Source organism: Haladaptatus litoreus, from assembly GCF_900156425.1.
In the GTDB taxonomy this organism is placed as follows: Archaea; Halobacteriota; Halobacteria; order Halobacteriales; family Haladaptataceae; genus Haladaptatus; species Haladaptatus litoreus.
In genome coordinates this window covers 556,962-672,304 of record NZ_FTNO01000001.1, presented here as the reverse complement: position 1 = coordinate 672,304, position 115,343 = coordinate 556,962, and the positions used below count along the sequence as shown (strand labels likewise).

At 59.9% G+C, this 115,343-nt stretch carries 105 protein-coding genes and 1 tRNA gene (2 of these 106 cut by a window edge); 56 read left to right on the top strand and 50 right to left on the bottom strand.

The annotated features are described in order from the left end of the window. Both BW974_RS03410 and BW974_RS03405 read right to left on the bottom strand, forming a co-directional pair. Window positions 1–81, bottom strand: partial view of a CopG family ribbon-helix-helix protein gene (locus BW974_RS03410; RefSeq protein ID WP_076427976.1) — the start only. It extends 348 nt beyond the left edge of the window; only the first 81 of its 429 coding nucleotides appear in the window; the start codon lies at window positions 79–81; its stop codon lies beyond the left edge, outside the window. Window positions 82–120: 39 nt separating this feature from the next. Further along, window positions 121–1,176: a S66 family peptidase gene (locus BW974_RS03405; protein WP_076427975.1), complete on the bottom strand. Its 1,056-nt coding sequence runs from the start codon at window positions 1,174–1,176 to the stop codon at window positions 121–123. A gap of 158 nt (window positions 1,177–1,334) precedes the next feature. On the opposite strand from BW974_RS03405, the gene BW974_RS03400 reads away from it, so the two are divergent. Further along, a complete protein-coding gene (locus BW974_RS03400) occupies window positions 1,335–1,733 on the top strand; it encodes a hypothetical protein (RefSeq protein WP_076427972.1) in 399 nt (132 codons plus the stop codon). Between the two features lie 360 nt (window positions 1,734–2,093). On the opposite strand, the gene BW974_RS03395 is transcribed toward BW974_RS03400, so the two are convergent. Continuing rightward, window positions 2,094–2,178, bottom strand: a tRNA-Ser gene (locus tag BW974_RS03395). Between the two features lie 102 nt (window positions 2,179–2,280). On the opposite strand from BW974_RS03395, the gene BW974_RS03390 reads away from it, so the two are divergent. Next, on the top strand, window positions 2,281–3,231 hold the full coding sequence (locus tag BW974_RS03390; RefSeq protein WP_076427970.1) for an AAA family ATPase: 951 nt from the start codon (window positions 2,281–2,283) through the stop codon (window positions 3,229–3,231). Between the two features lie 35 nt (window positions 3,232–3,266). Here BW974_RS03390 and BW974_RS03385 read toward each other — a convergent pair whose 3' ends face one another. The 6 genes from BW974_RS03385 to BW974_RS03360 all read right to left on the bottom strand — a co-directional run bounded on the left by BW974_RS03385 (window position 3,267) and on the right by BW974_RS03360 (window position 8,171). Continuing rightward, window positions 3,267–3,821, bottom strand: a complete 555-nt coding sequence (locus BW974_RS03385) for a GNAT family N-acetyltransferase (RefSeq protein ID WP_076427968.1) — start codon at window positions 3,819–3,821, stop codon at window positions 3,267–3,269. Window positions 3,822–3,892: 71 nt separating this feature from the next. Further along, window positions 3,893–4,522, bottom strand: coding sequence for a DUF7519 family protein (locus BW974_RS03380; protein ID WP_245799887.1), 630 nt, complete (start codon window positions 4,520–4,522; stop codon window positions 3,893–3,895). Then, window positions 4,519–5,790, bottom strand: coding sequence for a DUF58 domain-containing protein (locus BW974_RS03375; RefSeq protein ID WP_076427967.1), 1,272 nt, complete (start codon window positions 5,788–5,790; stop codon window positions 4,519–4,521). The genes BW974_RS03380 and BW974_RS03375 overlap by 4 nt, the downstream gene beginning before the upstream one ends. Next, window positions 5,787–6,356: a DUF7269 family protein gene (locus tag BW974_RS03370; RefSeq protein ID WP_076427965.1), complete on the bottom strand. Its 570-nt coding sequence runs from the start codon at window positions 6,354–6,356 to the stop codon at window positions 5,787–5,789. The genes BW974_RS03375 and BW974_RS03370 overlap by 4 nt, the downstream gene beginning before the upstream one ends. Then, on the bottom strand, window positions 6,353–7,288 hold the full coding sequence (locus BW974_RS03365) for a DUF4129 domain-containing protein (protein WP_076427963.1): 936 nt from the start codon (window positions 7,286–7,288) through the stop codon (window positions 6,353–6,355). Before BW974_RS03365 ends, BW974_RS03370 begins: the two co-directional genes overlap by 4 nt. A 58-nt stretch (window positions 7,289–7,346) precedes the next feature. Continuing rightward, window positions 7,347–8,171, bottom strand: a complete 825-nt coding sequence (locus BW974_RS03360) for a GNAT family N-acetyltransferase (RefSeq protein WP_076427961.1) — start codon at window positions 8,169–8,171, stop codon at window positions 7,347–7,349. A gap of 148 nt (window positions 8,172–8,319) precedes the next feature. Here BW974_RS03360 and BW974_RS03355 point away from each other — a divergent pair, with 148 nt between their 5' ends. Continuing rightward, complete coding sequence (locus BW974_RS03355) at window positions 8,320–9,849, top strand: Hvo_1808 family surface protein (RefSeq protein WP_076427959.1); 1,530 nt, start codon at window positions 8,320–8,322, stop codon at window positions 9,847–9,849. Between the two features lie 16 nt (window positions 9,850–9,865). On the opposite strand, the gene BW974_RS03350 is transcribed toward BW974_RS03355, so the two are convergent. After that, a complete protein-coding gene (locus tag BW974_RS03350) occupies window positions 9,866–10,888 on the bottom strand; it encodes a transcription initiation factor IIB (protein WP_076427957.1) in 1,023 nt (340 codons plus the stop codon). Between the two features lie 222 nt (window positions 10,889–11,110). Between BW974_RS03350 and BW974_RS03345 the strand changes: the two genes are divergently transcribed. The 5 genes from BW974_RS03345 (at window position 11,111) to BW974_RS03325 (ending at window position 14,870) form a co-directional block, all read left to right on the top strand. Further along, a complete protein-coding gene (locus tag BW974_RS03345) occupies window positions 11,111–12,337 on the top strand; it encodes a polysaccharide deacetylase family protein (protein ID WP_076427955.1) in 1,227 nt (408 codons plus the stop codon). A 170-nt stretch (window positions 12,338–12,507) separates the two neighbouring features. Further along, entirely contained in the window at window positions 12,508–13,041 is a 534-nt protein-coding gene (msrA, locus tag BW974_RS03340; protein ID WP_076427954.1) for a peptide-methionine (S)-S-oxide reductase MsrA, read from the top strand. A 49-nt stretch (window positions 13,042–13,090) separates the two neighbouring features. Then, window positions 13,091–13,288: a 30S ribosomal protein S17e gene (locus tag BW974_RS03335; protein ID WP_076427952.1), complete on the top strand. Its 198-nt coding sequence runs from the start codon at window positions 13,091–13,093 to the stop codon at window positions 13,286–13,288. Between the two features lie 121 nt (window positions 13,289–13,409). Further along, entirely contained in the window at window positions 13,410–13,823 is a 414-nt protein-coding gene (locus BW974_RS03330) for a hypothetical protein (protein WP_076427951.1), read from the top strand. A gap of 72 nt (window positions 13,824–13,895) precedes the next feature. After that, entirely contained in the window at window positions 13,896–14,870 is a 975-nt protein-coding gene (locus tag BW974_RS03325) for a WD40/YVTN/BNR-like repeat-containing protein (RefSeq protein ID WP_076427949.1), read from the top strand. Window positions 14,871–15,021: 151 nt separating this feature from the next. Here the strand turns inward: BW974_RS03325 and katG are convergent, their stop codons facing one another. Next, on the bottom strand, window positions 15,022–17,166 hold the full coding sequence (gene katG, locus BW974_RS03320; protein ID WP_076427948.1) for a catalase/peroxidase HPI: 2,145 nt from the start codon (window positions 17,164–17,166) through the stop codon (window positions 15,022–15,024). 168 nt (window positions 17,167–17,334) lie between these two features. Beyond that, window positions 17,335–17,688 (bottom strand): hypothetical protein, encoded by a 354-nt coding sequence (locus BW974_RS03315; RefSeq protein WP_076427946.1) that lies wholly within the window; start codon window positions 17,686–17,688, stop codon window positions 17,335–17,337. Window positions 17,689–17,786: 98 nt separating this feature from the next. Between BW974_RS03315 and BW974_RS03310 the strand changes: the two genes are divergently transcribed. The 3 genes from BW974_RS03310 (at window position 17,787) to BW974_RS03300 (ending at window position 20,429) form a co-directional block, all read left to right on the top strand. Then, entirely contained in the window at window positions 17,787–18,674 is an 888-nt protein-coding gene (locus BW974_RS03310; RefSeq protein WP_076430220.1) for a sulfurtransferase, read from the top strand. Between the two features lie 91 nt (window positions 18,675–18,765). Continuing rightward, window positions 18,766–19,008: a DUF8152 family protein gene (locus BW974_RS03305; protein WP_245799886.1), complete on the top strand. Its 243-nt coding sequence runs from the start codon at window positions 18,766–18,768 to the stop codon at window positions 19,006–19,008. A 71-nt stretch (window positions 19,009–19,079) separates the two neighbouring features. Beyond that, on the top strand, window positions 19,080–20,429 hold the full coding sequence (locus BW974_RS03300; RefSeq protein WP_076430219.1) for an FAD-dependent oxidoreductase: 1,350 nt from the start codon (window positions 19,080–19,082) through the stop codon (window positions 20,427–20,429). A gap of 31 nt (window positions 20,430–20,460) precedes the next feature. Here BW974_RS03300 and BW974_RS03295 read toward each other — a convergent pair whose 3' ends face one another. Beyond that, window positions 20,461–21,093 carry a hypothetical protein gene (locus BW974_RS03295; protein ID WP_076427942.1) on the bottom strand — a complete coding sequence of 211 codons (633 nt, stop codon included), beginning with the start codon at window positions 21,091–21,093 and terminating at the stop codon, window positions 20,461–20,463. A 149-nt stretch (window positions 21,094–21,242) separates the two neighbouring features. On the opposite strand from BW974_RS03295, the gene ilvD reads away from it, so the two are divergent. The 6 genes from ilvD (at window position 21,243) to BW974_RS03265 (ending at window position 28,405) form a co-directional block, all read left to right on the top strand. Next, window positions 21,243–22,958: a dihydroxy-acid dehydratase gene (gene ilvD / locus BW974_RS03290; protein ID WP_076427940.1), complete on the top strand. Its 1,716-nt coding sequence runs from the start codon at window positions 21,243–21,245 to the stop codon at window positions 22,956–22,958. A gap of 464 nt (window positions 22,959–23,422) precedes the next feature. Next, window positions 23,423–24,757, top strand: a complete 1,335-nt coding sequence (locus BW974_RS03285) for a dicarboxylate/amino acid:cation symporter (RefSeq protein ID WP_076427938.1) — start codon at window positions 23,423–23,425, stop codon at window positions 24,755–24,757. Between the two features lie 28 nt (window positions 24,758–24,785). Beyond that, entirely contained in the window at window positions 24,786–26,102 is a 1,317-nt protein-coding gene (locus tag BW974_RS03280; protein ID WP_076427937.1) for an aspartate aminotransferase family protein, read from the top strand. A gap of 46 nt (window positions 26,103–26,148) precedes the next feature. Beyond that, window positions 26,149–27,138, top strand: a complete 990-nt coding sequence (locus tag BW974_RS03275; RefSeq protein ID WP_076427935.1) for an ABC transporter ATP-binding protein — start codon at window positions 26,149–26,151, stop codon at window positions 27,136–27,138. After that, complete coding sequence (locus BW974_RS03270; protein ID WP_076427934.1) at window positions 27,135–27,920, top strand: ABC transporter permease; 786 nt, start codon at window positions 27,135–27,137, stop codon at window positions 27,918–27,920. Before BW974_RS03275 ends, BW974_RS03270 begins: the two co-directional genes overlap by 4 nt. 74 nt (window positions 27,921–27,994) lie before the next feature. After that, window positions 27,995–28,405 (top strand): hypothetical protein, encoded by a 411-nt coding sequence (locus BW974_RS03265; RefSeq protein WP_076427932.1) that lies wholly within the window; start codon window positions 27,995–27,997, stop codon window positions 28,403–28,405. 15 nt (window positions 28,406–28,420) lie between these two features. Here the strand turns inward: BW974_RS03265 and BW974_RS03260 are convergent, their stop codons facing one another. Continuing rightward, window positions 28,421–28,867: a VOC family protein gene (locus BW974_RS03260; protein WP_076430218.1), complete on the bottom strand. Its 447-nt coding sequence runs from the start codon at window positions 28,865–28,867 to the stop codon at window positions 28,421–28,423. A 114-nt stretch (window positions 28,868–28,981) separates the two neighbouring features. Between BW974_RS03260 and BW974_RS03255 the strand changes: the two genes are divergently transcribed. After that, window positions 28,982–29,212, top strand: coding sequence for a DUF6199 family natural product biosynthesis protein (locus tag BW974_RS03255; RefSeq protein ID WP_139328810.1), 231 nt, complete (start codon window positions 28,982–28,984; stop codon window positions 29,210–29,212). A 31-nt stretch (window positions 29,213–29,243) separates the two neighbouring features. Here BW974_RS03255 and BW974_RS03250 read toward each other — a convergent pair whose 3' ends face one another. The 8 genes from BW974_RS03250 to BW974_RS03215 all read right to left on the bottom strand — a co-directional run bounded on the left by BW974_RS03250 (window position 29,244) and on the right by BW974_RS03215 (window position 37,742). After that, window positions 29,244–30,227 carry an isocitrate/isopropylmalate dehydrogenase family protein gene (locus BW974_RS03250; RefSeq protein WP_076427928.1) on the bottom strand — a complete coding sequence of 328 codons (984 nt, stop codon included), beginning with the start codon at window positions 30,225–30,227 and terminating at the stop codon, window positions 29,244–29,246. Next, complete coding sequence (leuD, locus tag BW974_RS03245) at window positions 30,224–30,823, bottom strand: 3-isopropylmalate dehydratase small subunit (protein WP_076427926.1); 600 nt, start codon at window positions 30,821–30,823, stop codon at window positions 30,224–30,226. The genes BW974_RS03250 and leuD overlap by 4 nt, the downstream gene beginning before the upstream one ends. Next, the gene (gene leuC / locus BW974_RS03240) at window positions 30,820–32,241 is read right to left on the bottom strand and encodes a 3-isopropylmalate dehydratase large subunit (RefSeq protein ID WP_076427924.1); all 1,422 of its coding nucleotides are present in this window, start codon (window positions 32,239–32,241) and stop codon (window positions 30,820–30,822) included. Before leuC ends, leuD begins: the two co-directional genes overlap by 4 nt. Then, entirely contained in the window at window positions 32,238–32,546 is a 309-nt protein-coding gene (locus BW974_RS03235) for a DUF7989 family protein (RefSeq protein ID WP_076427922.1), read from the bottom strand. The genes leuC and BW974_RS03235 overlap by 4 nt, the downstream gene beginning before the upstream one ends. Then, window positions 32,539–33,588 carry a ketol-acid reductoisomerase gene (gene ilvC, locus BW974_RS03230; RefSeq protein ID WP_076427920.1) on the bottom strand — a complete coding sequence of 350 codons (1,050 nt, stop codon included), beginning with the start codon at window positions 33,586–33,588 and terminating at the stop codon, window positions 32,539–32,541. Before ilvC ends, BW974_RS03235 begins: the two co-directional genes overlap by 8 nt. Window positions 33,589–33,599: 11 nt before the next feature. Continuing rightward, window positions 33,600–34,316, bottom strand: a complete 717-nt coding sequence (gene ilvN, locus BW974_RS03225; RefSeq protein WP_076427918.1) for an acetolactate synthase small subunit — start codon at window positions 34,314–34,316, stop codon at window positions 33,600–33,602. Then, window positions 34,313–36,148 carry a biosynthetic-type acetolactate synthase large subunit gene (ilvB, locus tag BW974_RS03220; RefSeq protein WP_076427916.1) on the bottom strand — a complete coding sequence of 612 codons (1,836 nt, stop codon included), beginning with the start codon at window positions 36,146–36,148 and terminating at the stop codon, window positions 34,313–34,315. Before ilvB ends, ilvN begins: the two co-directional genes overlap by 4 nt. Window positions 36,149–36,530: 382 nt before the next feature. Then, entirely contained in the window at window positions 36,531–37,742 is a 1,212-nt protein-coding gene (locus BW974_RS03215) for a LeuA family protein (RefSeq protein ID WP_175609671.1), read from the bottom strand. Window positions 37,743–38,103: 361 nt separating this feature from the next. Between BW974_RS03215 and BW974_RS03210 the strand changes: the two genes are divergently transcribed. Together BW974_RS03210 and BW974_RS25345 are read left to right on the top strand one after the other, a co-directional pair. Next, complete coding sequence (locus BW974_RS03210) at window positions 38,104–43,206, top strand: S8 family serine peptidase (protein WP_076427912.1); 5,103 nt, start codon at window positions 38,104–38,106, stop codon at window positions 43,204–43,206. A gap of 67 nt (window positions 43,207–43,273) precedes the next feature. Then, window positions 43,274–43,423 carry a hypothetical protein gene (locus BW974_RS25345; RefSeq protein WP_175609617.1) on the top strand — a complete coding sequence of 50 codons (150 nt, stop codon included), beginning with the start codon at window positions 43,274–43,276 and terminating at the stop codon, window positions 43,421–43,423. A 21-nt stretch (window positions 43,424–43,444) separates the two neighbouring features. On the opposite strand, the gene BW974_RS03205 is transcribed toward BW974_RS25345, so the two are convergent. Beyond that, window positions 43,445–44,806, bottom strand: a complete 1,362-nt coding sequence (locus tag BW974_RS03205; RefSeq protein ID WP_076427910.1) for a hemolysin family protein — start codon at window positions 44,804–44,806, stop codon at window positions 43,445–43,447. 181 nt (window positions 44,807–44,987) lie between these two features. Between BW974_RS03205 and BW974_RS03200 the strand changes: the two genes are divergently transcribed. After that, on the top strand, window positions 44,988–45,452 hold the full coding sequence (locus tag BW974_RS03200; RefSeq protein ID WP_076427908.1) for a nucleoside deaminase: 465 nt from the start codon (window positions 44,988–44,990) through the stop codon (window positions 45,450–45,452). Between the two features lie 116 nt (window positions 45,453–45,568). Beyond that, window positions 45,569–46,030: a thiol-disulfide oxidoreductase DCC family protein gene (locus tag BW974_RS03195; protein ID WP_076427906.1), complete on the top strand. Its 462-nt coding sequence runs from the start codon at window positions 45,569–45,571 to the stop codon at window positions 46,028–46,030. Between the two features lie 66 nt (window positions 46,031–46,096). Here the strand turns inward: BW974_RS03195 and BW974_RS03190 are convergent, their stop codons facing one another. Both BW974_RS03190 and BW974_RS03185 read right to left on the bottom strand, forming a co-directional pair. Further along, window positions 46,097–47,299: an NAD(P)/FAD-dependent oxidoreductase gene (locus BW974_RS03190; RefSeq protein WP_076427904.1), complete on the bottom strand. Its 1,203-nt coding sequence runs from the start codon at window positions 47,297–47,299 to the stop codon at window positions 46,097–46,099. 46 nt (window positions 47,300–47,345) lie between these two features. Further along, the gene (locus tag BW974_RS03185; RefSeq protein WP_076427902.1) at window positions 47,346–47,975 is read right to left on the bottom strand and encodes an SOUL family heme-binding protein; all 630 of its coding nucleotides are present in this window, start codon (window positions 47,973–47,975) and stop codon (window positions 47,346–47,348) included. Window positions 47,976–48,087: 112 nt separating this feature from the next. Here BW974_RS03185 and BW974_RS03180 point away from each other — a divergent pair, with 112 nt between their 5' ends. The 5 genes from BW974_RS03180 (at window position 48,088) to BW974_RS03160 (ending at window position 52,570) form a co-directional block, all read left to right on the top strand. Beyond that, window positions 48,088–49,122: a M48 family metalloprotease gene (locus BW974_RS03180; protein WP_076427900.1), complete on the top strand. Its 1,035-nt coding sequence runs from the start codon at window positions 48,088–48,090 to the stop codon at window positions 49,120–49,122. Between the two features lie 168 nt (window positions 49,123–49,290). Next, the gene (locus BW974_RS03175) at window positions 49,291–50,319 is read left to right on the top strand and encodes an ABC transporter substrate-binding protein (RefSeq protein WP_076427898.1); all 1,029 of its coding nucleotides are present in this window, start codon (window positions 49,291–49,293) and stop codon (window positions 50,317–50,319) included. Between the two features lie 37 nt (window positions 50,320–50,356). Continuing rightward, window positions 50,357–51,061: an ABC transporter permease gene (locus tag BW974_RS03170; RefSeq protein WP_076427896.1), complete on the top strand. Its 705-nt coding sequence runs from the start codon at window positions 50,357–50,359 to the stop codon at window positions 51,059–51,061. Beyond that, entirely contained in the window at window positions 51,058–51,837 is a 780-nt protein-coding gene (locus BW974_RS03165) for an amino acid ABC transporter ATP-binding protein (protein WP_076427894.1), read from the top strand. The genes BW974_RS03170 and BW974_RS03165 overlap by 4 nt, the downstream gene beginning before the upstream one ends. Before the next feature lie 25 nt (window positions 51,838–51,862). Further along, window positions 51,863–52,570 carry a TOBE domain-containing protein gene (locus tag BW974_RS03160; RefSeq protein ID WP_076427892.1) on the top strand — a complete coding sequence of 236 codons (708 nt, stop codon included), beginning with the start codon at window positions 51,863–51,865 and terminating at the stop codon, window positions 52,568–52,570. A 3-nt stretch (window positions 52,571–52,573) separates the two neighbouring features. Here the strand turns inward: BW974_RS03160 and BW974_RS03155 are convergent, their stop codons facing one another. Then, window positions 52,574–53,812 (bottom strand): glycosyltransferase family 4 protein, encoded by a 1,239-nt coding sequence (locus BW974_RS03155; RefSeq protein ID WP_076427890.1) that lies wholly within the window; start codon window positions 53,810–53,812, stop codon window positions 52,574–52,576. 153 nt (window positions 53,813–53,965) lie between these two features. Then, window positions 53,966–55,207 carry a hypothetical protein gene (locus tag BW974_RS03150; RefSeq protein WP_245799885.1) on the bottom strand — a complete coding sequence of 414 codons (1,242 nt, stop codon included), beginning with the start codon at window positions 55,205–55,207 and terminating at the stop codon, window positions 53,966–53,968. A gap of 362 nt (window positions 55,208–55,569) precedes the next feature. Between BW974_RS03150 and BW974_RS03145 the strand changes: the two genes are divergently transcribed. Together BW974_RS03145 and BW974_RS03140 are read left to right on the top strand one after the other, a co-directional pair. Next, the gene (locus BW974_RS03145) at window positions 55,570–57,102 is read left to right on the top strand and encodes a flippase (protein ID WP_076427888.1); all 1,533 of its coding nucleotides are present in this window, start codon (window positions 55,570–55,572) and stop codon (window positions 57,100–57,102) included. 119 nt (window positions 57,103–57,221) lie between these two features. Continuing rightward, window positions 57,222–58,352 (top strand): NAD(P)/FAD-dependent oxidoreductase, encoded by a 1,131-nt coding sequence (locus BW974_RS03140; RefSeq protein WP_076427886.1) that lies wholly within the window; start codon window positions 57,222–57,224, stop codon window positions 58,350–58,352. Here the strand turns inward: BW974_RS03140 and solA are convergent. Beyond that, the gene (gene solA / locus BW974_RS03135; RefSeq protein ID WP_076427884.1) at window positions 58,346–59,473 is read right to left on the bottom strand and encodes an N-methyl-L-tryptophan oxidase; all 1,128 of its coding nucleotides are present in this window, start codon (window positions 59,471–59,473) and stop codon (window positions 58,346–58,348) included. The two genes, BW974_RS03140 and solA, sit on opposite strands and share 7 nt — an antisense overlap. A 233-nt stretch (window positions 59,474–59,706) precedes the next feature. Here solA and BW974_RS03130 point away from each other — a divergent pair, with 233 nt between their 5' ends. From BW974_RS03130 to BW974_RS03120, 3 genes are all read left to right on the top strand, one after another. After that, window positions 59,707–60,321: a hypothetical protein gene (locus BW974_RS03130; RefSeq protein WP_076430216.1), complete on the top strand. Its 615-nt coding sequence runs from the start codon at window positions 59,707–59,709 to the stop codon at window positions 60,319–60,321. Between the two features lie 118 nt (window positions 60,322–60,439). After that, window positions 60,440–60,835: a DUF7344 domain-containing protein gene (locus tag BW974_RS03125; RefSeq protein ID WP_076427882.1), complete on the top strand. Its 396-nt coding sequence runs from the start codon at window positions 60,440–60,442 to the stop codon at window positions 60,833–60,835. Window positions 60,836–60,838: 3 nt separating this feature from the next. Further along, window positions 60,839–61,552 (top strand): DICT sensory domain-containing protein, encoded by a 714-nt coding sequence (locus BW974_RS03120; protein ID WP_076427880.1) that lies wholly within the window; start codon window positions 60,839–60,841, stop codon window positions 61,550–61,552. An 83-nt stretch (window positions 61,553–61,635) separates the two neighbouring features. Here BW974_RS03120 and BW974_RS03115 read toward each other — a convergent pair whose 3' ends face one another. After that, complete coding sequence (locus tag BW974_RS03115; protein WP_076427878.1) at window positions 61,636–62,118, bottom strand: histidine kinase; 483 nt, start codon at window positions 62,116–62,118, stop codon at window positions 61,636–61,638. A gap of 199 nt (window positions 62,119–62,317) precedes the next feature. On the opposite strand from BW974_RS03115, the gene BW974_RS03110 reads away from it, so the two are divergent. Further along, window positions 62,318–62,692 (top strand): helix-turn-helix domain-containing protein, encoded by a 375-nt coding sequence (locus tag BW974_RS03110; RefSeq protein ID WP_076427876.1) that lies wholly within the window; start codon window positions 62,318–62,320, stop codon window positions 62,690–62,692. Window positions 62,693–62,777: 85 nt separating this feature from the next. Then, a complete protein-coding gene (locus tag BW974_RS03105; RefSeq protein ID WP_245799884.1) occupies window positions 62,778–63,569 on the top strand; it encodes a hypothetical protein in 792 nt (263 codons plus the stop codon). Window positions 63,570–63,607: 38 nt separating this feature from the next. Here BW974_RS03105 and BW974_RS03100 read toward each other — a convergent pair whose 3' ends face one another. The 6 genes from BW974_RS03100 to BW974_RS03075 form a co-directional block, all read right to left on the bottom strand. After that, the gene (locus BW974_RS03100; RefSeq protein WP_076427874.1) at window positions 63,608–64,585 is read right to left on the bottom strand and encodes an AbrB/MazE/SpoVT family DNA-binding domain-containing protein; all 978 of its coding nucleotides are present in this window, start codon (window positions 64,583–64,585) and stop codon (window positions 63,608–63,610) included. Window positions 64,586–64,598: 13 nt separating this feature from the next. Next, window positions 64,599–65,504 carry a phosphate ABC transporter ATP-binding protein PstB gene (pstB, locus tag BW974_RS03095; protein ID WP_076427872.1) on the bottom strand — a complete coding sequence of 302 codons (906 nt, stop codon included), beginning with the start codon at window positions 65,502–65,504 and terminating at the stop codon, window positions 64,599–64,601. Continuing rightward, window positions 65,501–67,105, bottom strand: a complete 1,605-nt coding sequence (pstA, locus tag BW974_RS03090) for a phosphate ABC transporter permease PstA (RefSeq protein WP_076427870.1) — start codon at window positions 67,103–67,105, stop codon at window positions 65,501–65,503. The genes pstB and pstA overlap by 4 nt, the downstream gene beginning before the upstream one ends. Then, window positions 67,102–68,205 (bottom strand): phosphate ABC transporter permease subunit PstC, encoded by a 1,104-nt coding sequence (gene pstC, locus BW974_RS03085; RefSeq protein WP_076427868.1) that lies wholly within the window; start codon window positions 68,203–68,205, stop codon window positions 67,102–67,104. The genes pstA and pstC overlap by 4 nt, the downstream gene beginning before the upstream one ends. Window positions 68,206–68,306: 101 nt before the next feature. After that, complete coding sequence (locus BW974_RS03080; protein ID WP_076427866.1) at window positions 68,307–69,461, bottom strand: PstS family phosphate ABC transporter substrate-binding protein; 1,155 nt, start codon at window positions 69,459–69,461, stop codon at window positions 68,307–68,309. Window positions 69,462–69,825: 364 nt separating this feature from the next. Continuing rightward, window positions 69,826–71,676 (bottom strand): cation:proton antiporter domain-containing protein, encoded by a 1,851-nt coding sequence (locus BW974_RS03075; protein WP_076427864.1) that lies wholly within the window; start codon window positions 71,674–71,676, stop codon window positions 69,826–69,828. A gap of 498 nt (window positions 71,677–72,174) precedes the next feature. Here BW974_RS03075 and BW974_RS03070 point away from each other — a divergent pair, with 498 nt between their 5' ends. From BW974_RS03070 to BW974_RS26915, 5 genes are read left to right on the top strand one after another with little or no spacing between them, the layout of a single operon-like run. After that, window positions 72,175–73,788 carry an ABC transporter substrate-binding protein gene (locus BW974_RS03070; protein WP_076427862.1) on the top strand — a complete coding sequence of 538 codons (1,614 nt, stop codon included), beginning with the start codon at window positions 72,175–72,177 and terminating at the stop codon, window positions 73,786–73,788. 39 nt (window positions 73,789–73,827) lie between these two features. Continuing rightward, window positions 73,828–74,826 (top strand): ABC transporter permease, encoded by a 999-nt coding sequence (locus BW974_RS03065; protein ID WP_076427860.1) that lies wholly within the window; start codon window positions 73,828–73,830, stop codon window positions 74,824–74,826. A gap of 2 nt (window positions 74,827–74,828) precedes the next feature. Beyond that, window positions 74,829–75,818: an ABC transporter permease gene (locus tag BW974_RS03060; RefSeq protein ID WP_076427858.1), complete on the top strand. Its 990-nt coding sequence runs from the start codon at window positions 74,829–74,831 to the stop codon at window positions 75,816–75,818. A 6-nt stretch (window positions 75,819–75,824) separates the two neighbouring features. Further along, window positions 75,825–76,958, top strand: a complete 1,134-nt coding sequence (locus tag BW974_RS03055; protein WP_076427857.1) for an ABC transporter ATP-binding protein — start codon at window positions 75,825–75,827, stop codon at window positions 76,956–76,958. Between the two features lies 1 nt (window position 76,959). Next, a complete protein-coding gene (locus BW974_RS26915) occupies window positions 76,960–78,264 on the top strand; it encodes an ABC transporter ATP-binding protein (protein WP_281247655.1) in 1,305 nt (434 codons plus the stop codon). Between the two features lie 24 nt (window positions 78,265–78,288). Here the strand turns inward: BW974_RS26915 and BW974_RS03045 are convergent, their stop codons facing one another. Beyond that, the gene (locus tag BW974_RS03045) at window positions 78,289–78,762 is read right to left on the bottom strand and encodes a DUF7974 family protein (RefSeq protein WP_076427855.1); all 474 of its coding nucleotides are present in this window, start codon (window positions 78,760–78,762) and stop codon (window positions 78,289–78,291) included. A gap of 167 nt (window positions 78,763–78,929) precedes the next feature. Between BW974_RS03045 and BW974_RS25340 the strand changes: the two genes are divergently transcribed. Continuing rightward, on the top strand, window positions 78,930–79,070 hold the full coding sequence (locus BW974_RS25340; RefSeq protein ID WP_175609616.1) for a hypothetical protein: 141 nt from the start codon (window positions 78,930–78,932) through the stop codon (window positions 79,068–79,070). Window positions 79,071–79,121: 51 nt separating this feature from the next. After that, window positions 79,122–79,754, top strand: coding sequence for a LysE family translocator (locus tag BW974_RS03040; RefSeq protein ID WP_076427854.1), 633 nt, complete (start codon window positions 79,122–79,124; stop codon window positions 79,752–79,754). 49 nt (window positions 79,755–79,803) lie between these two features. Here the strand turns inward: BW974_RS03040 and BW974_RS25335 are convergent, their stop codons facing one another. Next, window positions 79,804–80,403, bottom strand: coding sequence for a hypothetical protein (locus BW974_RS25335; protein ID WP_076427852.1), 600 nt, complete (start codon window positions 80,401–80,403; stop codon window positions 79,804–79,806). A gap of 582 nt (window positions 80,404–80,985) precedes the next feature. Between BW974_RS25335 and BW974_RS03030 the strand changes: the two genes are divergently transcribed. The 11 genes from BW974_RS03030 to BW974_RS02980 all read left to right on the top strand — a co-directional run bounded on the left by BW974_RS03030 (window position 80,986) and on the right by BW974_RS02980 (window position 93,681). Further along, the gene (locus BW974_RS03030) at window positions 80,986–82,215 is read left to right on the top strand and encodes an MFS transporter (RefSeq protein ID WP_076427850.1); all 1,230 of its coding nucleotides are present in this window, start codon (window positions 80,986–80,988) and stop codon (window positions 82,213–82,215) included. A gap of 64 nt (window positions 82,216–82,279) precedes the next feature. Then, window positions 82,280–82,834, top strand: a complete 555-nt coding sequence (locus tag BW974_RS03025; RefSeq protein ID WP_076427848.1) for a type 1 glutamine amidotransferase domain-containing protein — start codon at window positions 82,280–82,282, stop codon at window positions 82,832–82,834. 127 nt (window positions 82,835–82,961) lie between these two features. Continuing rightward, window positions 82,962–84,230 carry an amidohydrolase gene (locus tag BW974_RS03020; protein WP_076427846.1) on the top strand — a complete coding sequence of 423 codons (1,269 nt, stop codon included), beginning with the start codon at window positions 82,962–82,964 and terminating at the stop codon, window positions 84,228–84,230. A 639-nt stretch (window positions 84,231–84,869) separates the two neighbouring features. Next, the gene (locus tag BW974_RS03015) at window positions 84,870–87,080 is read left to right on the top strand and encodes a type II/IV secretion system ATPase subunit (RefSeq protein ID WP_076427844.1); all 2,211 of its coding nucleotides are present in this window, start codon (window positions 84,870–84,872) and stop codon (window positions 87,078–87,080) included. Between the two features lie 103 nt (window positions 87,081–87,183). Beyond that, window positions 87,184–89,130, top strand: coding sequence for a type II secretion system F family protein (locus BW974_RS03010; RefSeq protein ID WP_084186187.1), 1,947 nt, complete (start codon window positions 87,184–87,186; stop codon window positions 89,128–89,130). Further along, window positions 89,127–89,837: a DUF7289 family protein gene (locus BW974_RS03005; RefSeq protein WP_076427843.1), complete on the top strand. Its 711-nt coding sequence runs from the start codon at window positions 89,127–89,129 to the stop codon at window positions 89,835–89,837. Before BW974_RS03010 ends, BW974_RS03005 begins: the two co-directional genes overlap by 4 nt. Further along, window positions 89,837–90,307 carry a DUF7266 family protein gene (locus BW974_RS03000; RefSeq protein WP_076427841.1) on the top strand — a complete coding sequence of 157 codons (471 nt, stop codon included), beginning with the start codon at window positions 89,837–89,839 and terminating at the stop codon, window positions 90,305–90,307. Before BW974_RS03005 ends, BW974_RS03000 begins: the two co-directional genes overlap by 1 nt. Continuing rightward, complete coding sequence (locus BW974_RS02995; RefSeq protein ID WP_076427840.1) at window positions 90,304–90,987, top strand: DUF7263 family protein; 684 nt, start codon at window positions 90,304–90,306, stop codon at window positions 90,985–90,987. Before BW974_RS03000 ends, BW974_RS02995 begins: the two co-directional genes overlap by 4 nt. Further along, window positions 90,980–91,384 carry a DUF7262 family protein gene (locus tag BW974_RS02990; RefSeq protein ID WP_076427838.1) on the top strand — a complete coding sequence of 135 codons (405 nt, stop codon included), beginning with the start codon at window positions 90,980–90,982 and terminating at the stop codon, window positions 91,382–91,384. Before BW974_RS02995 ends, BW974_RS02990 begins: the two co-directional genes overlap by 8 nt. Then, window positions 91,381–91,899, top strand: a complete 519-nt coding sequence (locus tag BW974_RS02985; RefSeq protein WP_076427836.1) for a DUF7261 family protein — start codon at window positions 91,381–91,383, stop codon at window positions 91,897–91,899. Before BW974_RS02990 ends, BW974_RS02985 begins: the two co-directional genes overlap by 4 nt. A 249-nt stretch (window positions 91,900–92,148) precedes the next feature. Further along, complete coding sequence (locus tag BW974_RS02980) at window positions 92,149–93,681, top strand: formate/nitrite transporter family protein (protein WP_076427834.1); 1,533 nt, start codon at window positions 92,149–92,151, stop codon at window positions 93,679–93,681. Between the two features lie 93 nt (window positions 93,682–93,774). Here BW974_RS02980 and BW974_RS02975 read toward each other — a convergent pair whose 3' ends face one another. Both BW974_RS02975 and BW974_RS02965 read right to left on the bottom strand, forming a co-directional pair. After that, window positions 93,775–94,938, bottom strand: a complete 1,164-nt coding sequence (locus BW974_RS02975; RefSeq protein WP_076427832.1) for an MBL fold metallo-hydrolase — start codon at window positions 94,936–94,938, stop codon at window positions 93,775–93,777. A gap of 389 nt (window positions 94,939–95,327) precedes the next feature. Further along, window positions 95,328–96,662: a sodium/calcium exchanger protein gene (locus BW974_RS02965; protein WP_076427829.1), complete on the bottom strand. Its 1,335-nt coding sequence runs from the start codon at window positions 96,660–96,662 to the stop codon at window positions 95,328–95,330. A gap of 126 nt (window positions 96,663–96,788) precedes the next feature. Between BW974_RS02965 and BW974_RS02960 the strand changes: the two genes are divergently transcribed. Continuing rightward, entirely contained in the window at window positions 96,789–97,679 is an 891-nt protein-coding gene (locus BW974_RS02960; protein ID WP_076427827.1) for a universal stress protein, read from the top strand. A gap of 230 nt (window positions 97,680–97,909) precedes the next feature. Next, a complete protein-coding gene (locus tag BW974_RS02955) occupies window positions 97,910–98,896 on the top strand; it encodes a formyltransferase family protein (protein ID WP_076427825.1) in 987 nt (328 codons plus the stop codon). 47 nt (window positions 98,897–98,943) lie between these two features. Here the strand turns inward: BW974_RS02955 and BW974_RS02950 are convergent, their stop codons facing one another. The 11 genes from BW974_RS02950 to BW974_RS02900 form a co-directional block, all read right to left on the bottom strand. Then, window positions 98,944–99,567 (bottom strand): archaellin/type IV pilin N-terminal domain-containing protein, encoded by a 624-nt coding sequence (locus BW974_RS02950; protein WP_076430212.1) that lies wholly within the window; start codon window positions 99,565–99,567, stop codon window positions 98,944–98,946. Between the two features lie 197 nt (window positions 99,568–99,764). Continuing rightward, complete coding sequence (locus BW974_RS02945; RefSeq protein WP_076427823.1) at window positions 99,765–101,594, bottom strand: IucA/IucC family protein; 1,830 nt, start codon at window positions 101,592–101,594, stop codon at window positions 99,765–99,767. A 2-nt stretch (window positions 101,595–101,596) separates the two neighbouring features. Continuing rightward, entirely contained in the window at window positions 101,597–103,015 is a 1,419-nt protein-coding gene (locus BW974_RS02940; protein WP_245799883.1) for a lysine N(6)-hydroxylase/L-ornithine N(5)-oxygenase family protein, read from the bottom strand. Further along, a complete protein-coding gene (locus tag BW974_RS02935) occupies window positions 103,015–103,605 on the bottom strand; it encodes a GNAT family N-acetyltransferase (RefSeq protein ID WP_076427821.1) in 591 nt (196 codons plus the stop codon). Before BW974_RS02935 ends, BW974_RS02940 begins: the two co-directional genes overlap by 1 nt. Beyond that, window positions 103,602–105,422, bottom strand: a complete 1,821-nt coding sequence (locus BW974_RS02930) for an IucA/IucC family protein (RefSeq protein WP_076427819.1) — start codon at window positions 105,420–105,422, stop codon at window positions 103,602–103,604. Before BW974_RS02930 ends, BW974_RS02935 begins: the two co-directional genes overlap by 4 nt. Beyond that, window positions 105,419–106,903, bottom strand: coding sequence for a pyridoxal phosphate-dependent decarboxylase family protein (locus tag BW974_RS02925; protein WP_076430210.1), 1,485 nt, complete (start codon window positions 106,901–106,903; stop codon window positions 105,419–105,421). The genes BW974_RS02930 and BW974_RS02925 overlap by 4 nt, the downstream gene beginning before the upstream one ends. A gap of 89 nt (window positions 106,904–106,992) precedes the next feature. Continuing rightward, a complete protein-coding gene (locus tag BW974_RS02920; protein WP_076430209.1) occupies window positions 106,993–108,354 on the bottom strand; it encodes a diaminobutyrate--2-oxoglutarate transaminase in 1,362 nt (453 codons plus the stop codon). 327 nt (window positions 108,355–108,681) lie between these two features. After that, the gene (locus tag BW974_RS02915) at window positions 108,682–109,050 is read right to left on the bottom strand and encodes a DUF7344 domain-containing protein (protein ID WP_076427817.1); all 369 of its coding nucleotides are present in this window, start codon (window positions 109,048–109,050) and stop codon (window positions 108,682–108,684) included. An 81-nt stretch (window positions 109,051–109,131) separates the two neighbouring features. Then, the gene (locus BW974_RS02910; RefSeq protein ID WP_076427815.1) at window positions 109,132–111,639 is read right to left on the bottom strand and encodes a PAS domain S-box protein; all 2,508 of its coding nucleotides are present in this window, start codon (window positions 111,637–111,639) and stop codon (window positions 109,132–109,134) included. Between the two features lie 97 nt (window positions 111,640–111,736). Next, window positions 111,737–112,972 (bottom strand): ornithine cyclodeaminase, nickel-pincer nucleotide-dependent, encoded by a 1,236-nt coding sequence (locus BW974_RS02905; protein WP_076427814.1) that lies wholly within the window; start codon window positions 112,970–112,972, stop codon window positions 111,737–111,739. 87 nt (window positions 112,973–113,059) lie between these two features. Beyond that, entirely contained in the window at window positions 113,060–114,220 is a 1,161-nt protein-coding gene (locus BW974_RS02900) for a glutathione-independent formaldehyde dehydrogenase (RefSeq protein ID WP_076427812.1), read from the bottom strand. Window positions 114,221–114,376: 156 nt separating this feature from the next. Here BW974_RS02900 and BW974_RS02895 point away from each other — a divergent pair, with 156 nt between their 5' ends. Both BW974_RS02895 and BW974_RS02890 read left to right on the top strand, forming a co-directional pair. Further along, the gene (locus BW974_RS02895; protein ID WP_139328809.1) at window positions 114,377–115,084 is read left to right on the top strand and encodes a hypothetical protein; all 708 of its coding nucleotides are present in this window, start codon (window positions 114,377–114,379) and stop codon (window positions 115,082–115,084) included. Window positions 115,085–115,183: 99 nt separating this feature from the next. Beyond that, window positions 115,184–115,343, top strand: the 5' end (the start) of a protein-coding gene (locus tag BW974_RS02890; RefSeq protein ID WP_076427808.1) for an ester cyclase. Its footprint extends 290 nt past the window's final position; the window shows 160 of its 450 coding nt (coding positions 1–160); its start codon is at window positions 115,184–115,186; its stop codon lies beyond the right edge, outside the window.

The following is a 115,343-nucleotide window of genomic DNA, read 5'->3' as shown; positions in this document are numbered from 1 at the left end:
CCCGGTGTAGCCGTGTTCGTTCGCGAACTGGTCGATTCGTTTGAGCAGTTCGTCCGGCATGGAGACGCTGACGACGGTCATGTATTAACTGAGTCCCCATTCGCTATTAGAATCTTGTTATCAGTATTCGAACTGGATTCGCTCGCGCTCGGGGTCAACCGTAACTTCTCCACCGACGGGAATCGGCGCGACGGGTGCTGTGTGACCGAAATCGAGGTCGAAGACCACCGGCGAATCCGGGTTGTACTCGGCCACAAGGTCGGCGATTGCATCGCGCTGGCGTTCGCGGTACGCCTCGCGTTCGTCGGGAGTTCGCGCAACCTCCATCGACCGCGCTTTCGCCCGCCCGACGAGTACCGCCGAAACCCGAGACAGGAGGCCACGCTCACCCATTCCCATCAGCACCCAGCGCACGTCGAACTCGCTCGGCAGTTCCTCGGAGGTTTCGAGCAGGAGTACGGCTCCATCCAGCTTTTCGGGGTCGGGCAGGTAGCGGTTGACTGATAATTGCATGTCAACGACTTCCAAACTGCCGCCCCACGTTCTCCCCGTTACCGACTCCTCTCCCCCGCGCCACTGCCATCCCGGATTGGATTCCATTTCGCGTCGTTTATCGAGGTTCTCCGGGTCGGCCCAGTCCAAATCCTCGTCGGTAAATCGTTCCGCGGGGCGGAGTTCCCCGAACGATTCCTCGAACATCGCCCGGCGCAGATACTCCACGGTGTAGTCGTGCATCGACCCCTGCATGGCGAAGTCCGTGAACAGGTTACCGCCGTAGAAGGAAACGATGCCCTCGTTCCAGAGCACGGTCTGAAGATTAGTATTGTCGCTCGTGCCGTAGAATCGCGTCGGATTTTCGCGGAGGACGTCTGCGTCGAGATGCGGCAGGATTCGCACTTGGTCGGCCCCACCGATGACGGCAATGACGCCCGCGATGTCAGGGTCCGCAAAGGCGTCCATCACGTCCTGCGCCCGCGCTTCAGGGTGGTCGTACAGCCATTCGGGCGACTTCGTCGCGGTCGGAAATTCGACCGGATTCAGCCCGAACACCGATTCCAGACGTTCCAAACCGAGTTCGTAAACGTGCGGAAACAGGCTCGCGTGGCTGGTTCCGGGGGCGACGATAGCGACGTCGTCACCCGATTCGAGCGCTGGCGGGAGGATACAATCGCTCATTTGAGATACATTCGTAAGAACAAACAAGTAGTTTCCCTCCCGGCGCTGGGCATTTCTCCCTCCTAACTATCTGTTAATCAGGGATTCAGTCCGCAGTGTCGGCCTATTCCGTGCTTAACTGTGCCATAACAAAGTCGGATTCTATCGTTAGTAAATCCATGTCAAACCGCTCCGTGGGAGGATATGGGACTGCCGATGGGTGGGCAACCCACGCCCCGAAGCGAGCGTGGTTGCTGGCGGCACTCATCGCCGGGAAGACGCTCGACGCCGTGAGCACCGTCACAGTCCTCCATCTCCGCGACGACGTGTTCGAATCCGTCTGGCTCACACGGACGCTGATGGAGACGTTCGGACGAGTCGAGGGGTCGCTCATCACGCTCATCCTCGCCGTCGTCGGCGTGGCGATTCTCGCCGAAAGCGGTTTGATCATCAAACGACTGCTCCCCGACGACTGGACGCCCGACGGCTATCCCGCCGCATTCCGAACCACGACCTATCTCGCCGCAGGCGCGTGGTACGGCCTTCTCGGAGTCCATAACTTCCTGCTGCTGTTCTGAATTTGAGGGAATTACGTTCGGCGCGCGGGAGTGAAACGACTCGCGCGAGGAGGCTGGAGAGGACGAGGTGCGGTTGCGGTGTTTGGAGTCGTGACTTCTTCAGTAGCCTGCCACCACTAATTCCTCAACTATTTTCCAAACACAGCGACGTATCTCGACATTTGCTCACCTCCGTTCGCAAAGTCTCGACTGGTCAAGTTGTGTGTGGAAAAGCGCCGAGAGGGAGATTTGAACTACCTGAAGACGCTTCCTTGCCTCCGGCAAGACTGCCTCTTCCGTCGTTCAAATTCCCTGTGCGTTCTCTCAGTCGTGGTGGCGAGAGGCATGAATGCCTCTCGCCGTTTTGCGCTCGGAGAATGACGCCGAGAGGGAGATTTGAACTCCCGTGTCCGTGAGGACAGCAGATTTCGAATCTGCCGCCTTGGCCGGGCTAGGCTATCTCGGCTCATCTCACACTACCGCGCTATCGCCTTTATGGGTTTCGATTTATCGAATCCAAACGCTACTGACCACCACATTAAAATCACTGGCCGTCGCGGGATATTTCATGGACGTTACAGACGCGAACGCGCAAAGCGATTCCGTCCTCGACGCGATTGGAACCGCCGTCATCGCCGACCGTGAGTTCCTCGAAACGGTTCTCCTCGGCGTGATGGCACAGGGTCACGTTCTGCTCGAAGACGTACCCGGAACCGGAAAGACCCTCACCGCCCGGAGTTTCGCTTCCGCCCTCGGCCTCTCCTTTAGCCGCGTGCAGTTCACCCCCGACCTCCTCCCGGCGGACGTGACGGGCACTCACGTCTTCAACGAGCAAGACCGCGAGTTCGAGTTCAACGAAGGCCCCATCTTCGCCAACGTCGTTCTCGCGGACGAAATCAACCGCGCGCCGCCAAAGACGCAGGCCGCACTCCTCGAAGCGATGGAGGAACGACAGGTGACCGTGGACGGCGACACCCGCGAACTCCCGAAACCGTTCTTCGTCATCGCCACGCAGAACCCCGTCGAGCAGGAAGGTACGTTCCCGCTCCCCGAGGCGCAGGTTGACCGATTCGCGGTCAAAACCAGCCTCGGCTACCCGGACAAGGACGGCGAAATCGAACTCCTCCGTCGGCGTGCGAGTCGCCACAGTCAGAGTCCGAGCGTCGAAACTGTGCTCAACAACCAACTCGTCACCGACTTCCAGTCGGTGCCCGAAACGGTTCGGGTCGAAGAAGACCTCATCGAGTACATGGCCAGCATCGCCCGCGAAACCCGCGACGACCGCCGGGTCGAAGTCGGCGTTTCGCCGCGTGGTACCCAGCGCCTCTTCGAAGCGACCCGCGCTCGCGCCGCCATGCAGGGTCGGGAGTTCGTCACCCCCGACGACGTGAAGCGAGTCGCCTATCCAGTCCTCGCCCACCGTGTCGTCCTCACGCCCGACGCGAAGGTGAACAACGTGCGAAAGGACGAAATCGTGGAGTCGGTGCTGGACAGCGTTCCGGTGCCGACGGTGGAGTGAGGAAGTTCGACGGTCGAATGAAATAGAACGGTCGCTTATTTTTCTTCGCACCAATCATCCCGGAGAAGTCCGTACTGAACCATATCGCGGTGTTCTCCGTCGATGAACATGAATTTTCTGCGGCAACCTTCCTCGGAGAATCCGAGCGACTCCAGCAGACCGCGAGAGGCGTCGTTGAAATCGTAGGCCTCCGCGCCGATGGCAGGCGTATCGTACTGCCGAAACGTGTAGTCGATGACCATCGAAACGGCCTCTTTGCCGTAGCCGTGACCGTGAACCTCCGGAACGAGCCAGTAGCCGAGTTCGGGACGTTTCCACTCGGCATCCATTACCGTCACTTCACCAATCCGCGTTACGTCGGCCTCATTGGGTTGCTCTGGACTCGCTTCCCCTTCCTCCAGACAAATCAGAAATCGGTCGGAATCGTCGTTTTCGATGTGCTCTTCGAGTTGCGTTTGGTTCACCAGGCGATTGCCAATCGGATACCGGAGTTCGGAATTCGCCATTGCGCGCTGGACGAACTGAACGTCCTCTTTCTCGACCGTTCTGAGCGTGATTCGGTCGCTGCTTTGAGTGGCTGCTCCGGGCATGATACCGCTGTTCGTATGACCGCAATAAATGTTTTCTGCGATGAATAGAGACCGGCAGTGGCGGACGACGATTACGCCCGCAGTGCCGAGGTAAGCGCCAGCGCCGCAATCAGCAGGAAGACGAGCGCGGTCATCGGTTGCCCGCCGCTTCCGAGCAAATACATCCCGTAGCCGACGCCGCCCGCCGAAATCGCAATTACGGTGCTCGCCGCGGCGTGCATGATTTCGAGGGTTTGGGTGTCCGCCTCCCGACCTAACTGCTCGCCGACGTTGATGGCCTGTTCGCCGAAATCCCACGCCAGCACGGTGGCCATCGTGCCGGGAATCATGAGTTCGGGCGGTGCCGCGGCTAACCCTCCCGAAAGCACCCCGGCGAGAAGGGCGAAACTTCCGGACGTAACGAGCCTGCGCGACCCGCGAACGACGCCGAGTGCGACCAGCACGAGACCGAGCGCACCGCCGACCAAACCGACGTTGCCGAAGAATGCGCTCGTTCCGAGGGCGACCGACGCCGCGATGATGGCGAGCAGTTGGCTCACGCGGGCGGGCGAGCGGTCGATTTCCGCAGTTTGGGGCTTCGGTTCGGTTTCTGCATCCGTTTCGGTGGTTGCGTCGGTCGCGTTCGACTTCGTCTCACGCTCCACCGCCGAGTCAGTTTCCGCATTCTCCTGTTCGACCGTCTTCGACTCCGTCTCGCTCATCGTCGCCACCTCCGGTTCGCCCGGGCCATCGTAATCCCGAGCGAGTCGTCCGTGTTCCAGTCCACCACTCGGATACCACTCGCCCGGAGCGACTGGAGTCGATGCTGGCGCTCGGCCCACGCGAGTCGCTGGCCGGTCGTTCCGTCGCTCGTCGGGTCGGGACTGATGACGGTCATGGCGTGACCCATGGCGTCGAGTCGCCGGGGAATCTCCAGCGCGAAGGAGTCACAGAGCGGCGAGAAAAACACCACCTGTGCGTCCGAGGGGAGTCGTCGTCTCAGCCATCGCAGTTTCAGCGTGGAGTAGAACGACCCCTCGGGCGGTTTCCGTGAGAAGGCTTCCGCGTGCGAGAGCAGTTCCCGCGCCTCCGCTCGATGGTACTCGCCGGTTCCCGGCGACAGCCACAGTTCTTCCGGGCCGAAGGCCGCGATTCCGACCCGGTCGCCGTTGTCGAGCAGGGCGCTGAACGCGTCGCCGACGGCGCGAACGGAATGTTCGACCGCACCGGGGTCGTCGGAATCGTGCGTCAGATAGGCGTCTGCGCGAACGTCCACGAGCAGGACGACTGTCGCAGTCTGCTCTTCTCGAAATTCGACCGTCGTCAGTTCGCCGGTTCGTGCCTTTCGCTTCCAATCGATGCGCGAAAGCGGGTCACCGGGGCGATATTCCCGTGTAGCGAAGAACTCGACGCCGGTTCCGCCCTCGCGGGTTGCAATCCGGCCTGTATGCCGGATCGTCTGCTCGCGGAGGGGCACGTCCTCGGCCGTGGTTGCGAACTGCGGCGTACAGGTAATCGTCGTAACGTCTTCGAGTTCGAACTCGTGTTCGACCGCGCCGCTGAAATCGCGCACCAACACCTGTGCCAGGGCAAACGTGTGTTCGCCGCGAACCGATTCGACGGTGTAGGAAAACACTGCCTTCTTGCCGGGACGGAGTGCGGTGCCGAGGCGAGGCGACCCCGCAGTTACGCGCAGTCCGTCCGGTACGCCGTCGATGACTCTGATGTCGGGGAGAGTGTTCTCCCCCGTATTTTCGATTTCCACCTCGATTTGAATTTCGTCGCCGGGTTGCGGTTCGGGGTCGCTGACGGTTCGCGCCAAATCGAGGGTCGTCTCCGGCGGCGTCGCGGTTCGCGCGTACGCCGCGAACGCGACGCCGATGACGCCCGCGAGAAGCGTCTCCGGACTGCCGAAAATCGTCCCCACCGCGGCGGCGAGCAGCGCGATTGCGCTCACGCCGTACCAGCGGTTCGTCTCTCGAACAGTCATCTGGTTTCCTCCACGTATTCGGTCACCGCGTCGGCGGTTCGACGCGCTCGACGCTGGAACGATGTCTGCCCGCCGAACGACTGACGAACCCACTCGCGCCACGACCGACGCGGTGCGGATGGCCCGCCGAGGAAGGCCGCCGCCTCGGCGTCGTCCGTCCACTCGCCGGTTTCCAACTGCGTCCGCGCCTCGTCTTTCGAACAGCCTTCACGCTGAACGATTGCTTCGACGAGCGAGGTTTCGAGGGTGGCCCTGAGCTTTTTCCGCGCGCGGAACCGCTCTTTCCGCGGCCCGGAATGAACTTGCAGAAGTCGCTCGTCGAACTCGGTTCCCGGGGTAGGAAGCGTCACGTTCGTCTCCGGGTCGCCGGTTTTGGCCTGCAAAAGATCGCGGTGTCGTCTCGCTTGGACGACGCGCAATCCTTGAACGAGCGTCAGCACGCCCACGAGTTTCACGAAAATCGCACCCGTCGAAAGGTATCCTGCGAGTTCCGGAGCGAACACGACTGCGAGTCCCCCGCCGATCGCGAGGATGCCGACGACGGTTATCAGCGGTCTGTCTTTCATTCGTCGTCCTCCGCGTAGGTTCGCTCGATTCGGCGAAGCGCAGCCACGGCCCGCGTTTCGCGTTCGCCGGTCGCATCCTCGCCGCCGTATCGCACCTCCTCGAAGATGTTCGTCAGTTCGGTCACGTCCTCGCGGGCGATTCCGGCATCCATCGCGGCCGCGGCGAACTCACCTGGCGTGCTCGATTTCGGGTCGGAAACGTCGAGGTGCGTCGTCATCTCGCGCCACGTGCGGTACACTTCGTTCTCCACGCTCGCGTCGGATTCGATTCTGTCCGCCGCATCGCCCGCCGCGCGTCCGACCGCCGCGATGTCCTCTTCGTCGGGCGCTTCGTCACTTGATTGAGGTTCCAGTTCGGTTCCGCTCGAACTCTTCACGAGGAGGACGAGCGCGCCGAGAAGGGCGATTCCGAGGATGACGAACAAGGCCACAGACGGTGTTAGCATGCTCGTCGCGCCGTCACCCGACCCGAGGGAACCGCCGCCCGGCAGAGTGCTGTTTGAACTGTTCGGCAAAGCGGAACTGGGGCCGTCGAACGTCGGCGCCTCACACGCAGTCAGCAGGGCGTGGAGAAGCAACAGCGGAATACCGACGGGGCCAACGACGGCGATAGCTCCGAGAGCACCCAGTCGCCGGTAGCCGATTCCCACGGCGAGGAAGAAGAGTCCGAGAATAAGTGCTATCGCGGCGGGAGAGCTGAGAACCGGATAGCACGGGAACTCGAACGGCGTGGAAAGTCCGCCCCGTTCCGTCCCGTTTCTGCTGGGTGAGTTCTCGGCGTCCTCGGAACCGAAACTAGAACCGGTGCCGAAGCCGATGCCACCACCTCCGCCGTCGGTCGTGACGGCGGTGTTCAGCGTTGCGGCGGCGAGGGCGATAGCGAGCACGCAGAGGAGGGCGACAACGAGGGGACGGGCGGTGTCAGAGTCCACGATAGCAAGTAGCGGGATTGAAAACTTAGGCTTTCTGTCTTCTTGTCGTTAGTGTCCGCTAAAGGTACGAGTCGTCGTACTCCTCGGTTGACCGCGATGCGTGGGTGTTGCCACATTCGTTGCACTCGATTCGTTCGACGGTATCCATCGAGACGTTTAGCGACCCACAGTTGCGACAGTAGTAGCCGAACTGCTCTTCGTGCGTTTCGTCTGTGTAGACGGTGAAGAACGCGCCCTCGGTTCCGGATTGCTCTGCGTCAAGGTCGAGATACACCCGCCCGTCGTCTGTTGGGACGGTCGTTTCACCGTCCACCGATTCCGTGTTCGGAAAGTCATCATCTGCAGCAGCATCGGTGCCCTCGTCCGCTTCCTCCGAGTCCACCGTCCGTTCGCCCGCCGACGATGGCTCTTCGTACACGTACTCGACGAGCGATTCGTCACCGACCTCTACTCGTCGACGCTCCGTCTCCTCGAAGCCGAATCGCTCGAAGAACTGGTGACCCTCGGTGTTGCTTTCGAGCGCCGTCGCTCGCAGTCGTCTTGCACCCAGCTCGCGCAACGTTTCGGTGGCGGTTTCGAACAGTTTTCGACCGATTTCTCCTCCCCGATGCTCCGGGTCAACGAACAGCCACCGTACTTCGCCCGTTTCGTCCTCGCGTTCGGCGACGACGACACCGACTATCGTGTCCCACTCCTCACTGTCCGCGACTCGGATAACCGTCCCCGAACTTTCGATTCGTCGTGTCAACTGCTCTTCGCCGAATTTCGCTTCGGCGAGTGTCTCTATCTGCTGTGGACTAAGCGCGTAGGATGTCGTCATCGCGCTCTCGACTAGTTCGCGGACACGCCTCGTGTCGGTCGCAGTTGGTTCGCGGATGTTCATCGGTCGGGATTCGTCATAGTCGCTGAAAAGCCCGCGGGCAAGCGGTGTTCGTCACCCGGAGCGTTCGTTCAGACGACCACAAATACAATCGCAATGAGAGCGTGACGCAACGGCCAACCGTTATGCTCCTCGCGTCCGTGTCACAATTATGCGAGGTGTGGGGGCGGTTTGCGTCGTTTTGCTCGTGTGTGCCGCGCCAGTGTTCGCAGTCACTACTGTCGCTGGCGGCGTGAATGGGGATTCGGGCACTGAGTCGGTCGAGAACAGTGGCATCGGTAGTAGCGGTGCGACCAGCGCCGACGCAAACGTTGCAAATCAAACCCAACGACCCGACCCGCAGGGAGACGTTATCGGGTGGGAAAACGGCTACTGGCACAACGAGAGTATCGCGGTTGACCAGAGCGACGGGCTGAGCGAGGCAGAACAGGAAGCCTACGTAAATCGGGCGATGGCGCGAGTCGAATTCATCCGAAATCAGGAGTTCGAACGACCGGTAGAAGTCGATTCCCTCCAGCGGGCGCAGTATCAACAACTGATTCGTTTACAGGCGGAAAGTCAGTACACGCAAAGTCAGCGCGCGTGGGAGAATCAAATCTGGGAAGCGCTGTTCGCCGTAGGTGAACGGTCAGATGCGGCCCGTCAGCAGACGCAACTGTATCAACAACGGATTGCCGGGTTCTATCTCCCCGGACAGGACGAGATTTACGTCATCACCGACGACAGCCTCGTCATCGACAACGCGACGCTGGTTCACGAACTGACGCACGCTCTCCAAGACCAACAAGTCGGACTGGCTTCGTCCCAGTTCGAAGCCGGGACGATGGACGGCCAGCGGGCGAACGACGGCCTGACCGAGGGAGAGGCGTCCTACGTCGAACAACGATACGTCCAGCGCTGTGGAGACGAATGGGAGTGCGTGGAGACGCTCGGCCCGCCTCGCGAAGAGACGCCCTACGGCGGCGGTTCGCTCCCAGATTTCAATCTCGCGATGCAGGTCAGTCTGATTCAGCCGTACTCCGACGGCCCGGCATACGTCGCGTCGAAGGTCGATTCGGGTGGATGGCAGGCGATTCAGCAGGAGTACCGCAATCCGCCGAACTCCTCCGAACAGGTTATCGACCCCAATCGGCGAAACGACGCTCCGACGCCGCTTCGACTCGACGGGCAAGCACGAAACGGCTGGAAACTCTACGGCCAAAAAGGGGAGAACGGCTCCGAAACTGTCGGCGAAACCGGCATCTACACGATGTTCTGGTATCAGGGCCGAACCAACGACAACCCGATTATTCGGTGGCAGGCGTTCGAAAACCCCGAGGCCGGACAGTACGACACGTTCAACTACACCAGCGTTCCCTCGGATGGATGGGCGAACGACCGACTCTGGCCGTACCGCAACGGCGACGAGCGCGGCTACGTCTGGCGAACCGCGTGGGATACGAATCAGGATGCGACCGAGTTCCAGCGCGCCTATCGGGAGTTGCTCCGAGGACAGAACGCGACCCGAACCGACTCCGGTGCGTGGGTTATCGAAAACGGGGAGTTCGCCGACGCCTTCCGAATCGTTCGCGATGGACGAACCGTGACTATCGTGAACGCGCCGACGGAAGGAGATTTGGCCGACGTTCGGCCGGATGTTGGCGAGCGTTCCGAGAATCGGAACGCTCGCTCATTTCGGTGAGGAGGGTGGTCGCTGATTACGCCGACGCGCTTCCGGCCGTCACGCTGGTCGGAAGCACGTCGGTTTCGCCCGCCGCAGCCAACAGGTCGTGGTAGCGGTTACGAATCGTGACGGTACTCACGTCTGCGACTTCGGCGACAGCGTCCTGCGTCAACCCTTCTCCTTCGACGAGGGCGGCGGCGTACAGCGCCGCCGCCGCGAGGCCGACTGGTGATTTACCGCTGGTGATGCCCGCCTCTTTCGCCGTCTTGAGAAGGTCGTGGGCACGGTGTTTCGTCACCGAATCGAGGTCGAACTCGCTCTCGAATCGGTTGAGATACTGTTCGGGGTCTGCCGGTCTGACCTCGAGGCTGAGTTCGCGAACGATGTAGCGATAGGTTCGCTTGAACTCCATCTCGTCGATTCGGCTGACAGTCGCCACTTCGTCCATGGTTCGGGGCACTCCGGCCTGTCGCGCCGCGGCGTAGACGCTCGCGGTCGCCACGCCTTCGATGGAGCGACCGGGAAGCAGGTCTTCGTTCAACGCACGTCGGTAGATGACGCTGGCCATCTCCCGGACGTTCTTCGGCAGGCCGAGGGCGCTGGCCATGCGGTCGATTTCGCCGAGCGCCTGTTTGAGATTGCGCTCCTTGCTGTTTCGCGTGCGGAAGCGCTCGTCCCACGTGCGGAGTCGCTGCATCTTCTCGCGCTGGCGGGAACTCAACGTTCGTCCGTAGGCGTCCCTGTCCTGCCACCCGATGTTGCTCGACAGGCCTTTGTCGTGCATCATTTTGGTGGTCGGCGCACCGACGCGGGATTTCGAGTCGCGTTCGCTCGCGTCGAAGGCGCGCCACTCCGGCCCGCGGTCGATTCCGCCAGTTTCCACGACGAGGCCGCAATCCGCACAGACCGTTTCCGCGTGTTCTTCGTCGGCAACGAGGGCGCCGCCACATTCGGGACAGACGTTTTCGCGTTCCTCGGTGTCTTCCTGTTCTCGTTCCGATTCTCGTTCGATGGTCGCTACGACCGACTGTTCGGTCTCTTTGTTGCTCGTACTCATGATGGGAATGAAATGGAACCGACGTCGATAGAATACGCGACCGACGCCGCACTCACTAACAATAGGTTAGTTCGAAAAGTATAAAAATGTATCGCTTGAAATAGAAAGCTCTGATAGCACATCACAAATTCTAGCACTCAAATCCGTATTTCATGGCAACAACTGGTGGTCAAATTAAATTGTACATAAGAATATGCCGGACGTTCTTTAGCGGAAGTAGAGATGACTCGACAGACGCGACGAGCGTTCGTCGCCACCGTCGGTACCCTCGGTTTTGCGGGTTGTTCCTCGCTGGCCGAGAACGCACCGTTGCCGATTGATACGGAGGACGAACAGGAGACACGACGAGCAGATAAATCGACCGCACCGAGGAAAATCGCGGACGATTTCGAAGACCTGAGCTACTGGCAGGCGGTCGAACGACAAGGAGATCTGTCGAAATCGACCAATGCCTACCAGGGGTCGCAATGTGCGCACGTCGTCGGTAGCGGGAAAACGAAAGAAGGCCACATCATTCGGTCAGTTTCTGGAGCCGACCTCCGCGGAACCAACTTCTCGATGGCGGTCAAAAGTCTGAATCACGACTTCTTCAAAATCGCCATCGAACTCCACGCACCCGACGGCGACCACACCGTACAACTGAAACGAACCCTTCTCGGGCCGAAAAACCGCTGGGTTCGCGTCAATTTCGGCGTCACGGGCGTGAAAAAGGGCGTCGACCGCTCGTCGGTCGAAAAACTCCGCATCGTCGCCAGACCGGTCGATACCAATGCGAAGGAGCCAATCGAGTTCCTCGTGGACGACCTTCGAACCACCTCCCGCCCGGAAACCGGGTCGGTCATGTTCACCTTCGACGACAGCCATTCCAGCCACTATCGCGCCTACGAACTGATGAAGAAGTACGGCTTTTCCGGCGTCGAGGGCGTCATTCCAGAGAGCATCGGGCGTGACGACAGATTGACCGAAAACCAACTGGCGACCATGGCCGACGACGGCTGGGACATTGCCGCCCATCCGAACGTCCAAGCCAGTTACTTCTCGGACTACGCGCCGGACGAGCAGGAACGACTGATGACGAAGACGCGCGATTTCCTCCGCGACAGCGGCTTCGAGGACGGTGCGCGCCACCTCCTCGTTCCGAAAAACGTCCTCGGGCCGGAGACGTTCGACCTCGCGCGCGAGCACTACGACACGGTGTTCAGCTTCGGCGGCGGGCCGAACGCGATGCCGCTCGTACAGGACGACACCATCGTCTCCCGGGTGAACGGGAAGAACGTCGCGGAGACGAAGCAGTTCATCGACTACGCGAGCGACTACGGTCAACTCGTCGTACCGCTGTTTCACGAAGTCGGAAACGACATCAGCGAGCGTGATTTCGAATCCCTCCTGCAATACGTCGAAACAAAGGACGTGAACGTCGTCACCGCCTCCGATCTGCTGGACGGGTAGGGACGTCTGTTAAATTAGTACGGCGTCTGCTGGACGCCGTCCAGCAGACGCACCGTTCATTTCGTTCAAACCGCAAGTAACCGCGTTGTGTCCCGTTTTGTCGTCAACGAGAGGACACAGAACTGGCCGCCACCGGAGAGCCTTAACATCTCGGACGCCAAGGTATCGCCATGACCGAAAAAGCGACACTCGCAGGCGGTTGTTTCTGGTGTACCGAGGCCGCGTTCAAAGAACTGGACGGCGTGAAATCGGTCACGTCGGGGTACGCCGGGGGGTCGGTCGAAAACCCGACCTACGAAGCAGTGTGTTCGGGCGAGACGGGACACGCGGAAGTCATTCAGGTCGAATACGACCCCGAGACAATCGGCTACGAGGACCTGCTGGAAGTATTTTTCACCATCCACAACCCGACGACGCTGAACAAGCAGGGGCCGGACATGGGAACGCAGTATCGTTCCGCCATCTACTACCACGACGAGGAACAGAAAGAAATCGCAGAGACGTTCATCGACCAACTCGAATCCGTGGACGCCTACGACGACCCAATCGTGACGGAAGTCGAACCGCTGGAGACGTTCTACGAGGCGGAGGAGTACCATCAGGACTACTTCGAGAAAAATCCCAACGACGCCTACTGTACAATAAACGCCGGGCCAAAAATCGAGAAGGTTCGCGAGCAGTTCAGCGAGAAAGTGACGCAGTAGGCACAGACGACCCAAATCCTTTTGTTTTACAGCGTTGCGTAGCCTTTCGATGCCAGTTCGACCAGCCTACGTGAAGAAAGTGGGTGACATGTTGTTGGAACGCTATCCGGAGGCGTTCAGCGACGATTTCGACCGGAACAAAGAGAGTGTCTCGAAACTGACGAACATCACGTCCAAAGACGTTCGTAACCGCGTCGCGGGCTATATCGCACGAAACGAAGGGAAGAGAAAACAGGAAGAGGTATAGAAATATCGTTTGAAACAACTCATCTACCTCCAAATTCGGGATGGTACCTCCGCTATTCAGATTGTTGCACGATTAATTCTAAAAACAGAAAATATATACCATTAGACGAGAATCGTCAGATATGGTATCCCGCAAACATTTCGGCCTCTTTTTCGTCGGTCTACTCATCATGGTCGGCGGAGTCTATCCTTTCTTCGTCTTCGCGGACTACGACTACCGCTACGAATCAATCGGTCAGTCCAAGGAGTCTCCGGACGAGCGAGCGTGGCAGAATTTCGCCGAACTATCGCCAAACGACCAGAAGACGGTGCAGAATACGATAGAAGGGCAGGAATACACGTTCGAGTCGAAAGAACAACTCCCACCCGAAGTCGTCAAAAAAGAAGAGGATTACTACTACTTCGACGACACACAAACGCCGGACTGGTCGAACCCGCAGACACCGGGGACACTTCTCGTGTCCCTGCTGGGACTGCTGGCAGTCCTCCAATCCATCCGTCTCGAACTCGGGAGTCGCAGTCCGGTGAATCGCTAACCGAGATTCGCGGAAACCCACGACGCGATTTCCTGCCATAGATTGAGGCACCTCCAACACGTAGCGTAGTTCATGGAACTGTACGCCGCGATGCGAGGCGGACTGCTCGTCGCCGACGAGGACGGAACGAGTGAGATTCGGTTGGAAGACCACGATTTGGAGTGCGTCGCCGCGACGCCAGACCACGTTTTCTGCGGAACATTCGATTCCGGCCTGTTCAGGAGCGACGACGGAGGCCAGACGTTTCGCTCGGTCGGAAGCGAGGCGATTCGAGAGTCGGTGATGTCGCTCGCCATCGACCCGACTGACCCCGAAACGGTGTGGGTCGGAACGGAACCGAGTCGAGTGTATCGAAGCGAGGACGGTGGCGAGTCGTGGGAGCGCCGTGAGGGATTGACCGACCTTCCATCGGAACCCAACTGGTCGTTTCCGCCGCGCCCCCACACACATCACGTTCGCTGGATAGAACCCGACCCGAACGACCCACAGCATCTCTACGTCGGCATCGAGGCGGGCGCGCTCGTTCAGACCCACGATGCGGGCGAAACGTGGGAAGACCGCGTTTCGGATTCCCGCCGGGACAACCACTCGCTTGCGACTCATCCGGACGCACCGAACCGCGTCTGGTCTGCCGCAGGTGACGGCTACGCGGAATCGGTTGACGGCGGAGAGACGTGGGATTACCCGCAAACGGGACTCGACCATCGCTACTGCTGGAGCGTCGCGGCCGCGCCGGACGACCCCGAAACAGTTCTCGTTTCGAGCGCCACCGGGCCACGAACCGCCCACAACGCCGGTTCCACGGATTCGTACATCTACCGCAAACGGAGCGACGAACCGTGGGAACGACTCGATGAGTTGCCGACCGGCGAGGGCGTCACTCGGGCCGTATTCGCTGTCGAAGAATCGGCGGGAGAACTCTACGCCGTCAGCAACCGCGGCGTCTTCCGAACCGAAGACGCCGGAACGACGTGGGAGGAACTGGTTCTGGAATGGCCGACCGAGTTCGAGCGACAGACGGCACGGGGATTGGCGGTGCTTCCGTAGTTCGGTCAGATACTGAATCGAAATCTGCAGAACGGCGTTCGAATCGAGTCGTCTGGAAAAATCAGTCGTTCGAGTTGTCAATCGAGCAGCTCCGAGACGGCAGATGCCTTGGCAACGTCGTCGGCGACGAACCTGACGCTCGCAACCGAGATTATTCGAGGTCGAACCGGTCGAGGGTCATCACTTTGTGCCACGTCTCCACGAAGTCCTGCACGAACTTCTTCTCTGCGTCGTTGGAAGCGTAGACATCCGCGACGGCCCGGAGCCGGGAGTTCGAACCAAAGATGAGGTCTGCTCGGGTACCCTTCCGCTTGACTTCGCCCGTCTCACGGTCGCGCCCTTCGAAGACCGCTTCGTCGTCCGAAACCGGTTCCCACTCGGTGTCCATGTCGAGCAGGTTCACGAAGAAGTGGTTCGTCAGCGTCTCCGGTTCGTCGGTGAAGACGCCGAGGTCGGAATCGTCGTAGTTCGCGTCCAGCACTCGGAGACCACCGACCAGTACCGTCATTTCGGGTGCCGTCAGGTTCAGCAGTTCAGCCTTGTCAACCAGCAACTCCTCCGCCGGTCGGTCGGCCTCGTCCCCGAGGTAGTTACGGAACCCGTCGGCGTCGGGTTCGAGCGCTTCGAAGGACTCGACGTCGGTTTGTTCCTGCGAGGCGTCGGTACGGCCCGGTTCGAACGGAACGTCCACGTCGTATCCGGCGTCCGCCGCCGCCTGCTCGACGGCCGCGTTGCCGCCCAGAACTATCAGGTCGGCGAGCGAGACTTTCGTCCCGTCGGACTGCGAACTGTTGAACTCTTCCCGAATGTTTTCGAGGGTATCCAACACGGTCGCCAACTGTTCCGGCTCGTTGACTTCCCAACTCCTCTGCGGTTCGAGGCGAATGCGACCTCCATTCGCGCCACCGCGCTTGTCGCTGTCGCGGTACGTCGATGCCGACGCCCAAGCGGTTTTGACCAGTTGGGAGGTGGACAGTTCCGAGTCGAGAATCTCCGCTTTGAGTTCAGCAACCGCTTGCTCTCCAACCAATTCGTAGTCGGCGTCTGGGATGGGGTCTTGCCACAGCATCTCCTCGTCCGGAACTTCCGGGCCGAGGAATCGAGTTGGCGGACCCATGTCACGGTGAATCAGCTTGTACCACGCCTTCGCGAAGGCCTCTTGGAACTCGTTGGGGTTCTCCTGGAAGCGTTCGATGATTTCCCGGTACTCCGGGTCCTTTTTCAGCGCGACGTCCGTCGTCAGCATCATCGGCGTGCGTTTTTCCGACGAATCGTGTGCGTCCGGAACGGTGTTCTGGAGTTCCTCGTCCGTCGGTGTCCACTGCCACGCACCGCCGGGACCTTTCTCCGGCTCCCACTCGTAGTCGAGCAGGTTGTCGAGGTAGCCCATATCCCACGAAACCGGCGCGTCGGTCCATGGCCCTTCGATTCCGCTGGTAATCGTGTCGCCCCCTTTGCCGGAGCCGTGGCTGCTCTCCCAACCGAGGCCCTGTTTCTCGATAGGGGCCGCTTCGGGTTCGGGACCGAGGTTGTCACCGGAGTCCGCACCGTGGACTTTTCCGAACGTGTGTCCGCCAGCGATGAGTGCGGCGGTTTCCTCGTCGTTCATCGCCATCCGGCCGAACGCCTCTCGGATGTTCTCCGCCGACGCGAGCGGTTCCGGCTCACCGTCTGGCCCTTCGGGATTCACGTAGATGAGGCCCATTACGGTGGCACCGAACGGCTGTTCGAGTTCTCCGCCGTCGTCGAAGCGCTCGGATGCTTCCATCTCGTCCTCGGGACCCCAGTAGACGGCCTTGTCGGGTTCAAAAGCGTCCTCTCGCCCGCCAGCGAAGCCGAACGTCTCGAATCCCATCGATTCGAGGGCAACGTTCCCGGTCAGCACCAGCAGGTCGGCCCACGAAAGTTTGCGGCCGTACTTCTGCTTGACCGGCCAGAGCAGTCGGCGCGCCTTGTCGAGGTTGGCGTTGTCGGGCCAACTGTTGAGGGGCGCGAAGCGTTGGGTGCCCCCGGCCGCGCCGCCACGGCCGTCGCTGGTGCGGTAAGTACCGGCACTGTGCCACGCCATCCGAATGAAAAGCGGGCCGTAGTGGCCGTAGTCGGCTGGCCACCAGTCCTGCGACGTCGTCATTACCTCTTCGATATCCGCTTTCACCTCGTCGAGGTCGAGTTTCTCGAACTCCTCGGCGTAGTCGAACTCCTCGCCCATCGGGTCAACTTGGCGAGCGTTCTGGTCTAGAATTTCCAAGTCCAGCTGGTTCGGCCACCAGTCGTGATTACGTGCATCCTCAGACATTAACAGTATCTCCTGTACGTAAAAGATACAAGGTATAATTTATAAACGTGCCGATTATGTTTCACATCTCTTTCTATAAGTTTCCCACTCGGAAGCAGAACTTCAGAATGTGTGAATCTATTTTCTGAAAATATGAACCACCGTGCACCTACCGGCAAATGTTGCAGTTCATTCGGACGAATCGCGGTGCGACAGCGGGGCCGTTGTCGAGCGCGCGGATAACAGTCGATGAGAATCAGGTTCGTGCTCTCCGTTGGCGACATCGTTCCCGCTCGTTCGGTCCAGACTGAGCATGGTAACGAGACGCTGGAGGTCGGTGTCGGGACCGTTGGCTCGGAGCAGTTCGATAGCTCGCTCGATGTCCTCGACCTGTCGCTTTCGTCTTTCGTATCGTGCTTCGAGTTCCACCCGTGCCTCGTGAATCGCAGTTCGTCCCTCACGAATTGCCTCCTGCGATTCGCGGAGGACTGCAATCGTTTCGCGTACCGTCTCCACGACCATATCCGAATCGACGTGTTTCATCGAAGTAATCGTATTGGCTGGAAATGGAAACCAAACGTTCTTGCAACTGCGACGAACTGGCCGCGAACGTTTTGACTTTCCCGGCCGTCCATCCCTCGATGCCAGACTACGCAAACGACGTGCTCGTCTCGGCGGAATGGGTGGAAGACAACACGGAAGCGTTCCAAAGCGACGACTCTGACTACCGACTCGTGGAAGTGAACAGTCCAGAGTCGCCAGACAGCGACTTCCCGTCGCGCTACGACGAGGGACACATTCCCGGCGCAATCGGGATGCAGTGGGACGAAGACCTCTCGGACGAAACGGAGCGTGACATCCTCAAAAAGGAGGATTTCGAGCAGGTAGTGGGCGATGCCGGAATCAGCGAGGATTCGACCGTCGTCTTCTACGGCGACGGCTGGATTCCCAACTGGTTCGCGCTGTTCGCCTACTGGGAGTTCAAGTACTACGGCCACGAGGACGCCCGCGTTCTCAACGGCGGGAAAGATTACTGGGTCGAAAACGGCCACGAACTCACCGACGAGGAACCGGACTTCCCCGAAGTCGAATACCACGCCCGCGGCCCGTTCGAGGGGATTCGAGCCTACAAGGACGACGTGGACAAGGCACTCGAATCCGGACTGCCCCTCGTTGACGTTCGCTCACCCGAGGAATTTACAGGGGAAATCATCGCCCCCGAGGGACTGAACGAGACGGCCCAACGTGCGGGCCACATTCCCGGCGCAAGCAACATCCCGGTCGCGCAGGTGCTCGCGGACGACGGCCGATTCAAATCCGCCGAGGAACTGCGCGACCTCTATTCCGACCACGACGTTGATGGCGAGGAGTCGGTCATCGCCTACTGTCGGGTCGGGGAACGCTCCTCGATAGAGTGGTTCGCCCTGCACGAACTGCTCGGCTTCGACGACGTTCGGAACTACGACGGGTCGTGGACGGAGTGGGGCAATCTCGTTCGCGCGCCAATCGAGACGGGGGAAGAAGAGTAACGGACGAAAAATCGAAGGAGACGAGCGACACACCGAAGGGAGTCGCCAACGAACCGCCACTATCACCGATATTCACCAACTCGTCGCCGACTTGCACGGCCATCTGGAAGCGACTGCCTCCCTGCCGATAGCAACCAGACCGAGCCAGTATCTCGGGGAGGCGGAAGCGGTCGTCGGGGACGCGAGAAACGCGCCCGAATCAGTCGTGGAGAAGCGCGTTTCGCAGGCCGAGGAACTGCTCTCGCACGTCGAGGAGACTGGGAGTGACGAGGCAGACGAACACGTAGAGCAGGCGCGGGAATTGACGGACGAGATTTTATCAAAACTGGAATAGGCGGTTTGAATGGTGTGTGACAAAGATTAACACACCTCTGAGCGAGGGTCACTAGTGGGAAGGTGGTCGGTATGACCTTAGCAAGTGTTTCGCGGTACGACAGCAACCGGCTTTCGAAACGGGGTGGGAACGCAGTGGTAATCGGCGCGGGGATGGCAGGGCTGTTCGTGGCTCGTGTCCTCGCCGATACGTTCGATTCGGTCACGGTCATCGACCGTGATTCGCTCGTTGACGAACCGATTGCTCGCCGTGGCGTGCCGCAAGGCCAACAGCCCCATGCGCTGTTGGAGGCGGGGAAAGTCACGCTAGAGGACTTCTTTCCGGGATTCGGCGACGACATCGTTTCGTCCGGCGGCGTAGTGGTCGATTTCGCCAGCGACGTGAACTTCTACACAGAAGGGGACTTTTTGGCCGACGGACCGACCCGCAAGGAGACGTTCTCCGCGACGCGACCGCTTTTCGAGAGGTTAGTGCGACGGCGCGTTTCCGATTTCGACCGCGTCAGCATCCGTTCGAACTGCCAGTTCACCGACTATCTCTCGAACGCTGATGCGACAACTGTTGAAGGGGTGGTGTTCCGCAAAGACGGAGAAGAGAAGGAACTCCCCGCCGATTTGGTCGTCGATGCCACCGGACGGACGAGTCGGACGCCGGCGTGGTTAGCGGAACACGGATACACCCCACCGGAGGTGGAAGAAGCGCATATCGACTTGGCGTACAGCACCGCCTTCATCGAGCGACCTCCCGACGACCTTCGGACGTTCCTCGTGCCGCCGTCCGCTCCTCGAACCCGCGGCGGCATGGCCGCACCGGTCGAGGGAGACCGCTGGATAGTGAACATGAACGGTGTCCACGGTGATACTCCGCCGACCGAGTTCGCGGACTTTTCGGCGTTCGCGGAAAGCCTCCCGACTCCGGAGGTAAAACGGCTCCTCGACACGCATCCGCCCGTCTCGGAAACCGTCGAACGGTATCCGTTTCCGTCCAATAGACGGCACCGCTACGAAGCCCTCGACCGGTTTCCGGACGGCCTCCTCGTCGTTGGGGATGCAATCGCCAGCTACAATCCGGTGTACGCACAGGGCATGTCGGTAGCCGCACTCGAAGCCGTCCTGCTCCATCAGACGTTGGCGACCGATGGGCGCGAAGACCTCGCACTTCGATTTTTCGAACGCGCTGGACCGGTCATCGACGTTGCGTGGATGCTGGCGGTCGGCAGTGATTTTGGATTTCCGCAAACGACCGGGTCGAAACCCCGCGGCACTGCTGTCATGGGTCGGTATCTCTCCCGTTTGACCCGCAAGGCGCACGCCGACAGTACGCTCTCCGATGCGTTCAGCCGGGTGCTGATGATGGAAGACCCGCCGACCTCGTTGTTCCGACCGCGAATCGTGTGGCGAGTGCTCAAGCCGACCGGCTGAATCACTGCGTCGTTCGAGACGCAAAACTGGCTCAGTCACTCACTTCGAGGGTGAATCCCCAAGTGAATCGGTCGTCCATCCACGACGGGTTGAAAACGGATTCGAACCGATAGTTCCCAACCGGAATGCATCCCCTGCGGGATGGATCGTCCACGACCAGCAGCTGCTCACTCCACGATTCTTTCGGGGCGAGCGTCGGGCGGAGTCGGCCCTCCAACGTCCAATACAGTTCGTCCTGCGTTTTCCCGTCGGTTCCGACGCAGGGAGGTGCGTAGCTTTCCAGCGAATCCGCTTCGTATGCGGGGTTCGGCGCATTTTCCGAATAGAGCAGGATTCCGGGAACGCCGTTCTGGGAACTCGACCCTTTGTAGTACGGTGCGGAGAACTGCCGTTCTTTCCCGCTGGTGCTCGTGATCCGACTCCGGAGCACAGCGGACTGTTCCACGGTGATTTCGCTTTGCGCGACCTCGATACTGAATTCGGCACCGTAGGCGTCTGGCACGGAATCCACTCGCGTCACGGAGACGGTTCGGTCGTACTCCTCCGGCGGTACCGGTTCGGACGCGAACGGAGAGAGCGACTGGCCGAGGCACCCCGCGGAACCGGTGGCGACGAGCGCGCTGACGCCTGCGAGGAACGACCGACGTGTCGAGTTGGAGGACATGACGATAGCTCGTTCGTCGTGAGTGAAATGTTTTCTGTGCGGGTCGGAACGGAAACTGGACACAATCGGGCGAACCGAGAACTCGATTCGACAGCAAGGTCTGTCGCTTGGCGAGTCTTTAACCCCCCGCGCCACCCTTACCCACAGTTATGAGCAACAGCCGCGAGAAGGACGAAAGTCTACGAAGCCGGGAAGTTACGGAAGGGCCGGAACGAGCGCCCCATCGCGCGATGTTTCGCGCGATGGGATTCGACGACGACGACCTCTCCTCCCCGATGGTCGGGGTGGCGAACCCGGCCGCCGACATCACGCCTTGCAATGTCCACCTGGACGACGTGGCCGACTCCGCCATCGAGGGCGTCGATTCGGCGGGCGGGATGCCAATCGAGTTCGGCACCATCACCATCTCCGACGCGATTTCGATGGGTACGGAAGGGATGAAAGCCAGCCTCATCTCGCGCGAGGTCATCGCCGACAGCGTCGAACTCGTCGCGTTCGGCGAGCGCATGGACGCCCTCGTGACGGTGGCAGGATGTGACAAAAACCTCCCCGGGATGATGATGGCGGCGGTTCGAACCGACCTACCGTCCGTCTTTTTGTATGGGGGTTCCATCCTTCCCGGCGAACACGAAGGCCGAGAAGTCACGGTGCAGAACGTCTTCGAGGGCGTCGGCGCAGTGGCCCACGGCGACATGACCGAAGAGGAACTGGTCGAACTGGAACACGACGCCTGTCCCGGCGCGGGGTCGTGCGGCGGGATGTTCACCGCGAACACGATGGCCTCCATCAGCGAAACCATCGGACTGGCTCCGCTCGGCTCCGCCAGTCCGCCCGCCGAATCGGATGAACGGTACGAAGTCGCCGAGAGGGCCGGGGAACTCGTTTTGGACGCGGTGGAAAACGACAGAAAGCCATCCGACATCCTCTCCCGAAAATCGTTCGAGAACGCAATCGCGGTGCAGGTGGCGATGGGTGGTTCCACGAACGCGGTACTGCATCTGCTCGCGCTCGCCGCAGAGGCCGGAATCGACCTCGAAATCGAGGACTTCGACGAAATTTCGCGCCGGACGCCGAAAATCGTCAACCTCCAACCTGGCGGGTCGCGGGTGATGCAAGACTTACACGAAATCGGCGGCGTTCCGACTGTCCTCCGCCGACTACTCGATTCGGGCCATCTCCACGGCGATGCCATGACCGTGACGGGCCGAACCATCGAAGAGGAACTCGACCATCTGGGCGTCACAGACGATGTGGGGGCAGACGTGGACTTCATCCGCCCCGCGGACGACCCGTTCCACGAGGAAGGCGCAATCAAGATTCTGACCGGGAATCTCGCGCCGGACGGTGCAGTGTTGAAGGTGACCGGCGACGACACATTCCATCACACCGGCCCGGCCCGCGTCTTCGAGAACGAAGAGGACGCGATGCAGTACGTGCAGGAGGGCCACATCGAATCGGGCGACGTGCTCGCCATCCGCAACGAAGGCCCCCGGGGCGGTCCCGGAATGCGCGAAATGCTCGGCGTCACCGCGGCAGTCGTCGGACAGGGCCACGAGGACGACGTGGCGCTTCTGACTGATGGACGGTTTTCGGGTGCGACCCGCGGCCCGATGGTCGGCCACGTCGCGCCGGAGGCTCGCGACGGCGGCCCAATCGCGGTGCTCGAAGACGGCGACGAGATGACGGTCGACATTCCGAACCGACGGCTGGAAGTTGCGCTCTCGGACGAGGAACTGGCGAGGCGACTGGACGACTGGGAACCCGGCGAAGCGCCGTACTCCTCCGGCGTTCTCGCCAAGTACGGCGCGTCGTTCGGGTCGGCGGCGAACGGCGCGGTGACGAATCCGAGCGCGAAGCGGGACTGATACGCTCGACTGCGGAGCAGTCGGGCCGAAGAACCTCCAAGAGTGAGGAACGACAGACACGAAGTACGGAACGACGAGCACGGCGAGTCGTTCCAAACGACGGTCGGAGGTGACGACGGTTCTTGATTCGGATTTTGCCAGCAAAAGAGCACGCTTTGTGAACCAGTTCGGTCCACCCGCGCCCGAGATATTCCGGAAATTTGCACAAACTTCATTTATAAATAAAATGGTCCAAAATAGTCATGTTTTGAACCAGTATAAAACAGTTCAAAAGTATAGATTCCGAGCCGAAATTTCTACTTTGATGGTACTGAGGGGTTGGAATCGTTAGGAGGAGTTTGGTATCCTCACATCATCTAGCAAACATAAAATAGCAAACTTAAATTCCAACACATAGATTCCTTAACCCATTTTGAGAGGAACCGAAACTGTTTTTGGGAAGTTTCAGTGTACATTGTTAGAGTATGACGAATAGTACTGTACACGGAGCGTGGCAACGCTATCGGTCGGTTCCCATCATCTACCGAATCGCAACTGCGTTCGTCCTCGGCTCCATCGTCGGACTTGTCGTCGGCGAACCGGCGACGAACCTCCAACCGCTCGGCGACCTGTTCGTCCGACTGCTGAAGATGGTCATCATCCCCATCGTCGTCTTTACGCTCATCATGGCCGCCCGGAATCTCTCGCCGCAAAATCTCGGGAAGGTCGGTGGGCAAGTCATCTTGTTGTACCTCTTTACGACGATGATTGCTATCGGCATCGGACTCGTCGTGAGCAACGTCATCGACCCCGGTGTCGGTCTTCTGCTCGAAGACGCGATGGCAAAGAGCGCCGTGGAGACGAAGGAATCACCGGGCCTCGGACAGGTCTTCCTCAACATCGTTCCCGAAAATCCGTTCGGTGCGATGGCCGAGGGGCAAATCCTGAGCGTCATCTTCTTCGCGCTAGCGTTCGGTGTCGGCCTGACGTTCGTCCGTGACGAAGCGGAGGTTGGGTCGAGCGTCTACAACGGCGTCGAAACGATTTTCGATGCCGTCGAGGCGGGTGCCGAAGTGACCTTTAAAATCGTCTGGGGCGTCATGGAGTACGGCGTCATCGGCGTGTTCGCACTGATGGCCGCGCTGTTTGCCCAGACCGGTACGGAAGCTATCTTCTCGTTGTTCAAGCTCTTTGCGACGCTCGCCATCGCAATCGGCCTCCAGATTTCAGTCGTTTACCTGCTCATCATCGTCAGCGGACTGGTCGGCCAGTCCCCGGTTGCGTTCCTCCGCGGGGGCAAGGACGCGATGATGACGGCGCTGAGCATTCGCTCGTCCAGCGGGACGCTCCCCGTGACGATGTCCAACGCGGACGAGAACCTCAAAATCGACCAAGAGGTGTACAGCTTCTCGCTTCCGCTCGGTGCGACCATCAACATGGACGGAACGGCGATGTACCTCGGTATCGCCGCCATCTTCACCGCGAACGTCGTCGGCAGGTCGCTCACCATGGCGGAGCAGTTGAGCGTCCTCGTTACTGCACTCATCGCAAGCATCGGAACCGCTGGCGTTCCCGGCGCGAGCATCGTCATGATGACCGTCGTGTTCACGCAGGTCGGCCTTCCGATTCAGGCGATTGCCCTCGTCCTCGGCATCGACCCACTGCTCGACCGCATGCGGACGATGAACAACATCACGGGCGACCTCGCCGTGACCACTCTCGTGGCAAAGTGGAACGACGCCATCGACTTCTCGACCGGCGTTTGGGCCGGAGAGGGTGCTGACACGGGAGGCGTCAGAACGCCGACGACTGACGACTAACGAACATCAATTCGATTTCCTTTCAGTTATGACGCAGAAATCCACGAGCGATGCGACGGAAAGCGAACGAATCGTCGAGCAAGCGAAAAAGGTCATTCCCGGCGGTGCCCAAACCGGCCTCCGCGCACAGGCCTACGACACGGGTGAGATCGCCTTCGAGCGCGCCGAAGGTACGACGCTCACGACGGTCGATGGCGACGAATACACGGACTACCACCTCGGATTCGGCCCCATCATCCTCGGTCACGCTCACGATTCGGTGGACGACGCCGCCCGGAGAGCCATCGACGGCGGCGTCCTCTACGGCGCGGGAACAGCCCCGCTCGAAGTCGAGGTGGCCGAGCGACTGGTCGAACAACTCCCGAGCGTGGAGCAGGTCAACTTCTGCAACAGCGGGAGCGAGGCGACCTATCACGCGATTCGACTCGCCCGAGCGAAAACGGACAACGAGAAAATCCTCAAATTCGAGGGCTGTTACCACGGCTGGCACGATTACGTCGATATTAGCGTCTACCCACCGGAAGACGGTCTCGGCGAGCAGTACCCCGAATCCGAGGGAATGCTTTCGTCGGCGGTCGAAAATACACTGGTCGTTCCGTTCAACGATTCGGAAGCCGTCGAGGAGGTGTTCCGCGAACACGGCGACGACCTCGCGGGCGTCATCCTCGAACCGGTTCCGCACTCGGTCGGTTGTATTCTGCCTCGACAGGAGTTCCTACACACCCTCCGCGAACTGACCGAGGAGTCCGACGTGCCGCTCATCTTCGACGAGGTGATTTCCGGATTCAGACACTCGCCACAGGGTGCACAGGGCGAGTTCGGCGTCACCCCGGATTTGACCTGCGTGGCAAAAGCACTCGGAAACGGCTACCCTGTTGCGGCGGTCGGCGGGCGCGAAGACCTACTGTCGCAGGCGGGCGGCGACAACAAATCCGGCGTCGTCATCAGCGGCACCTACTCCGGCAATCTGCCGGGACTGGCCGCGGCGCGCGAGACGATTGATACCATCGTGGAAGAGGACGTTCAGGGCCACGTCACTGACCTCGGCGAGAAATACCGCGACGGACTTCGGGACCTGTTTTCCGACCACGGTATTTCGGGCCGCGTCGTCGGCCACCGGAGCATCTTCAGTCTCCAGTTCGGGGTGACGGACGAGCCGGAAAAGTACGAGGACATCCTCGGTCTGGACGAAGAGATGTTCCGCGACTTTGCCGCTGGAATGCGGGAACGTGGCCACTTCTTCACGCCGAATCCGTACAAGCGCCACCATCTTTCGTTTGCACACGGAGAGGAACATCTGGAAACCTATCTGGACGACGCGGACGACGTGCTTGCGAACCTCTGACCCGGTTCAGCAGGCTTAACCCTGCCCGTCCGCTACCAAATTCTCAATGGATTCTGCGATACGTATCAGGGACTTAGAGAAACAGTATGGGGACGTGCGGGCGCTGAAGGGCGTATCGCTCGACGTTCCCGAGGGTTCGTTTTTCGGCCTGCTCGGCCCGAACGGCGCGGGCAAGACGACGTTCATCAACATCCTCGTCGGATTGGTGAAAAAATCCGGCGGGACAGCGGCGGTGTTCGGTGCGGACGTGGAGGACGACTACCGCGAAGCACGCAACCGAATCGGCCTCGCACCGCAGGAGTTCAACGTAGACCGATTCTTCCCGATTCGGGAGGTGCTCGAACACAAAGCGGGGTATCACGGAATCCCGAAATCAGAGGCCAAGGAAAAAGCCGACGAAGTGCTGAAACGGGTCGGCATCTACGACAAGCGCGACACGCGATTCGACTGGCTTTCCGGCGGGATGAAGCGCCGATTCATGCTGGCGCGGGCGCTCATCACCGACCCGGATTTGCTCATTTTGGACGAACCGACCGCGGGCGTGGACGTGCAAATCCGCCACGAACTGTGGGACACGATTATCGAACTCAACGAGTCCGGAACCACGGTGCTACTCACGACGCACTACATCGAGGAGGCCGAACGACTCTGTGACGAGGTGGCGATTCTCGATTCGGGGCGAATCGTCGAAGTGGCGAGTCCTGACGAGTTGATGAACCGAGGTCCGGACAAAATCACGGTTACGCTCCGCAATCCGCCGGAGGAGGAACCGTACCTTTCCGCGGGCAGAGACAAGATTCAGTCGGTCGAACTCGACGGCGACAACCTCGTGATTACGGCACAGGAGGCCGGACTGCTCGCGCCGGAACTCGTCCGCGAACTCGACCGGAAAGGGTTCGACATCGACTACTTCGACATCTCCAGAACCTCGCTCGAAGAGGTGTTCGTGTCGATGACGCGAACCGAGGATGGAGAGACGGCCGAGGAAAACGCAGAAGAGACGATTTCGGCGGTCACTGACGGGGGACAGCAATGAGCAACGTCGGTTTGACAGGGTTCGTGACGCTCACGCGACGGGAAATCCTGCGATTTCTGCGAAGACCCAGAAACACATTTATTCCGCCGTTCGTGACGAACGTGCTGTATTTCGCCGTGTTCGGCGTCGTCCTCGGCGAGCGCGTCGGGACGATGCAGTTCGACGGGTTGACCGTGGAGTACATCACCTTCATCCTCCCCGGCCTCGTGGTGCTTGGCGCGATTTCTAACGCTTTCGAAAATTCGTCGTTTTCCATCTTCCACGGGCGCTGGAACCGATACATCGAGGAAACGCTGACCTCGCCGATGTCCTACTCGCGGATGGTCGCGGCCTACATCGTCTCCGGCGCGGTTCGCGGCCTGCTCGTCGGGACGCTCATCGCCGTCATCGGCACGTTCTTCACCAGCGTCGGCGTCGCAAAGCCGTTCTACCTCCTCGCTTTCGCGCTGGTCATCACGCTCCTATTTTCCAGCATCGGCGTGGTCGGCGGCCTCTGGGCCGAAGACTGGGACAACCTGACGATGATGAACCAGTTCCTCGTCCGCCCCCTCGTCTTCTTCGGCGGGGTCTTCTACACCGTCAACAGCCTTCCGCCGGGCATCTTCCGCGACATTACCCTCCTCAATCCGATGGTCTACATGGTCAATGGGATTCGGTACGGATTCCTCGGGGCATCGGAGGTCAACCCGAACCTCTCGTTGGCGGTGCTGTCGGGGCTGACCGTGGTGTTCATGCTGGTCGATGCGTACCTGTTCCGGCGTGGTTACGGATTGACTGACTGAGTTTTTCGGCGGAAAGCGCATTCTTTCAGTACAACTGCCAAATATTTGTGGTTTGAAATACAGTATTCGACCAAATGGTCTCCGAACTGGTTTCGTCATGGCTCCCGAACCGCCCGCCGACGTGGGTTGAGGTCGGAACGACTGTTCTCTGTTCCATCGGAATCGTGATGAATATCTTTCCGTCCGATTCTATTTCGTGGAACTGGGTAGTCGCCGGCTTCGTGCTGTTCGCAGTCACACTGGGCCCAGCCAGCAACTCGTCTTTCGGGAAACGAGTCGGCAGTTGGTTTCGCGGAATCGGCGTCGGCGGGCGTGTTCTCGTAATCGTCCTCTACGCAGTTGGCGTCTTGTGGGCATTGCTCACCTTCGACCTCCCAACCGCACGAATAACCAGTTTCATCGCGGGACTGTGGCTCGCCATCGTTCTCTTTCAACTCGCACACGTCGCGGACGCCGGAGAAATCGATGAATGGAAGGCGACGTAAAATCGGCCAGCCTCGTCAGTCCTGTCGCTCGCGCCACTCGCTCAGAGGCATCGGTTTCCCCTCCGGGTCAGGGTCGTCCGACAAATCAGCCAACAGTTCCAGCGAGTTGCCATCCGGGTCGGAAAAGTAGGCCGTCGCGCTCGGCATCCACGGGTGGACGATTGGCTCGTTGGGTTCGACGCCGAACGCGGCGCGCGGTTCGATGTCGCGTTCTTCGAGGAAAGGAAGCATTTCGCCAACTTCCTCCTCTGCAACTCGGAAGGCGAAATGGCCCTGCTCTGGGTCGTCTTTCTCCCACACCCCGAGCATTGAGCGTGGAGAACCAGTGAAGTAGAAGGCGATTCCGCGTTCTTCTTCGTAACGACCCAGTTCGAGGTCGAGGGTGTCGCCGTAAAATTCCATCGCCCGGTCGAGGTCCGCTACTTCGATGTGCGTTTCGTAGACGCCGTCGAGGAGGGTCATACGGTTCGTACTCGGAAGTGGCGGGTAGCGGTTTCGATTGACTGACCATTGGTCAATTTCATCATCTCTACTCGTGACAGAAAACATATGTCCAAAACCCGAAAATCGACACTTGTGGCAGATTTCGAGAAATTACTCCTCGGCCTCGCGTGCCTCGGCGTCGGCGCACTCGGTTATCGCTATTCGTACCACCTCTCACGGTTTAGCGAACAGTTGGATTCCATCGGAAGCACGACCGCGTGGGACGAAGTCGAACCCGCAGTCTGGAAGGAACTGATGACTCGAATCGCGTTCGTCTTCGTTGGCGTGTTCGGCCTGTTCTGGGTACTCTCCGGTCTATTCTAAATACCAACAGTCGAACGAGCAAAACGAGTCGTTACGATAATCGCGTCAGCACTGCCTCGGTGACCTCGGCAGTGCCGGCAGAGCCACCCAAATCGGGCGTTCGCGGGCCGTCTTCCAGCACCGATTCGATAGCACCGCGAACCGCCTGCCCCTCCTCGTCGTAGCCCAAATGCTCCAGCAGCATCGCGGCGGAGAACATCGTCGCGCAGGGGTTCGCCACGCCTTCGCCCGCGATGTCCGGGGCAGTGCCGTGAACCGGTTCGAACAGGGCGTTTTCCGGGCCGATGTTGGCCGAAGGAAGCAGGCCCAATCCGCCCACCAATCCGGCGGCGAGGTCGGAGAGCACGTCGCCAGCGAGGTTCGGACAGACGACGACGCCGTACTCCTCGGGGCGCAGACAGAGGTGGGTCGCCATCGCGTCCATCAGGACTTCGTCGTGGGGAACGCCGCGAACGTCGGCTACGCGGTCTACCGTGTCGCGGAAGAGGCCGTCCGTTTCCCGCATCACGTTGGCCTTGTGCGCGATGGTGAAACCGTCCTCGTCGCGCTCCTCGACGTACTCGCAGGCGAACTCCGCGAGTCGCTCCGAGGCGGATTCGGTGACGACGCGGGTCAGGGTCGCAACGTCGTTGGTCAGTCGCGATTCGTGCCCTGCGTAGACGCCCTCAGTGTTTTCGCGGAGAAACACGAGGTCGGTTTCGGGGCGCAGGGCGTCGGTTCCGGGATACGCTCGTGCAGGCCGAACGTTGACGAACGAATCCACGACCTGTCGAAGCGGGAGGATGACATCCGCCGCCGTTTCCCCTGCCGCGCCAAACAGAGTCGCATCCGAGTCGGCCACGAGTTCGCGGGTTGCGTCAGGAAGCGCGGTTCCGGTTTCTTCTTTTACCGCATCGCCCGCCTCCGCTTCCACGAACTCGAAGTCCGGGCCGACTGCTTCCAAAATTCGCTGGGTTGCCGGAACGACTTCCTGTCCGATTCCGTCGCCGGGAACGACTGCGATTTGCTCGGTCATGGTTCAACGTAGGGCAGGCTTTCCGCGGTCTTCTCGATTGCCTTCTCGTTCGATTTCATCAGTGCAGTGGTGTCCCAAATCCCTTCCACGAGGGCTTTCTTCTGGGCGTCGTCCACGTTCGCCTCGATTTTTCGTCCGTCGTAGCGAATCGTTTCGCTCGCCACGTCAACTTCGATTTCGGCGTCGGGATTCGATTCGACGAACGCTTGCAGTTCGTTCGCCGTTTCGGAATCGACCGTCACGGTCGGAATCCCCAATGCGAGGCAGTTGCCAGCGAAAATTTCTGCGAAGCTCTCGCCGACGATGGCGTCGATACCCCAGCGAGCGAGCGCCTGCGGCGCGTGCTCGCGCGAGGAGCCACAGCCGAAGTTTGCGTTAACGACCAGCACCGAGGCGTCTCGGTGCTGGTCGTGGTTGAACGGGTGGTCTTTCTGTTCGTCTTCGTCCGTAAATCGCTGGTCGAAGAAGGAAAACTGCCCCAATCCGTCGAAAGTGACGACCTTCATGAACCGCGCCGGGATGATTTGGTCCGTGTCGATGTCGTTGCCGCGAACCGCAACGCCGGTTCCGGATTTTGATTGTATTTCATCGCTCATGCTTTCGCCACCTCCTGCATCTCTCGCACGTCGGTCACTTCGCCGTGAACCGCGGCGGCGGCGACCATTTCCGGACTCATGAGGACGGTGCGTCCCTCCGGACTGCCCTGCCGTCCGACGAAGTTCCGGTTCGAGGAGGATGCACAGACTTCGTCGCCATCCAACTGGTCGTCGTTCATGCCGAGACACATCGAACACCCGGCGTTTCGCCAGTCGAAACCAGCCTCGCGGAAAACCTCGTCCAAGCCTTCGCGCTCTGCGGCCGCCTTCACTCGCTGGCTTCCGGGGACGACCATCGCGCGAACGTCGTCGTGGACTTCGCGGCCTTCCACGATGTTCGCGGCCTGCCGCAAATCCGGCAATCGGGCGTTCGTACAGGAACCGAGGAACGCCACGTCGATTTCGTACCCTGCCATCGTCTCGCCGGGTTCGACTCGCATGTGTTCTTGCGCCTGTCGGGCCGTCTCGCGCTTCGCTTCCGGCAGTTCGTCTGGTTCCGGAATCGGTTCCGTGATGCCGACTCCCTGTCCGGGCGTCGTTCCCCACGTCACCATCGGTTCCAGTTCGTCGCCGTCGATTTCGACCACGTCGTCGTATTTTGCGTCCTCGTCCGACCGAATCGACTCCCAGTAGGTTTTCAGTCGCTCGAATTTATCGGGGTCGTCGCGGAAGGCGTCCGTCTCGCGCAGGTACTCGAACGTCGTCTCGTCCGGATTCACGTATCCAGCGCGGGCACCGCCCTCGATGGACATGTTGCAGATGCTCATTCGGCCCTCCATACCCATGTTTTCGATGGCCTCGCCCGCGTACTCGTAAACGTAGCCGACGCCGCCGTCGGTGCCGAGTCGGCGGATGATTTCCAAAATTACGTCCTTCGCGGAAACGCCCGCGCCGAGTTCGCCCGTGACGCGAATCTGACGCACGTCCTGTTTTTCCATCGCCACGGTGCCGGTGGCCAGCACGTCCCGAATCTGGCTCGTTCCGATACCGAATGCAAGCGCGCCGAACGCGCCGTGAGTCGCGGTGTGACTGTCGCCACAGACGATTGTCATGCCGGGTTGGGTTAGACCCTGTTCCGGCCCGATGACGTGGACGATGCCTTGGTCGCCCGAGTCGGGATGCGAGAAGTCGATGCCCGCCTCCTGAACGTTTTCTTCCAGTTCGGCCATCATCTCCTCCGCGGAGTCGTCGCCGTAGGGTCGGGACTGGTCTGCGGTCGGAACGATGTGGTCAACCGTCGCGTGGGTTCGGTCGGGGTAGGCGACTTCCATATCTCGCTCCTGCAACATCCCGAAGGCTTGCGGACTCGTCACCTCGTGGATGAGGTGCAGGCCGACGAACAACTGGGTCTGTCCAGTCGGCAAGTCGGTAACGCGGTGTCTGTCCCACACCGAATCGTACAGTGTCCCCTCGCTCATCGATCCTCATCCTGTTTTTCGTACCCGCGTTCGAATACGCTGTCCGCGTCACCCGCACCCTTCGGCGGAGTGTGTTCCACGTCGGACATGGTCTCCGATTCGTTCTCGTCGTCTTCATCGGCGTCGGTAGCCTCCTGCGAGTCGTCAGATTCCGCTACTTTCCCGCCGTCCGTCGCAACCGGCCCGCGGTTGAACACCCGCGTCATTGCACCTTGGTCGGCGTATGGGTGGACGTGGCTCACGTTCGCCATGGATTTCGGGTTCTCCGTTCGCCGTTTCGAGTCGCGCGGCGACTCGTTAGTCATCTGCTGGCACCTCCTCTCGCTCTTTTTCCTTCGCTTCCTCTTCTTCGGCATCAGCCCACGCGAACAGCTCCCGCAGTTCCGCGCCGACTTCCTCGATTTCGTGACTCTTCTCGGCCTGTCGTTTCTGGCGGTAGCCCGGTCGTCCGGCCTGATTCTCCAGAATCCACTCGCGGGCGAACTCGCCGTTTTGCACCTCTTCTAACACCTGCTCCATCTGCTCGCGGGCGTGGTCATCCACGACGACCTCGCCGCGAGTCAGACCGCCGTACTCGGCGGTGTCGGAGACGGAATCCCACATCTCGCCGAGGCCGCCCTCGTAGAGCAGGTCGACGATGAGCTTCATCTCGTTCAGGCATTCGAAGTAGGCCATTTCGGGCGAGTAGCCCGCGTCCACGAGCGTCTCGTACCCCATCTTGATGAGTTCCGTGACGCCGCCGCAGAGCACTGCCTGCTCGCCGAACAGGTCGGTTTCCGTCTCCTCTTGGAAGCTGGTTTCGACCACGCCAGCGCGGGTACAGCCGATTGCCTTCGCGTATGCCAGCCCCTCGGCTTTCGCCTCGCCGCTGGCGTCCTGATAGACCGCGAGCAATCCGGGCGTCCCCTCGTCCGCTTGGTAGTTCCGCCGGACGAGATGGCCCGGCGACTTGGGCGCGACCATCGTCACGTCCACGTCCTCCGGCGGTTCGATTTGGCCGTAGTGGATGTTGAACCCGTGTGCGAACTGGAGTGTGTCGCCCGCATCCAGTTCGGATTCGATGTTGTCGTACACCGCTGGCTGAACCGTGTCCGGCACCAGCACCGAGACGACATCGGCTTGGCTCGCGGCCTCCTTTGGCGTTGCAGTCCGCAACCCGTCGGCTTCCGCCGCCTTCCGCGAGGACGACGATTCTCGGAGGCCGACCACCACGTCTACCCCGCTTTCCGAGAGGTTCTGTGCGTGGGCGTGGCCCTGACTGCCGTAGCCGAGGACGGCAACCGTCTTGTTCGCGAGCTGTGCGTCGTCCGCGTCGTCGTCGTAGTATATCGTGGTATCGTTCGTCATTGTTGAAATCCTTAAGTATCGTCGTTGCTGTCGGTTTCTGTCGTTTCGGGGTACTGCTCGTCGGTCGGTTCGGTGGAGTGTCCCGGTTCCTCGCCGGGCGTCGTCGGCGTGTCGCCGCGGGCCAGCGCAGTCTGTCCGGTTCGCGCGATTTCGATGATGCCGAACTGTCGGAAGGCGTCGATTGCATCGTCGATTTTCCGCTGGTCGCCGGTAATCTGTACCGTGATGGTTCGCGGCCCGGCGTCCAGCGTTTGGCCCTCGTACATCTCCGTGATGGCGTGGACTTTGTCGGGTTCGTCGCCCCGAACTTTCAGCAAGACGAGTTCGGCCCGAACCGCGTTGTCGTCCAACTCGCCAACCTGAATCACGGTCGGCAGTTTGGCCAACTGCTTTCGCGCCTGTTCGATGCCGTGGTCGGTTTCCTCCACGACGAGCGTGATTCGCGCGTGGCCGTCAACCGTCGTTCTGCCGACCGTCAGGCTCTCGATGTTGAACTGCCGCCGGGAGAACAAGCCCGACACCTGCGAGAGGACGCCGGGTTCGTGTTCCACCAGCGCGGAAACAACGGCGGTTCGGCGGTCAGGTTCCGCCTCCGCGTCGGGGTCGATTCGGACACCCTGTGCGTTCCGTCGGCCCTCGGGGTGCGGTCGTTCGTCCGGTGCAGGGCCGGGCATTCCCGCCGAGGGAATCGAAGCGGACTGTTCGTCGGCCGAATCTTCGCCGCTCATAGTTGCTCCTCCGACAGGGCGAATTTCCCGTTGGCTCCGCCGCTCGCGACCATCGGATAGACGTTCTCGCCGGGGTCGATGTGGAAGTCCACGACGGACGGGCCGTCGTACGCCAGCGCGGCCTCGACCGTGTCGGCCACCTCATCGGGGTCGTCAACCGTGAATCCCCTTGCGCCGAAGGCTTCGGCGAGGGTACCGAAGTCGGGACACCAGTCGTACTCCGAGGCGACCCGGTTGCCGTCGAAGAAGGCGTCCTGCCACTGGCGAACCATGCCGATGTAGCGGTTGTTCAGGACGGCCACGGTGATGTCCATATTTTCGCGGACAGCAACCGAGAGTTCCTGCACCGTCATCAGGAACGACCCGTCGCCCTCGAAACAGACGATTTGCTGGTCGTCCTCGGCGGCCATTCGCGCGCCGATTGCGGCGGGCAGGCCGTAGCCCATCGTCCCGAGTCCGTGGGAGGACACCCACGTCCGGGGTTCGGTGAACGTCCAGAACTGCACCGCCCACATCTGGTGTTGACCGACACCGGTCGTGACGATGGTGTCGTCCGCGGTTGCGGCGTCGAACGCCTCAACGACGAACTGGGGTTTGACCGGCCCATCTTCGGGCGCGTGGTAGGTCATCGGGTATTCGTCCTGCCAGTCCGCGACCTGCTCGCGCCATTGATTCGCGTCGGGAGGCGATTCCATCTCCGCGCCGATTGCGGAGAGTGCGGTTCCGGCGTCTCCGACGACCGGAACCTCGGCGTAGACGTTCTTCGAAATTTCGGCCGGGTCGATGTCGATGTGGACGACGGTTGCCTCCGGCGCGAACGAATCGACGCCGCCGGTCAATCGGTCGTCGAAGCGACACCCGACCGCGAGGAGAGTGTCGCAGTGCGTGACGGCCATGTTCGCGGGGCCGGTTCCGTGCATGCCGACCATGCCGACTGACTGCTCGTGGTCTTCCGGAAACGCGCCCACGGCGGGCATCGACGTTGCCACCGGGATGTCGTGTTCGGTGGCGAACGCCCGCAGTTCCGGGCTTGCATCGCCCTTGATGACGCCGCCACCGGCCAGAATCAGCGGTCGGTCGGCGGCTTCCAGCGTCCGGGCCGCCTCCGCAACTGCGTCGGCGTCCGGTTCTTCCTGTGGATTGTAGTGTTTTGGCGTCTCGGACGTGGACTCCTGCACGTCTGTCTCGGCCAGCGTCACGTCCTTCGGCAAGTCCACGAGGGTCGGCCCGGGACGACCCTCGCTGGCCAGAGCGAACGCTTCGCCCACCGTGTCGCCGACGGTGTCCGTCTCGCCCGCGAAGTAGTTCGCCTTCGTGACGGGTGCCGTGACGCCGGTCGTGTCCGTCTCTTGAAAGGCGTCGTTACCAACGAAAGTCGTCGGCACCTGTCCCGTCAGGGCGACGACCGGGTCGGAATCCATGTCCGCGTCGGCTAGTCCCGTGACGAGGTTCGTCGCGCCCGGCCCGGACGTGGCCAGACAGACGCCTGGGGTTCCGGCGACGATGCCATAGGCGTCGGCGGCGTGGGCCGCGGCCTGCTCGTGCGCCATCGTGACGTGACGCAACTCGGATTTGCCCAGCGCGTCGTACACCGGCATGATTGCGCCGCCCTGAACGCCGAACAGGGTTTCCACGCCCGCGGATTCGAGTGCGTTGACGACTGCACTCGCGCCCGTTCGTGGTTCGGTGGAGTCGTCGGTGTCGGCCGATTCGACTGAATCGGCCGACCGCTGACGCGTCCCGGATTCTTCCGCGTTCGATTCGACTTCTCGGGTCGGTTCGTCGTCCGATTCCTCGGATTCGGAGACGGTGCGAACTGCATTTTCGCTCACGAAACCGTCACCTCGATTCGTGAGTCTGTTCTCGGCCGATGCTTCCTCTGTGGCGGTCGATACCGCTTTGCTGTCGGTTGTGTTTCTGACATTGGTTTACGCGTACACTCGGAACTGTTGGATGGCGATTCAGGGTTCGGGGGAGAGAATAGTGTAGGGGTACCTAGACCCCTACAATAATGAGTGCGCGCTCGACAGCCGCGGCGCTCGACTCCGACGAATCGAGGGCCATGTGTGACTGTCGCATCTGTGTTTGCACTCTTGGTTTGGCCATGGGAATAGGCTTTACGTGTCAGGCAACGTTTGCCCCTTGGTATTGTCACGCACGATTTTCCGAATCGCCGTCGCTGAACGGTGGTAGAACGAACGCGAGAAGGCATGGCTACGCTCCCGCCTCCTCACGAGAATCGACGCCCAGTTCGCGGGCGAACCGCCGCACATCACTCACCGTGACGCGCTCCTTTTCGGCACCTCGGTCTTTCACTCGGCGAGTGATTTGCCGGACTTCGGTTTCGGTCGGCGTGAATCCGGCCTGTTTGAGGTGTTTCCGTACCGCGTGCGTCCCGGTGTGTTTGCCGAGGACGAACTCCCGGCGCGCGCCGACCATTTCCGGTTTCATCACGCCGGTTTCGAACGTATCGCTGTTTTCGATGACGCCCGCGGCGTGAATTCCGCTTTCGTGAGCGAAGGCGTTCGCGCCCACGACGGGTTTGTTGACGGGTACCGGTACTTCGCTGTACTCCGCGACCATTTCGGAAATCTCGGCGATTTCGGTTGTGTCGATGCCGGTATCGACGCCGTAGACGCCTTCGGCGGCCATCACGACCTCCTCGAAGGCGGCGTTTCCGGCGCGCTCGCCGATGCCGTTGACGCTGACCTGCACTTGGTCTGCGCCCGCTTCCAACCCGGCCATCGCGTTCGCGGTGGCCATGCCGAAATCGTCGTGGGTGTGCACGTCGATTCTGGCGTCGGTGTGCTCGCGGATTCGCGCCACGAGGTCGGCGAATCGGGCGGGCGTCCCCACGCCGCAGGTGTCGGGGACGTTGATCCATTCGACGCCCGCGTCGGTGACTGCCTCCACGATTTCGTCCATGTACTCCGGGTCGGTTCGCGTCGCGTCCATCGGCGAGAACATCGGACTCACGCCCGCCTCGGCGACTCGCTCGACGGCTTTCACGGCGCGCTCTTTCACCTCTTCCCGCGTCGCGTGCATCGAATCCTCGATTTGCACGTCGCTGGTCGAAGCGAAGATGTGAACCATTTCCGCGCCGGTATCTATTGCAGTTTCCACGTCGCCGTCCACGATTCGGGCCAGCGCGCAGGTCGTCGCCCGCGTCGATTCCGCGATGTCGCGGACGGCCTCGAACTCGGCGTCCCCGTTGGCCGGGAATCCCGCCTCGATGACGTGGGTTCCCATCTCGTCCAACGCGGCCGCGATTTCGCGCTTCTCGTCCGGCGTGAACGAGGTGCGTGGCGTCTGCTCGCCGTCGCGGAGCGTCGTGTCGAAGATTCGAACGTTTTCAATCTCGTCGGTGTGGGCTAACGTGCCCTCGAAGAACTCGACCCCCCCTCTCGGAGGTGCTGTCGTTTTCAGACATTGTACTCGATTGGAGTGGCGACCTCATATTTAAGCGTTGCCGTCAGACAGGTCGTTTCAGACGGAAATAATATGTAGTAGAACAGCTCTGTAGCGGAATCGCAACCCATCGACACAGTGGTGTGTGATTATACTCATTAAGGATTCGAAGGGATTTCGTCCAACCACCGGCGGAGCGTTCCGGTTCTGAAAAATTAGTAATTTAGAACAGATTCTCAGCCAATAACTGAAATACTGCAGTGTATTAATTTTTTTGTAGTAGTCTAGGCAATAATTATTAGTTAGATAACATCAATTTATTTGTTGTACATATTTGCATCAACTATGCAGATATAGTACGAAACTAGGAAAAGACAATATGACGAACGAAAGAAGAAAACATATCGACGCGATTTTTCTGTCGCTTCTGATGATACTGTCGGTAATCGGTACCGGCGCTGTCGGGTTCGCAGGAGCCACGGCGGAACAGAACGCGACATCGGTCGGAAGTGTAGCAGAACAGACAAGACAAAACGTCCCCGACGCGACGATCGACCCCGCGTTGGAGGGAGCGGAGGGAACCGTACAGGTTCTCGTGCTCTTCGAACAAACGTCAGTCGCTCCGGAGATGGACGACGAGACGGCGATACGACTCCTCAAGGAGCACGCCGCCGAGACGAGAGAACGACCCGTCTCGCAACTCGAATCCAGAGAGGCTGTCGAAGTACAGAACAAATTCTGGTTGGTGAACGCCGTCTCGGTCACCGTCAACACCGAAGCAGTTGACATCAACGAACTGGCCACAATCGACGGCGTGAAATCCATCGTCAAGAGTCGGGAGTACACGGTTCCCGAACCCCAACCGTCCGCCGACTCCGACGTGACCCCGGACGACGCGACGTATGGATTAGATCAGATTCGCGCACCGCAAGTCTGGAACGAACTCGGAACCAGGGGCGAGGGTGCGAAAATCGCCGTCCTCGATACCGGCGTCGATATTGAACACCCGGATATAGAACTGTACACCGAAGACCCGTCCGACCCGACGTACCCCGGCGGGTGGGCGGAGTTCGATGACAGCGGGAACATCGTTCCCGGCTCGGAGCCGCGGGACAGCCACTACCACGGAACGCACACGAGCGCAACCGCGATGGGCGGTGCCAGCAGTGGCACCGCCATCGGCGTCGCACCCGAAGCGGACTTGATTCACGGGATGGTCATTCCCGGAGGTAGCGGTTCGACCGAGGGCGTCATCGGCGGCGTCCAGTGGGCCGTCGAGGAGGACGCCGACGTGGCGAGTCTCAGCCTCGGCGCTGGCTGTGGCCTGTTCGGTCCCGTCTACAACGACGCGTGGATTCCGGTAATCGAAAACTCCCGGTCGCTCGGAACGACGTTCGTCAGTTCCTCGGGCAACTCCGGGGAAGGCTGTGTCGGGTCCCCCGGCAACGACTTCAACTCGCTGTCCATCGGTGCGTCCGACAGCAACCGAGATATCGCGGACTTCTCCAGCGGACAGGAAATCGACAAAAGCAACTGGGAGAACCCACCGGAAGACTGGCCAGACACGTTCGTCAAACCCGACGTTTCGGCCCCCGGCGTTGACGTGCTGAGCGCCGAACCGGGCGGAAGCTATCAGGAACTATCGGGAACGTCGATGGCCGCCCCGCACGTCGCGGGGACGGTCGCCCTGATGCGGTCGGCTAATCCCGACGCCAGTGTCGAGGAAATCGAAACTGCGCTCGAAGCCTCGGCCGAAAAGCCCGACGATTGGGATGCACCCGAGGACGAAAAGGACACTCGGTACGGGAAAGGTATCATCGACGCCTACGCGGCGGTCGATGAGATGATATTCGTCCCCGAATCCGAGTTGGGCGACGTGAACGAGAACGGCGCGGTTACGGTGCAGGACGTACAACTCACCCAGCAGTACCTCGCGGGGAACGACCCGGCGAACTTCAACCCGAACCTCGCGGATATGAACCGCGACGGCGAAGTCACGTACACGGACTTGAACCTGCTACAGCAGAAAGTGCAAGGAACGCTCGAAGAAGGTGAAATCGACGTTTCGAACCTCAGCGCACCCGACGAAGCCGAGCAGGGTGAGACGATCAACATCACCGCCGATCTCGAAAACCTCGGTGAGGAAGGCGCACTCGAAGAAATCGAACTGCACATCGCGCAGAACGAAAGCGACCTCGGGGATGGCGAACCGGCCGCGACGACGCCGGTCGATATGGCCCCCGAAGGCATCGACGACCCGGTTGACCGACCGCACGAATCGACGGTGACGTTCCAAGTCGATACGTCGGAACTACCCGGCGGAACCGTCCACTACGGCGTGTTCTCGGAGTCCGATTCGGAAACCGGTCAGATGACAATTCTCGGTTCGTTCTTCGACGTTTCGAACCTGAACGCATCGGACGAAGTCGAGCAGGGCGAAACGCTCTCCGTGAGCGCGGACGTGACGAACACGGGTAATCAGCAAGACACCCAAACCGTCGAATACCGCTTCGATGACCTCGAAACGCCGGTGTTGACGGAGAACGTGACGCTCGACGCCGGTGAATCCACCACGGTGGAGTTCGACGCGGACACGAGCGACATCGACAACGGAACCTACGAACACGGCGTCTTCACCGAAGACGATTCGGAAACTGCGAACGTCACCGTGCTCGAAGCGTTCTTCGACGTCAGCATCACCGATGCGCCCGCCGAGGCCAGCGCCGGTGAAACGGTCAACGTCACTGCGGAAGTCGAAAATACCGGTAATGCGACCGACGAGCAGACCGTCGAGTACGAAACGATGCCGCGCAACGTCGACGTGGCAGTAGTTGACGTGTCGGACAACGAACACGGCGACAACATCGCCAGCACGCTCGAAGAACACCTCGACACCGACATCTACAACGTCGATGTCGTGACGGCAGACGAGCTGCCGGGCGCGATGGACGAGTACGACACGTTCGTCGTCCAGCGATTCGGTAGCGACCAAGTCGCCTCGGACTTCCTCGACGAACTGGACGCCGACCAAAGCGCAGTCTACCTCGATTCGTACCAAGGAGCCTCGTCGTACGCATACGCCGACGGCGTGTATCGACTCCACAACGTCCGCGGCGACCCTGTCGAACGGGATGCCAGCAGCGATTCGTCGCCTCCAGTGACCATCGACATTCAGGAGAACCACCCTGTCTTCACCGGCGTCGGTGAAGTCGGCGATTCCGTCGAAGTGTTTACCGGGAGCACTATCTGGGGTAGCTGGTTCGACGATTACAGCGGCACCATCTTGGCTGACGCCGACTACGGTTCGGGCAGTGCAGGCCCTGCTGTGGCAGTCAACGACGATAAAAACGAAGTGCTCCTGTCGGCCGTCGGGCGCGACTACTTCACCGAGGAGGACGAGTTCACCGAAGACGGTGACCTGCTCCTCGCGAACTCGGTCGCCTACCTCAGCGGTTTCGGCTCTGCCGCCGACGGCACGGCGCGCGCACGGGACGAGACGACCGCGAACGTCACGCTCGCGCCGGGCGAGAGCGAAACCGTCGAGTTCACCCACACCCTCGACGACGAGATAGACCCCTCGATAGACTGGCTCCACGTCGTGTCGAGCGAGGACGACAGCGACCAATCGCCCCTCGACATCACTATCGACCGCGGCAACCTAACCGGAACCGTCACTGACAGCGCCACCGGCGAACCCGTCGAAGACGCAACCGTCTCGGTCGATGTGGCAGTCGATGACGGGAACTACACCGCCGTGACCGACGAGAACGGCGAGTACCGAATCGACGGCGTTCCGTCGGGAACGCACGAGGTTTCGATGTCGGCGGAGGGGTACGACGACGTGACCGAGAACGTCACGATTCCGGTGGACGACACCGCTACGCTGAACGTCGAACTCGACCCCACGCCGGGAACCATCAGCGGAACGGTCACCGCATCGGACACGGGTGAAGGCGTCGCAAACGTCACCGTCGCCGCCGAAGACGACGACGGAAACATCCACGAAACGACGACGGACGAGAACGGAAGCTACTCGCTCACCGTCACGGCGGGCACGTACGTCGTGAACGTCGCCGAAACGCCGGACGACTACCGCCCGGACGAAATCGTCACGGTCGCACCCGGCGAGACGGTAGACGACGTTGACTTCACCGTCGAACCGCGCGAGGGCGTCATCGAAGGCTACGTCACCAACGCGGCGGGCATCCCCGTCGAAGGTGCGAACGTCATCGACGCCGACCAAGGCGCCTTCAACGTGACGACCGACGAAAACGGCTACTATCGCATCGAAAACCTCGACCGCGGTACCTACGCGCTCCGCACGACACACGACCGCTACCCGGACTCGGACATCACGTTCACCGAAGTCGCGGCGAACGGAACGACGACGCAGAACTTGACGCTCGGAACGTTCTTCGAAGTCTCGAACTTGAGCGCACCGAGTGAAGCCGAACAGGGCGAAGAAATCACCGTTTCCGCGACGGTCACGAACGTCGGCGAGCAGGAGGACACTCGAACGGTGTTTTACTTCCCGCCGGGCACCGACTTCGGTAGTTCGGTGTTGCTCGAATCGCAATCGGAACTCAGCGAGCAGGTGACGCTCGACGGCGGCGAGAGCGCAACCGTCGAATTTAGCTACGCCATCGGTTCCGACAGAGCGGTCGGCGACTACGAACACGGCGTCTCCGCCGACGAAGTCGTCTCGACGACTATCAGCGTTACCGAAAACGAATCGTCCGACGAAGCGAACTTCGAAGTGACGGAACTCGACGCACCGTCTGAGGCCGACGCTGGCGAGCAAGTGACCGTCAGCGCAACCGTCGAGAACACCGGCACCGCTGCCGGAACGCAGTCCATCGACTACCTGTTCGACGGCGCGGTCGAGAACGCGTCCGAACGGACGCTCGACCCCGGCGCGAACGCGACGGTCGAGTTTACCGCGACGATGCCGAGCGAAGTCGGTTCGTACCAACACGGAGTGACGACGGACGACGACCAGCGGTTGGCGAACGTCTCCGTCGTCGAGAGCGAACCCGACCCGGCGTACTTCCAAGTGTCGGACGTGAACGGCCCCCAAGAAGCAAAACAGGGCGATGAGATAACAGTGTTCGCTACGCTGACCAACACCGGCGACGAAACCGCAACGCAGACGGTTTGGCTCTTCTTCATGGCCGCTTCGGACACTGTCGAACCGGATTACGGCGCGCTCGGCGCGCCGGAGATGATGGAGCAGTACGTTCCACAAAGCTCCCGGCAGGTGACCCTCGACGGCGGCGAGAGCACGACGGTCGAGTTCAGCTACGCCATCGACGAATCGACGGAACCCGGCGAGTACGAGTTCGCCGTCTCCAGTCTCCAAGAAACCAAAGCGGGGTCGATTACCGTTCTCGCGTCGGGCAACCAGACAGTCTCGCATCCGGACGTTCCCGTCGAAATGCCCGCCTTGACGGGTGAACACGGTCAGTTCGAGGTGGTCGCATAGGGCGGCTACCGACCTCGGACTGATTCCCCCGAACTGATTCGAGACGTGTCCTGCGAGGACACGTCTCGTGAGCGAAACCAATCTCGTGGGCGAAACCAATGCAAACGAACAACTCGGCGCAGTTTCGCCGGGTGATATTTTGCTGCTCGAAACGAAGCAGCAGAGCGACGTGAAAAGCCGACGAGCGACAGGTAGGGTTTACGAGCGACGGATATGAACCACGAGAGACAGGTTCGAGTTATTCGTCGTCCGAGCGCTCGGTGGTGAACTCGCGTTCTCGACGCTCCGCGGGTTCTATCGTGACCTGCGAAATCCGCCTTTGTTCGACGTCATCGACTCGGAACACGTAGCCGTCCAACACCACGCTGTCATCGACTTCCGGGGCGCGCCCCAGTTCGCTCAACACCAATCCCCCAATCGTCTCGAAATCCTCGCTCTCGAAGTCGGCATCGAGCGTCTCGTTGACCTCGTGGATAGGCACGTGTCCATCGACGGTGTAGGTATCTTCGCCGAGTTCGGTTATCGAAGGTTCCAGTTCGGCGGCGTCGAACTCGTCCCGAATCTCGCCGACGATTTCCTCCAGAATATCCTCGATAGTGACGATACCCTCGAACTCACCCCACTCGTCGATGACGACGGCCATCTGGCTCTCGCGCTGCCGGAATGCGGTCAGGATGTCGTCGATACGCCTGTCTTCTGGAACGAAAATAGCGTTGCGGGCGAGGTCGCGAGCAGTCAGCGTCGTCGCTTCGATACTCTCGCCCTCGATAGCCCGTAGAATGTCCTTGACGTGAACGAAGCCGATTGGCTGGTCGCCCTGTTCCTCGTCCAGAACGAGGTAGCGCGTGAAGTTGCCCTCGGCCGCGACCGACCGGAGTTCATCGAGTGGGATGCCCGCGGAAACGGTCGCGGTGTCGGGGCGCGGAACCATGATTTCGCGGGCAGTGGTGTCGCCGAGTTCGAAGACGCCTTCTATCATCTCCATTTCGTCGAGGTCGATGTGGCCCTGTTCTTCGGACTGGGCGAGCACCATCATCAGTTCGTCTTCCGTATGTGCCTCCTCGGATTCCGAGGCTGGCGAGACGCCCGCGAGTCGCGTGAAGAAGTTCGCCGTGCCGTTGAACACGAAGATTCCGGGCAGGAAAATATAGTAGAACAGTTTCATCGGGGGCGCGACGAGCAGTGAAATCCGTTCCGCCTCCTGAATAGCGAACGTCTTCGGCGCGAGTTCGCCGAAGACGACGTGGAGAAAAGTGATGAAGCCGAATCCGAGCGCGAAGGCGACGAAGTGAATCGTTCCCTCGGGGACGACAGGCCCGAGAACGGGTTCGATGAGGGCCGCAACCGCAGGTTCGCCTATCCACCCCAATCCCAGCGAGGAAAGCGTAATGCCGAGTTGGCAGACCGCCAGATAGTCGTCCAGATTATCGACCGCTTCCTTCACCAGATTCGCACCGGGTTTTCCCGCCTCGACCAGTTCGTTCACCCGCGTCCGGCGTATCTTGACGAACGCGAACTCAGTCGCCACGAACAGACCGTTCATGAACACCAAAAAGAACGCGACAAGGAGGCGGAACGCGGAGAGCGCAACGTCTACCATTGGATACCTCCTTCGTCGGTCGGAAACGGTTCGAGGAGAAGTGAGAAATCGGGACTTCGATGGAGGAGATGGGCCATACACACTGTAGTCGCCGAAATCGCAAAACGGTAGCGCCGGTTACGGGACGAACGACGTTCCGCCACCACAACCTATCTTTCTCCCGCCACCCTTTCTCTAAACGATGCCCGACCTCGATTCCCTCGACCACGGAAAATACGTCCAACGCGCAATCGCGCTCGCCCGCGAAGCAGGCGAGCGCGGTGACGGCCCCTACGGGTCGATTCTCGTCCGAAACGACGAAATCATCATGGAGGAGACGAACCGCGAGAACACCGACGACGACCTCGCGCTCCACCCAGAACTCACGCTGGCGCGCAGAGCGGAACGGGAACTGTCCCCCGAAGCGTGCAAAGAGACGGTGATGTACACCAGTACGGAACCCTGTCCGATGTGTGCGGGCGGAATCGCTATTGCCGGACTCGGGGCGGTCGTCTACAGCGTCTCGGGCAAGCGCGCCGCCGAGGAGTTCGGTGGCGCGCCGGGCGTTCCGTGTGACGAGATTTTTGAGCGAAAAGCGTGTGACATCGACGTCGTCGGTGGCATCCTCGAAGCGGACGGACTGGCGCTCCACCGCGACTTTCGGTGAGGCAGGTGTGGAAAGCATGTTCGGAACCGGAATCCGGCGTATTCCGGTTCCGAGTTTGCACTCCACCGTCTCCTCCACTCCGTGCGCTTATCCCCCGCGAGTTCGTAGATTCGAACATGACGAGGCCAGACGACCCCAGCCCTGCCGAAGTCGCCGACAACCTCGACAATCCGGTTCTTCTCTTCGACGGCGTCTGTAACCTCTGCAACGCAGCCGTCCGATTTGCCGTTCGATTCGATGAGTCCGGAACCTTTCGATTCGCCCCCCTCCAGTCCGACATCGGGCAGGAACTCCTCTCCCGATTCGACCTTCCGACCGAGGATTTCGACTCGTTCGTCCTCGTGGAGGGCGACGACTACTACACTCGTTCCACCGCGGTGCTCCGGGTCTGTCGCCGACTGGACGGCCCGTGGCCGCTACTCTATCCGCTCGTCTATCTTCCCGAACGACTGCGCGACCCGGCGTATACATTCGTCGCGGAACATCGCTATCGGCTGTTTGGAAAGAAAGACGAATGTCCGATTCCGGAACCCGAAATCCGCGAGCGGTTCGCAGAGCGCGCGCTCGATACGTCGTAGCCGCCTCACTCGGCAAGGGTTCGTCTGAACGTCGCGCAACAGCCGAAATACTACTGCGGTACCGACCTACAACTGCCGAACTAACTCGGGCATTTTTTCCACGTCCTTCAGCCGAAACGGGTACAGTTTCACCAATTCGAACAGGCCGAGGTCGTATCGTCGCAGTCGTTCCGCCTTGGTCGCCGAGAGGTTCCCGGCCCGCCTCACGAACGAATCCTGCTGGCTCCCGCTGAAATCGTAGAGCAGGTCGCTCAGGAGTCGTTGGAGTCGCCACTTTTTCCCTCTCGTCTCGTTCCATCGGCGTTCGTACGTCCGTAATCGCCCTGCGGAAACGTCGTCTGCCGACAGCGCGTTTCGGGCAACAGTGGCGGCCATCTTCGCCGAGGCCAGTCCCGGTCGAATACCTTCGCCGAACAGGGGATTGATGCTCGACGCCGCATCCCCGATAGCCATGAAACCGTCGGTGGCCCGCTGATTTGTCGAGTCGTTCCAGACGCCCTCGCCCGCGTGTTTCGCCCTGATTTCCTCGACGTGCCAGCGCGGGTCGTCGCGTACCCATCGTTCGGCGTACTCGTGAATCGAATCCCCGGTTCCGCGGGTAGCGTGGTACTTGTCCACCCAGCAGACGCCCGCCTTGTACACGTCTTCACCCGCCGGAAACGTCCACGCGTAGCCCCCCGGTGCGAGTCGGTGGTCGAACGCGAACAGCATTGTGTCCTCGGTTTCGTACTCCCCCTCGATTTCGTATTCGAGGCCGATTCCGCGCCGTGCGGCGTCCGTATCGAAGAACCCCAACTCGGACGTGATGACTGCACTCGGCCCACTCGCATCGACGGTTATCCGTCCACGGAGGTCACCACTGCCGTCGGAGTTTCGGTACCGGACGCCGCGAATCGCTCCCCTCTCGACAATCGGTTCCGTGACGGTCGTTCCGGTGTAGACGTCGGCCCCGCGGGATTTTGCGTCGGCTCCCAAAAATTCCAGTAAGCCGGGAAAATCGAGGACGTAGCCCTCGATGTCGAGCCGACTGTGCTCCGTCGGCCCTTCGAAGGTGATGGTGTCGGGGTCGCCCATGACGACTTCGTGGGGAATGTCGTACCCGTCGATGACTTCCCCGAACGTCCCACCCGTGGATTTGTCGTTGTCGCGGAGGTCGCCGTTTCGTTCCAGAACGGCGACCGAGAAGTTCGAGCGAGAAACGATTTCCCGCGCAAATTGGAGTCCTGCCGGCCCCCCACCGACGACGATGCAATCGTAGTCGCACTGCATAGCAACGCGTTCACGACGACGTGAATAAAGGTTGGCCGAGGAACAGTTACTCGGCCAACTCCACCGCAATTTCGTTCCGACGCATGAACGGCGGCGTCCACGGCGCGTCGTAGCGAAGCAAAGACGGGTCGCCCATCGGCGTCAAGTCGTGCGCGGCGAGGGTATCGAACAGTCGCCGCTGATTCCGTTCGACCCGGCCGCTGGTAGCGTACCACGAAAATGGGCGAACCGCGAGCGTCCGCGCGCCGACGTGCTCGATGGTCACCTCGTCGGTTTCCGGTTTCGGCGCGCCCTCGGCGGTGTATTCGCCGGGGAGGAAAAACGCCATCCGGACGCCGTCCGCAGACTGCTCGGTTGCAACCGGAGCAGTCATGGCAATTTTATCGGGTTCGGTGGTGACCGGCGCGGTCATCGGGATATCTTCCTGCGACTGATTTCCGCCGTCGATGTACTCGAATAGTCGCCGGAACGCTTCCTCTCCATCATCGGCGGTGGTTCGGGCAACGACCGTATCCGGATACCGCCGAATCTCGACGCCGTTCAGGGTGAGTGCAGTCGTGTACGGAACCCGCTCGGTCGTTCGTTTGATGTAGACACCCCATCCGACCCACGCGATTCCGAGTGCGGCGAGAGTGCCGACCGCGAGTTTGGCAGGCGTACTGGCTGTTCGTGGCATAAAATACCATACGTCAGGAGGAAGCAAGTAGCTACTCCCCTTCCAGTTGGATAGCGACTATTTCAGCAATCGGTAACAATTTTCTTTATATTTCGAATTCAACTGCGGGGATATGGAGTGGGAACCCGACAGAGGATTGCAGGCACGGATGGTGCTGACGGTGTTGCTCGTCGCCGGATTCGCGGTTGCCCTTCCGGTGACGGTGTGGCTCCTCGCCACGCAAACCGCGCGTCTCGTCGCGTGGGTGACGGGAACGACACCTCACTCGGTGCTGGAAATCGGCGCACTGACCACCGTGATGGGTGTTCTCGGCTTCTACGCCATCGAAAAGTACGCTAGCAACGAACTGACGGATTTCCCGCAGAACGACCCTGCCGAGTCGAAATCGGGGGAACCGATAGCGGTTCCCGACTCGGTGAAAGCGAGAACGACGAAACTCGCAAACCAACTTTCGGTTCCACGACCGGCCATCGAGTGCCGCGAGTCGAATCTCCCGACGGCGTACACGACGGGTCGGTCGCCCGAAAACGCGACCATCGTTCTCACCTCCGCGCTCCTCGACACGCTGGACGACGACGAACTCGAAGCGGTTCTCGCCCACGAATGCGCACACATCCGACACCGCGACTTCCTCGTCGTCAGCGTTGCCTCCATTCCCATGCGAATCGCGTGGCGGATTCGGAAACACGCCGACGAACACTGGGCGAAAAACGCAAGCCACAGGAGCGACCATCGCAGTCACCCGCTCGTCGAAATCTTCTACGCGCTCCTGTTCGCCCTCTCGACGGTTTTCAGCGTCGTCGGTCGCATGCTTCTCGCCTTGCTCTCGCGGTATCGGGAATTGGCCGCCGACCGCGGAGCAGTGCGGATTACCAGAAATCCGAGCGCACTGGCAGGCGCGCTCCGAAAACTGTACGACGCGACGGCGACGAAACCGCCGACCGACCTGCGGGACGCCTACGACATGCCGCCGGAGCGCGCCATCGTCCCGCTCTCGGTTGCGACTGATGTGGAATCGGCCGACTTTCGGTCGGCCGATTCCGGATGGTTAGAGACGCATCCATCGCTGAAAGTGCGACTCGAAAAACTACAAGACGTGGAACGCAGATTGGACGGAGAACCTTCGAAACCGGGCGACAGTCCGTAACCAATTTCGGACCATCGACGTAAGGAGAGCGACGATTGATTCTATGGAATCCGCCGTCACGACGGCGGATTCCGGCTCAGAGCTCGAAACGCTCCCACCGAGCCAGTAACCACTGGTAGTTACACCAATGGCGAAATCCTTATGGAACATTCACACAACGTTGTTTCCATGCCGATACAACGACGGAACTTCGTTCGAGCGGTGGGTGTGGGTGCCCTCGCCGGACTGGCTGGCTGTACCGGGTCGCTCGGAAATCAAAACGAGAATCAGAACGGGAGTCAGAATCAGAACCAAGGGTCGTCCGGAAACGGAACCCCCAGCAATGGCGAACTCGTCCTCGCCACGACGACCAGCACGTACGACACCGGCCTATTGGACGAACTTCATCCGCCGTTCGAGGAGGCCTTCGGCGTCACCATCAAGACGCTCTCGAAGGGAACCGGTGCGAGCATCCGAACCGCGGAGGACGGAGACGCCGACGTGATTCTCGTTCACGCACGCGGGGCAGAAGACGAGTTCCTGCAGGCGGGCCACGGCGTCAACCGCCGAGACGTGATGTTCAACGACTTCGTCATCGTCGGGCCACAGGACGACCCGGCGGGCGTCAACGGGATGAAGAGCGCGACGAAGGCGTTTTCGACCATCGCAAACCAGCAAGCGACGTTCCTCTCCCGCGGCGACGATTCGGGCACGAACAAGAAGGAACTCGCCGTCTGGGAGGAGGCTGGCGTCGAACCGAGCGGAAGATGGTACCGAGAAGTCGGAAAAGGGATGGGCGATACGCTCACGCAGGCGAGTCAGTCGAGCGCCTACACGCTCGCCGACCGCGGGACGTACCTCTCGATGAAAAGCGACATCAATCTCGTGATTCACGTACAGGGGCCGCTGAAAGACGGGCCGGTCATCTTGAAAAATCCCTACGGCGTGATTCCGGTCAACCCCGCGAAACACGACAACGCCAACTATCAGGCCGCGATGGCCTACGCCGGGTATCTGACCAGTCCGAAGGCACAGAACCTCATCGACAACTACACGGCAAACGGGTCGCAACTGTTCTTCCCGAACGCGCTGTCGGAGCAACCCAACTTCGGTCAGTACGTCCCGCAGGGCTACTCCGCCCAACAGGCCCAATCCCTCTCGCGCGAGGATAAAGAATATCTCTCGTGGGTCGAGCAGAACGTTCCGGCGGACTACTGAATCCGGCAGGTAGCGAACGCACATCGTTTCAGTCCTCATGCTCGCACAACTCATCCCCGGCGCGGACTGGCAGTATTTCGTGAGCATCGCCGTCGTCTCACTATACGTGAGCGTGACCGCCGTGGCGATTTCGACGCTGGTCAGCCTGCCAATCGCGCTGGCTGTCGGCTTTTCGGACTTTCCGGGCAAGCGCATCGTTACTGCGGTCATCAACACCGGGATGGGATTTCCGAGCGTCGTGGTCGGCCTGCTCGTCCTGCTGACGCTCTCGAATCAGGGGCCGCTGGGCGAGTTGGGGCTGGTTTTCACTCCAACTGCGATGATAGCTTCGCAGTTCGTGCTGGCGACGCCCGTCATCACGAGCATCAGCCTTTCCGCCATCGAATCGGTCGGACAGGACGTGCGGGACGCCGCCTTCACGCTCGGCGGCACCGACACGGACATCGGCGTCCTCGTCGTGAAGGAGGCGCGCTACGGCATCGTCACCGCGATTCTCGCCGGATTCGGTCGGGCCGTCAGCGAAGTCGGGTCGATTCTCATCGTCGGCGGAAACATCGTCTTCAGCGACGGCACGTCCTACACCAGAACGCTCACGACGGCGATTACGGTCGAAGCGCGACAAGGACAGTACGAGACGGGACTGGTGCTCGGTGCGATGTTGCTCGTCCTCGTCCTCTTCGTGAACGTTCTCGGGTCGTGGGTTCGGAGTCGAAGCAGGGGCAGGGGTGAGATTCAGCGATGACGCTCACCGCAAGCGACCTCTCGCACGGATTCGACGGCGAACCGGTTCTTTCGGACGTGTCGCTCTCGGTAGAACCCGGCGACGTCGTCACGATAGTCGGCCCGTCGGGAACGGGAAAAACGACGCTTCTGCGCCTGCTCGGGATGTTCCACCCGCCCGATTCAGGAACCATCGAGTGGCAAAACGAGGACGTGTGGCGACTGTCGGAGGACGACCGACTGGAAGTCCGCCGACGGGTCAGCATGGTGTTTCAGGAACCGTCGCTGTTCAACGCGCCGGTAGCGCAAAACGTAACCTACGGACTCCGGGTTCGCCAATCGTGGTCGAAACGGGTTCGGGCGAGTCTCGCCCGAACCCTCGGCGGTCGAAGCGTGCCGGACGGAATCGGCTCGAACGTGACGAACGCACTCGAAACCGTTGGCTTGGTGGACAAAATCGACCAAAACGCGCTGTCGCTTTCGGGCGGGGAAGCTCAACGCGTCGCCTTCGCGCGGGCGCTCGCAACCGACCCCGAAATTCTGCTGTTGGACGAACCGTCTTCGAATCTCGACCCGCGAAACACGGCGGTCATCGAGGAGGCAATCGCCGACGCCAGACGACGGGGACTCGGCGTCGTCGTGGCGACCCACGATATGCACCAAGCCGAACGGATTTCCGACCGCGTGGGCGTCCTGCTCGACGGAACAGTAATCGAAACCGGCCCACCCGAACAGGTGTTCGACAGTCCGGACGACGACCGAACGCGGAAGTTCGTCGCCGGAGAACTGATGTACTGACGGCCGAAATCGGAAGACGAAACGGATGACGAACGACGCACCTCGGCCGACGTTCGACGCGCAACTCGTCGCGGGAGATGTTGCTTTTGACGCACGAGACGCGCAACTGCTCCGAACAATCGACGACGAGGGATCGCTGAACGCCGCCGCGAACGAACTCGGACGCTCTTACGCGCACGCACAGCGGCGAATCGTGGAACTGGAAGCGGAGTTCGGGTCGCTGGTTCGCCGCGTTCGCGGCGGGTCGCGCGGCGGCGGAAGCACCTTGACGGACGACGCCCGCGGACTGCTTCAGCAGTTCCGCCGGGTGACCGCCGAATCCTCGGGTCTGGCGGAGGTAGACGAAACGGTGCTCACGGGAATCGTCACAGAGCGCGATGGCGAGTTCGGATTCGTGGAAACCGATGCTGGCGTCGTTCGGGCGTTGGTTTCCCCCGGTGCAGAGAACGTCGAGGTCGCAATTCGCTCGGACGTGATAACGCTCCACAGTCCGACTTCGGCTCCGGAGGGGGACGAAACGAGCGCGAGAAATCAGTTCGAGGGGCGAGTCCGGGCGATCGAAACGGGCGAACGAATCGCTCGCGTCACGGTCGATGTCGGTGGAGAAACCCCGTTTCTCGCGCTGGTCACGACGACGAGCGTGGAGCGACTGGCGTTGGAACCCGGCAAAGACATCGTCGTATCGTTCAAGGCGACGGCGACGCGGGCGGTTCCGTGTTCGTCGCAGGGGTAACAGTCAGGATTCGGTGACGATTTCAGAACAGATGTCAACCAGATTTTTCGCGGCCATCTCCCACGAGTAGCGGGTCGCGGTTTCCCGACCGTTCGCTTCGAGTCGTGTCCGTAATCCGGGGGATGAGCGAAGAGCGGAAATCGCGCCCGCGATTTCCGCCGGGGATTCCGGCGGAACGAGCAGAGCGGTTTCCCGGTCGGTGGCGTACTCGGTGATGCCCTCCAGATTCGTCGTCACGACGGGAGTTCCGCAGGCCATCGCCTCGACGTTGACCATGCCGAAACTCTCGTATCGCGAAGGGAGACAGAACACGTCTGCGGCGGCGTAGTAGCCCGGCAGTTCGTCGTGGGGAATCGCCCCTTCGATGGTGATTTTCGAATCGAGTTCACGGGACTCGATTCGTCGTTTCAGCGCGGCGGTATCTCCCCTGCCGACGAGACGGAGATGCACATCGTCTGGGAGTTCGGCCACCGCATCCACGAGGTCGAAGATTCCTTTGGCTTCTACGAACCGACCGACGAACAGAATCTCCCATTCGTCTCCGCGTCCGAACGCGGGAGTCACATCCGGATGAAATCGCTGGACATCCACGCCGGGGTAGACGACGCCGTCCGGTTCGTAGTCGAGATGGTCGATGAACTCCCGTTTCGTCTGTTCCGTGTTTGCCACCGAATAGCCGGACGACAGCAGTTCCCGAACCTGCATCCCGATTCCGGCGCGTTCGAAGCCGTGGAAGACCCGAATCACGGGAACGTCGAGGAGGTTCGAGAGAACGAGGTCGTCCAGAAAGTCGTGTGTCACCAGCACGTCGAGGTTTTCGTTCATGTGGCGAATCGTCCCGTCACGAACCATGCCGAGTGCGGGAACCAGATGGTTTCCCAGCACCGAGAAGAGGGCGGAGTTTGCGGTCGGAAGGCTCTCTCGGAGCCTTCCGGCCGCTTTGGTTTCGTCGCCAAGTTGGACGACTTCGGCCTCCGTCTCCCGCATCTTCGGCGTCAACTCGCCGGATTCGGTGTAGAGATACGCCGGATTGCGGTCTGCGACCGCATCCAGCAGTTCTTGGACGTACATCACGACGCCGCCAGCGTCCCGAGTTCCGGCCTTTCTGAAATACATCCCGACGGTCAGTTGTTCCCCTCGGTCGGGTTCCTTATTTTCGGAATTTTCGTGAGAATCGTTCGCTTCCAGTTCGGTTCGCCGACGCTCACCGACAGGAATTTGCAACCGACTTCCGTCGCTCATTCTCGGATTCGAGGAGTTAATTCCACTTTGTTATGCACCAGCAGTAACGTCGTTTTCACTCGGTATGGACTTCCTGACCGAGAAATGCTGAGCAAAAATAGAACGGATAAAACGGACAGCGTCAGCGGAACCGAACGACGAACCGGCGGTCGTTCAGATACCCGTCATCAGCGTCGAGATGGTGTCGAAGTCGAAACAGTAGTTTCGTCCCTTGTAGGTGAAACAGAATCGGCCAGACGGACTGGACGCCGAAATCCGCTGTTCGTCCACCGAATCGTCCGCCGAGGATGCGGTTTCCGCGGCGTTGCCGGAGTCGGAACCGTTCGAGGAGTTGCCCGAATTCCCACCGTTTCCGGAACTCCCGGAGTTGCCGTTTCCGGAACCGCCTGAGTTACCGCTGTTTCCCGAATTTTCGCCGTTCGCTGCCGACCCGCTCGCGGCCTGTTCGGCGGTCGTGGGCGCACCTTTCGGTGGTTCGTGCGACGGATTCTCGCCGACGTTCGTCGTCTCGACGTTGCCGATGAGTTGGCCCTTAATCTGTGAATCCGTGACACGGAACGTCGTCTTCGTCGCGGCCAGCGCGGACGCGCCGCCGTTCGTGTTCGCGTCCGTACAGTCGATGTGACAATTTTCGAACTCGATGACGTTGCTCGTCGTTCCGTAGCCGTCGTACACGCCGCGGGAGTTCACGACGCCGCCGTTGATGGGGTGAACCGGAACGTCGTCCGTGTTGTAGATGACCGTGTTTTTGACGGTCGTCCCGTCGTTTGCGATGCGGAGGTGGCTGATGTTGTTGTTCTTCAGGAGACAGCGGTCGAACGCGAGCGTCCCGTTGCCACCGCCGGAACTAGCCGAGCCAGCCGCGTAAATCGCGTTACCCGTCCAGCCGTTCATCGTGACCTCGTTCAGGTCGATGTGGCCCGAGTGGGAACTGGAGACGCCGATTGCGCCCTTTCGAACCATGTCGCCGGAAACGCCGTCGCCGAGGTAGACGTGTTCGATGGTGCCGGTTCCGGAGGCGGCGATGAGGTTCGGATGGCCGCCCAGATTCTCGCCCGGCGAGTGCGGGCCGCTCATGTCCGCGGCACCTTTGAACCCGACGTTGCGAATCGTCCAGTCGGAACCGCTCGCCACGATTCGGGCGTCTGCTTTGTCGGCGCTGATGTCGATGAGTTTGTTCTCGAACGTTTCGCCGCTTCCGACTTGGAACTGCTCCTGGCTTCCGGCCGGAACGGTGATCGTTTCGTACTCCGCCGCCGCTGCGCCGTTCGAAAGCAGCCCCGCTCCCGCAACCGTGAGCGCGGTCGAACCGGTCAGCTTCAGATACGAGCGTCTGTTCAGCGAACTTTCTGAGATTTCTCTATCGCGTACTGTCGTACTGCAATCGCGTGCCATGCAGGCTTCAATGCAAAGCCATCTTTTAATATTCTTGCGGTATGCATCCCGTTCTCTCAAATCCGCAAGGGGATTGTGTGAAACGGCGTTCCACTCCTCGTTGTATCGTTCGAATCGGTGTTAGAACCGATGATTTCGAAAAATAAGTTAGTAATCGAACTATTTGGAGCTGGTAATCGAACGAATCTCTCGTAGAAATCGAACTGGTTGGCGGTGATTACGCTACGGTACGCGAGTCATAACAAAGCCTGCACGATGGGTTGATACACCTATCGTGAGTCAGAGAAGGAACCAAGGACACGAGCACAGGGTACGCCGTAAACGCTCTTTTTCGCCGATAAACCGAAACACGGTGTTCAGCCATGGCGGACAGTAACCACCTTTCTGACCTCCTTTCGAGTTCAGTTCTTATCGTTCTCGGTGTCGTCGTCGCTTCCGTCGGACGATTGGTCGAGCGAATCGTCATCGCCCAGCAGTTCTCGCCGGAATTGTACGGTGAAGTTTCCATCGCCTTTGCAATCATGACCGTCGGAACCACGGTTTCGCTCGTCGGACTGAACGACGGAATTCCGCGGTTCGTCTCACGGTACGATGACGAACGCGACGTTCGCGGCGTCTGGGTTCTCGGGTTGGTCGTCTCCCTCGCCGTCAGCATCCTCGTCTCCGCGCTGTTGTTGCTGAACGTAGACAGAATCACAGGCGCGCTGTTCGAAACCGCAGTTTCTCGCGAACTGGTGCGACTGTTCATCCTGACGATTCCGGTCAGCGTCGGTTTGACCGTCGGCGTCAGCGCACTTCGCGGACTGGAAAACACGCGGTACAAACTGTACACCAAGGATTTGCTTCACCCCTGCCTGCGAATCGGCCTGCTGGCCTTCTTGCTGGGAGCCGGGTTCGACCTGCTCGCGGTTGGCTACGCCTACTTCGTCGCAACGCTCGGTACGTTGGTCGTCGTCTACCTGCTCTCGAACAAACTCGTTCGACTCGTCGGGCCAGTACGAACCCACGGCCGGGAACTGCTTTCCTACTCTGCTCCCCTCATCGTGACGATGGTACTGTCGATTCTGCTCACCCGGATGGACACCCTGATGCTCGCTGATATGCGAACCTCCGCCGAAGTCGGCGTATACAACGCGGCCTACCCCCTCGCCAACAGTTTGCTGATGGTCATCTCCTCCTTCGGTTATCTCTATCTGCCGCTCACCTCCCGCCTCGACGCGGACGGCGAGCACGAGGAAATCACCGACATCTATCGCATCACGACGAAGTGGATTTTCGTCTTCACCTTCCCCGCGTTTCTCGTGTTCACCGTCTTTCCGGGCGACGTGCTCTCTATCTTCTTCGGCCAGCAGTACGTTGGCGGCGGCATCGCGCTCGCCATCCTCTCGATTGGCTTCTTCACCAGCGCGGCAGCAGGCCGAAATCGGACGACGCTGGCCGCGCTCGGCCACACGAAACAAATCCTCTGGGTTGACGTGCTGACGCTCGCGCTCAACTTTGTCCTGAACGTCTTCCTGATTCCGACCCACGGATTCGTCGGTGCCGCGATTGCATCCGCCGGAGCCTACGTCCTCCGAAACGTCGCGTTCAACGTGGTTCTCCAGCTAAAATCCGGCATCAACCCACTTTCTACACAGACGACGCGAACGTATCTCGTCCTCCCCGTCGTGCTGTTTCCGGTCGCCGTTTTTACCTCGAATTGGATGACCCTGACCGCCGTGACCCTCCCCGTCTTCCTGGTGTGTTCCGGACTGTTAGGCCTCGTTTCCGTCGCCCTCGCAGGCAGTCTCCAACCCGAAGACGGCGTTTTTATCGAATTTATCGAGGGTGCGGTTGGGATGGAAGTTCCGGCGATTCAGCGGCTTCAACGATATTTACGCGCTCAAGGTGAGTGAGGTAGCACCCATCTCCGTGCCGTAATCGCACTGCAACCGCACCGAAACCACGAACTTCCCGTCGTAGATTGTCACGACCGATACAACCGAGTCAGTGCCCGGACGATTGTCATCGAATCATGTACGACGCCATCGTCGTCGGCGGCGGCATCGTCGGCGCGTCCGTCGCGTACCACCTCGCGCGGAAGGACGCCGACACGCTCCTCATCGACCGACACGACACGGGACGTGCGACAGATGCAGGTGCGGGAATCATCTCGCCAGCGACGAGCAGTCGAACCGCCTCGTCCGTCTGGTTCGAGTTCGCGCTCGACGCCGCGGCCTACTACCCGACGCTGAACGACCGACTGACCGACGAACAGGACGGCGATACAGGCTACTCTTCCTGCGAACTCCTCTCGGTCGCCGTGGACGAAGACGAGGTGGCGGCGTTCGACGCCGCCACCGAACGTATCGAAAACCGACAGGAAAGGTACGGAGAACCGAAGCCCGGAACGACGACCGAACTGTCCGCGGACGAAGCCCAAGAGAAATTCCCCGCGCTCGCCGAAACCGAGCGATGCCGGTTCTACAGTGACGCGGCGCGAGTGGACGCCCGGACGTTCACCGCGGCGCTACTTCGGGCCGGGAAACAGCACGGACTTACCGTCGCGGAAAAGGACGTGACTAAAATACGTCACGAAGACGGAACCGTCTCCGGTGTCGAAACCGCGGATGGCGACAGCGACGACGCAGAAACCGTCGTCGTCGCTGGCGGCGCGTGGTCACCGCGGTTCGAGGAATCGCTGGGCGTTTCGATTCCGGTCGAACCACAGCGCGGCCAAATCATCCACTTGGACTGCCACGACACGGATACCAAAGATTGGCCCATCGTGGGCGCGTTTCGCGGTCACTACATGGTTCCGTGGGTGGACAACCGAATCGCCGTCGGTGCAACCCGAGAAGTCGATTCGGGATTCGAACCGCGAACCACGGCGGGCGGCGTCAACGAGGTGTTGTCCGAAGCACTCCGCGTCGCACCCGGACTGGAAGACGCGGAAATCGTGGACATTCGAATTGGCCTCAGGCCGCGTTCCGCCGACCAACTACCAGTGTTGGGGCAGATTCCGACCGTCGAAGGCGCGTATCTGGCTACCGGCCACGGCGCGACGGGGCTTCAACTCGGGCCGTACAGCGGGAAGTTGGTTGCCGATGCTGTTCTCGGCGAACCGATGGAAAAAGAGCAGTTCAGCGTGAATCGGTTTCAGTGAAACCGATTTAGCGAGAACAGGCCGATGTCGTGGCGACTCTCTCCGTCAATCGCCAGTTCGGCCAGAATCTCCCCGACCACGCTCGACAGTTTGAATCCGTGGCCCGAAAAGCCCGCGCCGACGACGACCTGCGGGTGGTCGGGAAGTGTGTCGATGATGAAATGCTCGTCCGGCGAGTTCGTGAACAGGCAGGTCTCCAACCGCATCGTGGGCCCCGCGGCCTCCGGAAAGTAGCGTTCCGTAAACTCGCGGAGGACGCGCTCGTCGGCTCGATTCGGTTCCACCATCTTATCTGGGTTCACCTGTTCGTGGAAATGGTTGTACTTGCCAACTTTGTAGCCCGGCACGCCGTATTCCGGGAAGCCGTAGAAGTAGCCCTCCTCGCAATCGACGATGAAAACCGGAAACGAGTCGGGGCGGAACTGCTCGGGGTCGTTCGGCTGAAACCAGCCGAGAACCTGCCGTTCCGGAACCGCCTGCGACTCCAGTATCGGGAGCAGGTTTTTGGCCCACGCGCCCGCCGTGACGACCATGGTATCGGCGGTGTAGCTACCTTTGTCGGTTTCGACCCTGACGCCGCCGTCTGGCGTGGGTTCCCAGTCGAGCACCGCCTCGCGGGCGCGAATCTCCGCGCCGTGGCGATGGGCCGACGCGACGTGCGCGACGACGCACTGTTCGACGTGGAGGAATCCGCCGTCGGGTTCCACGACGGCCACGAAATCGTCCGGCAGGTCGTACCCCGGATAGCGTTCCGCGACCGCTTCGGCCGAAAGCAGTTCGTAGTCGATATCGTGCTGTTCGCAGGATTCGCGTGCACCAGCGACTTTCTCGCTCCCTTCCGGGCCTGCAACGATGCACCCTGTGGTGTGCAGGAGTTGCGTCGGATGGGTTTCGTCCAGTTCGTGCCAGAGGTCGTAGGCACGAGAGAGGAGGGGGACGTAATCCGGATGTTCGTAGTACGCTTTCCGGATGATTCGCGTCACGCCGTGCGACGACCCCTTCGCGTGGGGCACGTCGTAGCGTTCGAGTCCGAGCACCCGCTGGCCTCGTTTTGCGAGATGTGAAACCGCTGCGCTTCCCATGCCACCGACGCCGACGACGATGGTGTCGTAGTGAGCCATTGACTCGCACCATTGCTGGCAGAGGCATTAGTGGTTCACTTCGTCGTCGGTTTCGAGTCAGTTCGAAAGCGGTTCCGGTGTGCATCGATTCGGAACCGAAATCGCACCGAAAAATGCGGTAATACGCAATTTATGTGTCACCACTACTGTCTGAACGATAGCGGATAGCGTTCCGATAACGGTATATCCTCGAAGTGAATAGCGATGGAAAACACCTGATTCGGGTGCGTACCGTGACGGGACAAACTGACTACATCGACGACGACATTACGGACGCCATTCTCAACGGCTCGAAGTACGAGCGACTGCGCGTCCGTCGGCACAGCATCTTCGACCAATCGATTCCGACGAAACTGGCGTGGCAAAGCGTTCTCCTGCTCGCCTTGGCGCTCGTCGCACCTATCACGCTGGCGTACCCCTCGGCGGTCGCTGGCCTGTTTCCGGGCGGGGAACCCCTCGCGTCCTCGCCGACGGTGCTGATGCCTGGGGCGCTCGTCCTCGTCCTCGAACTCGGAACCGCAGTCGGACACGTCGCCGTCGCTGGCGCGATTCTCCGCGACGAATCCGCGTTGAGCGAGCGCCGAATGCGACAACTCCTGAGCATAGAGGAGATGGCGTCGTTCTACGGTTTCGTCGGCGGTGCCCTGCTCCTCGGCATCACGCTCGTCTTTTTCCTGCTCGGATTTTCGGGCGTCGAAACCCTCCAGCAGTATTCACCGCCGGGGAAGCAGGGGCCGTTCGACCCGTCCGGAACCGGACTCAGCGTGGCCACCGTGTCGATTCTGTCGTTCGTGGCGAGCGGCATTCTCTTCGCAGTGAGTCGGTATCTGGCCGTCAAATTGGACTGAGGGGCACGCGGAACACTGTTCTATCGAGATACGGTGCCGAAGGAACACTGTTCTATGGTACCAGTAGACAGAACGTTTACTGACGTTCATCACGAACGAGAAAAGGGGGGTGGGAGTCATGGCGAAGGACGATTGGGATGTCCTGTACGACGTTCTACTGGCGCCGTCGATAGCCGACAGCGTCTATCGAGCGCTTTCGGATACACAACGCCGATACACGCTGTATCTCCTCGCAGAATGGGGGCTCGTGTTCGAGGACGAACTGGCGGACATTCTCACCGGATGGATTCACGCGAACGAGTATCGAATGGCGACACCCGACGACCGAGAACGGGTACGTATCGAACTGCACGAGATACACGTTCCGATACTACGAGAGGCAGGACTGATTCGCTACGACGAACAGATGGAACTCCTCTCGCTCGGGGAGGTATCGCCGCCCGTCGGCCGAATCCTCGACTGGGCACAACGGAACGAGCGCAGAAACACCCCGGAGCCGAACTCCGACTCGTAGGTAATGACCCTTCACGAACACATCACGACGGTCGAACGGGAGCAGAAGACGCTCGTAGTGTACGCCGCCGACCCGGATACCGACCTCGCGGAGCAGTTCGAAACGAAGAACGTCGCGGTGCAGTACAAACGACTCCGGAGCGTCGGCGGCGACGAATTTCTCGTCGTTCGGGACGACGGAGAGTTCAAGGGGACGATAGGATTGCAGGCTCTCACGGAGTTTCTTACACCTCCCATCACCGTTCCGTGGAGCGACGAGGGAGAGTCGTCTTTGTTCCGCGACCTGCTTTCGGTTCTCGACAGAACCCTATTCACCTCGTTCGACAAACGTCAGATGCTCGCAACGAGTCGGGAAATCGAAGACCGCGCGTGGCGGGTCGGAGACGGCGAACTCCACGTCGGCTTTCAGTCGCCGTCCGCGTTTCGCGCACAGGAACCCGTCTATGACCGACTCGCCGACGAGACGAACCTCGACATCCACATCTACGGGAGCGGAGAGTGGCGTTCGTTCGAGATGCAGGATGTGACGTTTCACGGGGACGAAACCGACGAAATCGGGAAGACGTGGTTTCTGGTGTACGACGGCGGCGGCGACCCGTTACAGAAATGCGCATTGCTGGCGGAAGAGCACGACCCCGACCAGTTCTACGGATTCTGGACGTATGACCCGAAAACCGTGGACGAACTGCTTTCGTATCTGCACGAATCATATGGGTAATTCTACTGCCTCATCGACTTACTCTTTTCAGCGACCAAATGGTGATAAAATTCGGTAGTGTCGATTAGAGGGCTACGGAACCATCACCGATTTCGGATAACCGGGTACAGCGCGCCGAGCACCACGCCGAAGACGGCGTGGCCAAGCAGGCTTTGTACACTGATGTTCGGCAGGCTCGGAGCCATCGGGAAGCCAACCGCCTGCAACCAAATCGGCATTACGATGACGGCGGCGACGACCCAGACGAGGACGCCGTAGCCGAGGCCGATTGCGGCCGATTTCCCGACCGAATCGGCCGAACTTCGGAGGCCGGTGAGCGACACCATCGCGGCGAACAGCACGCCGAAGATGGCGGAGTTGATCATGTGAATCGTCCATCCGGCGGCCCCGCCGTCGAGGCCCCACAGGGCCGGAATGGCGTGTTCGATGACGGGCCGCATCTGCATCGTCAGCATGACACCCATCACGGCACCCGCGATGAGTCCCGAGAGTACGCCGGACTGCCACGCGTTTTCCCGATAGTTCGATACGTCCGTCACTGATTCCGTGGTAGTCTCTGTCGCCATCGCAGATGAGTGTACTCCAACCCCGAACAAGGCGGTTTGGCGCGCGTGCGGGGCGAACGCATGTGCGTTCGCCCCGCACGACCGATACGGGTAATCGAATGGAGTTAGACCGACGATTGGCGACCGAAACAGCATCCTCAACCACGGTGAGTTCGAAGTAACTCCGGATTTTATCAGGAATCGTGTGTACAACTCACACATGAGCGACCCCGACCCACAGCGGTTTCGAACCCTGATGCTCGGCGACGAACCGAGTTTCGAGAACGTGATGACTTGTGTGTTCTCTATCCAACCCCACGAGAGCCGCACGTATCGCGTGTTGTTGGAACAACCAAACAGCACGACAGAGGAGCTGGCCGTCGAAACCGACCGCGACCGGAGCAACGTTTCCCGGTCGTTGGCGACCCTGCGCGAGAAGGGATTGGCCAGCAGACGACGCCACCTCCTCGACGGCGGCGGCCACGTATACCGACACGAACCGACGCCACTCGCGGACGCGAAAGACCTGATGCACCAGACGTTGGACGAGTGGTGTGCATACGTTCACGGACGCATAGACGAGTTCGGGGAGTAGGACAGTCGAAAAAAGCGAACGGTTGCTCTCCGATTCAGCGTACCAGTTCACTTAACCACGTCCGCGGACAGCTATTCGACACCCGATGAGCTATCGAGACGCGGTCATGGCGGCGAAATACGCCGGTGGGTCGAACGAGCAGGCGACGGCGCTGCACGAACATCGCCTCGAAACCGTCGTCGGGGGCGAGGGGTACTTCGGTTTCGACGCACCGCGGGGACTCGTCGTCCACGTCGTACCGGACGCCGTCTACGACGACGGCTACGCCATCGACCTCGCGGAACATTCGATACTCCCCGAAGCAAATCCGTCCCGTCCCACGCAACTGCCCGTTCTCGGCAATCACGACGCCCACGGGACGTGGACTGCCGACGGGTTCGCTGCTTCCGTCGAGCGCGAGTCGGACGACGAGCGCGAAGCCGCCTGCGCGGGCTATTCGCATCTCTTCTCGAACGGCGTTATCGAAGCCGTCTCGGCGATTCCGTTCGGCGAAGCAGGGGTGGAAAACGAGCCAGAGCGAAGTGAACCGAAGCAGTTTGACGGACGCGCACTCGAACTCGATTTGACGCGGTGCGTTCGGCGCTATCTCCGTGTTCTTGCGTATCATCAGCAGATGTCCCCGATTCACGTTACGCTCACGATGTACGGCGTTCGCGGCTGTTTGCTGGATTCGAGCGAATCGGAATCGACCGATGCGGGCCGGATTTCCGAAAATATGCTCGCGCCGTTTCCGGTCAACCTGTCGAACTTCGACGCCGACGTTCGAACCGAACTGGCGAACCCCATCGACGCACTCTGGCGAGGTGCAGGATATCCCGGGTCGCCGTTTTTCGATTCGGGAGAATGGACGCTTCGCTCGGCGTTCGACGGGCAGTAGTCCGGAAATCAGCAACGAATCAACTGCACGGTTTCCCGCTACCGACGAAGGGACGCCTGTACCGCCCGCTCTGCGATTTTTACCGCTCCTCTCGCCGTCCGTTCGAGAGAGCCGACAGCAACTGACCGCACGTACGTCACTTCGTTTTCCCGATACAGCCGTCGCCGCAATTCGGTCACGTCATCGACGAGTTCCCGACAGGTTCGCACCGTCTCGTAGGGCGGTTCGTCCGCACTCAAAACGTCGTCAACAGCCTGTTCGGTGAGATGTCGGGACTCTCTGGCGAATCGTTCGAACTCGTCGGGCCACGGTTTTTCGACCGTCGCTTCGCTTCCGACTAGTGTTGCGATTCGTTGGGCCTGTTCCGCAACGTCGGCGAGCTGTCGCGCCGTCGCGTACTGGTCGAAGATGTCCGGGCGTGAGTGTCCGAGGCGGTCAAGTTGTTCGACGTCCGTGAGCGTTCGCTGGAAACAGCTCTCGGCGACGCGAAACCGTCTTTCGGCGTCGTTCCGTCGATTTGTCACGCGTTCCGCGCTTGCTTCGTTTCCGTCGATGAGTCCGTGGATGGCGTCCTGATGCATCGAGAGTGCGGTGTACTGGAGTTGGAGCACCGTTCGTTCGATGGACACCGCCGCGGCGTCGAACACGGTGGTGAGCACGAGTTCCGTCTCGGACTCGTTTCGCACCTCCAATCCGACCAAGTTGGTCGTCACCGTTGCGACGGCGCGGCGTTGCTCTCGGTCGAATTCACCCTCCGCCGTGAGGATGAACGTGTCGTTGCCGATGGCGTACAGCGCCTTTACGGTTTGTCGGATGTCCATCGCGGAGCGTCCTTCGACACAGAACTCCGGTGGCTCATCGTCGTCGGTCTGTTCGGCACCGATTATCAACTCGCCGTTCTCGGCGGGGTAGAGCGCCAACTGCATCCCCGCTTCGACGCCGTGTTCGTCGGCCCACTCCTTCGGCAGGGAAATCGTCGTGGAGCTTCCCGTGTATTGGACTTTTCTCGTTTCCATGCCTGACTCTCCGTTATCCGAACTTTCCGCTGACGTAATCTTCGACGCGCTGGCTCTCCGGGTTCTCGAATATTTTCCCCGTATCGTCGTATTCGACCAGTTCGCCGCCGGTGAGGAAGACCGCCGTCTGGTCGGAGATACGCGCCGCCTGTTGCATGTTGTGCGTGACGACGACGACAGTGTACTCCTCGGAGAGTTCATCGACGAGGTCCTCGATTTTCGCGGTTGCGATGGGGTCAAGCGCGCTCGCGGGTTCGTCCATCAGGATAACTTCCGGGTCGGTAGCGAGACAACGGGCGATACAGAGGCGTTGTTGCTGACCGCCCGAAAGCCCCATCGCGTTGTCGTCGAGGCGGTCACTCACCTCGTCCCAGAGCGCGGCGTTCCGGAGCGCACGCTCGACGAGTTCGTCTTCTTTGTCCTCGTTGGCTTCGCCGAGCAGTCGCGCGATGAGGCCGGTTTTGATGTCGCCGTGCTTTCGCGGGCCATATGAGACGTTGTCACGAATCGACTTCGGAAACGGGTTCGGTGCCTGAAACACCATCCCGACGCGCTTTCTGAGTTCGACCAGATTGGCGTTGTCCTGATAGATTTCCTCGCCGTCGAGGCGAACCGAACCGTCGATTCGGGCGCTGTTAATCCGGTCGTTCATGCGGTTGAGACACCGCAGGAACGTGGACTTACCACAACCGGACGGCCCGACGAGGGCGGTGACGCTCCGTTCGGGAATCTCCATCGAGATGTCCTTGAGGGCGTGTTCGTCGCCGTAGTGGACGTTCAGCCCCTCGACGGAGAGTTTCGGGTCACCCGAAAACTCGTAGTCTGTCCATTCGTCTTGGAGTTGCTCGGTACTCTCGCCGGACGTGGTGGTTTGCTGGCGCTGCCTCGTATCCGCTGACTGTGGTGCGTTTTTGCTCATTGCTGTAGTTTCCTCCTGAAGTAGATTCGCGTCCCGATACCAACGGCGTAGAACGAGAGGACGACCAACAACAGCACGAAGGCCGTCCCCCATCCGAACGCCTCGGCGTTCTCACCGCTCACTCCGGCGGTGATGCTCGCGTACAGTTGGTACGGAAGCGTCGGTGCGCTCGCAAGGAGCGCGTCGTTGGTGACGAACGGAGGTACCGAAGAGAACTCGAACGCCCCGAGCACCTTCGGTGCCGAATCGCGGAGTCCCCCGGCCATCACCAAGAGAATCGGTGCCGTTTCGCCAGCAATGCGACCGACACCGAGGATGACGCCCGTAAGAATACCCGGCATCGCCGCCGGGAGAACGACGCTCTTGATGGTTTCCCACTGGCTCACGCCGAGTGCGGCGCTGGCGTCACGATACTCATCCGGAACGGCTAGCACCGCCTCTCTGCTCGTGATGAGCACGAGTGGGATGAGCATGAATCCGAGGACGAGCATTCCCGCGAGGAGCGACGTGTCGTTGCCGAGTCGCGGAACCAAAAAGGCGTAGCCGAACAGGCCGAACACGACGCTGGGCGTGCTCCAAAGTCCGTTCGTCGCTACCTCGACGACCTGCGTGAACCAACCCTGTTCGGCGTACTCCGTGAGGAAAACCGCCGCGGCGACGGCGAGCGGCACGCCGACGAGGACGGCACCGACGACGACCCAGAAGGTTCCGACGACGGCCGGGAAGACGCCGTTGATTTCGTCCGGACGGAACGTGTACCCGTTGGTGACGAACGGCATCTGTATCCGAACGAACGGAATTTCGGCGTTCAGCATGGGGATAACCGCCGGGCCGATTCCGACGCTGAACTCGCTGAACGCGTAGCCGAATCCCTGTCGCCCGATGAACAGGAGCAACATCGCCAGAACCGCCAGCATCGCAATTGCGCTGAGGCCGATGAGTGCGAACGCACCGCGCTGACGACCGCGGCTTCCGAATCCTTCGCTCGCCAGTGAACCGGCCCACGCGCCGAGCAGTCCGGTTACACCGGCGAGTGCCGGAACCACCAAATAGCCCGGGAACGCCGCCGAGAGGCCGGTGGGTTCCCACGACCAACTCACGGTGAGCACGTCGCCGAGGACGAGGCCGGTGAGGCCGAGGGCGAACAGTCCGACTGGCACCGTCGTCCCGAGGTCTTCGCGGGCGGCGAGGACGCCGACTGCCACGAGGGCACCGACGACAACTGCAACTGGCACCCAGACGACTGCGCCGAACCCGAACGTCTGAGAGACGGTTAGTCCCGTCACGACCAGTGCGACGATACCGAATCCAACGCCGGTCACCGCGCCGGTTCGTTCGTCCGGCGTCGTCTCGAACCGACCGCTCCACGAGCCAACACCGATTCCGAGGACGCCGAAACCGATGAGCGCAGTCAGCAGTGCGAACACGTCCAACAGCCCGATTCCCACCAGCGATGTCCCTTCCGTCGTTTCGCGGAGGAACGTCGTCGCGGTCAGGAGCGGCGTGACGATACCGAGCGCGACGATTCCGTACGACAGCCATTCGAGGATGCTCTTTTCGCCATCTACGAGTGCCGTGTCGCGCTCGAACGTACTGCTCATGTGTCACCACCCAGCTTGCGTTTCATCCGCTTCTCGATGAGTTGTGAGGCGGTGCTGATTATCATCACGACGACGAACAGCACGACACCTGCCGCGAACAGGGCTTGCATGTGAGAACCGTGGGCGTTGCCGTACTGACTGGCGATGAGGCTCGTCAGCGTCTCGGTGTTGCCGAAAACGTCGTACAGCGGTTCCGGAAGTCGTTGGTTGTGGCCGAGAATGACCGTCGCGGCCATCGTTTCGCCGATGGCTCGACCCACGCCGAGCAGAACCGCCGCCGACACGCCAGAGAATGCTGCAGGAATCGAAATCCCTTTCATCGTCTGCCAGTCGGTGACACCGAGCGCCAGCGAGCCGTCCTTCATCGGATTGGGCACGCTCGACAGGGCATCCTCGGCGACGGAGACGACCGTCGGGAGCGCCATCAGCCCGATAACCAATCCGACGAGGAACAAGCTCCCGAAGTTCGGAAGGGAGATGTGTTCCATGAGATAGCTGTTCAGCGTCACGTACCCGAGATATCCGTACACGATGGACGGAATACCCGCGAGAATTTCGATGCCGGGTTTGACGACCTCCCGAACGCTTGCGGGTGCGATTTCGCTGATGAACAACGCCCCCGCGATGCCGAGGGGGGCGGCGATGCACATTGCAATGGCCGTCGTCACCAGCGTTCCCCAAATCATCGGCGTGAGCGCGTAGACGTTTCCGCTCGTGTTCCAGAACTCCCCGACGCCCGGCCACACCGTCACGCCGAAGACGGTAACCGGGTTTTCGAGGGCGAAGAGGCGGATTCCCATTTGGGTGAGAACGGGAAACGCCTCGATGAAGAGGAACACCGTGATGAGCGAGAGTATCAGCACGGTCGAAATCGTTGCGAGTAGCGTCAGTGCTCGGGCGGTCGCCGCCTGCTGTTCGACCCACCCGTAGGCGACGGTGAACAGGAATCCGAGTAGTGCGAACACCGTGAACTGCGACCCCGTCACGAACCCGACGAACGACGCGATAAGCAGTATCGCGCCGAGTGCTTGTGTCAGTACCGCCCCACGGTCGTCTACGGTGTCGTGAACCGATTCGGAGAGTGCCGTCTCCCCGGTCATCGTTCACCTATCCGTTGCTTTTCTACTTTCATTTTTGAAAATTTAAATAAGTTCGACAGTCGTTTCGTGTCCAATGCCGATACGGTCACGCGAGCGGACTACTAGTTCGTCGGCTCCGGAAGCTTGTCGAGTTGCTTCTGTCGCTCCTCGTCCGTGAGGGTCAGGTAGTTCGCCGGTTCGACGAACATCTTCTGTCCGTACTCGTGGAGAATCATGCGGATGAACGCCGCTTCTTTCTTCGACGTGCCGTCCCACGTGTAGCAGTGAAGCGCGCGGGAAAGCGGGTAGTCGAGACTGCCGAGGTTGTCGCCGTACGTGTAGGTCGTCCCTTCGATTTCGAGCGCGAGTGGTGCAACCGGGCCGTCTTCCTCGACGAACGCGAGCGCGATGTAGGCGATGGCGTTGTCGGAGTTCTCGACGAGCGCCGCAACCTGCTGGTTCTGCCCCTTTCGAACGTCCGTACCGCCCATGTCGGCGTCCGGGTCGCCGAGAACGTTGGCGCGGAAGGACGTGTCGGTACCCGAGCCTTCGGCACGGCCGACTGCCTGAATCTCCGTGTCCGGGCCGCCGAGTTCCGACCAGTTCTGTATCTCTCCGCGGTAGATTTGCTGTAGTTGCGAGAGCGTGAGTTTCTCGACGCCTGCGTCGTAGATTTCACGGCTCACGACGATTGGCTGAGCGTCAACCGCGACGATGTGGTCGGTGAACGGTTCGAGTTCGGACTCGCTTCGGTCTGGGAACTCGGCGCTGACCGGTGCGGATGCGTCACCGATGTCGACCTGCCCCTTTTCGAGTTTGGTGAGGCCGACACCCGTGTGGTTCAGTCCGATGGACGTGTAAAACGGCGGCGTTCCCTCTTCGCCGCTGGGTTCGAAGCCGTAGAGACCCGCCCAGTAATCGGCCATGTTCTTGTCCGTCTGGATGTCGTCCCAGCCCGGAACGCTCGATTCATCACTGGAACCCCAGTACTCGCCGTCGGACGCGGGGGCGTTTCCGTTCCAGAGCGACCCCGCTTGGCTCGTGATGGGGTAGACCGTCGAGGAACCGTCTGCGGTCAGTGGTTGCGTCGAACCGCTGCCGCCGTTGTTGCTGTCGTCCGAGTCGGAGTTTCCGTCGTTGTTTCCGCCTTCCGTCGTCGTGTCGTCTCCACTGGTTCCGCTACAGCCCGCGAGTGCCATGGCACCTGCAGTGCCCGTGAGTGCGATGAATTTGCGTCGTGATGCGCCGGTCGTTGGTCGCTCTGAGTCTCGCGTCATTCAGGTGGCACTGGCCGTCGTTCGGTAAAAACTACTTATATTAGTGGTATATCGCTCTGGCCAACACAACAAACCACTATGAACACATATGTTGGATAGCGTATGCTATATACCAATATTATTCGCCCCCTGCGTGAAGGCGAATTTATGTATAGAGTCTAACAGTTGGAGGACGAGTCGATACGCGACAGAGGGCGAAATCGACATCGACCGGGAGTTGCGCTGATTCTATCTGCGCTTCGACCCATCTACTTATGATCTTTTTCCAAGGATTAATTTATGCGTAAATTCTTTTGCCATAACTGGTAGCCAACTTCGATTAGAAACGGTAACAAAGTTGAAACCACAGGTAGAACAGCAATCGCTATTCCGACAGCATCCTCGCCGCGTCTTCGACCGCATCAGCCGTTCCCAGAAGCGTGACCACATCACCCTCTCCCAGCACGACACTGGATTTCGGAATGATGTACTCGGAATCTCGTTGGACGAGTACGACGCTGCTTTCGTCCGGAAAGTCGATGTCGCCGAGTTCGCGCCCGACCATCGACGCCGAATCGACCGTCACCTCGGTAACGTCGTTTTCGTCGCCAACGCTCGACAACCACGCGAAAAAGCTCGGTCGGAGGATGAGGTCGTCCATGGTATCGACGGTGGCGAGCGTCGGCGTCGTGGTTCGAATCCCGAGGTCTTCGAAAGCGTCTACGTTTTCCGTGTCGTTCACCTGTGCGAGCAGGTTTTCGACGCCGAACTTCGTCCGGGCGGTTTGACAGGCGAGGATGTTCTGGTCGTCTTCGCTCGTCGCGGCGACGACCATCTTCGCGTCTTCGACACCTGCATCTTCGAGGACGCTGGCGTTCGCACCATTGCCGTGAACCACCGAGTAGCCGTTCGCTCGGAGGTTGGAGACGACTTCCACGTCCCGTTCGATGATGATTGGGTTTTCACCGCGCTCTTCGAGTCGTTCCGCGAGGGTTCGTCCGATTCGGCTTCCGCCGATGATGAGTATCGTCATGGGTACGATGTCGAGTCTGTTTGCGATGAACGGCGCGCCACCCGCTTCGAAAATGACCGTGACGAGGATGACGAGAAAAACGACGCTCACGACGCTTTCGGCGTTCGCCACGTCGGCCTGCGCGAGTTGGAGCGAAAAGAGGGTCGCGGTCGAGGCGGGAATGATTCCCCGCGGGCCGACCGCGGAGATGAACAGCCGTTCGTTCCGGCTGAAATCGGAACGAACCGTCGAGAGAAACACGGAGAGCGGTCTGACGACGAACATGGCAATCAGAACGACGGCGACGCCAGCCAGCCCGAATTCCACGAGTTCCTCGAACCTGAGCAGAGATGCGAGGATGATGTAGACGACGCTCAACACGATTGCCGTTACGTCGCCGCTGAAGCCCTCGATTTCCTCTTCGTAGGGGATGTCGGCGTTGCCTACCAACAATCCCGCAACCGCGACCGAGACGACCCCCGCCTCCGAGGCGAACAAGTCGGCTACGGCGAACGAAATCAAAGCGGTTGCGATGACGGTTATCCGCGAATTTTGCGGGGTTCGGCTGAAATTTCGAAGCACGTAGATCACGCTAATTGCCGTAACGATGCCGATGAGGACGCCGACGCCCAACTGCGTGACGAACTCGATGACGATTTCCTCGTCCACCGGTCCGCCGCGCGTGAAGGGTCGTTCGCCGAGCGCCGCCGCACTGAAGATAACTGCCCCGAGCACGGACGCGACGGGGTCGTTGACGATACCTTCGGTTTCGAGCGTCGTTTTCACGTTCTCGCGCACGTCCGTCTGTTCCAGAATCGGCGTTATCACGGTCGGCCCGGTGGCCACGAGGAGGGCGGAAATGAGAAACGAAAGACTCCACTGCAAATCGAGCAGGTATCGTATCGTGAGTCCCAAGCCGAGAAACGTAATCGCGGAACCGAGCGTGACGAGCCTGAGTGTAGCCGTCGATGCCGACCGGATTCTGGAGGACGTGAGGTTAAACGCACCTTCGAAGACGATGATTGCGACCGCTAGCGAAACGATGGTCGAGAGCGCGTTACTGAACAGAGACGGGTCGAGAAGGCCGATGACCTCCGGCCCGAACAGGATACCGAATCCGAGCAAGAAGACGACGTTCGGAATCCCGAATCTGTCGGCGAGCAGTTTCGACACCGCTCCGAGGAGGATTATCGACGCCGACGCCAGCAGTGCATCAGTGGCCATCGCGTAGCAATCTTGGTGTATCGGCCACCCGGGTTTCCCGGGTGGCCGACCGCAAGTAACGGATTGTCAACCGATTCACGGATAAACATCGCGGCCACTGGGAAGCGAACTCGATGACGAATCACCGACTACCTTCGCGTTTGTTAGTCCCTGACCGCATTGTTCATCGTTCACTTCGTTGCCCGCGTTCCGAGTTCGACCACGCGATGCCTCGTATTTGTCCGCGAAAATCTAGAATACAGTATGTGAATCGTTGCTTAGTGCTATCGTTGAAAAACGCACAGCAGTGTCGATGAGGCCGAGAGGGGGCGTAAGCAGACATCGCACGCAGCATACGTAACTATTATTCGTCGCTTACAGTAGGGGGACACTACCGCTCACAGCCGGTGTCTTCAGCCACCCAATAACAATGGTTGGTTCGGTCAAAAAACGCGAACAGTTGCTCGGGACGATTGGCGGATTTCGAACGAGCGGCGAAAAAATCGAACTCATCACACAATGACAGAACACGACAAAACTCCGGACTCACTCAAACGCCGACGGCTCCTCCAAGGCCTCGGCGGGGTAGGTATCGCGGCGCTCGCTGGTTGTGCTGGGAGCGACCAGTCGAATTCGGGCGGCGGCAACCAGCAGTCGAACTCCGGTGGCACACTGACGCTCGCGCAAGTAAAGAGTCCGCTGGAGTTCGACCCTATCGTCCTCAACGACGTTCCCTCGACACAGGTAGCAGACCGCGTGTTCGAGGGACTGTACACGTATGATAGCGGCATCAACGTCGTCCCGCACTTGGCGACCGGCGAACCGGAGGTCAAGAACAACGGACAGACGTACATCGTCGAGATGCAGGAGGGAATCCAGTTCCAAAACGGCGACTCAATGACCTTCGAGGACGTGAAATATTCGTTCGAAGCGCCGGTCAAGGAGGAAACGGAGAACGCCTCCGAAGTGAGCATGATACAGAACATCTCGAAGGCCGGCAACCGACGAGTCAAGTTCGACCTGAAATACCCCTACGGCCCGTTCATGAACGCGCTGACGCGTCCTATCGTGCCGAAAAGCGTTCGGGAGAACAACAAACAGAAGTTTAACAAACAGAATCCCGTCGGTTCCGGGCCGTTCCAGTTCGACGAATGGCAGGAAGGAAATTTCGCCAGAGTCACCCGGTGGGACGACTACTGGGGGGAACCGATGCCGAATCTCGGCGAAATCGAATTCAGGCCGGTCGAAGAGCCGACGACACGGCTGACGAGCCTCCAAACCAACGAAAGCGACGTTATCGAGGAAATTCCACCGAAACTGTGGCAGCAGGTACAGAGCATGAACAATGCGAGCATCGAGTCCGTCATCGGGATGGGCTACTTCTACCTCGCTTTTAACTGCCAGAACGGGCCGACCACCGACCCGCAGGTTCGGGAAGCCATCGACTACTGTTTCGACATGGACCAAGCCGTGTCGAACTTCGTGGAACCGAGCGGGGTTCGCCAGTACAGTCCACTGCCGGAACAGATAGCCAAGAAGTGGGGCATGCCGCTGAACAAGTGGAAGAACATCGCTCACGGCAAAGACATCGATCAAGCGAAGACGATGCTCGACGATGCCGATTCGGTTCCGAACAACTGGAACGCGAACATCATCGTCCCGCCGGACGACAAACGGGAACAGTTGGGCGTCACGGTGGCGAACGGCCTGAAGGAGGCCGGATACAACGCGAACGTCCAGCGACTCGACTGGGGTGCGTTCTTAGACCAGTACGTTTCGGGTGACCCCAACGATTACAACATGTACACGCTGGGCTGGTCGGGAACGCCCGACCCAGACGCCTTCACGTACTACTTCTTCACGAAAGAAGCACACGGCACGACGGACGGCACCTTCTACAACGGTGTGAACCAGCAAATCAACCAAGCGCGGCGGTCTGCGAACCGACAGGAGCGAAAACGGTTGTATCGGGAAGCAATCACGCAAGTGCTGGAAGACCGGGCGCACATCCCGGCGTACAACTTGAAAAACAGCTACGGGATGAAACAGAACGTCAACGGATTCGAGTCGCATCCCGTTTCCAGCTTCGTGGTTTCGACCGACTACACGAACGCATCCATCGGGTCGCAGTAACCACTCGCACCCCGTTTCGATACGAGTTACCAACAATACATGGGAATCCTCCGCTACACGATTAGCCGATCTTTGCAAGCAATTCCGGTCCTCGTCGGAATCGTCACCATCACGTTCCTGCTGACGAACGCCATTCCGGGCGACCCCGTTCAAATCATGCTCGGGCCGTCACCGAGCGCAGAGATGGTCGAGGAAATCCGGGCGCAGTACGGGCTAGACGAACCGCTCCCTGTTCGATACGTGAACTATCTCACCGCCGTCGCACAGGGCGACCTCGGACAGAGTATCTACTACGGGGTGCCCGTGATGACCAAAATCATGGAGCGACTGCCGGTGACGCTCCTCCTCATGCTCTCCAGTTTCGGATTCGCGCTGGTGACTGCTATCCCACTGGGTATCATCTCGGCCAGACGGCGAAATCAGCCCACCGACCACGTTTCGCGCGTCGTCGCGCTCATCGGGGTCAGCACGCCATCGTTCTGGATTGGGCTGATGCTCATCATCATCTTCGCCTACCACCTGAACTGGTTCCCTGCGACAGGGTTGATTCTGCCGTGGGCGAATCCGAGTTCAGTCGATGGAGCATCCTCGCAGGCAGACGTTCTCTGGCAGAGTGGAATGCATCTGCTCTTACCGACGCTTTCGCTCGGGACGCTCCAGATGGCCGCGATTACGCGAATCGAACGGTCGTCGATGTTGGAAGTCCTCCAGCAGGAGTACGTGAAGTTGGCGCGAGCATACGGCGTCTCGGAAGGAAAGATACTGCGACGGCACGCCTTCCGCAACGCGCAACTGCCCGTCATCACCGTCGTTGGCCTCCAACTCACGTCGGCGCTCGGCGGCGCGGTGCTGACCGAGACGGTGTTCAACATCAACGGGATGGGACGGCTCATCATTACCGCAATCAACAATCAGGATTACCCGCTGGTCATGGGGACGACGGTGTTTTTCGGCCTGACGTTCGTCATCGGCGTCATCCTCACTGACCTTTCGTACGCGTACATCGACCCGCGAGTGACCTACGACGAGGTGGACTAACGATGGGAACAGGTGAAACTACGACCGACAAACTTCGCGAACCGCAATCGAACGAAGGATACGACCCCGAAGAGCCGAGCGAATCCAACGTCGGATGGCGACATGCGCTCGACCAAATCAAGAAGGATACGACCGCGAGAATCGGGTTCTACATCATCGCGTTCATTCTCGGCGTCGCTATCTTCGCGTGGATAGACGCGAAACTGTTCGACTACGCCATCGCCAGTCGATTCTGGTACAATCCGGTGAACGACCCCGCGAACGCGCAAATACTCCTCCCACCGGCCGGGATGGAAAGCACGTTCGGAAGCGGGACGTGGAAGTACCCGCTCGGAACCGACCACCGCGGACGAGATATTCTCGTCCGTCTCGTGTACGGCACCCGAATCGCCATGCAAGTCGGCATCGTTTCGACCGGGTTCGGCCTCATCGCCGGAACCCTCGTCGGCGCAGTCGCGGGCTACCACGGCGGCCGGGTGGACGACGCGCTGATGCGCCTCGTGGAGACGCTGTACGCGATTCCGTTCCTCGTGCTGGTCATCGCGTTCATGGCCGCATTCGGGCGTGATTTGACCTACGCTATGATTGGCGTCGGCATCACGACGATTCCGGTGTTCGCCCGGCTGATTCGGTCACGGGTGGTTAGCGTACGGGAAGAAGAGTACATCGAGGCGGCGCGGGCCGCCGGAGTCCGTGACCGAAACATCATCCTCCGGCACGTCATCCCGAACAGTTTCGCGCCCGTCCTCGTGCAGGCGACCCTACAAGTCGGCATCAGCATCCTCATCGTGGCCGGACTCTCGTTCCTCGGCTTCGGTGCCCAACCGCCGACCCCGTCGTGGGGGCAGATGTTGAACCAATCCCGCGGCTACATGCTTCCCGACCCGTGGTTCAGCCTGTGGCCCGGCATCGCCATCCTCATCACCGTGATGGGGTTCAACCTGCTCGGCGACGGCCTCCGCGACGCACTCGACCCACGAATCAAAAATTGATCAAAAATGACAGAGACGATACTCCAGATAGACGACCTGAAAACGCAGTTCTTCACGGAAGAAGGCGTCGTTCGCGCCGTCGATGGCATCTCCTTCGACGTGAACGAGGGCGAAATCGTCGGCCTCGTGGGCGAAAGCGGGGCCGGAAAGAGCGTCGCCGCCCAGAGCATCCTTCGACTCATCGACCACCCCGGCGAAATCGTCGGGGGCGAAGTTCGATTCCGGGACGACGTGCTGTTCGGCCTCGAAGAAGGGCCTGACGGCGACCTCCAACCCCGCGACGAGATGCTCTCGAACGAGGACATGCGGCGTCGAATTCGCGGGACGGAAATCGCCATCATCTTCCAAGACCCGATGGAGAGCCTGAATCCGGTGTTCACGGTGGGCAACCAGCTTCGGGAGTTCATCGAAATCAACCGGAATCTCTCGAAAGAGGAGGCGAAAGAAGAGGCGATTCACATGCTCCGCGAAGTCGGAATTCCGGAACCCGAAGCGCGCTACGAAAACTATCCCCACCAGTTCTCGGGTGGGATGCGCCAGCGCGTTCTCATCGCGATGGCGTTAGCCTGCGAACCGAGCCTCATCATCGCGGACGAACCGACCACAGCATTGGACGTAACCGTCGAGGGCCAAATCCTCTCGTTGGTGGACGAGTTGCAGGACAAATACGACACGAGTTTCGTCTGGGTTACGCACGACATGGGCGTCGTCGCCGAACTCTGTGACCGAGTGAACGTGATGTACCTCGGTGAAATCGTGGAACAAGCCACGGTCGACGACCTGTTCTACGACACGAAACATCCCTACACGGAAGCCCTGTTGAACTCCATGCCGCGACCCGACCAGACGGTTCACGAACTGGAACCGGTAAAAGGCGTGATGCCCGAAGCCATCGACCCGCCGCGAGGCTGTCGGTTCCACACGCGCTGTCCCGACGCCAGAGAGGCCTGCGTCGAAACTCATCCAACGTGCCGGGAGGTCAGCGACAGGGACGACCCCGAAACGCAGTCGCATCGGTCGGCCTGCATCAAACACGACGAGTTCGACGCCGGATACTGGTTCAGCGAACCGATAGAGGTGCAAGCGAAGACGGGAATCAGCGGCGACCTCGTCAGCGACACGTCGAAGGGAGGTGACTGAAATGTCCGATTCGATGTCGATGGGCCGTCTCGACGAGGACGAGACGGCGATGGGCGAACCGCTCCTCGAAGTCGAAGGACTGACGAAACATTTCACCAACGGCGGCGGATTTCTGTCCGGATTGTTCGGCGAGGAGGAGTCAGTTCGGGCGGTCGAGGACGTTTCGTTCACCATCCACAAGGGTGAGACGTTGGGACTGGTCGGCGAGTCGGGATGCGGAAAGAGCACTCTCGCTCGAACCATCCTCCGACTGCTCACACCGACGGACGGAACCGTCTCCTTCAAGGGTCGTGATTTGACCGAGTTGAGCGGCGAGGAGGTGCGAAGTCAGCGCAAGGACATGCAGTTGATTTTCCAAGACCCGCAGTCCTCACTCGACCCGCGGATGAAAATCGGCCCCATCGTGGAGGAGCCGATGAAAGCCCACGGGATGTACGATTCGGATGGACGTGAAGATCGAGCGCGCGAACTGCTCGAAAAGGTCGGTCTCGACCCGCAACACTACAATCGTCATCCGCACGCCTTCTCGGGCGGCCAGCGCCAGCGCGTGAATCTGGCCCGCGCCCTGAGCGTGAATCCGGATTTCATCGTCTGTGACGAACCGGTGTCGGCGCTCGACGTGTCGATTCAGGCACAGGTGCTCAACACGATGCGGTCGCTTCAGGACGAGTTCGGCCTCACGTACCTGTTCATCGCCCACGACCTCTCGGTGATTCGCCACATCTCGGACCGGGTGGCGGTGATGTATCTGGGCCAACTGGTCGAACTCGCCGACAAGGAGGAGTTGTACGAGAACCCACAGCATCCCTACACGCAAGCACTGCTGGAATCCATCCCGGTTCCCGACCCCCGTGAAACGGGAACCCGCGGGGTTCTCGAAGGCGACGTTCCGAGTCCAATCGAACCGCCGAGCGGGTGTCGGTTCCGAACGCGTTGTCCGAAACTCATCGCGCCCGCAGAGTACGACCTGTCGCCCGAAGAGTGGGAACGAACTCGCGGGTTCCTGCGAGCGGTACAGCGTCGGTCGTTCGAACCGACGGGCGAATCCGAAATCGTGGTCGAGTTCTTCGACGGGAACGTGCCCGATGGTGAAGCGGGACGCATCATCGAGAGCGCAATCGACCAAATTTTGGCCGACGACTGGGACAGCGCGAAAGAGCGACTGACGGAGTCGTTCGCGGAAAAAAGCATCTGTGCGAAACAGATTCCCGACTACCAAGTGCCCGCCGAGTACGGAACCGGGCCGCACGCCGCCGCGTGTCACCGCCACCGCGACGACGTTGCCGAGGGGCGACAAGAACGGTAGTTCCTTTTTCCCGTCTCCGTTCCGCTATCGGAGAGTGATTGTCGTCTCGTCGCGCGGTTTTTCGTCCTCGGTCGCGAGATACGCGCCAATCGTGTACTCACCGGGTTCGGCGGGGAGACGGGACGATTCGTCGCTTCGCTCGAATCGCCCGTCCCACCGCACGTGGGTTCGCTTTTTTTCTCGCGCACGAAAGTAGAACACGTTCGGCTGGTTGCGGAGGTAGTAGGCTTCGTCGCTGGCTTCCAGTTCACCGTTCACGTCCCATCCCCAGAGTCGCTGTCGCGGCGTCTCCACGACCATCGGAATCGGCAGTCGGTTCTCGAACGTGACCGTGATTCGTATCTCGTCGCCGACTTCGTACCGGGATTCGTCGGTCGTAACGCTGGCCGTGATGCTCCTTCGAGCGACCCACTGCGGAACGAGGGCGCGTATCGCGCGTCCGAGATAATCGACGTTCTGGTCGAATCCCAGTTGGTCTTCGGAATCCGTGCCTGACATTGTCGGGGTCCGTGTTAGACCAATCCGTGCGGAAGGGTGTCTTTTGTGGCTCGACGGTGAACGAAACCGAAGCGGGGATTCCGTTTCGTCCGAACTCATCTCCCGACAAAAGTTTTAGGTTGGCCTAAAACGAAGGAGTATCGAAGCGCGAATCGACAGGGGGAACCATGAAATCGAAAACGACGCGAAAAAAGCGCGCGAAAGCGTGGGCCTACGTCCACTTCGGTCTGTTCGGAGGCCCGGACGAGGAGACAACGGCGGATTCGGAGGACGAACAGAACAGCGAATCCACCGATGAGAAATCGTAGAACAACGACAGTCAACCCCACGTTTATGTCGTCGGTCGTCATCCATGGCATATGATAGAGCCGAGCGTTTTGCTCGCCTTCGTTCCGGCCGCCCTCGCGCTGAACGTCGCGCCCGGCCCTGACAGCATCTACACGTTGAAACGAAGCGTCAGCGATGGCCGAACCGCTGGCGTTGCCGCCGCTGCGGGAACCTCCACCGGGTGTCTCGTCCACACCACCGCCGCCGTCCTCGGTCTGTCGGCGGTGCTGAAAGCGTCCGCACTCGCGTTCACCGCCGTCAAAATCGTCGGCGCGGCGTACCTCGTCTACCTCGGCATCGAAACCCTGCGCAACCGCGAGGAGTTCGAAATCGCGCCCGAAACGGACAGTCAAACACACGGCGAATCGTTCCGGCAGGCGTTTACCATCAACGTCCTCAATCCGAAAGTCGCCGTCTTCTTCCTCGCCTTCCTCCCGCAGTTTGTCCGTCCGAGCGGCAGTTTCGGCCTCCAAATCTTTACCCTCGGTGTCCTGTTCGGAACGCTCGGCTTTTGCTATCAAGCGATTCTCGCCGTCTTTTCAAGCAGGGCGCGCCGGATGATAACCGAGCGCCAGCGCGTTCGAAACGTGCTTCGGTACGCGAGCGCCAGCGTTCTCGTTTGGTTCGGTGTTGCGCTCGCGCTCGAAGAACGGCCGGGCGTCTAATCGACCGAACCGGTCGTTCGCACTGGCGCAAAAAATCGAACTGCGGTCGTTAGCAGTTACAGAAGTAGTTCGTCTGGCAATCGCCGTCACAACAGGTTTCACACTCCGCCGAGCGAGTGTTTTCACAGATGACTGGCGAACAGAAACAGTCCGTGTTACACGCTTGCGTGTCGATTGCCTGCGTTCCGATGTCCGGGTTGTAGAGGAACGTTTTATCGGAACTCTCGGGTTCGTGGAAAGCGTACGCGCGACCGGTTTCCGGTTCGACGGTGATACTCACGACGCCGTCCTCGACGTTTCGGACGCTGACGATTTCGTCTGCCCGCCCAGAAACTCCCTTCAAGAAAGTCGTCCCCTCGTTTTTCTTGGCGATGTCGCTGAACCCGACGGTTTTCCGGGTGTGAACTTCCGAATACACGTCGGCACTCTGGAGCAGACCGTCCTTCGACAGCATCGCCATGAGGTCGCCTGCGTGCTCTGCGAACAGAGATTCGGTTCGAATCGGGTCTGCGTACTGCTCTTCCAGCGTCGGCTTGGCACTCGCACTACCGCTGGCGGCGGCCACGCCAGCGCCGACCACGGCGGTCGTCGCAGCTTTTTTCATCAGCGTTCGTCGGTTCAGTCCGTCCGTGTTACTTTTGTCAGTCATTTTTTCAATCCCAAATATATCGAAACAATGATTGGCATTAAATTTTCTTACTAAACGATTTGGTACTGTTCGTACGGGAGGTTTCTAGTCGCTCCTACAGCAATCGTTCCCGAGAAAAAGGCGACGACCAGTCGTTTCGAAGACAGTTTCTCGATGCCAATGGGTAACAGACACGACCGACAGAATAGAAATTTCAATCTCGGAAAAGTGCATATCGTTATGCTAGTTCAGACCAGACCGGATTCATGACCGAAGCGTGGGATGAACTGGACAGCGACACATTGCTCGGTGTTTTCATGGCGTTTGGGGCCGGAATCGGTGGGAGTATCGCGTATTCGATGGGATTTTCCTTGAAAACGTGTTGCTTTGGGGGTCAATGGGAACGGCATTCGGTATCTCGATGGGACTCGTGTTTTGGTTCGTGTTTTCCGACCAAGAGCACTAACGCCTCTTTCTCGACAGCCGAACAATCGAAACTCTCACGGAAAGAACACGGTGCCGCAAACGACCGCAACACACTCCCAACTACCGTCACGCAGGAATGTAGATAGGATTTTCCGACCACAGTTCCAACTACGAACGATGGGTCGGATGCTCCCCGGCGTCCGCGGCGAGCGCGTCCGCCTCGCCGCAGTGATATGGTCGGTACTGCTCGCACAGGTACTCCTCTATCCAGGCGTACCCGACCTCGTCGTCCATCTCGGCGCGAGCGAACAACTCAACGGCGGAACGTGGTTCCTCGTCGCCGAGTTCGCCGCGTTCGTGATTTGTGCGGGGATTTGGGGGTACCTGAGCGACCGTTTCGGAAAACGCGTCCCGTTCATCGTCGCGGGTGCGCTCGGCGGCTCCGCCGGATACGCCGCGCTCGCCGCGGCCCCGACCCTCGGCCTCCCGTTCAGCGCGGTGCTGGCACTGAGAGTCGTGCAGGGTGCCGCGACTATCGCCGCGTTCTCGCTGTCGATGACCATGCTGATGGATTTGCGCGGCGGCCACGGCAGAAACATGGGCGCGGCCGGAATCGCCATCGGCCTCGGAACGGCGATGGGCGCGCCAATCGGTGGCCAACTCGCCGAAATTCACCCGACTACGCCGCTCCTCGCCGCGAGCGTCCTCATGGTCGGAACTGCCCTGCTGGCGGTTCCGACCCCCGACCGCGTACCATCGGAATCTCGGGCGACCGTCGCAACTGCGCTGGCGCGACTCCGCGACAAGCCCGAACTGTCGATTCCCTACGCCTTCGGCTTCATCGACCGACTCACGGCGGGCTTTTTCGCGCTGGTCGGCACGCTCTACTTCCAAACCGAGTTCGGCTTGGATGCGGGTGCGACAGGACTCATGCTCATGCTCTTTTTCGCCCCGTTCGCCCTGCTTCAGTATCCGATGGGGCGACTGTCGGACCGAATCGGGCGATTCATCCCGGTCGTCGTCGGGTCGATTTGCTACGGCATCACCGTCATCGCGGTTGGATTCGCACCGACGGTCGTCCTCGCGGGTGCCGCGATGGTCGCCGTCGGCGTCTGTGGCGCGTTCGTCTCCCCCGCGACGATGGCGCTCGTCACCGATATTGCCCCCGACAGCGACCGGGGAGTCGCAATGGCGGGATTCAACGCGTTCGGGAGCCTCGGATTTCTGACCGGGTTCCTCGTCGGCGGCGGCCTCGCCGACAGCCTCGGGTTCGAGACGGCATTTACCGTTACGGGACTGCTCGAAGTCGGCATCGCGCTGGTCGCGTTCCGCGCCGTCTATCGACTCGGTGATCGCATCGAACAGGGTCAAGGTTCAGAGGAGACGAAAACGACCTCCGCGGAGTGAGGTAAAATCGATTGCCACAATAGCTAAGCGAATTTGTGAAGTCCAAACTTCGTGGGGGAATACGATGACAGACACACTTTCCGATACGACAGTCGCGATTTTCATCGCGCCGCAGGGAACCGAACAGGTCGAGTTCACCGAACCGAAAGAAGCAGTCGAGGATGCCGGTGCCAGCGTCGATGTCGTCAGCGCCGAAACCGGCGAGGTGCAGGCGGTCAACAACGACCTCGAACCCGGGGATACGTTCGAAGTCGAACGAACCTTCTCCGAGATCTCCGCGAACGAGTACGACGCACTGCTCATTCCGGGCGGTGCGGTCGGTGCCGACAAACTCCGCGCCGACGAGGACGCCGTGAGTCTGGTCCGAAAGTTCGCCGAGGCGGGCAAACCAATCGGCGTCATCTGCCACGGACCGTGGACACTGGTCGAGGCGGACGTGGTCGAAGGCCGGACGCTCACCGCCTATCCCAGCCTCCAGACCGACATCCGCAACGCGGGTGGGGAGTGGGTGGACGAAGAAGTCGTCGTCGACCAAGGGTTGGTGACCAGCAGAAATCCGGATGATTTGCCAGCCTTCTGTGACAAAGTAGTCGAGGAGTTCGAAGAAGGTCGCCACTGAGAATCCGGGGGCACAACGGCGAATCGTATTTTTCGAAGCACGGAATTCACCTCGTCTCACGGCGATTCGACCTGTTCTCGTTACCGTAATCCATAGGATTTTGTTCGTACTCCATCGTTAGCAGTCCATGTCGGACAGTAGCCACCCCTCGATAGTCGATTTCCGCCGTGACCTGCACCAGTATCCGGAGGCCGGTTGGAAGGAGTTCCGGACCACTGCACTCGTCGCGGACGAACTCGCAGAGCGCGACTTTACACTCCATCTCGGAACTGATGCGGTCGCCGAGGAGGAACGACTCGGCGTCCCGCCCGAGGACGAACTACTGACCGCAATCGAACGGGCGCGCCGGGAAGGCGCGCCCGAGAGATATCTCGACCGAATGGACGGCGTCACCGGCCTCGTTGCAGAGAAGACCTACGGCGACGGAATCGGGCCAGTCGTCGGCATCCGGGTCGATATGGACGCCCTCGAACGAACCGAGGCACAGGACGACGACCACCGCCCGGCGAAAGCGGGATTCGTCAGCACCCACCCCAACGAAATGCACGCCTGCGGGCACGACGGCCACACCGCCATCGGCCTCGGTGTCGCCCGCGAACTTGACCGAAACGGCGGGTTCGACGGAACGCTGAAACTGTTCTTCCAACCCGCCGAAGAGGGTGGTCGGGGCGGCCTCCCGATGAGCAAATCCGGCCATTTGGACGACGTAGACCACTTCGTCGCCATCCACCTCGGCTTGGGAATCGAGACGGGAACCGTCGTCGCGGCGTTCGAACGTCCGCTTTCGAACGCGAAGTTGGACGTGACCTTCGACGGCGAACCGAGCCACGCGGGGAATGCCCCACAAAAGGGACGAAACGCGCTTCAAGCCGCCGCAACCGCCATCCAAAACCTCTACGCGATTCCGCGCCACAGCGACGGCGTCACCCGAATCAACATCGGACAGGTGCGGTCGGAGAACCCGCAGAACATCATCCCGGAGGAAGTCGAAATGCGCGTCGAAGTTCGCGGCGGTGACGCAGAGTTGAACGAGTACATGCTCGGGCGGGCGAAACGAATCATTTCCGCGTCTGCGGAGATGCACGAGGTTGACGTGGAAACCGGCCTGTACGGCAAAACGACGACGTTCACCGCCGACACGGACATCGCAGAGGCCGTCGCGGACGCGGCCAGTTCGGTCGAGGGAGTCAACGAAGTCGTCCCATGCGACGACATGGGTGGAAGCGAAGACGCCTCCTACCTCATCCGGAGAGTGCAGGAGAATGGTGGACAAGCGACCTACGTCGGCATCGGCGCGAGTAATCCCTACGGGCACCACACCGCCCGATTCGATATCGAAGAGGAGTCGCTTCCGATTGGGGTCGGGGTTGTTGCGGAGACGATTCGGCGGGTGTGAGAGTGGTTGACGACTGAGTTGCGTTGTAACAGGCTACACACAATATTATTTTGATTATTATTTCCATATATTCATTGAAGAGTTAAGAATTATTCTGGTTGTACTACGCTAGATTCTATTTTATCAGAGTTTATATGGAAAATGAGCAAATCAATGGATGCTGGTTCTTCCCACGTGTGTTCCTTCGACAACCCGGAGTCTGTACGAACTGTTACAGTGTAGTTGCTGTCTTTCCGCTCGAAGGGTTTGTCAAACCGAGTATTTTCTGCGGGTTCCACGGTTCCTTTTTTGGTAAATATGGTCTCCGGGCTACCTACTTCCCGAACAGTCAGTTCGTACTCTACTTTGGATTCACTTTGATTGGAAATGTCTATGGCATGATCACTATTTCACCCCCTCAACCGGTTGTGAAGCCCGATACAACCGGATAGGCTAGCTACTCCGGCAGATGTACTTAGTAAGATAGCTCTTCTACGAATCATTACGAAGAGAACTGACAGCATACTATAAATATCGGTCGCTCAGCGCAATTACGCGGAACATCGGATATTTCGAAGATAGCCCACAGCGCCTGATTTGAGTCACATATCACAATCAATTTGTAAAGGTTTAAATTAAAAAAGCAGACCACTTTGCGCTATGGCCGATGCGCATTCGCTTCACACCATCACTACCGACTGCGACACACCCGAAACAGTTCCACCGCCAATCCCACCAGACGACTCCGATGCGTGGTACGCCCCCGACGTGCGCGACCAGCGCGAACTCCATCCCGGCGTCGTCGCCACGGTTCGGGAAACCGACGACGGCTTTCGCTACGACGTTCGAACCCCCACACTCGGCGCGAGCGACGAACGCGCACTCACCCGAATTCGAGAGCACTTTGCAACTGCAAATCTCCGCCGACCGCTGACGCGCGAGGGTGCAATCGAATGTGTCGAGCGTGGTTTCGACCCGAAGTATCGGCGCGCCATCGACCGACTGACCGACATGTCGCAGGCGGGTCGTCGGCGCGTCGAGTACCACGCGCTGGCCGAACTGCTCTGTCTCGGCAAACTGACGCCACTCGCGCTAGACGACCACATCGAAGTCGCCGACGCCGCGGGCGAGCACCTCGTCGTCCACACCGCAAACTACGCGCCCGCGGACACCGACCTCTCGGCTGACGCCGACTATCTCGCCCGGTTCGCCAGCGAGCGCATCGAGACGCACACCGTCGAGTTCGACGAATTTCGAATCCCGGTCGTCGTCTATCAAGAGCACCTACTCGGCACCGACTCCTTCGCGACGAAGTACGCCGTCCTCGAACCGAATCTCCTGCCGGACGACGACCGACTCATCGAAGAGTGCAAAGAGCGAATCTGGGAGACGAACGTCGGCGGCGTCGTTGACGACCGCTCCTCGTTCGTTCGCGAACGCGCCCGACAGTTCCTCTCGCGGCGACTCACGGCCAGAAACACGAGGGCGTGGCTCGACGCCGCCCGGTATCGCGTCCGAACCGCGCTGGCGGAATACGACCTCGCGATTCCGCCGGTTGACCACCGATTTTCCGACGATAGGCTCTCGGATTTGGTGTACTACGTCCTGCGGGACTACGTCGGCCACGGAAAAATGACGATTCCGATCCGGGACGGCCTCCTAGAAGACATCGAAGCCAACCGCGTCGGTGAGCGTATCAAGGTGGTTCCGCGCGGCCGCGCAATCGGTCACGGCAAGCGCATTCCCACCAACCTTGCGTTCGAAGACGAATCGGCGTTCGTCAACGTCGTCACTCAGATGGCCGCCTCGGACGGCGTCGAACTCAACGCCAGTAATCCGAGTGCAAAGGTCAATCTCTCTCCTGACGGCGTTGCCGACGAAGAAACGATTCGCTGTGCGGTCGCACTGCCCGTTATTTCGGAGGGCGGGCCACACATCTCGATTCGAAAGCAGGCTCCTGACACGATGACGCCTGTCGATTTACTGGACGGTGGAAGCATCTCCACAGAAATCGTCACTCTGCTCTGGCAGTTGTACGAACAGCACGGCGTCGCGTTGTTCTCCGGGCCGACAGGGGTCGGAAAGACGACGCTGATGAATGCGCACATGCCGTTCATCCCCTACCGCGACCGCCCAATCAGCATCGACGAGGGGTCGCGCGAGGTTCGACTGCCCCACGAAACCGGTGTCTCGCTTACGACCCGTGACCACGAGAGCGATTACAAACGCGTGACGATGGCCGATTTGATGACCGAGTGTAACTACCTCAATCCGGACGTGGAGGTTATCGCGGAAATCAACACGCCCGCCTCGTTCCAGACCTTCGCGGAATCGCTGAACACGGGCCATGGGTTGATTGGCACGACGCACGCCGAAAACATCGAAAAACTCGTCAATCGCGTCGTGGAGCAGGGGCTTCCCGCCTACCTCTTGCGCGAAATCGACCTCGTCGTCTTCCCGCGATACGTCGATGGCAACCGGTACGTCGGCGAACTCGTGGAGTTGGTGAGCGAAGACGAGTTCGCCGAGTTGGATGGACGCTGTGGCACGATTCGCAAGGATGGAACGACGATTCACTGGAATACGGTCGCGTGGCGCGACCACGATGGAACGTTCCAACTCGACTACGACCATCCGCAGTTGGGTGATGACGAACGTGAAATCGGCTTTCGATTCTTCCACCGACTCGCCGACCGCACTGACAGGAGCGTCGAGGAAGTTGAGGCTGATTTCCACCGCAAACACAGCTACGTGCAGTATCTGAAACGGGAGGGCGTTTCGGACTTCGACGAGTTGTTCTCGTTCCTTGCGGACTTACAGAACAACGAGGCGGCGACGGTGGAGCGGGTTTCGCGGGAAGTGCGTGGATGAGAGTTGTCTCACGTGCTATTTTGCCCATCTCCAAATCCGAGAGTTTAAATTAAATAACACGGATAAATCGTTTTATGACATATTTCGAAAATGAGGTTCCGTGATGAGCACCATCACGGAGTCGAACAGCACGGAGACACGTTTAGAGGATTCATCAGGGACAGAAAATTTACACAGTTCATCCTCCCTCGGCATCCTCGACCGCGCACTGTATGCGCTGTTCTCGCGCCACGCCGACCGCACGCGCCACGACCGCGACCGGAAACGCTACCGCGCGACCGACGTGAACGCCAGTTTCGACGTGTATCTCTCCCGAACCTATGGCCTGTCGTGGGTCGTCTTTCTCGCCATCTTCTGCTGGGCGTTTCTGGTGACGGTCGCGATTCCGGATTCCGTCCTCGCTAGTCTGGCGTCGTTTCTCCACGACGGACTCCCGTTGTTGGATAGGGTTCGGGTACCGAACGTTCAGCGGATGTACGCCGCAACCGGCCTCTCCGTGGCCTGTGCAACCATCAGCAAACGGACGGTGGTGTGGGCTGGTGGACTGTATCTCGGCTGGTCGGCCAGCGCACGCCGGTCGAACATCGAGCGAACTCTGCCCGGTGCGGTTCGATACCTTCGCGCGCTCTCGTCCGGAAGCGACGATAAGACGGCCATGCTCCGAAAAGTCGCCGACCGGGAGGAGTCCTACGGCGACACCGCCGTCGCGTTTCGAAAGGTGCTGAACAAGGCCGCGCTGACGGGTAGCGTGGACGACGGCCTGCGAATCGTCGCCCGAGATACGCCGTCACGCGACGTTCTTGCGCCGTTTTTGCTGAAGTTCAGGGAGCACGCCGAACAGGGGCCGGATGCACTCGAACAGTATCTCCAGATGGAGAGTCGGATGTTGAGCCATCGACAGTCCCGAAGCCGCGAGCAGGCAGAAGGATTTCTCGAACTCATCGCCGAAATGTTCATCGTCCTGCTGGTTACTCCAGCACTCTTGGTTATCGTACTAACCGTTATGAGCGTCCTCGCGCCGGGATTGGCGGCACCAGCGCCGCCGCCGTTCGGCTGGCTATCGATGCGGGCGCTCATCATCTACAGCAGTGGTGCGTTCATCCTCGTCGTCGGTGCTGGCGCGGCGGTCGTGATGTCCTCGCTTCGACCTGCCGACCAATCGGCCCCGAAGCATTCCCGTTCGTCACACCCGATCGAACTGCTCAAAACGCTGCTGATTAATCCGGCAAATACCGCAGTGTTGGCGGTTCCGCTGGCGTTCTGTGTCGGTGGGTTGCTCTGGATGCTCGATTATACGCCCGTCGATACGGTGTTGCTCTCTTACGTCGCGTTCGCACTTCCGGTCGGCCTCGTCTCCGTCCGGCGGTCGCGAATCGACGACGCGAAAGACCGCGAAATCAAGGATTTCGTTCACGCGGTATCCGCTCACGTCGGATTGGGTCGTCCGTTTTCGACCGCAGTCGAACGTGTTGCACGCGACGTCGATATGGGGGCGCTTCAATCGGACGTTACCGACCTCGCATTCAACGCGAACCTCACGAGTCGAGACGGTGATTTGCGCCGAGATGCACTCACTCGATTCGTCGAAAACGTCGGGACGCCGATGGCAGACCAGACTATCGGACTCGTCACCGGAACGCTGGACGTCGGCGGTGATACGGAAACGGTTTTCGACACCCTACAGGTCGAGATTGGCAGATTATATCATCAAAAGAAAGCACTTCGGTCGAACATGCTGGTGTACGTGGTCGTTGGCTGGACGACTGCGCTCCTCATTATCGGCATCATGATTGCCGTGAACGCCTACGTTCTCGACAGTTTCTCGCAGTTGTCGGCGGTGTCCAACTCGAACGCGGGGTTAGCTCTCGACCCGAACGCGGTACAACCGGCGCGTGACCGACACCGGTTCTACGTCGTCACGCAGACGACGATGCTCGCCTGTGGTTGGTTCGCCGGATACGCGAGTCGAGGGTTCTACGAGGCACTGCTTCACTCGGCGGCGCTCGTCACGGTCGCATATTTCGTTTTCGCAGGAGCGGGAATGATATGAGGCGTGGACAATCGAACGTCGTCGGCGTTGCACTCCTGCTCGGAACGGTGATGCTCTCTCTCGCCGGGCTAACCGCCAGTGTCGGTTTCGTCGTGGATAGCAACACCGCGACTGCGGATGCAACGCGGGTTTCGACCGACATGAATCGCGCACTTTCGCCAGTCGAATCGACCGGCGTCCATCGAGGTCGGATTTTGTTCTCCGACGGGCAACTGGAAACCGCGGAGCGGGAACTCCGGATATTGGATGATTCGGGCATCGTCCGAACAGTTCAGGTCGATGCGTTACGCTTCACGAGCGGCAGCAGACGCGTCACGTACGTTGCGGGAGGCATCGTCCGCGGGACGAACGATTCCGCACGGATGTACTCCCAACCACCGATTACGGCCTCAAGGGACGGTGGCGTGTTGGTCGTCGGTGCTGCGAAACTCAACGCATCGGAGCGAGCAGTCAGTTCGAAAACAGGCACGTCCACACTCGTCCGAACGAACGTTACACACGCTCGGACGACGCTCGGCAACGGAACGTACCGGGTCGCCGTCGAGACGGAAGCGACCGGCGCGTGGCGTCGATACTTCGAGCGCCAAAACGCGACGACGACGACCCGTGACTTCGACGGAGACGGGATTCCGAGCGTCGTCGCGGAATATTCCGGACAGCGGTTCGCGTACCTTGTCGTCCACGACATGCGAACGGAGGTTCGGTGATGGACAATCGTGGCGTCAGTCCGGTCATCGGAAAGGTGCTCGAAGCGGGGCTGGTCGTGCTGTACATCGGAATGATTACCACGACGCTGTACGGCGGGGTCGTTCCGGAGTATAGAACGGCGGTCGGTGACGAAGTCTCCGACCGCGTGCTGTCGAAGGCCGCGGAGCGAATCCAACAGGCGGTTCCCGCGAACGGAACGGCCGTTCGCGGTCAGATGCGCGTGACACTCCCGCGGACGATTCGCGGGACGGCGTACGAAATTCACGCCGAAAATCGAACGCTCACACTCGTCCATTCGAACGAGCAAGTGAGCGAAGCCACTCACATCGCAGTTCCGGAACACGTCGGGACGATACGAGGAACTTGGTCAAGTACGGAACCGGCAGTCATCGTCGTTCGAAGCGGAGAAACCGAGGGGGCAGGTCTCGTCGTCGAACTGAAGCGGGGACAACGGGAGCGAGCACCATGACGCGGGGACAGATGAATCTTCCCGCGTTGGCGGTTGCACTGCTCATCCTGACGATGGTCACCGGACTGAGTATCGGAATGGCCGACAGAGCATTCCTCGGTGCGGACAGGGATGCCACATCTCGGCAGATCGGCGTTGCAATCAGCGAACGAATGGTAAGCGAGGAAAGCGCCGTGACGGTTCGACCGAACGTTATCGATGCGACCGAACTCGAAACTCTCGATGCGAACCGTCTGCAAGAACTGTTTCCCGTCGTCGGGAACCACGACGTTCGTGTCAAACTCGACGAGAACGTGCTCGCCGAGCGCGGGAGTCCGACGGGTGGACCGACGATTCGCCGTATCGTGCTGGTCGAGCGTCGAGACGAAGTGACGCGAACCCCGCAACTGTCGGCGTCCAACCCGAGATTTACGCTTCCGAGGCGCACGTCGAACGCGACGCTCACGATACAGTCTCCGGACGAGACGACCGTGACGGCGGTTCGAGCGAACGGCCGAATCGTACTGCGAAACGAATCCGGACTCGATGGAACGTTTTCGGTGCCCGTTTCGCGCTTCGAAACGGTTCAGCTCGCGCTCGAAACCGACGCTTCGGGGTCGCTCCCGACGGGAAGCGTTCGAATCACGTACTATCCCACGAACACCCGAAAAGCCGTGCTGGCGGTGACGGTCGATGCCTAGGGCACAACTCTCTCTGTCAGTTGTGGAGGCGGGAATCGGCGTCATCTTCATCCTCGGCGTTGCGATGGGATTCGCGTTGGGTGTCCCGGCCCCCGACACGCGCAGCGCACAACTCGAACTGTACGCCGAAGACGCAGGAACCGTGCTCGCGAGCGAACCGCCGCGACATCAGGGAACGACCCGTCTCGCAGAAATCATCGACTCGCCGCAAACGTTCGAACGTGAACAGGACGCGCTGGAACGCCGCGTGGATAGAATCCTTCCGGACAACCTGATGTTCCGGGTCGAAACGCCACACGGTGCGGTCGGCTATCGAAAACCCGCCAGCGTTCCAGTCGGCGTTTCGACGGTAACGACGACGAGCGGCGACGTGACGATTTGGGTGTGGTACGTGTGAGAGATCGCGCACAACTCGTGCTGGCCGCGGCGGCAATCGTGGCCGTCGCACTCGCACCTGTCGTGTTCGCGTACCTGCAACTGGGTTACAGCGGCGACGTAACCGCGAGCAACGATTACGAATCGCCCGTTGAGAACGCGGACGGTGTGCTCTCGCGGGCGGTGCAGGACACCGCCCGCGACGTTCCTGCCGAGTACGGATGGGACAATCGAGACGCCGCGATTTCGGCGATGCGCTCCGACCTCGAATCGGAATTAGACACGTTACAGTCTTCCCGCGTTAAATCGGGAACAGTGTACCAAACCGAGTACAACCAGTCGGCGGCGGAGGAATGGGCACAGGCAAGCTGCCCGAGTGGGCCGAATCGGCAGTTCGGTGACTGTGTCGCAGAACGGGGCGTCGTCGTCCAAAATAGGGGTGGCGAAACGCACGTCCTCGGTGTGGCCTTCGACCTGCGCGTGACGACCGAACGCGGGTGGTACGAGGTAACGATACCGGCGGAAACGGCAGGGTGATTCGTTACAATCGCGGAAAGGAGGAAAAAACGAATGACGCCCGATTGTAGCATCAGCGTACTCGATACCGATAGATGACGTTCGGTTCGTTGCAATGACTGGACGACAGCGTGTGTTATAATCTATTTTTGCATCTTTTAATTAATTAGTTGACTACTTTTGGGTCTGCAACAGCGTTATTCCACTACTTAGCCAACACCCGTACAATCGACTGCGACAGCGTTTTCCGGTCGAGGGGGTGGATTTCACATGAGCCAGACCGAAAATAGCACGCTCGCGGTGCCGGTAACTGAACGAGATCGTATTCGCGGCCCGGACGATGCCCCGGTGACGCTCGTGGAGTACGGCGATTTCGAATGCCCGTACTGTGGTGATTTCTATCCCGTCGTCCGTCGGATTTTGAATCGGGTGGGAACGCAGATTCGATTCGTCTTCCGTCACTTCCCGCTCACACAGCAGCATCCGCGTGCACAGAAAGCCGCCGAAGCGGCGGAGGCGGCCGGTGCACAAGGCCGATTTTGGGACATGTACGACCTACTGTATCAACGACAGGATGCGCTCGCCCGAGAAGACCTCGTGCGCTATGCCGAAGAACTCGATTTGGATAGTCGTCGGTTCACGGACGAACTCGACAGAGGCGTCCACGAAGAGCGAGTCAGGGAGGAGTATCGGAGCGGTCTTCAGAGCGGTGTAACTGGAACACCGACGTTCTACATCAACGGTGAACGGTACGACGGCCCGCACGAGTTTGAGCCGATGCTCGCCGCGATTGCAGCGGTGGGTGACTTATCCGACGTAAAACAGTCGTTGCAGGTCGAGAACCGCGAACTTCGGGAGACGATAGACCGTTCTCGCCGGGGGGCACCCGCCGCCGGTGAGGCCGTCCGTGACCGGTTTTCGGCGGACGAAATTTTTCAGCGAGTAACCGCAACTGCGGACGAGGAAATGGAACGGGGGACACGACTCCTGTTTTTCAGCGGACTCGCCGCAGGCTTGAGCGTCGGCGCAACGTTCCTCGCTCGCGCGGCGATGACGACCGCATATCCGGAGAGCGTGGCGATGGGAAACCTCCTGTATCCCATCGGCTTCGTGATGATCGTCATCGGCGGCTACCAGTTGTTCACCGAAAACACGCTAACGCCGGTCACGCTCGTTCTAACGCGCCTCGCCAGCGTGCCACAACTGTTCCGTCTGTGGGCTATCGTGCTCGCTGCAAACGTCATCGGCGCGGGAGTTAGTGCCTTCCTCCTCGCGAAAACCGGCATTTTCGAACCCGACGTTGCGGAAACGGCCTATCGGTTCGGTGAACACGCGATGCACACGTCGTGGTCTGCGCTCTTCTACAAAGGCATCTTTGCTGGCGGCCTCGTCGCAACGATGGTATGGCTGGTTCACGCGGCGCGGGAGACGATTTCACGACTTCTCATCGTCTACGCGATTATGATAATCATCCCGGTCGCCGACCTCTTTCACTGCGTGGTGGGCGCGTGCGAGGTGCTCTTTTTGGTTTTCATCGGGAGCGCGAACGTTGGAACCGTCTTTGCGGACTTTTTCGTTCCCGTCGTTCTCGGGAACACCCTCGGCGGTATCGTGTTCGTCGCGCTCGTGAACTTCAGCATGACCGAAAATCGGCGGTTTCCGGAGCACAACCGAAACCGGTTCGAACTGTCGTGGTCGGAGTGGCTCTTCGGTTCCCGCCTGCGCGAATATCTCCGAGAACGAGAGCAGGGCGAGTCGTCCGGAGAACAGGCGAGAACGCATTCGGCTGAACGACGAGAGTAGTTCCGAATCGCGCCTTCGATCTGGCGACTCGCCGTCGGTTGCACGGTTTCGAACGAGACGGAGCTATCGACTATTCGGATAGTGGTTCCGCTCTCAGGCCGCGCAGTTGTTCGGCCCCACTTCGAGTTCCGTCGCTTCTTCGTCGCTATCGGGCGAATCTTCTCCGGTGTTAATGGCGATGACCGTCTCGTAGTTCGGCGGTTTTTCGGGGGCGTTTTCGGCCAGTCGGTTCACGAACGATTCTTCGTCCAACTGAAGCAGGTCAAGCGTGTCGCGGAGGTCGGCGAGGCGAGCTTGAATCGGTTTACCCGGTTCGCCGCCCTCGTACCGTCCGTCGCTCGTCACTGAGACGTGTCCGGGCAGGATTCGGGTGTCGTCCGGCAGGTCGAGAATCGTCTCGTGCAGCGTTTCGTACAGCAGTTCGGCACCTTCGGATGCATCGTTTTCGCCGAACTGGAGTTCGGTTCGCCCCACCGAATCGACGAACAGCGTATCGCCCGTGAGGAGATAGTCGCCACCGTCGCTGTCGATGCGGTAATTCATCATCTCGGTCGTGTGGCCAGGCGCGTGCAGGGCCGTTATCTCTACATCGCCGAGTTCGATGATATCTCCGTCTTCGAGCGAATCGTAGTCGTACTCGACATCACGTTCGCTCGCTTTTTCGCCGAGATAGTACGGAACGTCGAGGATTTCGGCGAGTCGTGAACCGCCCGAGATGTGGTCTGCGTGGATGTGCGTATCGAACACGCACGAGATGGTCAACCCCGCCTCTTCAGCAGCGACTTCGAACACGTCGATTTGCCGCGTCGCGTCCACGACTGCGGCGTCACCCGACTCGGAAGAACCGACGACGTACCCGAGACAGCCCTTCCCCCGTCGCTGAATCTGGCGGACGACGAGTTCCGCGTTTCCGTCGTTCGTCGCTATCGGGACAACGTCGTACACCTTGCTCCAGTCTTCCATGCCGCCTTTGACGACTGTCACGTCGTCGTATCCCTGCGTTTCGAGTTCGAAGGCAAAGGGTGTCGATGTCAGACCTTTACCGCAGATGGTGACGAGCGGTTTTTCCCCCGTGATTTCGTCCACTCGGTCGCGTTGGTCGTCCCCCACGCCCTCCCGCGGGTCGAACGGAACGTTTTTCGCCTCGGGCAGGTGCCACGCTTCGAAGCTATCCTCGGGGCGGGTATCGATGAGCGTCATCGACTCGCCCGCGTCGAATCGGTCGGCCAACTCGTCGGCGGTGATTTGACTTACCATGAAATCCCCCGCAGTGTTTGCGACGTGGAGACGGTTAGCAGTTGTCGCTCAGTCCGGAGAGTTGTCGCTTAATCCTACGACTCCTCTGCTCCGCGGGGGACAGTGACCACGATGTTTATTTGAATTAGCACTAAAGATTAACATATGATGATGTTTAAGTGGATTCTACGAACTGCGGCTTACGTTATTTTGTTCACTGCTGTGGCTATGCTTACGATGACATTTCTCACACAAAACCTTGGAGAGACTGATCTGTTTGTTAATATTGTATCTGTGACAATAGGGGTCGTGATTGGGGTTGGGTTGGCAGTTGGTCAATATTACAACATTGAAAAAGGTGGCATATAATCAATAGCATCGAGAACTGCAAGACATCCACAAATATCTTTTCAATCCTGTGACTCTTCTGCGCCGCGAACGCGTGCGCGGCGCACTTTCGCCGCCGTCAGTCGAAGCACCTCCCGCAGAGCGGCGTGTCGCTTCCAGAACAACGCGAGGGCTAACACGACGTAGCAAATCGAGTACGCGATGAGCAACCAGTACGAGTACGTCGCGGCTTGTGCGGGTGGAAGCGTCTGTAAAAGGACGAACTCCGCAACCACTTGCGAGCTAAACAGGACGAGAATCGTAACCGCCTCGCGGACGCTGATTTGGAAGTTGATGAGCACAGAGATGGCGAAGAGACTCTGTGCCGCGGTTAACCAGATTTCGGCCGCCTGTTTGCGGTCGAAGGGAAGCACGCCGTACTGTCCGAGCGAGATGCTGTAAACGACCACGAGCGTCCCGATGAGAAGCGTCCACTGGTTGAGTTTCGAGGAGATGAGCGCGTTGAACGCCGCCGTCGAGCGCGCCTTGTTGACGAGATACGCCGTCACGATGAGTTCCGGACTTTCGCTGGCGAGGGGTGCAACCCACTGGAGCATGAAAAACGGCGGAATCCCGAACTGAACACCGAGCGTTTCGAGGCCGTGCGCGAACGGTTCGACGGCAGTGAAGATGAGAAATCCCGAATAAAAGAACAGCACGAAGACGATTGGGATTCGAACCGAACGGGGCCGACGCTGGAAGTACGCCGGAACGCCGACGTGTTCTTCCGCGCCGACCTCTCCTTGGATGATGATTGCGATGTAAATCGCGTAGAGGCTGACTAACACGATGGTATCCACGCCGTCGATACCGCCGCCGAACGGGACGAAAAAGGCGTAGACGGTCGCACAGAACAGGAACAGAATCTCGGTTGCGATGTCCCGGTCGAGCGGAATCGAATCCCCGAATTGAACGTTTCGTTCGATGAGTCGCGCGCCGTCGTGCTGACGAGCCTTGTGAATCGAAAAGAGCGCGATGCCCGACCAGCCCAATCCGATGAGGATGCGGTTCGCACCGGTCATGTTCGCAACGGCGAGATTCGCGGCTTCCCGTCCCGCCTCCGTCCCGGCGTTCGCTCCGGCAGTCCACGCGAAATAGGCGTCCACTGCGTACTCCGGGGCGACGGCGAGGATGGCGAGGACAGCGAGCGCGAACGCGCGCGGAACGTCCTTCTCGGCGGTTTCCGCCCCCCATGCGAGAAGGAACGACGCGCCGAGGATGGCGAGTCCACTCACAGCGACGACGACCAGTGTTCCGAGCGTGTGTTGAGCGCCCGTCGTCCAGACGCCCACCCACGCGAGGGTCAGCAAAACCGCCCCGATGAGGGCGGTGAGCGGATGGCGTAGCAAAGAACTCATGGGTTCTTACTGAACCACGGCGTGCAAGGTAACGGTTCCGTCGGCTAAGCAGATAGCAGTCCGGGGAGAATCGGCGACTCCCGAACGACGATTTATGCACGTCTCCGTCGTACACGAGATGGAACCATGTTCGACCGAATCCTCATCCCCATCGACGGGAGCGACTGTGCGAAGCGCGCCGCGAAGTACGGTCTGGAACTCGGAAACACCTGCGGTTCGACGGTAACCGTGGTTTACGTCGTCGAACGGAGCAGATTTCGCCGAGTCGACGCGGAGGCACAGGCCGAGCGAGAGGAGCAAGCCACTGATTATCTCGACGAAATCGAAGCGATGGCCGACGACGTCGGCATCTCGGTAGACACCACCCGTTTAGAGGGAAAACCGCACGAAGCAATCGCGGAGCACGCGACCGAAATTGACGCAAATCTCATCGTCATGGGTCGCCGCGGACGGTCGGGACTGAGCGGACAACTACTCGGAAGCGTGACCGACCGGGTGCTCCGCACCGTCACGGTTCCCGTCTATGCAGTTTCGGACGGCGAAATTTCGGACGAAACGGGGGAAGCGTACAACCGAATACTCCTGCCGACGGACGGAAGCGAGAACGCCGAAAACGCGACGCCATACGCCGTGAGCGTTGCACAGCAGTACGATGCGACGCTCCACGTCCTCAACGTCGTGGACGTGCAGATGGAGGGTGGACTGTTCAGTGCGGGTGGCGTCTCGAAAGAGTTCATCGAGCGATTGGAGGAACGGGGAACCGAGACGGTCGAACGAGTCGCGGAGCGCGCTCGCGGAATCGATTCCGAAATCAACCTCGAAACCGCAATCGTTCGAGACGCGCCGACAGCGGGTGTTCGAGAGTACGTCAACGACGAGGACATCGACCTCGTCGTGATGGCATCGCGGGGCGAGGCGAACCTGCGAGGACAGTTGCTCGGAAGCGTCACGGATACGGTTCTCAGCGTCGTGGACGTGCCGGTTCTCGTCGTGACGAAAACCGTCGAAACGGCCTAAAACGCTCGCGTTTTTCGTTCGTCAGAAGAATTCAAACCCGAAATATCAGGGTCCCCGAGAATTGTCGAATTTTGAAAACAACCCACACCAATTCGTTCGGAATGGAAATCATATCTAAACGCGCTGTGGTTAGTACAAACCAAACGATAGAAACTCAGTGAGAAAGCGCGAACTTCACGGGGGACAGGGTGCGTATAACGAATATAGTCCGTCAAAAACGCTGGACTATCATGTCTCCGACGACCGACGACTCGTCCGACAGTGAGCAGGAAGCGGAATCGAAGACGAGTCGAGCGCATTCGACTCCGGAGTCGCCGACGGCGGAACAACCGCTTCGAGTCGGGGTTCTCCTTCCCGGCGAGACGGTTCCGGCATGGATGAAACGCGCCATCGAGCGCATGGTCGCGGAGACGAACGTCGAAATTACGCATCTCGTTATCAACGACGACGCAGGTCCCGACAACCTCAGTGATTACCTTGCAGGGTCGTTTCCCGGCGGCGTTCTGGAGTATATTTCTTATAGTGTCGAGCGACTGCAGAAACATCTCCTGTGGTCGCTGACTGGTGTTGCTCGGCAGTTCGCCGAAACGCCCGACTACCGGGAGCCGAAAGCAATCGATTCTATCGCGGGATTTTCGGGCGCAAAACGGCTGTACTGCCAACCGCTTCCGGCGTCCGGATTCGGCAATCTCCTCCCCGACGATGTGGCCGAAGAAGTCGGCGAGAACACGGATGTTGTCGTCCGATTCGGTTTCGGCGTGCTCAAAGGTGAATTTTTGGAGATGCCGACGCACGGCGTGTTGAGCTTTCATCGCGGAGATTTGGAGTCCTACCGCGGCCAACCGGGCGGGTTGTGGGAATTTTTGAACGACGAACCGACGGCGGGCGTCACGCTCCAGCGAATCAGCGAGACGTTAGACGGCGGGGAAATCATCGCCGAACGGACGGTCGATATTGCCGACGCTCGAACGTGGCGCGAGATAGAGCGTCGGCAAATCGCCGTTTGCGAACAACTGCTTACGGTTGGTATCCGCCGATTGCGGGACCCGACGTTCGAACCGACTACACCGGATTCGCTAGGTACGCTGTACACTATGCCGACGGGCGTGGATGTCGTTCGATACGTCGGGAAAACCGCTGTCGGGAATCTCCGCACGGATAGACAGACCGGAACGAGGGAGTGCAGCCAGACTCAGCGCGAACGCGACGTTACGTAAGGATTGGAAACGACCGCAAAAGATGAAAGCGGTTGTTGTGTCAGTCGTCAGACCGTGACTGCCTTCTGCTGTGAGAGCGACTGTGGCACGGAGACTTGATATACAGTGGTCGAACCGTACTGCGTCGTAATCGTCACTTCTGCCGTTTCGCCCTCTCCCAGACCCAATCCATCGTCGCTGAGGTGGTAGGCTGGAACGGTCAATCTGAGACGGTCGTCCTGCGAATTGAGAACCGGACGGGAGCGGTCGGTGTCCTTGATGGGACTGATGGCGAACTCGTCGTCCTCCGGTGCGACGATGACTTCGTCGCCATCAATCGAGGAGTTGTTTCCGACGAGCGTCGTCGCGCTGTCCGGCCCTATCCATTGGACGGTGGCCGTGGAGAGATTGATGTCGTCAGACCCCGACCCACGCATAACCGTGAAATTGACGAAATCGACGTGTTTGTCGTCCGTGACGTTACCGTAGGTGCTGACGACCTGCACGCGGTTCGAAACCTGCGCACTGCTCTCTTCACCTGTCTGTTCGGACTTCGACTGGAGGAATCCAGCCGTGTTGATGAGAACCCCCGCCGCAATCGCGGCGACCAACACCATCGCGATGAACACGATGAGTGTCCCAATACCGACTTGGCCTCTGTTGTTGAGGCGCGTTTCGAGTGTGTCTTTCATTATTTCTCGTGGCCCGGAAACCCGGACACTCATGAGCATGTCCGAAGCAGTCGGTTAACTCTTCCTGTATTCTACCAGATTTATTTTACTTCTGTCCACTAGCTAAAGCGATGTATGAGGGCATTTAGACCCAATAATCCACAACCACGTTCAGAATAGGTAAAATAATCTATATCTAGAGCAGGCGACTCAGTTCGCTATTTCTCGGCAGGTCGTGACCCCTCTGCAACTTCGTACAGCGGATTCGGAACCGTGCCGTGTTCGGAAGCGTGTGGTCGCCCGTCCGCATCCTCGTAGCCGTAGTCCAACAGTCGATTTCGGTTCAGACAGAGTTTCGTGAACTCGGGGCGGAGCAGGTCGAACAGTTCGAATCTGTCTTCCAGTTCGGGAAATTCGGACTGGTAGTCGAGAATCGCGTTTCGAACCTGCGACCAGAATTTCTCTTCCGAGTAGTCCGCATGGGTCGCCAGCGAATCCGACACGTACCGGAAGACGCAGACGAACAGGCCGGAGAAGATGAACTGACAGAGGCCCTCCGGCGGTTCGGAGCGAAGCACCGCCGAAAGGTCGTCCGGCAGGGATTCGAGTTCCGGAAGCGGTTGGTCGCTGACGTTCACGTCGTCGACGAAATCCTTCACCGCGAGACGGTGCGGTCGGCCATCTTTCAGCACGACGATGGTGTTCTGGCCGTGCGGGGAGAACACCGTCCCGTAGCGATAGAGGTAGTGGAGAAGCGGCGGCATGACGGTCGAAAACAGCTCGTCCAGCCACTCTTCCATCGTCAGCCCCGACTCTTCCACGAGTGATTCGAGGAGGGGTTTCCCGTCTTCTTCGTGCATCAGTGCCGAGAGGGTGATGGCCTGTTCGTCGTCTTCGAGGAAGGTGTAGATGCTCTCGCGCCAGACACAGCCGAGCAGTTCGTCGTATTGGTATGCAGAGCCTTCTAGTTGCGAGAAATCCGGATGATCGTAGTTCAGGCCCGCGATTTCCCCAGGGAGAATCAGGTCGCACTCCTCGCGCAGGAATTCGTCGTCTTCGTAGATTCCCTTGATGTACTCCGTGACCATCGGTGCGGCCTCGGTTCGCTCACCGGGCAGACCGCGGTAGACGAGCGTGTTGAGGATTTGGAGCGGGAGTTTGACGTGATGGCGCTCCTCCTCGTCTACGTTGACGAACGTTCGAATCGACTGCTGTGGCAGGTATTCGTCCGGGCCGTCGCCGAGGGGGACGATGTTCCCCGCGGCGATTTCGTCGGCGAACAGTTGGACGATGCTGTTCTCCCACTGCCACTCGTGAATCGGGAGGTAGTAGTACGCTTCCGGGTCGTAGCCCTTCGATTCGAGTTTGGTATCGAATTTCTTCCGAAATTCTCCGAGTTCGCCATCGACCAACGACTCGTGGTCGAGTCCGGACACCGCCTCGAACGTCGCCCGGTCGCGCGAAACTGCGACCCACGAGAGCGTCACCGGCTGTTTTTGCTCGGGCGCGTAATCGAGATAGTCGTCGTAGCCGAATCCGAGCCGACCCTTATTGTAGGTAATCCACGGATGGCCCCTCATCTCGCCTTCCAGTTCGGCGTAGTCGAGGTCGGTGGGGTCAATTCCCTCGCCTTCTTCGGTTTCGATGTGCGCGTCCGCGAGCATCGTGTTTCGATACTCTCGAATCAGGTGCCCCGTCGTCGTGTCGGAGACGCCGATGGTGTCCTGCGCGTCGAGCAAGAACTGTACCGGGTCGGTCGCGGATTCCCAGTCGCCAGCACCTCTGCGTTCGAGCGACTGGGGTTCGACGTGCATCCAATCGAACTTTCGCTCTGTTGCTTCGAATCGGTATTCGACACCCTCGGTCAGGCCGAGATGGTAGTTTCCGTCCGCGGTTTCTTCGGGCGAAATCAGTTCCTCGTAGCTGAACTCCGCCAGCATCTTCGCCAGCAAGTTCCGACCGACTGACTCCCAAACCTCCGCCGAGAGGGCGTCCTGTAGCTGTTCGTGTTCGATTCGTCCGTCCGTTTTCGTCGTGAGTTCCTGCATCGTTAATCCTCCTGTAGTGGTGTCTGTTTGCTGTGCAATCGCTCGCTGTTCGGTGATTTCGAGACGAATCGCTCGACCGAGAAATCCTGGAAGACGGTGTCTTCATCGACGGGGTACACTTCCTCCCCGGCGAGCGATTCGATGATCTGTGCGTTTCGATAACAGCCGAGTCCGAGGTCAGGGGTGCCGACGCCGTGGGCGTGCATCCCCGCGTTCTGGACGAACATCCTGCTCGGCGCGTCGAATCCGACTTCGAAGTCGGATTCGACGCGAAGGCGACCCTTCGCGTCTCGGTCGATTCGCTCCTCGACTCCGGCGAGGAACGAGGGCGTCGGTCGGTGGTAACCCGTCCCCAGAATCACAACCTCGCTGTCGTGGGCGAAGCGTTCGCCCGCCTGCCACTGCTCGCAGGTCAGGCGATAGCTATCGCCTGACTGCTCGATGTCCTGCACTTCCGTCGTGGCAAGCATGCCGACGTTCGGGTCGTCGCCGCCGACAGACCGCTCGTAGAGCAGGTCGTAAATCTCCTCGCTGGTGTTCTCGTCGATGCCTTTGTACAACAAGCCCTGTTCCGGCAGGAGGTCGTCTTTCGTCTTCTGTGGCAGGTCGTGGAAGTACTGGGTGTACTCCGGCGTGAAGTGCTGAAGCCCCAGTTTCGAATATTCCATCGGGAAGAAGCCCTCGGAGCGCGTGAACCAGTCGAGGCGGAAGTCGGCCTCCTGCTGATGGCGAAGCAGGTCGAGAAAGATTTCCGCGGCACTCTGGCCCGACCCGACGACCGTAATCGAATCGGCGTCCAAACAGCGTTCCCGCCGATTCAGATAGGACGCCGAGTGGAACACGTCCTCGTCGGAGTGGCCGCGAAGCGATTCCGGAACGAACGGAACGCTTCCGACGCCGACGACGATGTCCTTCGCGCGGTATTCGATTGGCTCGCCCACTTCGCCCGTCTCGCCCGCGTTTCCGTTTTCGGGATTCCGAGCAGTGACGTGGAACTCCGCTGCCGATTCGTCGTAGGTCACGTTCGTCACGCGTCGATTGAATCGAGTGTTGTCCAACTCCTCGGCAGTCCAGCGACAGTACTCGTCGTACTCCCGGCGCGGTACCTGAAACGTCTCGTAGAAGTAAAACTCGTAGAGACGGTCGTGCTGACGCAGGTAGTTCAGATAGCTGTACTCGCTGGTCGGGTCGGCGAGTGTGACGAGGTCGGCCATGAACGGCACTTCGAGGGTCGCGTCCTCGATGAGCATGCCGCCGTGCCACTCGAACTCGGGTTTCTGTTCTAAGAACACCGACTCCAAATCGGTAGGAGAAAGCAGAGCGGAGAGGCTGAGGTTGAACGGACCGAGCCCGATTCCGAGCACGTCGTACACGCCCTCGTCGCCCTCCTCGTTCGTCGCCATCTCATTGGTCGCCGTCATCAACCCAGCACCTCCTGTTCGAATCGCTCGCGTTCACAAATCATCAAGAGAGCGTCTTTTTCGTCCAGTTCGATTTCGCGCTGTGGTTCGAACCCACACTTCTCGAAGACGTGGATGACTTTCTCGTTTCGAACGTCGGGTTCGGTCACGACTCGGTCGGTTTCGTCGTGGCGGAACTGGAAGGCGGTCATCGCCCGAAGTAGTGGCTCTGCGTAGCCGTGGCCTAAAAACTCGGACACGCCGATGAGCAGGTGAATCCCTTGGTCCGCCGGATTCGCGTCGTAGTGCTCCGCGAGGTCGTCGTCCACTGCCCAATAGGATTCCCAGTAACTCATCGGAACGTGGTCGATATGACCGATGTAAGGCGTCATGTGGTCATCGTCCAGCTTTTCCGCGAGCTTTTTTCGGAACTCGGGAAGCGGGTCGTTCCACTGCCAGTAGGGCAAGACGTGAGGTTCGTTTAGCCAGCGATGGAGGCGACCGAGGTCACACTCCATCGCCACTTTGCGGAACGAAATCGTCTTCTCGATGGCCGAATCGTGCGTCTGGAAGTCGTAATCCGACGCCACGATTCCGGTGGGGCCGGTCATTTGCTTTCCTCCAGTTCAGTAACGATTGGGTTCGGAACCTCGGTGTAGACGGACTGGTTTTCGAGCGTTCCGGTCAGTTCGTCCATGCCGCGGAAGCGCGTCAGTAGGTTTGCCTTGCAGGCCAACTCTCTTTGCGTGAGCAGACTCGAAAGCAGAGAAGACGCCTCGTGGTCGTGTTCGGTCAGCGATTCGAGTTCCTCCCGCAGAATCGACAGCAGGCGGGACTCGTCCACGAGTCCCGCCGTGCCGAAGGCGTTGATTACGCCGAGCACGTTGTTCAGGACGACGTAATATCGGATTCGTTCGTCCGCCAACTCGTCGGAAACCAGCGTATCGGCGCGTTCTGCAACACCTGGGAGCAGAGCATCGACTTTCTGATTTCCGGATTCCGTGAAGTAGTAGCCCTGATTGTCCCGGTAGTGGAATCGACCGGGATAGCCGTCTCGGAGCGTCAAAACGCTGTTTTGCTGGTGCGCTTCCAGCCCGATTCCGTAGTTCAGGTAGAGCCACACCACCGGCCTGAGCGAGATGGCGAGATACTGCCGGAACCAGTCTTCGCTCACGTCAGCAGTGGTTCTTCCTTCCCTGTTGGCGATTTCCGAGACCACGTTCCCGAGGCGCGAATCGCCGTCGAACATGTGGTCTTGGCACAGCCCGACGACCGGCGAGGCACCGTTCGCGTCCTCGCCCCGGAATGGGTTTTCGCGCAGGACGACCTCGAATCCGGATTCCGGTGCCGACTCCGTTCCGACATCGACGGTGAGATACGCTGGGTCGCGAACCACGCCGAAGTTCGGGAACCGGGTTTCGAGTTCCGACCCGAGTTCGGTGTCCATCAGTTCGGTGATGGCCACACCGCGTTCCAGTTCGGGCCGTTTGTTCGTCCGCTCGGAGTTAGTGATGTTTACCGCGAGCGAGCCTTTCACCATAAACGACGATTTCGGGCTATAGAGCGTTCGAACCGACGACGTGGGGTAGTACGGCTTGCTGTGCGCGCCGAGATACTGAAGCCTGCCATCCGCCAGCAGGGATTCGACGTGCGATTGGGAAAGCAGGTGGTTCGCCTGCCACGGATGCACCGGAATCAGCACGTCGTCGCTTTCGACGTGTTCCTCGCGGAACGATTCCGAAACCTCGGAATCGTTCCGCAGTTCGGCTTTCACCCACTCGTCGGCGGGTTCGTCGCCTGCTGAATCCTGCGCCACGATTTCGGGGTCGGCCCGGAAGTAGTGGAGCGAAAATTCTCCCCGCAGTTCCGGGGCATAGGTGGGGGCGTTTCGTTCCGCGATACCCTCACGGCTTTTCGGCGTCGGATGGAGCAGGTGGCCGAAAATCAACGACTGCTCGGCGTCTCTAAATTCGAAGTCGGTTCCGTACAGTCGGTCGCAGTCGTCCGCGCGAGCGCGAACAAACCGCTCGATTCGGGCCTTGCTCGACAGCACGCGGGAGAGCAGTTCGTCGCCGACGTGGTCGCCGCCTCTTGCGAGGGACAACTCTTTGATGACGAGACTCGACAGGGTCGCGTAGTCGAGGTCACGCCAGCCCTCACTCGCTCGAAACTGAATCGGCAGGTCGAACAGATGTCTCCCTGTCGGCGAGCGGTACGACAGCGGCGCTCGCACGCCGATTCCCAGAATCGGAAGTTCGAATTGAATCGTCTCGTCGGCCGCCGCGGAGTCGTCGGAAACCACGTCGTACGCGCCGGTTTCCCGCAGATAGCAGTTGAGGAAGGCGTGAATCGTCGCAGATTCGGCGGACGCCGCGGCGTCCGCCGATTCGATGCCCGAGTCCAGTCGGGCAGTCTCCGGTGCCGTCATCGTTTCACCTCCGGGGAAACAGCGCGAAGGGAACTGCCGCGTCGTTCGATTGCGTCGAGGATGTCGGCGACATCGGTTAGCGTCGTTCGAGGATTGAGCAGGGTGAACTTCAGCGCGGTAACGCCGTCCACCTCGGTTCGGGCAACCACGGCGTCACCCTCTCGCAGCAGTGATTCGCGTATCGCCTCGTTCAGCCAACTCAGTCGCTCGTCGGCCATGTCGCTGGTAGGTCGATAGCGGAACACGACCGCGTTGATGGTCGGTTCTGCGACCAACTCGAAGGAGGAACCGGAAGCGAGCAGTTCCGCAACCTCCTCCGCGAGGGCAATCGTCTCATCGACCAGCATCCCGAATCCGTCCCGACCGAGCGCGCGGAAGGAGAGGAACGGTTTCAGCGCGTCGAACCGCCGCGTCGTCTGCGCCGATTTGGCGACGAGGTTCGGCACGGAGGCGCCTTCCGGATTGAGGTACGAGGCGTTTCGCGCGATGTGTTCGTACTGCGACCCATCGCGCAGGAGGAACGCGCCACAACTAATCGGCTGGTAGAACAACTTGTGGAAATCCACCGACAGGGAATCCGCTCGGTCGATGCCCGAAAGCAGATCTCGATGGCGGTCAGACAGCGCCAGCGCACCGCCGTAGGCCGCATCGACGTGGAACCACAGGTCGTGTTCCTCGGCGCGCTCGGCGAGTTCGTCGAGCGGGTCGATGCTTCCGAAGTCGGTGGTCCCCGCCGTGCCGACGAGCGCGAACGGGAGCAGTTCGCGCTCGTCCAGTTCGGCCAACGTCTGGTCGAGCGCGTCGGGACACATCTCTCGGTCGTCGTTCGATTCGACGGTGACGACCGCGTTTTCGCCCAGTCCGAGGTGGGCAGCCGCCTGTTCCGCGGTGAAGTGCGCTTCCTCCGAACAGAGGATTCGCATGGCTTTCGCACGGTGGGGCAGTCCCGACCGCTGGACGTTGGTGCCGAATCGCTCCTTGGCAAACCGTTCGCGGGCCAACAGCAGGCCCATGAAGTTCGACTGCGTGCCGCCGGAGGTGAACACGCCGTCGCCGGAATCACCGTAGCCGAACAGGTCGCAGAGTTCCTCCACCATCCGAGTTTCGAGGTGTGTCGCCGCCGGACTCTGGTCCCACGAGTCCATGGACTGATTCGTCGCGGACAGCATCGCCTCCGCGGCAAGGCCGGAAATCATCGGGGGGCAATGCAGGTGCGCGAGACACTGTCTGTCCGAAACGCCGACTGAATTTCGGAGAACGGGTTCGGCGGATTCGAGCGCCGACTCCAACCCCTCGCCGGAGTCCGGAATCATCTCCATCTCGGCGAACTCCTCGCGGAGCGATTCGGGACTGGTACCCGAGTAGGGGTCTGCGTTTTCCACGAACGCATCGAGAATCGCGTCCGTCGTCTGCTCCATCGTCGTTCGATACGTCTCTGCGCCCTTCTCGCTGCCTAAAAACAGGGATTCTTCGGACGGCATGCTGTCCGAAGAATCCTCTCCGTCCGCGGAATCGGTCGATTCCGCGGATGATTTCGCCGAAGACGCAGGACGCTCTTCGGGCGGTTTGTTCATGCGGCGGTCACCTCCCGGCGAACCGCGATGCCGACCGCGTCGTAGAATCGTTCGGCGATTGCGTCCACGTCGTCCTTCGTGACGATGAGCGGCGGCAGGAATCGAACCGTACTGCTGTCGCGCCCGCCCAGTTCCACGATGAGGCCGCGGTCGAAACATTCGGCGCGGATTTCCGAGGCGAGGTCCGAATGTGTCGGATAGTGTCCGAGGTCGTCCGTCTCTGCGGCGGTGTCGACGATTTCCGCGCCGAGCATCAAGCCGCGTCCGCGAACGTCGCCGATGCAGTCGAACGTTGCTTGGGCGTCTTCGAGGTGACCCCTAAGTCTGTCGCCCATTCTCTCGGCGTGGGAGTCGAGGTCGTTTTCGAGGACGTGCTGGATAGTCGCTTGCCCTGCGGCCATCGCCAACTGGTCGCCGCGGAAGGTTCCGGCGTGGGCACCCGGTTCCCACACGTCCAACTCCTCTTTGTAGACGACGACTGAAAGCGGGAGGCCGCCGCCGACCGCTTTCGAGAGCGTTATCACGTCCGGCACGATGTCGGCGTGTTCGAAGGCGTAGAGTTCGCCCGTGCGGCCGAGTCCGGTCTGGATTTCGTCTACCACGAGCGGAATGTCGCGTTCGCGGGTCATTCGCCGGATTTCCCGCGTCCAGTCGTCGGGGGCGGGAATCGCGCCGCCCTCGCCCTGCACGAGTTCGAGCACCATTCCGGCCGGGGAGACGATACCGCTTTCTGGGTCGGAAAGGACGTGTTCGACGTACCGACTCGCGGTTTCGTGGCCGGATTCGCCGCCGATACCGAACGGACAGCGATAATCCGAGGGATACGGGAGATGATGCACGTCGGGCATCGTTCCCGGAACGGATTCTTTCGGGGCGGTGTTACCCATCAGTCCGAGTGCACCGTGAGTCATCCCGTGATAGCCGCCCTGAAACGCGAGCATGGAGCGATTTCCGGTGGCGGTTTTGACGAGTTTCAGCGCCGCCTCGATTGCGTCGGTTCCGGCGGGGCTACAGAACTGCACCCGCGCCGAGTCCGAAAACTCGTCCGGAAGGCTGTCGAAGAGGGTATCGACGAACCGCTCTTTCGTCGGCGTCGTGATGTCGAGGGTGTGTAGTGGTCGCTCCGCGTCCAGCACGTCCTCGATGGCCTGCACGACGACGGGATGATTGTGGCCGAGCGCGAGTGTTCCCGCACCCGCCAGACAGTCGTAGTAGACGTTCCCATCCACGTCCTCGACTTCGACGCCGCTCGCTCGCTCGATAGTAATCGGGAGGTGACGAGGGTACGTCCGTGCGTTCGATTCACGGCGCGCTTGCTGTCTCAGCAAGCGCGCATTCTCACTTTCGCTCCCGGTCATCGAATCCCCCCGGTCGAATCGAGCAGGAGAGATGTAGCTATTCGGCCATTTCGTGGCGTACATCGGCGCATTACAGGTTTTAGGCTCGCCTAAACCCATGTAAAACCTGCGATTTTTAGGGCAACCTAAATAGCATATAATCGTACATTCCAGCGACGAAGTCAATAACCGTTAGCAAAAATACGATGAAAACCCCGAGTGGTACGATCACAGCAGAAAAAAAAAGTCGTCCAGTTTCTTGTTCAACGAGGCGGTCGGTGGATGTTACTGTTTTGCTGTATTTAGGGCAGTTTACGCTTTTCAGCGTGTTTAGAAGAGAGATGAGAGTTAGTCGAGATGCTTCTCTATCTTCGAATGTCCCCAGTAACGAACGGTTCCACACCGGTTTTCGTACGCGATGAGGCCAATATCCTCCAACAGCGGGAGGTGGACGTGGTGGAGTTGGATGGATAAGGATTCACGGTCGGGTTCGATTTCCGCCTCTGTCGCGTTCGCTTCCAGTTCCACAAGCGTGTCAACGAGTTCATCCAGCGTCGTGACGTTGGAACCGTTCGCGAGAACGCGGCAGATAGTTTCCCGCCGTTGATTCTTCAGAACCCGTGCGATAGTTTCGGACGACAATGTCGGCTCGTATGCTTCCTCGGGATGGTTCCGCACCGTTTCGATGTTGTCGAGTCGTTTCTCGGAATCGTTCATTACCCGAAGAAACAAGTCTCGGGCTACGAGTCCTCTGCCTCACTATTGAGGTATCATCGCCGAGACCGAATACGAGACAGGTCAGTCTACCTCGTTGTGGTTGCTGAACAAGAGAGTGAGCACCTTCTGCTGTGCAGCCTGCAAGTGTTGATGAAACGTTGGCGAAGATATGTCGAGCGTTTCGGCAAGTTCCGCACCTGTACTCGCCCGCGGATAGTCGAAGTATCCTGCAAGATATGCAGACAGTAGTATCTCAAACTGTCGTGCAGTCAACATCGACTCCAACTCGTCATGGAGGTCAGGTTCTGGGTGGAGTGGGTGCTCCCGATTTCGTTTCGCGAGAAGTGCGGCGCTCGGATGCACAGCCTGAACCGCTTCGACGAGCGGACGAATTTCGGTGTTCGCTGGAACTTCAGCGATGAGCGTTCCCTCGCCCTGAGTAATTGACCCGCTGCGGACGTACGCACCGCGTTCGATGAGTGCTTGCGCGGTGGTTTTCGTTCCCCGAATCTTCATTTCGAACGTGTTGTCGATGTCTCCGCTCTGAATCTGCCGAACATACTCGATGCTGGGCGACGCTTTTGCTCGCTCGATGACGTCTTTCGGTGCCACTCCGGAACTCGTCACGTAGAATATGTAGGTATCGTTCGATGCTGGTACCACACCATTGAGCGTGAAGGAACATTCAAGCTCCGCAGATGTGGTAACAAAAAAGGAATCCGTTCCGGAGAGTGAGAATTCGAGTTCAAGGATACGGTCGCTGTAGAGAAGCTGTTTGCTCTCTGCGGCGTTTATCGCGTGACCGATCATCTCGCCCAGTTCGGCGAATACGGCCTGTTCACGCTCCCCGATGACCGTTGGTCGAGCCGCATACACGACCAAAACACCATACATAGTTTCCCCGTGTCCAAACGGAATACAGGCGGCAGAACGGTAGTTTCGTGCCCACGCCGCCGTTTTTATCGATGCCGGAAACGCCGGATCAGTCTGAACGTCTTCGATGACTTGAACCGTGCCGGTTCGTATCGCCGTCGCTGCGGCACCGGATTCAGTTTCGGTGCTCTCTTTGGCGACGGTTTCGAGATACGTTTCGTCGATTCCGGCCGCGGTTTGGACGGAGAGTCCCTGCTCCGCCGTGGACAAGGTTCCGACGAGCGCCCCATGGTAGACGTTTGACACTGCGAATCGCTCGCATACCGTTTGCTCGATCTCGTCGCGGGTCGGGGATGCAACTAAGGCCTGATTGATGTCTCTGACGATGGCATTGATTCGGTTTAAGGTTGTCAACTCGTCACGCTGACGAGCAATCGCGCGTTCGCGCTCTGCTCGCGTCAAAGCGGCCTCCGTGTTTGCGGCCAGCACTCGTACCAAGTCGAAATCGATTTGGTCGAAATCACGAACCGACTCCGATGACGTAATGAACACACCGTATTCACCGAGCGGGACGATGATACTGCTTCGAATCGGCGTATCTCGGGCCGCCCCTTCCTCTGTCGCTTGCAAGTCGGGGATGACAGACGGTTCGCCCGTCTCGAAGACATCCCAGACGAACGGGTCTTCGGGCGTGAACGTCGGAACCGACCCACCGAGTGCACCGGCAACCTCGTCGGTCGTTGCGACGGGTTCAAGTGATTCTCCATCCTCCGATTCAAAATGAATTCCACTAATCGGGAAATCGAGAACCTCGGCCGCAGTCGTCACCGCGTGAGTGCAAATAATCTGAGATGATGCAGTCTCGGACATTCGCTGTGTCGTCTCATGTAACGCATTGAGCGCATATTCACGATGTTTCCTCTCACTGATGTCGCGAAAGGTACCTTGAATGACCGGTCGGCCGCGTAATTCGGTTACCTTTGAGTTTATTGCGACAGGAACCCGGTTTCCGTTCGCGGTCATCACCGTCAGATCCTGATTCTCTCTGAACAGACCACCACGTTCCTGATGTCCTTGGAACAGCCGCTCGTAACGCTCGGCTTCCTCGGATGGGTGTAACTCCGTCTGATGCATTCCTTCTATCTCGTCTACCGGTCGTTCGAGCAACTCAGCCGCCGCTTGGTTAGTCTCCTGTATTACACCTGTTTTCGCATCGGCTACAAAAATGGCGTCCGGCGCGGTTTCGACGAGCGTTCGATACTTTTCGGTTGCCGCTTCGAGTTCGTGTTGTTGTTGTTGCTGTTCGGAAACGTCCCGGAGACTCACGGTGAACAAACACTGTCCGCGATAGGTGTGTTTGTGAAGACGAAAGGAGAGCAGAAGTTCGTCACCGGTTCGGTGTCGTCCGACTCGCTCGATGTTCGTGCATTCTCCCGTCGATTCCAGGTCGTCCGTATACTGGTAGAAGTCGGAGACTTCGCAATCTCGTTCCGGAAAAAGCATATGTATCGAATTCCCGAGAAGGTCGTCTACACTGTATCCGAAGAGAGACGCCACTGCTTCGTTCGCAAAGACGATGGTCGCGTCCTCGGCTATTGTGATTACTCCGTCGAGCGAATCCTTGACAATACTTTTGAAAAAGGCGGCTTCTTCGGCCGATTCCGTGCTCTTGAGTGAACTGGTAGTCGTATTGTCCGGCGGAGAAGGTTCGGACATGGTTGTGAGATACAAGAGGAGGATCAAAAATAGACTTTCGTTAACGCAGATTGGTATGTGTGGATTCTGTTAATATTTGGATCACGTGGGGGCGTCGTCAGTCGGACGATGCGCGCCCCAGGACGGTTTCAGCGAGCGTCGGCACGAACGTTCCAACGTCCGTAACCATCCCGATAGCCTGCGCGCTCCCACGGTCGAGCAGTTGGGTGACCGTCGCGGGATTGATGTCCACGCAAACGACGCGCGTGGTCGATGGCAGGCAGTTACCCACTGCAACCGAGTGCAGGAGCGTCGATAGCATCAACACGAGGTCGGCCTCGTGGGCCTGTTCCCGAATGGCGTTTTGTGCTTCTACCGCGTCCGTAATGGTGTCCGGCAGTGGGCCGTCGTCACGAATCGACCCCGCGAGGACGTATGGCACGTCGTTTTCCACGCACTCGTACATCACACCCTCTTCGATGAGTCCGTCTTCGACCGCTTCTGCGATACCGCCCGCTCGGATTACCTCGCTGATGGTGTAGATGTGGTGTTTGTGTCCCTTTCGCGGGTGTTCCAGCGTCTCGATGTTCATCCCCAGCGAAGTGCCGTACCGACCGCGCTCGATGTCGTGAACCGCGAATCCGTTGCCCGCGCTGAGCATGTCGATGTAGCCCTCGCGGAGGAGGCGCGCGAGGTCGTCGCCCGCGCCGGAGTGGATGAGCGCTGGGCCGACCACGGCGAGCACTGTTCCGCCCTCTTCTTTCGTCTCCGCGATGGTTTCCCCGATTTCGCGGATGAGCGATTCGGACGGGCGTTCGCTCGACACGCCGCCCTGCATGAATCCGAACGGGCCACCCCCGCCGCGAGGACGTTCTGGCGGGTCAACGCGAACGCCGGATTCGTCCGTCACGACGAGGTCACCCTCCTCGATGGCATTCAGAACCTTCGTCGTTGCTCGTGACTCGTCGGGGTCGATGACGATTGCACAGTCCATCTCGATGTTCTCGACGGGAATCCACTCCCCCTCGTACCGAACCTGCGTCGGGTGATTCGTCGTGGAGTAAAAGCCGTGCGGGACGACTTGATTTTCCGGGGCCGGTTTCAGTTCCGCGTCGGAGGGATTCGGCACGTGCGCGCCGTTCTGGTGCAGTTCGTGTAGAATCGCGCGAACCGTCTCCTCGTCCTCCGCCGAGACGGACATTCTGGCGTAGGATTCCTCGTCTTTGTGTTTGCCGACGCGAAACTCCTCGACTTCGAACTCCCCGTCCAAATCCATCACCACACCGAAACATCGCTGCATCATGCCGGAGTCGATGATGTGTCCTTCCAACTCGACTGTGCGGGAATGTACCATGCAAGAATGGATGCGGGTAATCGGTATCAGCGTTGTGTCGGCAGAAGACTGCATTGCTTGCCTCACCGAAAAAACGGGATTTCCTGCTCAGGGTTCGAGCAGAACCTTCGTCACGCCCTTCTCGCGGTTGTCGAATCGCTCGTACATCTCGGGGGCTTCGTCGAGTCCCACGCGGTGTGAGACGACGAAACTCGGGTCGGCACGCCCCTCGATTATCAGGTCACGAAGTTCGCGGTTGTACTCCTTGACGTTGCACTGTCCGGTTCCGACCTTCAGTCCTTTTTCGAAGAACTTCCCGAAGTCGATGCCGAGGCGACCCTGTGCGGCCATCTCGTCCGGCGCACCGGGGTCGGACGGCACGTACAGTCCGGGAACACCCAACTGTCCGGTCGGTCGAACGGTCTGAATCAGTTGGTTGAGCACTACCGCCGGGTTCTCTCGCGCCGGGTCGTATGCTTCGTCGCCCGGGTCAGTATCCGGATCGATGGCTTGGTAGCCGACTGCGTCGACACCTTTGTCCACACCGCCGCCGTGGGCGTCCTTGATTTGTTCGACCGGGTCGCTCTCCTCGAAGTTGATAGCCTTCGCGTCACAGTGCTGTTCCGCGAGTTCCAACCTACTCGGCACCCTATCGACCACGTAGATTTCCGAGGCTCCCTTGATTTTCGCGCTGTAGGCGGCCATCAGACCGACCGGCCCCGCGCCGAAGATGGCGACCGATTCGCCGGGTTGGAGGTTTGCTAGCTCCGTCCCGTGCCATCCCGTCGGGAAGATATCCGCGAGGAGAATGAACGAATCCTCGTGTTCGTCACCCTCTGGCAGTTTCAGCGCGTTGAAGTCCGCAAACGGTACCCGCAGTTTTTCGGCTTGGCCGCCCTTGTACGGCCCCATCGCGACGTATCCATACGCACCGCCTGCAAATCCGGGATTCACGTTGGTACAGAACCCCGTATAGCCGTTTTCGCAGTTCTTACAGAATCCACAGGCGACGTTGAACGGAAGAACGATTCTGTCGCCTTCCTCCAGCGTCTCCACGCCGTCTCCGACTTCCTGTACGATTCCCATGTTCTCGTGGCCGAAGACGATTCCGGGGTCTGCGTCGGTTCGACCCTCGTACATGTGAAGGTCGGAGCCACAGATTGCCGAGGTCGTGATTTCGATTACTACGTCGTTCGGGTGTTCGAGTTCGGGTTCATCGACCGATTCCACTTCTACGTCGTGCGGTCCTTGGTATACGACCGCGTCCATTGACATTCGTTCCCACCCCTGCAATTACACGGCTACGCCAGTGATGACCATGATGTTTTTGTCACAAAAGGATAGGTATTCGTCGGTCGATACGGATTCAGACGAACAAGTCGTCAAGGCCGTGAGGAATATGCAGGTGTGAAGCGAGCATCTCCCGTGGATAGAAGGACATTCATCGAGCGGTTGGGGGGAGCAGTCGCCGTCAGGAGCGGTATCGTGCACGCACAACGGGACGATGGATACTACAGAAACCCGCGAGTTACCACCCCTCTTATTCAATATTGGGAAGTCGAAACGCGAGAAACGAACCGGATACAGCTCCGTGTCCGCGGAGTCGATTTGGGTGACGCCTACGCGACGACGCTGATTTACAAGGACACCCGGCTCACGGAGACGCTCAACGAGCGTCTCCGGCGGGACTTCGACGGCATCGTCGGCGCGTTCATCGCGACCCGCATCACGTTCGAATCGCCGCTATCGGCGTTCGCGCAACCTTCGCTGGTCGAGGGACTCGCCAAGCGCCGGTTCGAACGAACGGCGCGAAACCGAGGATTTTCGCGGTTGCGCGAGCGAAACACCGCGGAGCGAGAAACGACGAGGGAGCAAGCGACCGCCGAATACGACGCCTACTACAGTATCGGCCGGTACACCGAGACGCCGCCCCCGAATATCGATCGATTCCCTGGAATTGGTCGAGACGACCGGGTGAAGACGGTGCTCTATTTCGACGTGTCGCGTTCAGGCGGGTCGCTCCTCCTCACGACAGGGGTTCGCCCGACGAACCAGCTACTGCAGACGGTTCTGAACCGGGACAGCGACGCGTATCGGCGGGAACTCCTTCAGTTGATGCACAGCGTCCGGTGACGTGTCGAAGATACGTTCCGTAAGCAACACGCACCGTGAAACGTGATAACCAGACAATATCTTTGTACTCGGAAGTCGTCTTGAAACTGGGGGACAAAGATGGGACAAACGGAGGACAACAAGGCAGTCGTTCGCAGATTCATCAAGGAGTTCGTCGACGAAGGAGACGAATCGGTCGCCGACGAACTACTCGCGCCGGAGTACGTGCGCTACGACCCGGATGCGCCGGGCGGCGTGCAGGAAGCCGACGAGTTCAAGG

Excerpts from the sequence above, each read along its gene's own strand:
- BW974_RS03405 (WP_076427975.1), bottom strand. The coding sequence starts at position 1,176 with ATGAGCGATTGTATCCTCCCGCCAGCGCTCGAATCGGGTGACGACGTC.
- BW974_RS03400 (WP_076427972.1), top strand. The coding sequence starts at position 1,335 with ATGTCAAACCGCTCCGTGGGAGGATATGGGACTGCCGATGGGTGGGCA.
- BW974_RS03390 (WP_076427970.1), top strand. The coding sequence starts at position 2,281 with ATGGACGTTACAGACGCGAACGCGCAAAGCGATTCCGTCCTCGACGCG.
- BW974_RS03385 (WP_076427968.1), bottom strand. The coding sequence starts at position 3,821 with ATGCCCGGAGCAGCCACTCAAAGCAGCGACCGAATCACGCTCAGAACG.
- BW974_RS03380 (WP_245799887.1), bottom strand. The coding sequence starts at position 4,522 with ATGAGCGAGACGGAGTCGAAGACGGTCGAACAGGAGAATGCGGAAACT.
- BW974_RS03375 (WP_076427967.1), bottom strand. The coding sequence starts at position 5,790 with ATGACTGTTCGAGAGACGAACCGCTGGTACGGCGTGAGCGCAATCGCG.
- BW974_RS03370 (WP_076427965.1), bottom strand. The coding sequence starts at position 6,356 with ATGAAAGACAGACCGCTGATAACCGTCGTCGGCATCCTCGCGATCGGC.
- BW974_RS03360 (WP_076427961.1), bottom strand. The coding sequence starts at position 8,171 with ATGAACATCCGCGAACCAACTGCGACCGACACGAGGCGTGTCCGCGAA.
- BW974_RS03355 (WP_076427959.1), top strand. The coding sequence starts at position 8,320 with ATGCGAGGTGTGGGGGCGGTTTGCGTCGTTTTGCTCGTGTGTGCCGCG.
- BW974_RS03350 (WP_076427957.1), bottom strand. The coding sequence starts at position 10,888 with ATGAGTACGAGCAACAAAGAGACCGAACAGTCGGTCGTAGCGACCATC.
- BW974_RS03345 (WP_076427955.1), top strand. The coding sequence starts at position 11,111 with ATGACTCGACAGACGCGACGAGCGTTCGTCGCCACCGTCGGTACCCTC.
- msrA (WP_076427954.1), top strand. The coding sequence starts at position 12,508 with ATGACCGAAAAAGCGACACTCGCAGGCGGTTGTTTCTGGTGTACCGAG.
- BW974_RS03335 (WP_076427952.1), top strand. The coding sequence starts at position 13,091 with ATGCCAGTTCGACCAGCCTACGTGAAGAAAGTGGGTGACATGTTGTTG.
- BW974_RS03330 (WP_076427951.1), top strand. The coding sequence starts at position 13,410 with ATGGTATCCCGCAAACATTTCGGCCTCTTTTTCGTCGGTCTACTCATC.
- BW974_RS03325 (WP_076427949.1), top strand. The coding sequence starts at position 13,896 with ATGGAACTGTACGCCGCGATGCGAGGCGGACTGCTCGTCGCCGACGAG.
- katG (WP_076427948.1), bottom strand. The coding sequence starts at position 17,166 with ATGTCTGAGGATGCACGTAATCACGACTGGTGGCCGAACCAGCTGGAC.
- BW974_RS03315 (WP_076427946.1), bottom strand. The coding sequence starts at position 17,688 with ATGAAACACGTCGATTCGGATATGGTCGTGGAGACGGTACGCGAAACG.
- BW974_RS03310 (WP_076430220.1), top strand. The coding sequence starts at position 17,787 with ATGCCAGACTACGCAAACGACGTGCTCGTCTCGGCGGAATGGGTGGAA.
- BW974_RS03300 (WP_076430219.1), top strand. The coding sequence starts at position 19,080 with ATGACCTTAGCAAGTGTTTCGCGGTACGACAGCAACCGGCTTTCGAAA.
- BW974_RS03295 (WP_076427942.1), bottom strand. The coding sequence starts at position 21,093 with ATGTCCTCCAACTCGACACGTCGGTCGTTCCTCGCAGGCGTCAGCGCG.
- ilvD (WP_076427940.1), top strand. The coding sequence starts at position 21,243 with ATGAGCAACAGCCGCGAGAAGGACGAAAGTCTACGAAGCCGGGAAGTT.
- BW974_RS03285 (WP_076427938.1), top strand. The coding sequence starts at position 23,423 with ATGACGAATAGTACTGTACACGGAGCGTGGCAACGCTATCGGTCGGTT.
- BW974_RS03280 (WP_076427937.1), top strand. The coding sequence starts at position 24,786 with ATGACGCAGAAATCCACGAGCGATGCGACGGAAAGCGAACGAATCGTC.
- BW974_RS03275 (WP_076427935.1), top strand. The coding sequence starts at position 26,149 with ATGGATTCTGCGATACGTATCAGGGACTTAGAGAAACAGTATGGGGAC.
- BW974_RS03270 (WP_076427934.1), top strand. The coding sequence starts at position 27,135 with ATGAGCAACGTCGGTTTGACAGGGTTCGTGACGCTCACGCGACGGGAA.
- BW974_RS03265 (WP_076427932.1), top strand. The coding sequence starts at position 27,995 with ATGGTCTCCGAACTGGTTTCGTCATGGCTCCCGAACCGCCCGCCGACG.
- BW974_RS03260 (WP_076430218.1), bottom strand. The coding sequence starts at position 28,867 with ATGACCCTCCTCGACGGCGTCTACGAAACGCACATCGAAGTAGCGGAC.
- BW974_RS03250 (WP_076427928.1), bottom strand. The coding sequence starts at position 30,227 with ATGACCGAGCAAATCGCAGTCGTTCCCGGCGACGGAATCGGACAGGAA.
- leuD (WP_076427926.1), bottom strand. The coding sequence starts at position 30,823 with ATGAGCGATGAAATACAATCAAAATCCGGAACCGGCGTTGCGGTTCGC.
- leuC (WP_076427924.1), bottom strand. The coding sequence starts at position 32,241 with ATGAGCGAGGGGACACTGTACGATTCGGTGTGGGACAGACACCGCGTT.
- BW974_RS03235 (WP_076427922.1), bottom strand. The coding sequence starts at position 32,546 with ATGACTAACGAGTCGCCGCGCGACTCGAAACGGCGAACGGAGAACCCG.
- ilvC (WP_076427920.1), bottom strand. The coding sequence starts at position 33,588 with ATGACGAACGATACCACGATATACTACGACGACGACGCGGACGACGCA.
- ilvN (WP_076427918.1), bottom strand. The coding sequence starts at position 34,316 with ATGAGCGGCGAAGATTCGGCCGACGAACAGTCCGCTTCGATTCCCTCG.
- BW974_RS03210 (WP_076427912.1), top strand. The coding sequence starts at position 38,104 with ATGACGAACGAAAGAAGAAAACATATCGACGCGATTTTTCTGTCGCTT.
- BW974_RS03205 (WP_076427910.1), bottom strand. The coding sequence starts at position 44,806 with ATGGTAGACGTTGCGCTCTCCGCGTTCCGCCTCCTTGTCGCGTTCTTT.
- BW974_RS03200 (WP_076427908.1), top strand. The coding sequence starts at position 44,988 with ATGCCCGACCTCGATTCCCTCGACCACGGAAAATACGTCCAACGCGCA.
- BW974_RS03195 (WP_076427906.1), top strand. The coding sequence starts at position 45,569 with ATGACGAGGCCAGACGACCCCAGCCCTGCCGAAGTCGCCGACAACCTC.
- BW974_RS03190 (WP_076427904.1), bottom strand. The coding sequence starts at position 47,299 with ATGCAGTGCGACTACGATTGCATCGTCGTCGGTGGGGGGCCGGCAGGA.
- BW974_RS03185 (WP_076427902.1), bottom strand. The coding sequence starts at position 47,975 with ATGCCACGAACAGCCAGTACGCCTGCCAAACTCGCGGTCGGCACTCTC.
- BW974_RS03180 (WP_076427900.1), top strand. The coding sequence starts at position 48,088 with ATGGAGTGGGAACCCGACAGAGGATTGCAGGCACGGATGGTGCTGACG.
- BW974_RS03175 (WP_076427898.1), top strand. The coding sequence starts at position 49,291 with ATGCCGATACAACGACGGAACTTCGTTCGAGCGGTGGGTGTGGGTGCC.
- BW974_RS03170 (WP_076427896.1), top strand. The coding sequence starts at position 50,357 with ATGCTCGCACAACTCATCCCCGGCGCGGACTGGCAGTATTTCGTGAGC.
- BW974_RS03165 (WP_076427894.1), top strand. The coding sequence starts at position 51,058 with ATGACGCTCACCGCAAGCGACCTCTCGCACGGATTCGACGGCGAACCG.
- BW974_RS03160 (WP_076427892.1), top strand. The coding sequence starts at position 51,863 with ATGACGAACGACGCACCTCGGCCGACGTTCGACGCGCAACTCGTCGCG.
- BW974_RS03155 (WP_076427890.1), bottom strand. The coding sequence starts at position 53,812 with ATGAGCGACGGAAGTCGGTTGCAAATTCCTGTCGGTGAGCGTCGGCGA.
- BW974_RS03150 (WP_245799885.1), bottom strand. The coding sequence starts at position 55,207 with ATGGCACGCGATTGCAGTACGACAGTACGCGATAGAGAAATCTCAGAA.
- BW974_RS03145 (WP_076427888.1), top strand. The coding sequence starts at position 55,570 with ATGGCGGACAGTAACCACCTTTCTGACCTCCTTTCGAGTTCAGTTCTT.
- BW974_RS03140 (WP_076427886.1), top strand. The coding sequence starts at position 57,222 with ATGTACGACGCCATCGTCGTCGGCGGCGGCATCGTCGGCGCGTCCGTC.
- solA (WP_076427884.1), bottom strand. The coding sequence starts at position 59,473 with ATGGCTCACTACGACACCATCGTCGTCGGCGTCGGTGGCATGGGAAGC.
- BW974_RS03125 (WP_076427882.1), top strand. The coding sequence starts at position 60,440 with ATGGCGAAGGACGATTGGGATGTCCTGTACGACGTTCTACTGGCGCCG.
- BW974_RS03120 (WP_076427880.1), top strand. The coding sequence starts at position 60,839 with ATGACCCTTCACGAACACATCACGACGGTCGAACGGGAGCAGAAGACG.
- BW974_RS03115 (WP_076427878.1), bottom strand. The coding sequence starts at position 62,118 with ATGGCGACAGAGACTACCACGGAATCAGTGACGGACGTATCGAACTAT.
- BW974_RS03110 (WP_076427876.1), top strand. The coding sequence starts at position 62,318 with ATGAGCGACCCCGACCCACAGCGGTTTCGAACCCTGATGCTCGGCGAC.
- BW974_RS03105 (WP_245799884.1), top strand. The coding sequence starts at position 62,778 with ATGAGCTATCGAGACGCGGTCATGGCGGCGAAATACGCCGGTGGGTCG.
- BW974_RS03100 (WP_076427874.1), bottom strand. The coding sequence starts at position 64,585 with ATGGAAACGAGAAAAGTCCAATACACGGGAAGCTCCACGACGATTTCC.
- pstB (WP_076427872.1), bottom strand. The coding sequence starts at position 65,504 with ATGAGCAAAAACGCACCACAGTCAGCGGATACGAGGCAGCGCCAGCAA.
- pstA (WP_076427870.1), bottom strand. The coding sequence starts at position 67,105 with ATGAGCAGTACGTTCGAGCGCGACACGGCACTCGTAGATGGCGAAAAG.
- pstC (WP_076427868.1), bottom strand. The coding sequence starts at position 68,205 with ATGACCGGGGAGACGGCACTCTCCGAATCGGTTCACGACACCGTAGAC.
- BW974_RS03080 (WP_076427866.1), bottom strand. The coding sequence starts at position 69,461 with ATGACGCGAGACTCAGAGCGACCAACGACCGGCGCATCACGACGCAAA.
- BW974_RS03075 (WP_076427864.1), bottom strand. The coding sequence starts at position 71,676 with ATGGCCACTGATGCACTGCTGGCGTCGGCGTCGATAATCCTCCTCGGA.
- BW974_RS03070 (WP_076427862.1), top strand. The coding sequence starts at position 72,175 with ATGACAGAACACGACAAAACTCCGGACTCACTCAAACGCCGACGGCTC.
- BW974_RS03065 (WP_076427860.1), top strand. The coding sequence starts at position 73,828 with ATGGGAATCCTCCGCTACACGATTAGCCGATCTTTGCAAGCAATTCCG.
- BW974_RS03060 (WP_076427858.1), top strand. The coding sequence starts at position 74,829 with ATGGGAACAGGTGAAACTACGACCGACAAACTTCGCGAACCGCAATCG.
- BW974_RS03055 (WP_076427857.1), top strand. The coding sequence starts at position 75,825 with ATGACAGAGACGATACTCCAGATAGACGACCTGAAAACGCAGTTCTTC.
- BW974_RS26915 (WP_281247655.1), top strand. The coding sequence starts at position 76,960 with ATGTCCGATTCGATGTCGATGGGCCGTCTCGACGAGGACGAGACGGCG.
- BW974_RS03045 (WP_076427855.1), bottom strand. The coding sequence starts at position 78,762 with ATGTCAGGCACGGATTCCGAAGACCAACTGGGATTCGACCAGAACGTC.
- BW974_RS25340 (WP_175609616.1), top strand. The coding sequence starts at position 78,930 with ATGAAATCGAAAACGACGCGAAAAAAGCGCGCGAAAGCGTGGGCCTAC.
- BW974_RS03040 (WP_076427854.1), top strand. The coding sequence starts at position 79,122 with ATGATAGAGCCGAGCGTTTTGCTCGCCTTCGTTCCGGCCGCCCTCGCG.
- BW974_RS25335 (WP_076427852.1), bottom strand. The coding sequence starts at position 80,403 with ATGACTGACAAAAGTAACACGGACGGACTGAACCGACGAACGCTGATG.
- BW974_RS03030 (WP_076427850.1), top strand. The coding sequence starts at position 80,986 with ATGGGTCGGATGCTCCCCGGCGTCCGCGGCGAGCGCGTCCGCCTCGCC.
- BW974_RS03025 (WP_076427848.1), top strand. The coding sequence starts at position 82,280 with ATGACAGACACACTTTCCGATACGACAGTCGCGATTTTCATCGCGCCG.
- BW974_RS03020 (WP_076427846.1), top strand. The coding sequence starts at position 82,962 with ATGTCGGACAGTAGCCACCCCTCGATAGTCGATTTCCGCCGTGACCTG.
- BW974_RS03015 (WP_076427844.1), top strand. The coding sequence starts at position 84,870 with ATGGCCGATGCGCATTCGCTTCACACCATCACTACCGACTGCGACACA.
- BW974_RS03010 (WP_084186187.1), top strand. The coding sequence starts at position 87,184 with ATGAGCACCATCACGGAGTCGAACAGCACGGAGACACGTTTAGAGGAT.
- BW974_RS03005 (WP_076427843.1), top strand. The coding sequence starts at position 89,127 with ATGAGGCGTGGACAATCGAACGTCGTCGGCGTTGCACTCCTGCTCGGA.
- BW974_RS03000 (WP_076427841.1), top strand. The coding sequence starts at position 89,837 with ATGGACAATCGTGGCGTCAGTCCGGTCATCGGAAAGGTGCTCGAAGCG.
- BW974_RS02995 (WP_076427840.1), top strand. The coding sequence starts at position 90,304 with ATGACGCGGGGACAGATGAATCTTCCCGCGTTGGCGGTTGCACTGCTC.
- BW974_RS02990 (WP_076427838.1), top strand. The coding sequence starts at position 90,980 with ATGCCTAGGGCACAACTCTCTCTGTCAGTTGTGGAGGCGGGAATCGGC.
- BW974_RS02980 (WP_076427834.1), top strand. The coding sequence starts at position 92,149 with ATGAGCCAGACCGAAAATAGCACGCTCGCGGTGCCGGTAACTGAACGA.
- BW974_RS02975 (WP_076427832.1), bottom strand. The coding sequence starts at position 94,938 with ATGGTAAGTCAAATCACCGCCGACGAGTTGGCCGACCGATTCGACGCG.
- BW974_RS02965 (WP_076427829.1), bottom strand. The coding sequence starts at position 96,662 with ATGAGTTCTTTGCTACGCCATCCGCTCACCGCCCTCATCGGGGCGGTT.
- BW974_RS02960 (WP_076427827.1), top strand. The coding sequence starts at position 96,789 with ATGTTCGACCGAATCCTCATCCCCATCGACGGGAGCGACTGTGCGAAG.
- BW974_RS02955 (WP_076427825.1), top strand. The coding sequence starts at position 97,910 with ATGTCTCCGACGACCGACGACTCGTCCGACAGTGAGCAGGAAGCGGAA.
- BW974_RS02950 (WP_076430212.1), bottom strand. The coding sequence starts at position 99,567 with ATGAAAGACACACTCGAAACGCGCCTCAACAACAGAGGCCAAGTCGGT.
- BW974_RS02945 (WP_076427823.1), bottom strand. The coding sequence starts at position 101,594 with ATGCAGGAACTCACGACGAAAACGGACGGACGAATCGAACACGAACAG.
- BW974_RS02940 (WP_245799883.1), bottom strand. The coding sequence starts at position 103,015 with ATGACGGCGACCAATGAGATGGCGACGAACGAGGAGGGCGACGAGGGC.
- BW974_RS02935 (WP_076427821.1), bottom strand. The coding sequence starts at position 103,605 with ATGACCGGCCCCACCGGAATCGTGGCGTCGGATTACGACTTCCAGACG.
- BW974_RS02930 (WP_076427819.1), bottom strand. The coding sequence starts at position 105,422 with ATGACGGCACCGGAGACTGCCCGACTGGACTCGGGCATCGAATCGGCG.
- BW974_RS02925 (WP_076430210.1), bottom strand. The coding sequence starts at position 106,903 with ATGCCGTCCGAAGAATCCCTGTTTTTAGGCAGCGAGAAGGGCGCAGAG.
- BW974_RS02920 (WP_076430209.1), bottom strand. The coding sequence starts at position 108,354 with ATGACCGGGAGCGAAAGTGAGAATGCGCGCTTGCTGAGACAGCAAGCG.
- BW974_RS02915 (WP_076427817.1), bottom strand. The coding sequence starts at position 109,050 with ATGAACGATTCCGAGAAACGACTCGACAACATCGAAACGGTGCGGAAC.
- BW974_RS02910 (WP_076427815.1), bottom strand. The coding sequence starts at position 111,639 with ATGTCCGAACCTTCTCCGCCGGACAATACGACTACCAGTTCACTCAAG.
- BW974_RS02905 (WP_076427814.1), bottom strand. The coding sequence starts at position 112,972 with ATGGTACATTCCCGCACAGTCGAGTTGGAAGGACACATCATCGACTCC.
- BW974_RS02900 (WP_076427812.1), bottom strand. The coding sequence starts at position 114,220 with ATGGACGCGGTCGTATACCAAGGACCGCACGACGTAGAAGTGGAATCG.